The organism is Nocardia sp. AB354, assembly GCF_049538315.1.
Lineage (GTDB): Bacteria > Actinomycetota > Actinomycetes > Mycobacteriales > Mycobacteriaceae > Nocardia > Nocardia nova.
Window position 1 is genome coordinate 55743 of sequence record NZ_JBMVFU010000016.1, and the last position, 112672, is coordinate 168414.

General features: G+C 68.1%; 108 protein-coding genes, 1 other RNA gene and 2 pseudogenes (2 of these 111 only partly in view). 64 read left to right on the forward strand and 47 right to left on the reverse strand.

From position 1 onward, the window contains the following. The 9 genes from ACPCUW_RS22515 to ACPCUW_RS22555 all read left to right on the forward strand — a co-directional run. A protein-coding gene (locus ACPCUW_RS22515; protein ID WP_423426934.1) for an MFS transporter crosses the window boundary here: on the forward strand, positions 1–1060 show its 3' portion. It extends 494 nt beyond the left edge of the window; the window shows 1060 of its 1554 coding nt (coding positions 495–1554); its start codon lies beyond the left edge, outside the window; the stop codon is at positions 1058–1060. A 45-nt stretch (positions 1061–1105) separates the two neighbouring features. Further along, positions 1106–1657 (forward strand): GNAT family N-acetyltransferase, encoded by a 552-nt coding sequence (locus ACPCUW_RS22520; protein ID WP_281207931.1) that lies wholly within the window; start codon positions 1106–1108, stop codon positions 1655–1657. Next, on the forward strand, positions 1654–2742 hold the full coding sequence (gene lipA, locus ACPCUW_RS22525; RefSeq protein WP_369817514.1) for a lipoyl synthase: 1089 nt from the start codon (positions 1654–1656) through the stop codon (positions 2740–2742). Before ACPCUW_RS22520 ends, lipA begins: the two co-directional genes overlap by 4 nt. A 177-nt stretch (positions 2743–2919) precedes the next feature. Continuing rightward, complete coding sequence (locus ACPCUW_RS22530) at positions 2920–5121, forward strand: elongation factor G-like protein EF-G2 (RefSeq protein ID WP_423426936.1); 2202 nt, start codon at positions 2920–2922, stop codon at positions 5119–5121. 66 nt (positions 5122–5187) lie between these two features. After that, the gene (locus ACPCUW_RS22535; protein WP_063011088.1) at positions 5188–5931 is read left to right on the forward strand and encodes a DUF4191 domain-containing protein; all 744 of its coding nucleotides are present in this window, start codon (positions 5188–5190) and stop codon (positions 5929–5931) included. 197 nt (positions 5932–6128) lie between these two features. Then, positions 6129–7367, forward strand: a complete 1239-nt coding sequence (locus tag ACPCUW_RS22540) for a homogentisate 1,2-dioxygenase (RefSeq protein ID WP_063011090.1) — start codon at positions 6129–6131, stop codon at positions 7365–7367. Next, the gene (locus ACPCUW_RS22545; protein ID WP_423426938.1) at positions 7360–8547 is read left to right on the forward strand and encodes an alpha/beta hydrolase family protein; all 1188 of its coding nucleotides are present in this window, start codon (positions 7360–7362) and stop codon (positions 8545–8547) included. The genes ACPCUW_RS22540 and ACPCUW_RS22545 overlap by 8 nt, the downstream gene beginning before the upstream one ends. A 10-nt stretch (positions 8548–8557) precedes the next feature. After that, positions 8558–9193, forward strand: coding sequence for an IclR family transcriptional regulator (locus tag ACPCUW_RS22550; RefSeq protein WP_063910689.1), 636 nt, complete (start codon positions 8558–8560; stop codon positions 9191–9193). Positions 9194–9339: 146 nt separating this feature from the next. Further along, positions 9340–10836 carry an aldehyde dehydrogenase family protein gene (locus tag ACPCUW_RS22555; protein WP_423426939.1) on the forward strand — a complete coding sequence of 499 codons (1497 nt, stop codon included), beginning with the start codon at positions 9340–9342 and terminating at the stop codon, positions 10834–10836. An 11-nt stretch (positions 10837–10847) separates the two neighbouring features. Here the strand turns inward: ACPCUW_RS22555 and ACPCUW_RS22560 are convergent, their stop codons facing one another. Further along, on the reverse strand, positions 10848–11708 hold the full coding sequence (locus ACPCUW_RS22560; RefSeq protein WP_423426940.1) for an aldo/keto reductase: 861 nt from the start codon (positions 11706–11708) through the stop codon (positions 10848–10850). A gap of 85 nt (positions 11709–11793) precedes the next feature. On the opposite strand from ACPCUW_RS22560, the gene ACPCUW_RS22565 reads away from it, so the two are divergent. After that, complete coding sequence (locus tag ACPCUW_RS22565) at positions 11794–12369, forward strand: TetR/AcrR family transcriptional regulator (protein ID WP_423426941.1); 576 nt, start codon at positions 11794–11796, stop codon at positions 12367–12369. 55 nt (positions 12370–12424) lie between these two features. Here ACPCUW_RS22565 and ACPCUW_RS22570 read toward each other — a convergent pair whose 3' ends face one another. Continuing rightward, positions 12425–12886, reverse strand: a complete 462-nt coding sequence (locus ACPCUW_RS22570) for an RDD family protein (protein WP_423426943.1) — start codon at positions 12884–12886, stop codon at positions 12425–12427. A 462-nt stretch (positions 12887–13348) separates the two neighbouring features. Between ACPCUW_RS22570 and glnA (ACPCUW_RS22575) the strand changes: the two genes are divergently transcribed. Then, on the forward strand, positions 13349–14785 hold the full coding sequence (gene glnA, locus ACPCUW_RS22575) for a type I glutamate--ammonia ligase (protein WP_064903148.1): 1437 nt from the start codon (positions 13349–13351) through the stop codon (positions 14783–14785). Between the two features lie 73 nt (positions 14786–14858). Here the strand turns inward: glnA (ACPCUW_RS22575) and ACPCUW_RS22580 are convergent, their stop codons facing one another. Continuing rightward, positions 14859–15026, reverse strand: a complete 168-nt coding sequence (locus tag ACPCUW_RS22580) for a hypothetical protein (protein ID WP_156055587.1) — start codon at positions 15024–15026, stop codon at positions 14859–14861. Positions 15027–15223: 197 nt separating this feature from the next. On the opposite strand from ACPCUW_RS22580, the gene ACPCUW_RS22585 reads away from it, so the two are divergent. The 6 genes from ACPCUW_RS22585 (at position 15224) to ACPCUW_RS22610 (ending at position 21104) form a co-directional block, all read left to right on the forward strand. Next, positions 15224–16135, forward strand: coding sequence for an oxygenase MpaB family protein (locus ACPCUW_RS22585; RefSeq protein ID WP_030515338.1), 912 nt, complete (start codon positions 15224–15226; stop codon positions 16133–16135). Positions 16136–16251: 116 nt separating this feature from the next. Continuing rightward, a complete protein-coding gene (locus tag ACPCUW_RS22590; protein WP_423426944.1) occupies positions 16252–17898 on the forward strand; it encodes a CocE/NonD family hydrolase in 1647 nt (548 codons plus the stop codon). Then, positions 17895–19253 carry a M20/M25/M40 family metallo-hydrolase gene (locus ACPCUW_RS22595; RefSeq protein ID WP_423426946.1) on the forward strand — a complete coding sequence of 453 codons (1359 nt, stop codon included), beginning with the start codon at positions 17895–17897 and terminating at the stop codon, positions 19251–19253. The genes ACPCUW_RS22590 and ACPCUW_RS22595 overlap by 4 nt, the downstream gene beginning before the upstream one ends. Positions 19254–19290: 37 nt before the next feature. Beyond that, positions 19291–19698, forward strand: a complete 408-nt coding sequence (locus tag ACPCUW_RS22600; RefSeq protein WP_030515341.1) for a DUF3224 domain-containing protein — start codon at positions 19291–19293, stop codon at positions 19696–19698. A 92-nt stretch (positions 19699–19790) separates the two neighbouring features. Continuing rightward, complete coding sequence (locus ACPCUW_RS22605; RefSeq protein ID WP_423426947.1) at positions 19791–20627, forward strand: lysophospholipase; 837 nt, start codon at positions 19791–19793, stop codon at positions 20625–20627. A gap of 9 nt (positions 20628–20636) precedes the next feature. After that, entirely contained in the window at positions 20637–21104 is a 468-nt protein-coding gene (locus ACPCUW_RS22610; protein ID WP_063011105.1) for a 6,7-dimethyl-8-ribityllumazine synthase, read from the forward strand. 97 nt (positions 21105–21201) lie between these two features. Here the strand turns inward: ACPCUW_RS22610 and ACPCUW_RS22615 are convergent, their stop codons facing one another. Next, positions 21202–22656 (reverse strand): hypothetical protein, encoded by a 1455-nt coding sequence (locus ACPCUW_RS22615; protein WP_063011108.1) that lies wholly within the window; start codon positions 22654–22656, stop codon positions 21202–21204. A gap of 249 nt (positions 22657–22905) precedes the next feature. Between ACPCUW_RS22615 and ACPCUW_RS22620 the strand changes: the two genes are divergently transcribed. After that, entirely contained in the window at positions 22906–23433 is a 528-nt protein-coding gene (locus ACPCUW_RS22620) for a hypothetical protein (RefSeq protein WP_423426949.1), read from the forward strand. A 7-nt stretch (positions 23434–23440) separates the two neighbouring features. Here the strand turns inward: ACPCUW_RS22620 and ACPCUW_RS22625 are convergent, their stop codons facing one another. The 3 genes from ACPCUW_RS22625 to panB form a co-directional block, all read right to left on the reverse strand. Continuing rightward, positions 23441–24814: a bifunctional lysylphosphatidylglycerol flippase/synthetase MprF gene (locus ACPCUW_RS22625; protein WP_423426950.1), complete on the reverse strand. Its 1374-nt coding sequence runs from the start codon at positions 24812–24814 to the stop codon at positions 23441–23443. A gap of 378 nt (positions 24815–25192) precedes the next feature. Further along, positions 25193–28204: a bifunctional [glutamine synthetase] adenylyltransferase/[glutamine synthetase]-adenylyl-L-tyrosine phosphorylase gene (locus ACPCUW_RS22630; RefSeq protein ID WP_423426952.1), complete on the reverse strand. Its 3012-nt coding sequence runs from the start codon at positions 28202–28204 to the stop codon at positions 25193–25195. Positions 28205–28517: 313 nt separating this feature from the next. Further along, a complete protein-coding gene (panB, locus tag ACPCUW_RS22635) occupies positions 28518–29378 on the reverse strand; it encodes a 3-methyl-2-oxobutanoate hydroxymethyltransferase (RefSeq protein ID WP_062963535.1) in 861 nt (286 codons plus the stop codon). A gap of 209 nt (positions 29379–29587) precedes the next feature. On the opposite strand from panB, the gene ACPCUW_RS22640 reads away from it, so the two are divergent. From ACPCUW_RS22640 to ACPCUW_RS22665, 6 genes are all read left to right on the forward strand, one after another. Continuing rightward, entirely contained in the window at positions 29588–31138 is a 1551-nt protein-coding gene (locus ACPCUW_RS22640; protein ID WP_423426953.1) for an alpha/beta hydrolase, read from the forward strand. Positions 31139–31211: 73 nt separating this feature from the next. Next, positions 31212–32549, forward strand: a complete 1338-nt coding sequence (glnA, locus tag ACPCUW_RS22645) for a type I glutamate--ammonia ligase (RefSeq protein WP_030515350.1) — start codon at positions 31212–31214, stop codon at positions 32547–32549. Positions 32550–32614: 65 nt separating this feature from the next. Next, complete coding sequence (locus ACPCUW_RS22650; protein ID WP_423426954.1) at positions 32615–33505, forward strand: hypothetical protein; 891 nt, start codon at positions 32615–32617, stop codon at positions 33503–33505. Between the two features lie 106 nt (positions 33506–33611). Then, positions 33612–34058: a hypothetical protein gene (locus tag ACPCUW_RS22655; RefSeq protein WP_423426956.1), complete on the forward strand. Its 447-nt coding sequence runs from the start codon at positions 33612–33614 to the stop codon at positions 34056–34058. Further along, entirely contained in the window at positions 34058–35020 is a 963-nt protein-coding gene (pip, locus tag ACPCUW_RS22660) for a prolyl aminopeptidase (protein ID WP_423426957.1), read from the forward strand. The genes ACPCUW_RS22655 and pip overlap by 1 nt, the downstream gene beginning before the upstream one ends. Continuing rightward, a complete protein-coding gene (locus tag ACPCUW_RS22665) occupies positions 35017–35886 on the forward strand; it encodes a CHAD domain-containing protein (RefSeq protein ID WP_423426958.1) in 870 nt (289 codons plus the stop codon). Before pip ends, ACPCUW_RS22665 begins: the two co-directional genes overlap by 4 nt. Here the strand turns inward: ACPCUW_RS22665 and ACPCUW_RS22670 are convergent. Further along, a complete protein-coding gene (locus ACPCUW_RS22670) occupies positions 35874–37343 on the reverse strand; it encodes an RNB domain-containing ribonuclease (protein ID WP_423426959.1) in 1470 nt (489 codons plus the stop codon). The genes ACPCUW_RS22665 and ACPCUW_RS22670 overlap by 13 nt on opposite strands. Positions 37344–37357: 14 nt before the next feature. Further along, complete coding sequence (locus ACPCUW_RS22675) at positions 37358–37690, reverse strand: hypothetical protein (RefSeq protein ID WP_030515358.1); 333 nt, start codon at positions 37688–37690, stop codon at positions 37358–37360. A gap of 809 nt (positions 37691–38499) precedes the next feature. Here ACPCUW_RS22675 and ACPCUW_RS22680 point away from each other — a divergent pair. From ACPCUW_RS22680 to ACPCUW_RS22690, 3 genes are all read left to right on the forward strand, one after another. Continuing rightward, on the forward strand, positions 38500–39333 hold the full coding sequence (locus ACPCUW_RS22680; protein ID WP_195075319.1) for an oxidoreductase: 834 nt from the start codon (positions 38500–38502) through the stop codon (positions 39331–39333). 35 nt (positions 39334–39368) lie between these two features. Next, entirely contained in the window at positions 39369–39767 is a 399-nt protein-coding gene (locus ACPCUW_RS22685) for a nuclear transport factor 2 family protein (RefSeq protein WP_030515360.1), read from the forward strand. Positions 39768–39841: 74 nt separating this feature from the next. Then, positions 39842–40114: a Clp protease N-terminal domain-containing protein gene (locus ACPCUW_RS22690; RefSeq protein WP_423426960.1), complete on the forward strand. Its 273-nt coding sequence runs from the start codon at positions 39842–39844 to the stop codon at positions 40112–40114. 14 nt (positions 40115–40128) lie between these two features. Here ACPCUW_RS22690 and ACPCUW_RS22695 read toward each other — a convergent pair whose 3' ends face one another. Next, complete coding sequence (locus ACPCUW_RS22695) at positions 40129–40434, reverse strand: putative quinol monooxygenase (protein WP_423426961.1); 306 nt, start codon at positions 40432–40434, stop codon at positions 40129–40131. Between the two features lie 32 nt (positions 40435–40466). Then, positions 40467–40884: RNase P RNA component class A (gene rnpB / locus ACPCUW_RS22700), an RNA gene on the reverse strand. Between the two features lie 207 nt (positions 40885–41091). Between rnpB and ACPCUW_RS22705 the strand changes: the two genes are divergently transcribed. Together ACPCUW_RS22705 and ACPCUW_RS22710 are read left to right on the forward strand one after the other, a co-directional pair. Then, positions 41092–42255, forward strand: coding sequence for a lactate 2-monooxygenase (locus ACPCUW_RS22705; protein ID WP_104367065.1), 1164 nt, complete (start codon positions 41092–41094; stop codon positions 42253–42255). Positions 42256–42317: 62 nt separating this feature from the next. After that, positions 42318–43205: an alpha/beta hydrolase gene (locus ACPCUW_RS22710; protein ID WP_063011135.1), complete on the forward strand. Its 888-nt coding sequence runs from the start codon at positions 42318–42320 to the stop codon at positions 43203–43205. A 17-nt stretch (positions 43206–43222) separates the two neighbouring features. Here the strand turns inward: ACPCUW_RS22710 and ACPCUW_RS22715 are convergent, their stop codons facing one another. Next, positions 43223–44464, reverse strand: a complete 1242-nt coding sequence (locus tag ACPCUW_RS22715; RefSeq protein WP_423426963.1) for a bifunctional RNase H/acid phosphatase — start codon at positions 44462–44464, stop codon at positions 43223–43225. 10 nt (positions 44465–44474) lie between these two features. Then, positions 44475–45212 carry a zinc ribbon domain-containing protein gene (locus ACPCUW_RS22720; RefSeq protein ID WP_030515366.1) on the reverse strand — a complete coding sequence of 246 codons (738 nt, stop codon included), beginning with the start codon at positions 45210–45212 and terminating at the stop codon, positions 44475–44477. A gap of 222 nt (positions 45213–45434) precedes the next feature. Between ACPCUW_RS22720 and ACPCUW_RS22725 the strand changes: the two genes are divergently transcribed. Beyond that, entirely contained in the window at positions 45435–45878 is a 444-nt protein-coding gene (locus tag ACPCUW_RS22725) for an OsmC family protein (RefSeq protein WP_063011141.1), read from the forward strand. A gap of 128 nt (positions 45879–46006) precedes the next feature. Here the strand turns inward: ACPCUW_RS22725 and ACPCUW_RS22730 are convergent, their stop codons facing one another. After that, positions 46007–47149 carry a Nif3-like dinuclear metal center hexameric protein gene (locus tag ACPCUW_RS22730; protein ID WP_423426964.1) on the reverse strand — a complete coding sequence of 381 codons (1143 nt, stop codon included), beginning with the start codon at positions 47147–47149 and terminating at the stop codon, positions 46007–46009. A 94-nt stretch (positions 47150–47243) separates the two neighbouring features. Next, positions 47244–48272, reverse strand: coding sequence for an Rv2231c family pyridoxal phosphate-dependent protein CobC (gene cobC, locus ACPCUW_RS22735; RefSeq protein WP_423427072.1), 1029 nt, complete (start codon positions 48270–48272; stop codon positions 47244–47246). 289 nt (positions 48273–48561) lie between these two features. On the opposite strand from cobC, the gene ACPCUW_RS22740 reads away from it, so the two are divergent. The 3 genes from ACPCUW_RS22740 to ACPCUW_RS22750 all read left to right on the forward strand — a co-directional run bounded on the left by ACPCUW_RS22740 (position 48562) and on the right by ACPCUW_RS22750 (position 50591). Next, positions 48562–49056: a low molecular weight protein-tyrosine-phosphatase gene (locus ACPCUW_RS22740; RefSeq protein ID WP_030515370.1), complete on the forward strand. Its 495-nt coding sequence runs from the start codon at positions 48562–48564 to the stop codon at positions 49054–49056. 5 nt (positions 49057–49061) lie between these two features. Further along, positions 49062–50075 carry an SURF1 family protein gene (locus ACPCUW_RS22745; RefSeq protein WP_104367078.1) on the forward strand — a complete coding sequence of 338 codons (1014 nt, stop codon included), beginning with the start codon at positions 49062–49064 and terminating at the stop codon, positions 50073–50075. A gap of 99 nt (positions 50076–50174) precedes the next feature. Further along, positions 50175–50591: an ester cyclase gene (locus tag ACPCUW_RS22750; protein ID WP_423426965.1), complete on the forward strand. Its 417-nt coding sequence runs from the start codon at positions 50175–50177 to the stop codon at positions 50589–50591. Here the strand turns inward: ACPCUW_RS22750 and ACPCUW_RS22755 are convergent. Further along, positions 50565–51665 (reverse strand): cobalamin biosynthesis protein, encoded by a 1101-nt coding sequence (locus ACPCUW_RS22755; protein WP_305779851.1) that lies wholly within the window; start codon positions 51663–51665, stop codon positions 50565–50567. The two genes, ACPCUW_RS22750 and ACPCUW_RS22755, sit on opposite strands and share 27 nt — an antisense overlap. 116 nt (positions 51666–51781) lie before the next feature. Here ACPCUW_RS22755 and sigJ point away from each other — a divergent pair, with 116 nt between their 5' ends. Beyond that, positions 51782–52702, forward strand: a complete 921-nt coding sequence (gene sigJ / locus ACPCUW_RS22760; RefSeq protein WP_423426967.1) for an RNA polymerase sigma factor SigJ — start codon at positions 51782–51784, stop codon at positions 52700–52702. Positions 52703–52723: 21 nt separating this feature from the next. Here the strand turns inward: sigJ and ald are convergent, their stop codons facing one another. After that, a complete protein-coding gene (gene ald, locus ACPCUW_RS22765; RefSeq protein WP_104367079.1) occupies positions 52724–53848 on the reverse strand; it encodes an alanine dehydrogenase in 1125 nt (374 codons plus the stop codon). 109 nt (positions 53849–53957) lie between these two features. Further along, complete coding sequence (locus ACPCUW_RS22770; protein WP_423426968.1) at positions 53958–54725, reverse strand: MBL fold metallo-hydrolase; 768 nt, start codon at positions 54723–54725, stop codon at positions 53958–53960. Between the two features lie 71 nt (positions 54726–54796). On the opposite strand from ACPCUW_RS22770, the gene ACPCUW_RS22775 reads away from it, so the two are divergent. The 4 genes from ACPCUW_RS22775 (at position 54797) to ACPCUW_RS22790 (ending at position 57319) form a co-directional block, all read left to right on the forward strand. Further along, positions 54797–55777 (forward strand): GlxA family transcriptional regulator, encoded by a 981-nt coding sequence (locus ACPCUW_RS22775; RefSeq protein WP_305779854.1) that lies wholly within the window; start codon positions 54797–54799, stop codon positions 55775–55777. Beyond that, positions 55758–56276, forward strand: a complete 519-nt coding sequence (locus tag ACPCUW_RS22780; protein WP_423426970.1) for a gamma carbonic anhydrase family protein — start codon at positions 55758–55760, stop codon at positions 56274–56276. Before ACPCUW_RS22775 ends, ACPCUW_RS22780 begins: the two co-directional genes overlap by 20 nt. A 150-nt stretch (positions 56277–56426) precedes the next feature. Further along, complete coding sequence (locus ACPCUW_RS22785; RefSeq protein WP_231983087.1) at positions 56427–56585, forward strand: hypothetical protein; 159 nt, start codon at positions 56427–56429, stop codon at positions 56583–56585. 113 nt (positions 56586–56698) lie between these two features. Next, positions 56699–57319: a TetR/AcrR family transcriptional regulator gene (locus tag ACPCUW_RS22790; protein ID WP_063011157.1), complete on the forward strand. Its 621-nt coding sequence runs from the start codon at positions 56699–56701 to the stop codon at positions 57317–57319. A 37-nt stretch (positions 57320–57356) separates the two neighbouring features. On the opposite strand, the gene ACPCUW_RS22795 is transcribed toward ACPCUW_RS22790, so the two are convergent. From ACPCUW_RS22795 to ACPCUW_RS22815, 5 genes are all read right to left on the reverse strand, one after another. Continuing rightward, entirely contained in the window at positions 57357–59342 is a 1986-nt protein-coding gene (locus tag ACPCUW_RS22795) for an Eco57I restriction-modification methylase domain-containing protein (RefSeq protein WP_423426972.1), read from the reverse strand. 63 nt (positions 59343–59405) lie between these two features. Then, positions 59406–59879: a type II toxin-antitoxin system VapC family toxin gene (locus tag ACPCUW_RS22800; RefSeq protein ID WP_104367070.1), complete on the reverse strand. Its 474-nt coding sequence runs from the start codon at positions 59877–59879 to the stop codon at positions 59406–59408. After that, positions 59869–60138: a type II toxin-antitoxin system Phd/YefM family antitoxin gene (locus tag ACPCUW_RS22805; protein WP_423426974.1), complete on the reverse strand. Its 270-nt coding sequence runs from the start codon at positions 60136–60138 to the stop codon at positions 59869–59871. The genes ACPCUW_RS22800 and ACPCUW_RS22805 overlap by 11 nt, the downstream gene beginning before the upstream one ends. Before the next feature lie 53 nt (positions 60139–60191). Then, complete coding sequence (locus ACPCUW_RS22810) at positions 60192–61871, reverse strand: bifunctional metallophosphatase/5'-nucleotidase (protein ID WP_423426976.1); 1680 nt, start codon at positions 61869–61871, stop codon at positions 60192–60194. 101 nt (positions 61872–61972) lie between these two features. Further along, a complete protein-coding gene (locus ACPCUW_RS22815; RefSeq protein ID WP_423426977.1) occupies positions 61973–63214 on the reverse strand; it encodes a cytochrome P450 in 1242 nt (413 codons plus the stop codon). Positions 63215–63594: 380 nt separating this feature from the next. Between ACPCUW_RS22815 and ACPCUW_RS22820 the strand changes: the two genes are divergently transcribed. The 6 genes from ACPCUW_RS22820 to ACPCUW_RS22845 all read left to right on the forward strand — a co-directional run bounded on the left by ACPCUW_RS22820 (position 63595) and on the right by ACPCUW_RS22845 (position 72129). Beyond that, complete coding sequence (locus ACPCUW_RS22820) at positions 63595–64908, forward strand: nuclease-related domain-containing protein (RefSeq protein ID WP_423426978.1); 1314 nt, start codon at positions 63595–63597, stop codon at positions 64906–64908. A 217-nt stretch (positions 64909–65125) separates the two neighbouring features. Then, positions 65126–66544, forward strand: coding sequence for a hypothetical protein (locus ACPCUW_RS22825; protein WP_423426979.1), 1419 nt, complete (start codon positions 65126–65128; stop codon positions 66542–66544). Then, positions 66541–67779 carry a hypothetical protein gene (locus tag ACPCUW_RS22830; protein WP_423426980.1) on the forward strand — a complete coding sequence of 413 codons (1239 nt, stop codon included), beginning with the start codon at positions 66541–66543 and terminating at the stop codon, positions 67777–67779. The genes ACPCUW_RS22825 and ACPCUW_RS22830 overlap by 4 nt, the downstream gene beginning before the upstream one ends. Then, positions 67776–69569, forward strand: coding sequence for a vWA domain-containing protein (locus ACPCUW_RS22835; RefSeq protein WP_423426981.1), 1794 nt, complete (start codon positions 67776–67778; stop codon positions 69567–69569). The genes ACPCUW_RS22830 and ACPCUW_RS22835 overlap by 4 nt, the downstream gene beginning before the upstream one ends. Before the next feature lie 10 nt (positions 69570–69579). After that, positions 69580–71394: a serine/threonine protein kinase gene (locus ACPCUW_RS22840; protein WP_423426983.1), complete on the forward strand. Its 1815-nt coding sequence runs from the start codon at positions 69580–69582 to the stop codon at positions 71392–71394. 12 nt (positions 71395–71406) lie between these two features. Then, complete coding sequence (locus tag ACPCUW_RS22845) at positions 71407–72129, forward strand: SAVMC3_10250 family protein (protein ID WP_423426985.1); 723 nt, start codon at positions 71407–71409, stop codon at positions 72127–72129. Positions 72130–72262: 133 nt separating this feature from the next. On the opposite strand, the gene ACPCUW_RS22850 is transcribed toward ACPCUW_RS22845, so the two are convergent. Beyond that, positions 72263–73720 carry an amidase gene (locus tag ACPCUW_RS22850; protein ID WP_423426986.1) on the reverse strand — a complete coding sequence of 486 codons (1458 nt, stop codon included), beginning with the start codon at positions 73718–73720 and terminating at the stop codon, positions 72263–72265. Positions 73721–74160: 440 nt separating this feature from the next. On the opposite strand from ACPCUW_RS22850, the gene ACPCUW_RS22855 reads away from it, so the two are divergent. Then, on the forward strand, positions 74161–74304 hold the full coding sequence (locus ACPCUW_RS22855; RefSeq protein ID WP_423426987.1) for a hypothetical protein: 144 nt from the start codon (positions 74161–74163) through the stop codon (positions 74302–74304). Here the strand turns inward: ACPCUW_RS22855 and ACPCUW_RS22860 are convergent. Genes ACPCUW_RS22860 through ACPCUW_RS22875 form a run of 4 tightly spaced genes read right to left on the reverse strand, consistent with a single transcriptional unit; the run spans position 74295 to position 77390 of the window. After that, positions 74295–75101, reverse strand: coding sequence for an ESX secretion-associated protein EspG (locus ACPCUW_RS22860; RefSeq protein WP_423426989.1), 807 nt, complete (start codon positions 75099–75101; stop codon positions 74295–74297). The genes ACPCUW_RS22855 and ACPCUW_RS22860 overlap by 10 nt on opposite strands. Positions 75102–75104: 3 nt before the next feature. Continuing rightward, entirely contained in the window at positions 75105–76418 is a 1314-nt protein-coding gene (locus ACPCUW_RS22865; protein ID WP_423426991.1) for a hypothetical protein, read from the reverse strand. Between the two features lie 12 nt (positions 76419–76430). Next, positions 76431–76808 (reverse strand): hypothetical protein, encoded by a 378-nt coding sequence (locus tag ACPCUW_RS22870; RefSeq protein ID WP_423426993.1) that lies wholly within the window; start codon positions 76806–76808, stop codon positions 76431–76433. Between the two features lie 9 nt (positions 76809–76817). Then, positions 76818–77390 carry a DUF3558 domain-containing protein gene (locus ACPCUW_RS22875; RefSeq protein ID WP_423426994.1) on the reverse strand — a complete coding sequence of 191 codons (573 nt, stop codon included), beginning with the start codon at positions 77388–77390 and terminating at the stop codon, positions 76818–76820. A 152-nt stretch (positions 77391–77542) separates the two neighbouring features. Between ACPCUW_RS22875 and ACPCUW_RS22880 the strand changes: the two genes are divergently transcribed. The 4 genes from ACPCUW_RS22880 to ACPCUW_RS22895 are packed head-to-tail and all read left to right on the forward strand — an operon-like array spanning position 77543 to position 81382. Continuing rightward, entirely contained in the window at positions 77543–78781 is a 1239-nt protein-coding gene (locus tag ACPCUW_RS22880; RefSeq protein WP_423426995.1) for a flavin-dependent oxidoreductase, read from the forward strand. Beyond that, on the forward strand, positions 78778–79239 hold the full coding sequence (locus ACPCUW_RS22885; protein WP_423426996.1) for a MarR family winged helix-turn-helix transcriptional regulator: 462 nt from the start codon (positions 78778–78780) through the stop codon (positions 79237–79239). Before ACPCUW_RS22880 ends, ACPCUW_RS22885 begins: the two co-directional genes overlap by 4 nt. Then, on the forward strand, positions 79236–80921 hold the full coding sequence (locus ACPCUW_RS22890) for a CocE/NonD family hydrolase (protein WP_423426998.1): 1686 nt from the start codon (positions 79236–79238) through the stop codon (positions 80919–80921). The genes ACPCUW_RS22885 and ACPCUW_RS22890 overlap by 4 nt, the downstream gene beginning before the upstream one ends. After that, complete coding sequence (locus tag ACPCUW_RS22895) at positions 80918–81382, forward strand: DUF3237 domain-containing protein (protein WP_423426999.1); 465 nt, start codon at positions 80918–80920, stop codon at positions 81380–81382. Before ACPCUW_RS22890 ends, ACPCUW_RS22895 begins: the two co-directional genes overlap by 4 nt. Here the strand turns inward: ACPCUW_RS22895 and ACPCUW_RS22900 are convergent, their stop codons facing one another. The 3 genes from ACPCUW_RS22900 to ACPCUW_RS22910 form a co-directional block, all read right to left on the reverse strand. Beyond that, a complete protein-coding gene (locus ACPCUW_RS22900) occupies positions 81383–82558 on the reverse strand; it encodes a cytochrome P450 (protein WP_231982992.1) in 1176 nt (391 codons plus the stop codon). It lies immediately after the preceding gene. Between the two features lie 465 nt (positions 82559–83023). Continuing rightward, complete coding sequence (locus ACPCUW_RS22905) at positions 83024–83581, reverse strand: hypothetical protein (RefSeq protein WP_423427001.1); 558 nt, start codon at positions 83579–83581, stop codon at positions 83024–83026. A 155-nt stretch (positions 83582–83736) separates the two neighbouring features. Then, positions 83737–84069, reverse strand: coding sequence for a hypothetical protein (locus tag ACPCUW_RS22910; RefSeq protein WP_423427002.1), 333 nt, complete (start codon positions 84067–84069; stop codon positions 83737–83739). Between the two features lie 225 nt (positions 84070–84294). On the opposite strand from ACPCUW_RS22910, the gene ACPCUW_RS22915 reads away from it, so the two are divergent. From ACPCUW_RS22915 to ACPCUW_RS22930, 4 genes are all read left to right on the forward strand, one after another. After that, positions 84295–85173 (forward strand): helix-turn-helix domain-containing protein, encoded by an 879-nt coding sequence (locus ACPCUW_RS22915; RefSeq protein ID WP_104362890.1) that lies wholly within the window; start codon positions 84295–84297, stop codon positions 85171–85173. Next, complete coding sequence (locus ACPCUW_RS22920; protein WP_104362889.1) at positions 85170–85382, forward strand: DUF397 domain-containing protein; 213 nt, start codon at positions 85170–85172, stop codon at positions 85380–85382. The genes ACPCUW_RS22915 and ACPCUW_RS22920 overlap by 4 nt, the downstream gene beginning before the upstream one ends. Before the next feature lie 82 nt (positions 85383–85464). Next, entirely contained in the window at positions 85465–85617 is a 153-nt protein-coding gene (locus tag ACPCUW_RS22925) for a hypothetical protein (RefSeq protein WP_423427003.1), read from the forward strand. 38 nt (positions 85618–85655) lie between these two features. Then, entirely contained in the window at positions 85656–86351 is a 696-nt protein-coding gene (locus ACPCUW_RS22930; protein ID WP_423427004.1) for a Uma2 family endonuclease, read from the forward strand. Here the strand turns inward: ACPCUW_RS22930 and ACPCUW_RS22935 are convergent. Then, positions 86336–86671, reverse strand: coding sequence for a cupin domain-containing protein (locus ACPCUW_RS22935; protein ID WP_423427005.1), 336 nt, complete (start codon positions 86669–86671; stop codon positions 86336–86338). The two genes, ACPCUW_RS22930 and ACPCUW_RS22935, sit on opposite strands and share 16 nt — an antisense overlap. 72 nt (positions 86672–86743) lie before the next feature. Between ACPCUW_RS22935 and ACPCUW_RS22940 the strand changes: the two genes are divergently transcribed. After that, positions 86744–87694 carry a GlxA family transcriptional regulator gene (locus ACPCUW_RS22940; protein ID WP_423427007.1) on the forward strand — a complete coding sequence of 317 codons (951 nt, stop codon included), beginning with the start codon at positions 86744–86746 and terminating at the stop codon, positions 87692–87694. A 133-nt stretch (positions 87695–87827) separates the two neighbouring features. On the opposite strand, the gene ACPCUW_RS22945 is transcribed toward ACPCUW_RS22940, so the two are convergent. From ACPCUW_RS22945 to ACPCUW_RS22965, 5 genes are all read right to left on the reverse strand, one after another. Further along, positions 87828–89075, reverse strand: coding sequence for a cytochrome P450 family protein (locus tag ACPCUW_RS22945; RefSeq protein ID WP_423427008.1), 1248 nt, complete (start codon positions 89073–89075; stop codon positions 87828–87830). Positions 89076–89086: 11 nt separating this feature from the next. After that, a complete protein-coding gene (locus tag ACPCUW_RS22950) occupies positions 89087–90340 on the reverse strand; it encodes a cytochrome P450 (RefSeq protein WP_423427010.1) in 1254 nt (417 codons plus the stop codon). Between the two features lie 171 nt (positions 90341–90511). Next, positions 90512–91246 (reverse strand): MerR family transcriptional regulator, encoded by a 735-nt coding sequence (locus ACPCUW_RS22955; protein WP_423427012.1) that lies wholly within the window; start codon positions 91244–91246, stop codon positions 90512–90514. Between the two features lie 29 nt (positions 91247–91275). Further along, a complete protein-coding gene (locus tag ACPCUW_RS22960) occupies positions 91276–92697 on the reverse strand; it encodes a serine hydrolase domain-containing protein (RefSeq protein ID WP_423427014.1) in 1422 nt (473 codons plus the stop codon). 61 nt (positions 92698–92758) lie between these two features. Beyond that, entirely contained in the window at positions 92759–92953 is a 195-nt protein-coding gene (locus ACPCUW_RS22965; RefSeq protein ID WP_423427016.1) for a hypothetical protein, read from the reverse strand. A gap of 176 nt (positions 92954–93129) precedes the next feature. Between ACPCUW_RS22965 and ACPCUW_RS22970 the strand changes: the two genes are divergently transcribed. After that, positions 93130–93990, forward strand: a complete 861-nt coding sequence (locus ACPCUW_RS22970) for a haloalkane dehalogenase (RefSeq protein ID WP_423427018.1) — start codon at positions 93130–93132, stop codon at positions 93988–93990. Between the two features lie 404 nt (positions 93991–94394). After that, positions 94395–94838, forward strand: a complete 444-nt coding sequence (locus tag ACPCUW_RS22975) for a hypothetical protein (protein WP_146098658.1) — start codon at positions 94395–94397, stop codon at positions 94836–94838. Between the two features lie 11 nt (positions 94839–94849). Here the strand turns inward: ACPCUW_RS22975 and ACPCUW_RS22980 are convergent, their stop codons facing one another. Beyond that, positions 94850–95650: a nuclear transport factor 2 family protein gene (locus ACPCUW_RS22980; protein ID WP_423427020.1), complete on the reverse strand. Its 801-nt coding sequence runs from the start codon at positions 95648–95650 to the stop codon at positions 94850–94852. A gap of 100 nt (positions 95651–95750) precedes the next feature. Here ACPCUW_RS22980 and ACPCUW_RS22985 point away from each other — a divergent pair, with 100 nt between their 5' ends. Together ACPCUW_RS22985 and ACPCUW_RS22990 are read left to right on the forward strand one after the other, a co-directional pair. Further along, positions 95751–96605, forward strand: a complete 855-nt coding sequence (locus tag ACPCUW_RS22985; protein ID WP_423427022.1) for a class I SAM-dependent methyltransferase — start codon at positions 95751–95753, stop codon at positions 96603–96605. Between the two features lie 89 nt (positions 96606–96694). After that, positions 96695–97642, forward strand: coding sequence for an NADP-dependent oxidoreductase (locus ACPCUW_RS22990; RefSeq protein ID WP_393527230.1), 948 nt, complete (start codon positions 96695–96697; stop codon positions 97640–97642). Between the two features lie 8 nt (positions 97643–97650). On the opposite strand, the pseudogene ACPCUW_RS22995 reads toward ACPCUW_RS22990, so the two are convergent. From ACPCUW_RS22995 to ACPCUW_RS23005, 3 genes and pseudogenes are all read right to left on the reverse strand, one after another. Further along, positions 97651–98020: pseudogene (locus ACPCUW_RS22995) on the reverse strand (LLM class flavin-dependent oxidoreductase); the annotation flags it as partial. Positions 98021–98126: 106 nt separating this feature from the next. Further along, positions 98127–98465 carry a 4Fe-4S dicluster domain-containing protein gene (locus ACPCUW_RS23000; protein ID WP_423427023.1) on the reverse strand — a complete coding sequence of 113 codons (339 nt, stop codon included), beginning with the start codon at positions 98463–98465 and terminating at the stop codon, positions 98127–98129. Further along, a complete protein-coding gene (locus ACPCUW_RS23005) occupies positions 98465–100060 on the reverse strand; it encodes an FAD-dependent oxidoreductase (RefSeq protein ID WP_423427024.1) in 1596 nt (531 codons plus the stop codon). The genes ACPCUW_RS23000 and ACPCUW_RS23005 overlap by 1 nt, the downstream gene beginning before the upstream one ends. A gap of 244 nt (positions 100061–100304) precedes the next feature. Here ACPCUW_RS23005 and ACPCUW_RS23010 point away from each other — a divergent pair, with 244 nt between their 5' ends. Continuing rightward, a complete protein-coding gene (locus ACPCUW_RS23010) occupies positions 100305–101633 on the forward strand; it encodes an LLM class flavin-dependent oxidoreductase (RefSeq protein WP_423427025.1) in 1329 nt (442 codons plus the stop codon). A 28-nt stretch (positions 101634–101661) separates the two neighbouring features. On the opposite strand, the gene ACPCUW_RS23015 is transcribed toward ACPCUW_RS23010, so the two are convergent. Both ACPCUW_RS23015 and ACPCUW_RS23020 read right to left on the reverse strand, forming a co-directional pair. Further along, positions 101662–103038 (reverse strand): lipase family protein, encoded by a 1377-nt coding sequence (locus ACPCUW_RS23015; protein ID WP_423427026.1) that lies wholly within the window; start codon positions 103036–103038, stop codon positions 101662–101664. Then, positions 103035–103250: a hypothetical protein gene (locus ACPCUW_RS23020; RefSeq protein ID WP_064902411.1), complete on the reverse strand. Its 216-nt coding sequence runs from the start codon at positions 103248–103250 to the stop codon at positions 103035–103037. Before ACPCUW_RS23020 ends, ACPCUW_RS23015 begins: the two co-directional genes overlap by 4 nt. A 240-nt stretch (positions 103251–103490) precedes the next feature. On the opposite strand from ACPCUW_RS23020, the pseudogene ACPCUW_RS23025 reads away from it, so the two are divergent. Together ACPCUW_RS23025 and ACPCUW_RS23030 are read left to right on the forward strand one after the other, a co-directional pair. Next, a pseudogene (locus tag ACPCUW_RS23025) lies at positions 103491–104897 on the forward strand (MFS transporter); the annotation flags it as partial. A gap of 18 nt (positions 104898–104915) precedes the next feature. Beyond that, a complete protein-coding gene (locus ACPCUW_RS23030) occupies positions 104916–105842 on the forward strand; it encodes an MSCRAMM family protein (protein ID WP_423427074.1) in 927 nt (308 codons plus the stop codon). Positions 105843–105881: 39 nt separating this feature from the next. On the opposite strand, the gene ACPCUW_RS23035 is transcribed toward ACPCUW_RS23030, so the two are convergent. Beyond that, positions 105882–106742: a helix-turn-helix transcriptional regulator gene (locus tag ACPCUW_RS23035; RefSeq protein ID WP_423427028.1), complete on the reverse strand. Its 861-nt coding sequence runs from the start codon at positions 106740–106742 to the stop codon at positions 105882–105884. Positions 106743–106912: 170 nt separating this feature from the next. Here ACPCUW_RS23035 and ACPCUW_RS23040 point away from each other — a divergent pair, with 170 nt between their 5' ends. Beyond that, positions 106913–107752 carry an SDR family NAD(P)-dependent oxidoreductase gene (locus ACPCUW_RS23040; RefSeq protein WP_423427030.1) on the forward strand — a complete coding sequence of 280 codons (840 nt, stop codon included), beginning with the start codon at positions 106913–106915 and terminating at the stop codon, positions 107750–107752. 8 nt (positions 107753–107760) lie between these two features. Here the strand turns inward: ACPCUW_RS23040 and ACPCUW_RS23045 are convergent, their stop codons facing one another. Beyond that, positions 107761–108399: a hypothetical protein gene (locus tag ACPCUW_RS23045; RefSeq protein WP_423427032.1), complete on the reverse strand. Its 639-nt coding sequence runs from the start codon at positions 108397–108399 to the stop codon at positions 107761–107763. Between ACPCUW_RS23045 and ACPCUW_RS23050 the strand changes: the two genes are divergently transcribed. Then, positions 108398–108982: a hypothetical protein gene (locus ACPCUW_RS23050; RefSeq protein ID WP_423427033.1), complete on the forward strand. Its 585-nt coding sequence runs from the start codon at positions 108398–108400 to the stop codon at positions 108980–108982. The genes ACPCUW_RS23045 and ACPCUW_RS23050 overlap by 2 nt on opposite strands. A gap of 92 nt (positions 108983–109074) precedes the next feature. After that, on the forward strand, positions 109075–109851 hold the full coding sequence (locus ACPCUW_RS23055) for an ATP-binding protein (protein WP_423427035.1): 777 nt from the start codon (positions 109075–109077) through the stop codon (positions 109849–109851). Here the strand turns inward: ACPCUW_RS23055 and ACPCUW_RS23060 are convergent. Together ACPCUW_RS23060 and ACPCUW_RS23065 are read right to left on the reverse strand one after the other, a co-directional pair. Continuing rightward, positions 109844–111709, reverse strand: coding sequence for a CheR family methyltransferase (locus ACPCUW_RS23060; RefSeq protein ID WP_423427037.1), 1866 nt, complete (start codon positions 111707–111709; stop codon positions 109844–109846). The genes ACPCUW_RS23055 and ACPCUW_RS23060 overlap by 8 nt on opposite strands. Before the next feature lie 20 nt (positions 111710–111729). After that, positions 111730–112672: the 3' portion of a chemotaxis protein CheB gene (locus tag ACPCUW_RS23065; RefSeq protein ID WP_423427039.1), read on the reverse strand. Its footprint extends 95 nt past the window's final position; only the last 943 of its 1038 coding nucleotides appear in the window; its start codon lies off the right edge, out of view; it ends in the stop codon at positions 111730–111732.

Genomic DNA, 112672 nt, shown 5'->3' on the forward strand with positions numbered 1-112672 from the left:
CGGCTGGCGGTTCCTGTTCCTGCTCACTCCGCTGCTGGCCGCGGTCTCGCTCGTACTGACCGTGCGCTATGTGCCGGAGGCTGCTCGCACCGAGCGCCGACGGCTCGACGTCGGCGGGATCAGCCTGTTCGGGATGACACTGACGACACTGGTCATCGGCCTGGCGGCAGCGCAGAACGGGATCACCCGCCCACAGACCTGGCTGACTCTGGCGATCAGCGCCACCGCCGCCCTGCTCTTCGTCCGACACGAACGCCGGGCACGCGAGCCCGCACTGGACCTGGCCCTGTTCCGCAGCTCCGGATTCTGTCTGGCGTTGACGGCGGCCCTCACGCTGAACCTGCTCGCCGCCGGGCTGGGTTTCGTCCTCGGGCAATTCGGCAGTACGGTGCTGGCCTTGTCGCCCGAAGCCATCGGCCTGCTGTATCTGCCCGGCACCCTGCTGATCGCCGGCGCCGTCGTCTTCGCGGGCCGCGTGGTCGGAAAGACCACTCCGTGGCCGGTGATGGTCGCGGGCCTGCTGCTGCTGGCGGCGAGCGGATTCGTGCTGGCAGCCACCGCGAGCCCCACGATGGCGCTGTGGCTGCTGGTAGCGGTCGTCTGGCTGGGCAACCTGGGATCTCTGGTCACCTCGGTCTCGGTGTCGGAGGCGGTTCTCGCCGAAGCGCCGCCCGGGCACTCCGGCACGGTCGCCTCCACCCAGCTGGCGTTCGGCATGATCGGCTGCGCGTTCGGGCCCACCGTCTATCTGCTGCTGTTCCAGTTCTTCTTCCGGCAGGCATGGTCGGCCGACGCCGAGGCACGCGGCATGGCGGTGACGCGGGCCGAACAGGCCGTCGACGCGGTACGCAGCGGCATGGCGCTCAGTCCGGGCACTACCTACGATCCGAATCTGCTGCGGCAGACCAGCGGACTGGAGTTGGGACTCGACGTCGCCGGCGGGTTGCGGCTGACCATGTCGACCGTCAGCGTCCTACCGCTCGTGGTCGCGATGGTGACCTGTCTGCTACCCCTGCGCCGAAGTCGCAGAGATAGACGCCCGTCGCCCCCACGCGTGTGACCGAGTCGGCTCGCCGCCACCGTTGGTTGCCGATAGTTTGAGGCGGTGACCGATATCCAGTCGGGTGGACCGCGCATTCGCGATGCCGAGGAACGCGACATCCCCACGATCCTCGCCATCCACAACGACGCCGTGGCCGAGACGACCGCCATCTGGGACACCAACCCGGTCGACCTCGACGATCGCCTGCGCTGGTGGCGCGACCGGGTGGCCGCCGGATACCCGGTGCTCGTCGCCATCATCGACGGTCAGGTGGCCGGCTATGCCAGCTACGCGCAGTGGCGGCCCAAATCCGGTTATCGGTACTGCGTGGAGAATTCGGTGTACGTCTCGGAGCGGTTCCAGCGCCGCGGCGCGGCGACCGCGCTGCTGACGGCACTGCTGGGACGGGCCGAGGAGTCCGGGCGGGTGCACACCGTGATCGCGGCGATCGAAACATCCAACAAGACCTCGATTCTGCTGCACGAGAAGTTCGGCTTCCGGATCGTCGGCCAGCTGCCCGAAGTGGGGCACAAGTTCGGCGGCTGGATGGATCTGACCTTGATGCAGCGCACGCTGCCGGGCCCGATTTCGGCGGGCGTAGAGTCGTTCGAGTGACCTCCGTCGACACCCCGACATCGAACAGCGGCACGGCACACACCGCCGCGCCGGCCACTTCGTCCCCCGATTCCCTGGTACGGGAATCAGGCGGTCGCAAATTGCTCCGCATCGAGGCCCGCAACGCGCAGACCCCGATCGAACGCAAGCCGAAGTGGATCCGCACCCGCGCCACCATGGGCCCCGAGTACTCCGAACTCAAGGGCCTGGTCAAACGCGAAGGGCTGCACACGGTCTGCGAGGAAGCGGGCTGTCCCAACATCTTCGAATGCTGGGAGGACCGCGAGGCCACCTTCCTCATCGGCGGCGAACAGTGCACCCGGCGCTGCGATTTCTGCCAGATCGACACCGGTAAGCCCGCCGCGCTCGACCGCGACGAACCGCGCCGGGTGGCCGAGAGCGTGCAGGCGATGGGCCTGCGGTACTCGACGATCACCGGCGTCGCGCGCGACGACCTCGAAGACGGCGGCGCCTGGCTGTACGCCGAAACCGTGCGCGCCATCAAGCGACTCAACCCGCATACCGGCGTGGAGTTGCTGATCCCCGATTTCAACGCCGATCCCGATCAGCTGGCCGAGGTGTTCTCCTCGCGGCCGGAGGTGCTGGCGCACAACGTGGAGACCGTGCCGCGCATCTTCAAGCGGATCCGCCCGGCATTCCGCTACGAACGGTCGCTGGCGGTGCTGACCGCGGCCCGCGAGGCCGGTCTGGTCACCAAGTCGAATCTGATCCTCGGTATGGGTGAGACGCCCGAAGAGGTCACCCAGGCGATGCGTGATCTGCACGAGGCCGGCTGCGACATCCTCACCATCACCCAGTACCTGCGGCCCTCGCCGCGCCACCATCCGGTGGACCGCTGGGTGAAGCCGGAGGAATTCGTCGAACATTCCCGCGTCGCAACCGAACTCGGCTTCGCCGGCGTGATGGCCGGGCCGCTGGTGCGCTCCTCCTACCGCGCCGGCCGGTTGTACGCGCAGGCGATGGCGCATCACGGACGGGAGATCGCACCGGAGATGGCGCATCTGGCCCAGGAGGGCTCGGCGAGCCAGGAGGCGAGTTCGGTGCTCGCCCGATTCGGCAGCTGAACGACCCCCAGCCACCCCGCAGCGACCGGCCGAATTCCCGTTCGGCCGGTCGTTCGTTGCATACGGGGTGCGGATTCACCACGGATGGGGTGCGGATCCCCGGAACGGGTGACACAGCCGCGCGCCGGTGGGAAGCTCGAAGCAACCGCACGTGTCGACTCCGGGAAGTGAAGAGACATGGCCGAGAAAGCGAGCACCGCCGCCCGTAACAGTTCCGCCGGCAGAGTGATCGAGGCATCGCAGCCCGACGGTATCCGCAATGTGGTCCTGGTCGGGCACACCGGCTCCGGCAAGACCACCGTGGTGGAGGCACTGGCCATGGAGGCCGGGGCGCTCACCCGAGCCGGCCGCGTGGAGGACGGCACCTGTGTGTCGGACTACGACGATATCGAGCAGCGCCAACACCGCTCGGTGCAGTTGTCGGTGGTGCCGGTCGCCTGGAACGGCATCAAGGTCAATCTGATCGATACGCCAGGATATGCCGATTTCGTCGGCGAACTACGGGCCGGTCTGCGAGCTGCGGATGCGGCCCTTTTCGTGGTCTCGGCCGCCGCGGGCGCCGACGGTGTCGACGGGCAGACGCTGGCGCTGTGGGAGGAATGCGCGCGGGTCGGGATGCCGCGGGCCCTGGTGATCACCCATCTGGACGCGGCCCGCGCCGATTTCGACCTGATGGCCCAGACCTGCGCGGATCTGCTCGGCGACGGCGATACCGACGCCATCCTGCCGCTGCAGCTGCCGGTGTACGGCCCGAAGGGCGCCGACGGGCACCGCCCGGTCACCGGAGTCGTCGACCTGCTGACCGAGCAGGTCTTCGACTGTTCCGGCGGCGCCCACACCCGCACCGACGCCACCGCCGAACAGACCGCGCAGATCGAGACCGCACGCAACCGGCTCATCGAGGGCATCATCGCCGAGAGCGAAGACGAAACCCTGATGGACCGCTATCTCGAGGGCGGACGGATCGACCTCACCACCTTGATCGCGGATCTGGAACGCGCGGTGGCGCGCGACCGCTTCCATCCCATCCTGATCGCGGCGCCCCCGCCCGAGGGCACCCGCGAGGGCCTGGGCATGGTCGAGATTCTCGAGCTGATCACCCGCGGCTTCCCCACCCCCGCCGAACACGCGGTCGCGGCGCGCTGCCCGAGCAACGGTGCCGCGCCGCAGCCACTGTCCTGTGATCCGGGCGCGCCGCTGGCCGCCGAGGTGATCCGCACCGCCTCCGACCCGTATGTGGGCCGAGTGTCGCTGGTGCGCGTCTTCGCCGGCACCCTGCACGCCGACGACACCGTGCACATCTGCGGGCACAACGACGGCAACGGGCACGATGTCGACGAACGAGTCGGCGCGGTGACGGCGCCGTTCGGCAAACAACAGTTCCCGATCGGCCAGGCCATCGCCGGCGATATCGCCTACGTCACCAAACTGGGGCACGCCGAGACCGGAGATACGGTGTCGGCCAAGGATTCTCCGCTGCTGATCGAGCCGTGGCCGCTGCCCGAACCGCTGCTGCCGGTGGCGGTGCGCGCCCACGGCAAGGCCGACGAGGACAAGCTGTCGCAGGGCCTGGCCCGCCTGGTCGCCGAGGATCCGACGGTGCGCCTGGAGCAGAATCCGCGCACTCATCAGCTGGTGCTGTGGTGCCTGGGCGAGGCGCATCGCGATGTCGCGCTGGAACGGCTGCGGTCCCGGTTCGGCGTGCAGGTCGATGTCGACGAGTATCGGGTGGCGTTGCGAGAAACGTTCGCGGGCAAGGCCTCCGGGCACGGGCGGCATGTGAAGCAGTCCGGCGGCCACGGCCAGTACGCGATCTGCGATATCGAGGTGGAACCGCTGCCGGAGGGTTCCGGGATCGAATTCGTCGACAAGGTGGTCGGCGGCGCGGTACCACGCCAGTTCATCGGCTCGGTGGAGAAGGGCGTGCGCGCGCAGGCCGAGCGCGGCGTCGCCGCCGGATATCCGCTCGTCGATGTGCGGGTGACCCTGCTCGACGGCAAGGCGCATTCGGTCGATTCCTCCGATGCCGCCTTCCAGACCGCGGGAGCGCTGGCCCTGCGGGAGGCGGCCGCCGCCGCCCGGATCGACCTGCTCGAACCGATCGCCGAGGTGCGGGTGACCGTCGCCGACGATTTCGTCGGCACCATCCTCGGAGATCTGGCCGGCCGCCGCGGCCGCGTACTGGGCACCGAACCGGCCGCCGCCGGGCGCACCGTCATCCGCGCCGAGGTCCCCGAACTGGAATTGAGCCGCTACGCCATCGACCTGCGCTCACTCTCGCGCGGCGCGGCCCAGTTCGACCGCAGCTATGTGCGGCACGAACCGATGCCGAGCCAGATCGCCGCGGACCTGCGCAGTCGCAGCGAAGCCACCGTCTGAGGCGAGCGTCGCGCTGTTCTGCGGCCCGTGCGGGGTATGTCCCGCTCGACCACTATCCTGAGAGGTATGGCAGCAGGTAAGGGCGGCACACCGTCGAAGGAAGCGAAGGCCGCGGCGAAGGCGGCGCGCAAGCAGGCGTCGAAGGAGCGGCGTCAGCAGCTCTGGCAGACGTTCCAGATGGTGCGCAAAGAGGACAAACTGCTGCTGCCGCTGATGATCGGCGCACTGGTCGGCATCACCGTGGTGCTGTTCCTCGTCGGCTTCCTGTTCAACATGCAGTGGTTCCTGCTGCCGGTCGGCATTCTGCTGGGCGCGCTGGTCGCCTTCATCATCTTCGGACGCCGGGTGCAGAAGAACGTCTACGCCAAGGCCGAGGGTCAGGCGGGTGCGGCCTGGTGGGTGCTGGACAACCTGCAGGGTAAGTGGCGCGCTACCCAGGCCGTCGCCGCCACCACCCAGCTCGACGCCGTCCACCGCGTGATCGGCCTGCCCGGTGTGGTCTTGGTGGCCGAGGGGTCGCCGCAGCGGGTGAAATCGCTGCTGGCGCAGGAGAAGAAGAAGACCGCTCGCCTGGTCGGCGACACCCCGATCTACGACATCGTGATCGGCAACGAGGAGGGCCAGGTTCCGCTGAAGAACCTGCAGCGCCACCTCACCAAACTCCCCCGCAATATCGACGCCAAGCGGATGGACCTCATCGAGGGCCGCCTCACCGCACTGGCCACCCGCGGCGGACCGGCGCTGCCGAAGGGCCCGCTGCCGGCCGGCGCGAAGATGCGCGGAGTGCAGCGCACCATCCGCCGCCGCTGAATTACGCACGCCGGGTTCTGTCGCACAGCTGAAGACCCTGATCGCCGCCATCCCGGATGTCCGGGGTGGCGGCGATCGCCGTGTAGGCCGACTCCCGCCGCATCTCCGTCAAACCCGGGACAGGACCACACCGCCTCCCATAGGTTCGTATATAGGACATCCGGCCACGAAAGTCGGACAGGCAATCAGGAGGTGCGATGCCGTACTACCGGGCCGTCGGCGAATTCCCGCGGCAGCGTCATACCGCCTTCACCCTCGACGACGGCACGCCGACGTTCGAGGAGTTCATCGGGGAGGAAGGGTTCTCGGGGACCGGTTCGCTGCTCTATCACCGCCGCGTGCCGTCGGCGCTGGTCGACGCGCGCGAGTGGGATCTCGGCGATCAGTCCCTCACCGCGAACATCCCGCTGCTGCCCCGGCATTTTCATCTGCCCGACCTTTTTCACGACGTCACCGGCCGCGACGCGGTCCGGCACCGCCGCCCGGTTCTCGCCAATGCCGATGTCCGCATCTCCTACGTCGTGGCCGACGAGCCCTCTCCGCTCTACAGCAACGGCATCGGCGACGAGGTGATCTTCGTCGAGGCCGGCGCCGCCACCCTCGAGAGCGTGTTCGGCCGGGTCGACGTGCGACAGGGCGACAATGTCGTCATACCGCGGGTCACCATCCATCGCTGGCTGCCGCACACCGACGCGGGCCCGTTACGGCTGCTGTGCGTCGAGGCGTCCGGGCACGTGCAACCGCCGGACAAGCACCGCACGCGCTACGGCCAATTCCTCGAGGGCTCCCCGATCACCGAGCGCGACCTGCGCGGACCGGCCGGACCGTTGCCGGCCCCCGGCGAGCTGGTCGACGCCGACACCGAGGTCTACGTCAAACATCGCACCGCCTCGGGCCTGCACGGCACGGTGGTCGTCTACGACCATCACCCGTTCGACGTGGTCGGCTGGGACGGGCACCTGTATCCGTACGCGCTGAACTATCGCGACTTCTCCCCCGTCGTCGGCGCGGTGCTGCAACCCCCGCCGACCTACCAGGTGCTGCAGGGCCCGGGCTTCGTGGTGTGCAATTTCGTCCCGCGCCCATTGGAATTCGCGCCCGGGGCGATCAAGGTGCCCTACTACCACTCGAACGTCGACTCCGATGAGGTGATGTTCTACTTCGCCGGAGAGACCGCCGCGCGCAAGGGGTCCGGCATCCGGACCGGTTCGGTGAGCCTGCATCCCGCCGCGTACACCCACGGCCCCCGGCGCCAGGCCTATCTCGACTCCCCCGGTTTCACCGAACCGAACGAGATGGCGTTCATGGTCGATACCTTCCGCCCGCTGGAGGTCGCCGAAGGCGGCACCGCGAGCGATGTGCCCGGCTATCCGTGGAGCTGGTCGGACAAACCGTATGCCGGTCGGCCACAACAGAAGAGAGGCCATCGTGAGTGAGCCGTTCGAGCGGATCCCGGTGATCCTGCACAGCGAGGAGCAGCCCACGGTCCGCGAGACCTATGGATTCACCGGCGGTCACGGGATCGTACTGGAGGGGCAGCTGCTGCGACCGCCCGGCGAACGACGTTCGGGCGGAACGGTTTTCCTGTTCCAGCATCCGACCTCGACGCTGAATCTGCTGCCGATGCCGACCGCGCTCGCCGCCCGCGGACATCACGTGCTGTGCGGGGCGAGCCGCTACCCGAAGAACGATTCCGCGCTGGTGATGGAGAAGGTGGTCCTCGACCTCGGCGCGTGGGTGCGCTGGGCGCGGGAGGTCGCCGGCTACGACCGCGTGATCCTGGTCGGCTGGTCCGGCGGCGGATCGCTGTCGCTGCTCTATCAGGCCGAGGCATTGGATCCGAGCATTACGCACACGCCCGCCGGAGATCCGGTAGATGTTGTGGGAGCGGGACTTTCACCGGCCGACGGGGTGGTGTTCATCGCGGCTCATCTGTCGCGGGCCGAGACGCTCACCGAATGGCTCGATCCGTCGGTGATCGACGAAACCGCTCCGCACCGCCGCGACGCCACCTGGGACATCTATGCCGACGACGCCCCCCAGCGCCCGCCCTACAGCCCCGAATACGTCGCCGGATTCCGCGAGGCACAGCGCGCCCGCAACCGCCGTATCTCGGAATGGGCGCTCGCGCGCCTGGCCGGCCTGCGCGCCGCCGGCGGGCCCGAACAGGAACAGCCTTTCCTGGTCCACCGCACGATGTGCGATGTGCGCTGGCTCGATCCTGCCGTCGACCCCAACGACCGCCGCCCGAACTGGTGTTATCTCGGCGATCCGCGCACCGCGAACGTCGGACCGGTCGGCCTCGCCCGCTATACGACCCTGCGGTCGTGGCTGAGCCAGTGGAGTCTGGACCATTCGGTGGCGGGCGGGGCGCGCAATGCCGCGCGGATCACGAAGGGCCCGGTGCTGCAGATCGAGAATTCCGCCGACGACGCGGTGCCGGCCACCCACAACCCGATCGTGCGCGACGCGCTCGCAACCCCGGACCGCACCTATCGCGTAATCCCCGGCGCCACACACTATTACGTCGGACAACCGGACCATCTGCGCGCATGTCTCGAATACGTCGAGCAGTGGGCCGCCGAGCGTGAGCTGATCGAGGGACCGCCCACGTAGGATTTCTGCCATGCCGGCGCCCGACACCTCGCAGACTCTGAGCCGCGGACTCGATGTGCTGAAGTTGCTCGCCAGCAGCCCCCATGCCCGCACCCCCGCACAACTGGCGCAGGAGCTGGGCCTTTCCCGCACGATCATCTACCGCCTGGTCGGCACGCTGGTCGAACACGGACTGGTGCGCCGCGCCGAGGACGGCACGGTCAGCGTCTCCGCGGGCGCGCTCGTGCTGACCCAGCACGTCCTCGGCTCGGTGCGCGAGGCCACCCGCGAGATCCTCGAGGATCTGGCCCGCGAAGTGGAGGCGACGGCGCATTTCTGCGTCGCCGACGGCGACGACGTCCTCGCGGTCGCGGTCGTCGAACCACCGTTCACCACCTTCCACGTCGCCTATCGGGTCGGCGCGCGCACCGGGCGCGGACAGGGCGCCCTCGGTGAGGCGATCGAGGCGTCGCGGCGCGGTGAGAGCGGCATCTTCGAGAGCGAGGGCAAGCTGGTGCCCGGCGCGCACGGCGTCGTCGCCTCGCTGCCCGGACTACCCGGTCCTCCGGCCGCGGTCGGCGTGGTCACCCTGGTCGGGCAGGAAACCCCGGCGATGGCCGATGCCGTACGCCGAGCCGCCCAGCGATTGCATTCGGCGCTGGGGTAGCCGCTCCGCCCGGCACGTCGCAGCGGACATCCAGCGCCTTGCGTCCCCGCGACTTGGCTACGCTTGTCCGATAATCGGAAACTGCTTCACAACATACGATCGCCGCGCTAGCCTGCTCACACTTCGATCAGTCGTCAGGAGCAGCCGTGTCCGACTACACCTCCACCGCCCGCGCCGACGGCGCTCAGGCTCCGACCACGTTCCCGCCCCGCCGCCTCTGGATCGGCGGCCGCTGGCGCGACGCGAGCGGCGGCGCGACCTACCGCTCCGAGAATCCGACCACCCTCGAGCACATCTGCGATATCGCCGACGCGTCGGCCGAGGACGTCGACGACGCGGTCCGCGCGGCGCAATCGGCCTTCGACAGCAGCGGCTGGAGGCAGATGGGCGGCGCCGAACGCGGGCGAATCCTGTTCCGCGCAGCGGATCTCATCGAGGCCGACACGCAGTACCTGTCCGCGCTCGAGACCCTCGAGGTCGGAAAGCTGTACAAGGACGGCGTTTTCGGCGACATTCCGGCCACCCTGGCCACGTTCCGCTACTACGCGGGATACGCCGACAAACTGCACGGCTCGACCGTGCAGCTGCCCGATTACGCCGGCCGGCACCGGCTCAACTACACCCTGCGCGAGCCCCTGGGTGTCGTCGGGGCGATCACACCGTGGAACAACCCCATCGTGGTCGCCGGATGGAAGATCGCCCCGGCACTGGCGGCGGGCAACACCGTGGTGATCAAGCCGCCGGAGGATGCGGCGCTGTCGATCCTGCGGCTGGCCGAAATCCTCGCCGAGGCCGGGGTGCCGGACGGGGTGTTCAACGTCGTGCCCGGCCGCGGCGAGACCGCCGGCGCCGCCCTCGCCCGCCACCCCGGCCTGGCCAAGCTGACCTTCACCGGCAGCCCCGAGGTGGGCGCCCTCATGAACACCCACGCCGGCGGCCAGTTCCGCAAGGTCACCCTCGAACTGGGCGGGAAGAATCCGCAGATCGTCTTTCCCGATGCCGACCTCGACCGCGCACTGCCGTTTGTCGCGGTCGGCAATTTCCTGCACCAAGGCCAGGTGTGCGCGGCCGGCACCCGCGTCTACGTCCACGACAGCCTGGTCGACGAGGTCACGCGGCGGCTGGCCGAACACGCCGAATCGCTCACCCTGGGCGACCCGTTCGACGCCGAGGTCTCCATGGGACCGGTGGTGAACCGGCAGCAGCACGAGCGCATCGGCGGCTATCTCGGACTGGGCGTCGCCGAGGGCGCGGAACTGGTGACCGGCGGTTCACTCGCCGAGCGGCCCGGCTATTTCGTCGAGCCGACCGTCTTTCTCGGCCGCCACGACCAGCGCATCGCGCGCGAGGAGATCTTCGGCCCGGTGGCCACGATCATTCCCTTCTCCGACACCGCCGATGTGCCGGCGCTGGCCAACGACACCCACTTCGGGCTCAACGCGATCATCTACACCGAGGACCTGCACACCGCGCAGACCACCGCGCGTGATCTGCGCGTCGGCAATGTGTGGATCAACGCCTTCGGCATCCCCGACATGACCACGCCGTGGGGTGGGCGGGCCGGCAGCGGCATCGGCCGCGAGCTCGGCCCCGCCGGCATCGAGGCCTATACCGAGGAGAAGACGGTGCAGATGATGTTCTGAGCCGCCCGCCCTCAGGCCCGTTCTTCGAGCGCGGCGAGCATCCCGGAATCCAGCCGGACATCTCGCGCCGCCACATTCTGTTCGAGATGACCGATGCTGCGAGTCCCCGGAATCAGCAGGATGTGCGGATCGCGGGCCAGCAACCACGCCAGCCCCACCTGGCTCGGCGTCACCCCGAGTCGGCCCGCGATATCGCGCACCACGTCGTCGCCGGCCACCTTGGGCCGATCCGGAAATCCCGAGCCGAGCGGAAAGTAGGGCACGAAAGCGATTCCCCGCGAAGAACATTCGGCCAGCAGCGGCTCCTCGTCGCGTTCCAGCAGGTTGTACAGATTCTGCACGCACGCGATCCCGGCGGGGGCGGCGCGCCCGAGTTGTTCGACGGTGACACTGCTCAGTCCGATCGCCCCGATCTTGCCCTCGTCCCGCAGCGAGATCAGCTCGGCCAGCTGGTCGTCGAGATCCACGATCTGATCACCGGTCGCCACGATTCCGGGCGGACCGTCGACCCGGCGCAGGTTCACCACCGCCAACTGCTCGGCGCCCAGCGCCCGCAGATCCGCTTCGACCGCGGCCCGTAGCTGCTCGGGCTTCTGCGCCGGCACGAGACCATCGCCCGTATGCACGGCGCCGACCTTGTCGACCAGCAGCAGATCGTCCGGATACGGATGCAGAGCCTCCCTGAGCAGCGCGTTCACCGAGCCGTTGCCGTAGAAACCGGCCGTGTCGATGTGGCTCACGCCGAGTTCCACCGCTCGCCGCACAACCGCTACCCCGTCCGCGCCGGACTCCAGCTGCATCGCTCCGTAACCGATCCGGCCGACCGCACGTCCCGCCAGTTCGCCGTCACGCGGTTGCGTCATGACCGTCATTCGGGTCTCCCTTGTTATCCTGGCATCAAACGGAGGATCCTCCGCTTAAGAATCAGAGTAGTACAGAAACGGAGGACCCTCCACTTTGTCCGGACAGCCGCGTGGACGCCGCGATGCCCAGCGCAACCGCCAACTGCTCCTCGATGCCGCTCTCACCGCGTTCACGGGCGAAGAAGGCACGGTCAGCCTGGACGCGATCGCCAAATCCGCCGGAGTGGGCATCGGCACGCTGTATCGGCACTTCCCGTCGCGGGAGGCGCTCATCGAGGCCGTGTACCGCAGCGAACTGGAACAGCTGTGCAATCAGGCGGCGCACCTGCTCGCCGACCACAGCCCGGAGGACGCACTGCGCATCTGGCTCGGCCGCTACGCCGACTTCGTGGCCACCAAACGCGGGATGGCCGAGGCGCTGCGCGAGGTCATCGCCTCCGGGGCGGTGACCTCGGCGCAGACCCGCGAAAGACTCAGTGCGGCAATTCGTTCCGTCCTCGATGCGGGAATCTCGGCCGGCACGCTGCGCGACGACGTCCGGCCCGAGGACATCACGGCGGCGATGGCGGGCGCGACACTGGCCGGTATCGACCGCGAGCAGATCGACCGTCTCCTCGACCTGTTGCTCGACGGTGTGCGACTCGGCGCGGGCCGGCCGACGGCCACGTAACCACTCACCGTCGTCGCGCGCCGACAGGCCCCTCCTGCCGGGCCGCGAACGATTGTTACCGAGCGCGGATCAGTGCCGTCCCGGTCGCCCGGTCGTGCATACCGCGGCGATCCCCGTCGGTGAACAACGCGGGCACCACGAAGGTCAGCAGTACCTGACGCGCCACCGACCGCACCAATCCGACCGGCGCCGACGCATCGATCCGGACCGTGCGCATTCCCAGGAAGTACTGCCCCGGCGTGAACCCGAACAGCATGACCGTCACCACGCCGATCACGAACCAGATCAGGTAGGTGACGGTGTTGAGCGATCCGGCGCCGCGCACGATCAGCGCGGCGATCCCCATGGCGATGAAGTAGTCGACGAACAGCGCGGCGATGCGGCGCGACATGGGCGCCAGCGACCCCACACCCTCCCGCGGCAGGCCGAGCAGCTTGCCGGGGTAGTCGTCGGGCTGCGGCTCGCCGGGGTGGGCCGCATTCGGGCCGGACAGCCAGGAACCGGTAATTCGCGCCATGCTCCCAGCTTAGGCGTGGTGACGGTGAGGATTACGTCACACCCGCGCCCGCACCCGGCAGCCACGTAACACCGGCCGTCGGCCGCCGGTTACCCGCCGGCGGGTCCGCGTCACCCCGTCCGGCCGCCCGCGGCGACGGCAGCACGGCACCCCGCTGGGGCGATTTCCCAAAGCGGTTGCGGCCGGGAAACTCTCGCGGTCGCGCGCACCGATCGGCGACGATGCGCGGTCCTCGAATCGAGCGCCGGATGCCGTGGTGGCAGGATAACGGTGCTGGTCCGGCACCGCATCGTGAGCGACCCACCGCGCGGTGTTGCCCGGGGATGCCGCCGACCCGTCCAGCAGCACGTGTAACACTGGCGAAACACAGCCTTGATTGCGGGGAAACACCGCATCCATACCGTTCAGCGCTGAAACCCAGCAATCGGCACAGGCTGGGAACCGATCCGTAAGGAGTACTAAGTGGCGTTCAGCACGGCCGACGAGGTCATCAAGTACATCAAGGAGGAGGACGTCGAGTACGTCGACGTACGCTTCTCGGACCTTCCTGGCGTTCAGCAGCACTTCTCCATCCCGGCGAAGTCGTTCACCACCGACCTGGCCGAAGAGGGCCTGGCGTTCGACGGCTCCTCGGTGCGCGGTTTCCAGTCGATCGACGAGTCGGACATGCTGCTGCTGCCCGACTTCTCCACCGCCCGGATCGACCCGTTCCGTGCCGCGAAGACGCTGAACATGAACTTCTTCGTGCACGACCCGTTCACCCGTGAGGCCTACTCCCGCGACCCGCGCAACATCGCGCGCAAGGCGGAGGAGTACCTGCGTTCGACCGGTATCGCCGACACCGCGTTCTTCGGCCCCGAGGCCGAGTTCTACATCTTCGACGGCGTCCGCTACGACTCCGGCATGAACGGCGCGTTCTACGAGATCGAGTCCGTCTCCGGCTCGTGGAACACCGGCGAGGAGTTCAACCCGGACGGCACCCGCAACCTGGGCTACAAGGTCCGCAACAAGGGTGGCTACTTCCCCGTCGCCCCGTACGACCACTACGTCGACCTGCGCGACACGATCTCGACCAACCTGCAGAACGCGGGCTTCGAGCTCGAGCGCGGCCACCACGAGGTCGGCACCGCCGGTCAGGCCGAGATCAACTACCGCTTCGACACCCTGCTGTCGGCCGCGGACGACCTGCAGCTGTTCAAGTACATCGTGAAGAACACCGCGTGGCAGGAAGGCAAGTCGGTCACCTTCATGCCGAAGCCGCTGTTCGGTGACAACGGCTCGGGCATGCACGTGCACCAGTCGCTGTGGAAGGACGGCAAGCCGCTGTTCCACGACGAGGCCGGCTACGGTGGCCTGTCCGACCTGGCCCGCCACTACATCGGCGGCATCCTGCACCACGCGCCGTCGCTGCTGGCGTTCACCAACCCGACGGTGAACTCCTACCACCGTCTGGTGCCGGGCTACGAGGCCCCGATCAACCTGGTGTACTCGCAGCGCAACCGGTCCGCCGCGGTCCGCATCCCGGTCACCGGCAACAACCCGAAGGCCAAGCGCATCGAGTTCCGCGCGCCCGACTCCTCGGGTAACCCGTACCTGGCCTTCGCCGCCATGCTGATGGCCGGCCTGGACGGCATCAAGAAGAAGATCGAGCCGCAGGCCCCGGTCGACAAGGACCTCTACGAGCTCCCGCCGGAGGAGGCCAAGAACATCCCGCAGGCCCCCACCTCGCTGGCCTCGGTCATCGACCGCCTCGAGCAGGACCACGAGTACCTCACCGAGGGCAACGTCTTCACCGACGACCTCATCGAGACCTGGATCCAGCTCAAGCGTGACAACGAGATCGCGCCGGTGAACCTGCGTCCGCACCCCTACGAGTTCGAGCTGTACTACGACGTGTAAGTCGTCACGGCACAACCGAATTCACGAAGCCCCAGCCGAATCCGGCTGGGGCTTCGGTGCGTTCCGGGACTCGCTACAGATGCGGGTGGCTGCCCAGGGATGCGCTGTAGACGGCCGGATGAGCTTGGGTGGCAGCGAGATTGCGGCGTTCCTCGGCGGTCAGGGTATGGCGGGCCAGCGCGCGGCGGGCGTAGGTGCGCAAGGTCCCCAGCAACGAGGGGTGGGCGTGGGTGTGGATCATGGCTGGATCCCTCCTCCCTGAACTTTCGATGTGGCGAGGATCCCATTCTTCCATCAGTTCACCGAGATTTCAGGTTGTGTTCACTTTTGAGCCGTGCGGCGCGTCGTCGGTGAGCGCGCGGTTGCCAAGATCGAAAGAGAGTGAGATGATTCGCATGTAATCTTCTCATCATGTCTAGTGGTCAAAGGAGATCACGGATGACCGCCTCCGTCGCCCGCGCCGAGCGCACCGAACACGAACTCGGCCCCCGCACGCCGATCGAGCCCGGAACCCGCATGTGGGACGAGGTAGGACTGATCACCTTCTCCCTCACCGCCGGATCGGCATTTCTGCTGCAGACCATGGAACCGACGATCTCCGCGGTCGTCGACGAGCACTCGACCTTTCGCACCGACCCGATGGGCCGCGCGATGCGCAGTCTCGCGGCGGTGATGACCTGGACCTACGGCGGTGACGAGGCCGTCGCCGAGGCCGACCGCCTGCGACGTATGCACGCCTCCCTCAACACCGTCGACGCGCAGGGCAAACGCCACTCCGCACTCGCCTCCGGTCCGTGGGCCTGGGTGCTGCACACCGGCACCTACGCCTTCAACGAGGGCTCGAAATATTTCAGCCGCACGCCGCTCACCTACGCGGAGAAGGAGCAGTACTACCAGGAGGTGCTGCAGCTGCTGCGCATGTTCTCGGTGGCGCCCAAGGAGATTCCGCCGACCTACGCCGAATTCGAGGTCTTCTTCGCCGACACCGTCGAGAACCATCTGGTCGCCACCGACACCGCGCGCGACTATCTGAAGACGATCCGCCACGTGGCACCGCCGAAGTCGCTGCCCACACCGCTGGTGCCGCTGTGGAAGCTGGCCGCCGCACCGCTGGGCCGCATGCAGTACTTCTGCACGGTCGGCACCACACCCGAACCGGCGCGCCGCAAACTCGGACTGACCTGGACCGCGCAGGACGAGCGCAACCTGCGCATCCTGGGCTGGCTGCTGGCGCGGCTCGTGCCACTGCTGCCGGAACGGATCCGCTACTTCCCCATCGCCTACGAGGCGCGCAAACTCGAACGCGACCGCGCCCGGCTGCGCAAGGTTCTCGATCTGCGCCCGATGTAGTCGAGGCGCCGGGTGACGGGCCGGTTTCCCGACCCCGGTTCTGAGGGCTGGACGGGCGGCGGTGCAGACTCGATAGTCCTATGGTGCTCGAGAATTCATCGCCACGTGCCCGGCGCGTGCTCACACGCGTACTGTGCGGGCTGGTCCTCCTGATCGCGGCGACGGCGCCGGTCACCGCGACCGCCGCACCGGCCCCGGCGTATCAGTGGCGCCAGGAATTCCTGACCACCCCCGACGGTGTGCGGTTGCACGCGGACATCCTCCGGCCCGCCGGCATGGCCGACGACGTGCGCACCCCGGTCGTCATGACGGTGAGCCCCTACCGCAACCATCTGGCGTTCACAGCAGAAGTTCATCCGCAGGGCGGGCCGTCGCTGCGCGATCTGTATTCGGAACTGTTCCTCGACGCCGGCTACACCTATGTGATCGTGGATCTGCGAGGTTTCGGGGGGTCCAGTGGCTGCCCCGACTTCGGTGGCCCCGGCGAGCAGAGCGATGTACGTACCGCGGTCGAATGGGCTGCGGCACAACCGTGGTCGACCGGGCGAGTCGGCCTGACCGGTACCTCCTACGAGGCATGGACCGGCATCATGGGTCTGGCCACCAACCCGAAGGGGCTGGCGGCGGTGGCGTCGTTCGAACCCGTCGTCGACCCGTACAGCTACCTGTACATGCAGGGCATTTCGTGGAAGTTCTCCGGAAAACCGGTGACCGAGGACGGGATTCGCCCCGGCGATATGGCCGGATTCGAACATCTGCTGATCTCCTCCACCCCCGCGCACCCCTCCGACTCACCGGAATACAAGGCCAACGCCGCGCGGCTACCGATCGAATGCGCGCAGTCCTATCTGGCGGGTACCACCGACCACGACGGTGGTACCCGGTTCTGGCGCGATCGTGACCTCACCGATCGCGTTCGCGGCAGCAAGGTTCCGCTGTTCTTGAGCCAGGGTTTCCTCGATTACAACACCCGCGCCTATCGAGTCTTCGACGTCTGGAAGAACCACGACCTCCCCGAGGACCGGGGCTGGTTCGGCCAGTGGGGACACCAGAACTGCCACGAGGCATGCGGGACACCGCAGTTCTACAGCGAGGCGCTGGCCTTCTTCGACAAGTATGTGGCCCAACGCGACGTTCAGGTTCCGGGCCCACGGGTCACCGTCGGCAGTTTCGACGGCCGGTGGCGCAGCGAAAAAGTCTGGCCGCCCGCCGATTCCGCACGAGTGACGATGCCGATCCGGCCCGGTGAATACACCGATCGGGGCCTGCTCCCCGGCCCGGACCGCGAGTACTGGTCGCTCTCGCAGCCGCTGCCCTCCGATCAGCATCTGTCCGGAATCCCCACGGCCACACTGGCGTTGAGCGGCCCACCGGACGCCACGGTGGCCGCCGAACTCTACGATGTGGCGCCCGACGGCGCGGGCACGGTGATCACTCGGGGTATCGCGCAGGTCGCCGACACCGCGAACATCCGCCTGCTGGCACAGGATTGGACCGTGCCGGCCGGGCATCGGATCGGGGTGCGTATCACCGATGTGGTCGACACCGTCTGGTCGCACACTCCGGCGAACGCGCGGGTGAGCGTGCGTTCCGGCACCGTGGAGTTGCCGCTGCTCACCGGCACCCGGAATTTCGATCTGACCGGCGGCACCAGTGAAGCGCTCGGCAAATGGCGCGCGCGCTGGGTGACCGGCCTGCCGGCCGAGGTGCTGCGCGATTCCGGTGTGACCGTGGACTTCCCGCAACGACGAGGAGATCGATGACAGCGACCGGTACGACCGCGACCATCGTCGACGACGCGACCGCCCAGCGGCTCGCGGCCGCCCTGCGCTGCGTCACCGTCTCCCGCGACGACACCGATGCCGACGTAATCGAATTCGACCGGCTCGCAAGCCTTCTCGAACACGAATTCCCGCTGGTACACACCCATCTCGAACTGGAGCGGTTCGGCCACAGCCGCTTGTATCGCTGGCCCGGCACCGAACCCGGTACGGCGGCCGTTCTGCTCGCCCACCAGGATGTGGTTCCGGTCGACGACGAGGCCCGCTGGACCCATCCCCCGTTCGCCGGTGTGGTCGACGACGAATTCGTCTGGGGCCGTGGCGCGATCGACGACAAGAGCCGGGTGCTGGCCATTCTGGAGGCCGCCGAATCGCTGCTGGCCGAGGGCCGCCGTCCGCGCCGGACCATCTACTTCGCCTTCGGCCACGACGAGGAGATCTTCGGCCGCGCCGGCGCCACCCGGATGGCGGCCCGGCTGCGCGAGCTCGACGTGCGCGCCGATCTGCTGCTCGACGAAGGCGGAGTGATCACCCAGGGTGTCGCCGACGGGGCCACCGCACCCGTCGCCTCCATCATGCTCGGTGAAAAAGGGTGGGCCACGGTGCAATTGCGCACCACCGACACCGGCGGGCATTCCTCGATGCCCGGCCGCGAAACCGCCGTGGGCCGGATCGCGCGGGCGGTCGCGCGCCTCCAGGACCATCCGATGCCGCTGCGCATGACGCCGGTGATCGCCGACATGCTGGTCCGGATGCGCCCCGCCATGGCCGAGCCGCGGCGTTCCGCGCTGCGGCTGGCCCCGGTCGCGGGCGCGGTGATCACCCGGATGATGGCGGCGCGGCCGCAGACCGAGGCGCTGGTCCGCACCACGACCGCCCCCACCGTGATCCGCGGCGGGGTGAAGGCGAACGTGCTGCCGCAAAGCGCCGAGGCGCTGGTGAATTTCCGTATCCTGCCCGGTGATTCGGTGTCCGCCGTGCTCGACCACTGCCGCCGCGTTGTCGCCGACCCGCGCGTCACGATCGAGGTGATCGGAACGGCCTCCGAACCCTCGCGGATCACCGGCCCCGGTCCGGCCTTCGACCTGATCGCCGACATCACCCGCGCCCTGGTGCCCGACGCGGTGGTGACCACCGGCATCGTGCCCGGCGCCACCGATTCCCGCCACTACGACGGGCTGGCCGCCACCCGGTGCAACTTCGCGCCGATCCTGGTCGACGCGGCGGATCTGGAGCGGATCCACGGCACCGACGAACGGCTCTCCCGGGCCAATTACGCGCGGCTGATCGAATTCAACCGCCGCGTCCTCGCGCACTACACCGGCACCGGCGGCTGATGCCGGGAATGTCGGTGTTCGCCGCTACCCTCAACGGGTGCGAGCTACAGCAACGTTCACCGTCAAATCCTTCGTCGCCACGGACGTCCTGCCCGATCCGGATATCCCCACCGCGACGCCGGTCGGAATCGCCCGGCTGGAAAAGCATTTCGAGGGTGAGGCGGTCGGACGTTCGGCCACGTTGTTCACCGCCGCGTTCGACCAGCTGTCGGGCCGGGGCACCTATGTCGCGATGGAGTCGTTCGAGGGCTCGCTCAACGGATTGGCCGGCACGTTCAACTTCGCCCATTCGGCGACCACCGCGGGCGAGGACCGCAGCGCCGAATTCTTCACGATCGTGCCCAGCAGCGGCACCGGGGAGCTGAGCGAGATCACCGGAACCGGCGGTCTGGCGGTCGACGCCGACGGCACCCACCGGATCTGGTTCGACTACGACCTGGGCTGACCATCGATCCCGGCGCGGCGGGCCGATGTGCAACGCTCCGGCCCGCCGTGCGCGACAATGGCGGCGCAGCGACGGCGCAGACGGAGGCAGCGATGACGACAGGCGATACCGGCGAATTCGACGCCCACGGCGGGCAGGTGTTCTGGCGGGCCTGGCTGCCCGAACAGGCGCGCGCGGTCGTGGTGCTGGTACACGGCGTCGCCGAACACTCCGGGCGCTACGACCATGTGGGTAAACGGCTGGCGGACAGCGGTTTCGCGGTCTACGCCTTCGACCACATCGGCCACGGCCGCTCCGGCGGCGGCCAGTCGAATATCGAATCGATCGACGCGGCCGCCGACAATGTGAACACCATGCTGGATATCGCGAGTGCGAAGCATCCGGGCCTGTCCCGGTTCGTCCTCGGGCACAGCATGGGCAGCCTGATCACGCTGTATCTGGCGACGCGGGCGCCGCTGGACGTCGCGGGCATCGCGGTGTCGGCGCCGCCGGTGGTCATCGAGGCCGGCAACCCCGTGCAGCGACTGCTCGCTCCCGCGTTGAGCCGCTGGGCGCCGAATCTGGGTGTGCTGCAACTGGATTCGGCGCAGATCAGCCGCGATCCGGAGGTGGTACGCGCCTACGATCAGGATCCGCTGGTCTACCGCGGCAAACTACCGGCCCGCACGGCGACCGAGATTCTGCGCGGCGCCGAATTCGTGCTCGCTCATCTGGACGCGCTGCGGGTGCCGACGCTGGTGCTGCACGGCGGCGAGGATGCCCTGGCGGCCCCGGTGGGCGCCGATCGGATCGAGGCCGGCGCCACCGCGACCGATCTCACGGTGCTGCGGTATCCGGGCCTCTACCACGAGGTTTTCAACGAACCCGAGCGCGAGAAGGTACTCGGCGACCTGGTGCGCTGGTTGGAGGAGCACACCGGCGCGCAGTAACATCCGAGAATGAGCAATACCGACCAGGGACGTATCGCCTTCATCCGGGCCAACTGGCACCAGTCCATCGTCACCCAGGCCTACGCGGGTTTCCTGGCCGAGTACGGCGATCTGGGGTATTCGGCGGATGCCGTCGAGGTGTTCGACGTGCCCGGCGCGTTCGAGATCCCGCTGCACGCGCAGCGGCTGGCCCGCACCGGCCGGTACGCGGCGGTGGTGGCCGCGGCGCTGGTCGTCGACGGCGGCATCTACCGGCACGATTTCGTCGCCTCGGCCGTGGTCGACGGGCTCATGCGCGTGCAGCTCGAGACCGACGTCCCGGTGTTCTCCGTGGTGCTGACCCCGCATCACTTCCACGAGCACAGCGAGCACGTGGACTACTTCACCAAGCACTTCCACACCAAGGGCGCCGAGGCCGCCCGCGCGGTCGCGACCACGCTCAGCTCCCTGCGCACCCTCCCCACCAGCGCGGTCTGAGACCGGACACGGCCGAGTCCGCCGAGGGCACGCGGTCCGGGACCGGCCGACGACACAGCACGGCAGGGGCGACCGGCGATCCGGTCGCCCCTGCTCGTCACTTGTAGTTGTTCAGGCAGGCCGTCTCACCGTCGAGCACCCCGGCGCGGAACGCGTCGAGCCGCTGATACCCGCTGGGCACCACCTTGCCGTCGGTATCGCTCGCGGCCAGGCCGTCGGCCAGCAGACCCGACACCGCGGCGTCCAGGTCACCCGCGGTGAGCCGGGGATCGCCGGCCGGATCGCTGAGCTTGGTGGTCACGACGCCGGACAGGCAGGCGGTGCGCAACCCGGCGGATTCCGGTCCTTGCAGCGACAGGTGCCGATCTCGTTCCACCGCGAGCACATAGCGGGAGATGAACACGACGTAGGCGTTGTAGTTGCCGTCGACCACCGCGGACAGCGGGTCCCCGTCGCCCGGTTGCTGACCGGCGCGCTTGGCCAGTTCCGGCACATCGGTGCCCACGGTATTGCTCGCCGGGCAGTACGAAACCGGCTCCACCGCAGTATCTTTCGGGCAATTCTCGGCGATTCCGGAATAGTCGAGCACCGGCGGCTGCGGCAGTGGATAGATCCGGGCGAGCGCGGCGGCGACGGCATTGAGCCCGTCGACGTCGACACCCATCTGATTCTCCTCGTCGCCGGGTTCGAAGGTGGTCGGCAGGCCGCCGCGGCGCTGCTGAATCTCCTTCTTGGTGATGCCCTTACACCCGGCCGCGCCGTCGGACCAGCCGATCTGCACCGCCGTCACGCGCTCGAACGCCGAGCCGTGCACATTCTTCGGGTTGTCGGGGTCGCGGTCGCGCACGGCGACCGTCGCACCGAGCACACCGTTGAGCCCGTCGGTCGTGTTCAGGGTGAAATGCGCCGAACCGCCCTCGGCCACATGCCGCAGAAACACACCCGCGAAGCAGTCGGCCTGCTGTTCGAGCACGATTCCGGGCGTGAAGAATCCGTTGAGCCGGGCCTGGTCCTGTAGCGAGTGACCGTACTCGTGCGCGAGCACCATGACCACGGCCATCTTCCCGTACTTGTTCGAGATCAGCGGCAGCAGTTTGCCGCGATCCCACCCGACGGTCTTGTCGATCTTGCAGTAGGCCGCGTTCACCACGTGATAGGTGCTGGAGCGGCAGAAGGTGACCGATTGTTCCTTGGGCGCGTTGGCATCCCAGGAAATGAAGTGACCCACCGGCTTGAAGGTGCCCGGAAAGTTCTCGGCGTATTCGGCGCCCCAGTAGTCCTGCAGATCCGACAGGGTGTTGAGGGCCAGCCGGTCCATCTCGCCGCCGTCACCGTTGTCGGCGTGCAGCGGCGCGTCGGGCACGCCCGGTCGCGGACCGCTCGGGCCGGAGGCATTGGGCGCGGCGCCGCTGAGCGCCCACGGATTCTCGTTGGTCGCGGCAACATCGTGCGCCACAGTCGTTTTCGCATCGGTGCCGCATCCGGCCGATACCGCGCCGAGCACCAGCAACCCGGCCGCCGCGGCCAGCCGCAGCCGCCTGTTGTATCTCATCTCGTGTCCTCCCCGAATACCACTGTCGACGCCCGGACCGACGACGATCCGGATTCCGCACAGCGGCCCCCCCGTCTCCCGAGCGCTCACATCGTAATCGGGCGCCCGCGCGAATGCGCAACGTATATCTCGATATCGGCACGGATGCCGCACGGTGACGACCACGACATGGCGCGCACACCATGCGTTCATCTACTATTTACCTACGTAGATAGTAGATGCTCAACGGCGAGCAGAGAGGCCGAGACCATGCCCCGACACCCCCGCGCATCCCTCACCATTCCCGCCCTGGCGGCGCTCACCGCCGCGGGCCTCGGCTTCACCGCGGCGCCCGCCGAGGCCGAATCGAGGCGATCGGTCGCCCAACCCGCCACCGGCTGCCTGTGGGCCGGAACCTCCCACCCTGCCGGCGCTACCGTCATCGCGGGCGGTCGCGGCTACACCTGCGGCGCCGACGGCCGCGGCACTCCCCTGTGGTCGGCAGGCGCCGCCTCGGACCGGCCCGATACCGTCGCCAACCCGGGCTCGGCCGGCGACCCGGCCGCGCACTTCAGTCTGGGCGCGCGCCAGCCCGGCACCGCGTACAACGACTACTGCGTCGGCAATCAACTGGTCGAGGGCACCGACGACGTCTACCAGGTGGTGCGCGGCCACGACGGCCGCTTGTTCTGGAAGGCCGCCGAACCCGTCAGCGCATGGCGCTTCGATCGCGGAAGCGTTGCGCCGCAGCCGACCTGGCGCGGAACCGGCCTGTGCTACGAGGGCAATATGGCGTGATCGCCGGTCAGCCCTGTTTGCGGTGCGGAACGAATTCCAGCGTCAGCAGCGCGAGCACGGTGAAGACGATCTCACGCCAGCGGATGAGGACGAACCGCTGATTGCCGAAGGAGTTGAACTTGCGCAGGAACCGGTACAGCGATTCCAGCCGGATCAGCGGATCCAGCGTGCGGGCCAGCACATAGATGACCTGCTTGGAGCGCGATCGTTCCTTGTCGGCGAACAGTTCGGGGAATGCCGCGAACGCCAGCGAGATGCGGTGCACGTCGTGGTCACGGCCGTAGTCGACGAGGTCGACGATCATCCGCTCGTCCAAGCCGTTCGGGGCATCCTTGCGCCGCCACGGCACATCGAGGCTGAGTTCGCTGCCGTGATTGGAGGATCCGTAGCGCTGGAATCCGGCGACCCGGCCCTCACCGTCGCGGGCGATCACCACGAGCATGCCCGGATTCCGGCCGTCGAGCAGATGGTCCAGGATCATCGAGAAGCCGCGGGTCTGGTGGCCGGTCCCCCACTCGTCGACGATGCCCAGCAGCGCCTCGCGCATCTCGCGGTCGAGTTCGCGTTCGGGAATCACCTCGGTCTTGACGCCGAAGTTGCGGGTGCGGCTCACCGCCTGGCGCAGGTTGCGGAATTTGCGGCCGACCATATCGAACGAGTCGACCTCGACCACCACGTCACGGCCGATCGGAATGGCGTGCAGGCCATGATGATCGGTCGCGCGGGTGCGCCACAGTTCGGTGACCGCGGGGCTGGCGCCCAGCACCGCGATCCGCCAGCCGCGCGCGGAAGCGAATTCGGAGAACTCGGCGATGAGCCGGCCGAATTCGGCGCAGTTGCCGACCGGGTCGCCCGCGACGACCGCGATGCCGAAGCGCGCGCGGTAGCCGATCGCGGCGTTCGAATCGGCGCTGAAGAAATAGGATTTGGCCGAATGCAGGGCGAACGGGGCCAGCGGATCCTCGACGGTGCGGTCGACCAATGCGGCGATGCGATGCTGCTGATCCGGTTGCGGACGCGAACTCTGCGGCAGCATCAGGATCAGGCCCGTGGAGGCGAGGCAGACGAAGCCGACGGTGCCGTGGTCGCTGCGGTAGGCGATATTGGACACCCCGAGCACGATCACCGCGACCGTGAAGTGCGGCAGCGTGATCGGCCGCCGCAGATGCAGTCCGCGCGCCACGAACAGGCCCGACAGCGACACCGCCACGAACCAGCCGCGATTGACACCTTCACGGGAGGCGCGGTCGGCCGCGTACAGCAGCACCATACCGACCAGCAACAGCACCACGATCAGCGGAACTCGCACGGCGCGGGTCGGATTCAGGGCGGCGTGCCGATAGGTGCGGTAACCGGTGACGGCCGAATTGAGTTGAGCCATCACGGTCTCCGATCACGCAGCGCATCGCGTGTGTCGTCGAGTTGGTGGGCGCTGCGCACGTCCACGAACATCCTCACCATGGCGGTCCTCCCGAATGGTCGCGTACCGATACAGTATGCGGAACGCTCGTTCCGGCTTTGCGGGGCCCCTCGCACGGTCAGGACGGCACAGCACACTCTGTACCAACCGATATCGCGTCCGGTCTGTTCCCCGCAACACGTTTTCGGCCCACAAAGCCGGCCGTATCGCGAGAATTCATCGCCGGTCCACGAAAGCGCCGCCTACCGCCCCCGGTGACCGACGTGACCGCGACAACCGCCGCGCCCACGCATCGGTGTCACTGATCGCGTACCCCGCCGCGACGGATCTACGCCTCGCTCACCCGCCGCCGAAGACGCGTTCGACGACCGTCTTCGCCCGCCTCGTCACGCGCATGTAGTGGTCGAGGAATTCGCTGCCGTCGTCGGTCGGCCAGCCCGCGACCCGCGCCACGGCCGAGAGCAACGGCCCGGGCCCGGGCAGCTGGTCGGCGGGTTTGCCGCGCACCAGCACCAGGGCGTTGCGGGCCTTGGTGGCGGTGAGCCAGGCGTCGCGCAGCAGCTCCACATCGAGGGCGTCGAGCAGTTTGTTCTGTTCGATCACCGCGAGGCATTCGAGCGTGGAGGTGTTGTGCAGCTCCGGCACCTCGTGCGCGTGCTGGAGTTGCAGCAGTTGCACGGTCCACTCGATATCGGCGAGACCACCGCGGCCGAGTTTGGTGTGGGTGGCCGGATTCGCGCCGCGCGGCAGGCGTTCGGAGTCGACGCGCGCCTTGATCCGCCGGATCTCGCGCACGGCCTCCTCGGAGACCCCGCCCTTGGGATAGCGCACCGGATCGATCGAATGCAGGAACCGCAAACCCAGTTCCTCGTTGCCGGCGACCTGATGTGCGCGCAGCAGCGCCTGCACTTCCCACGGCTGCGCCCACTGCTGGTAGTAGGCGCGATAGGCGGCCAGGGTGCGGACCAGCGCGCCGTTGCGTCCCTCGGGCCGCAGCCCCGCATCGACCTGCAGCGGCGGATCGGTACTGGGCGCGCCGAGGAGCCGCTGCACCTGTTCGGCGACGCCGATCGCCCATTTCACCGCGACCGTCTCGTCCGCGCCGGGACGCGGATCGCAGACGAACAGCACATCGGCGTCGGATCCGTAGCCCAGTTCCATCCCGCCGAGACGGCCCATGCCGATCACGGCCAAGTCCGCGGGCGCGGGCGCCTGATGTTCGGCCTCCCAGGCCCGGATCACGGCCTGCAGCGACGCCTCGAGCACCGCGACCCAGACCCACGACAGCGCCCGGCACACCCGCGGCACCTCCAGCATGCCGAGCACGTCGGCGGAGGCGATGCGGGCCAGCTCGTGGCGGCGCAGCGAGCGGGCGGTGGCCACGGCCCGTCTGGGATCGTCGTAGCGGGCGGCCCCGGCCAGGATGCTGGATCGCACATCCTCGGCCTTCGGGGTCAGCAGCAGCGGCCCGTCCGGTCCGTCGGCGAACATCCGGATGGTTTCGGGCGCGTTGATCAGCAGATCGGGCAGATAGGCCGAGGAGCCGAGCACGATCATCAGCCGCTGCGCGATCGCGCCCTCGTCGCGGAGTTCGCGCAGGAACCAGATCTGGTCGTCGAGGCCTTCGGACACCCGCCGGTAGGCCAGCAACCCGGCATCGGGATTCGGTGTGTCACCGAGCCATTCGAGCAGGGTCGGCAACAGCAGCGCCTGGATGCGGCCCTTGCGCCCCACCTCCCCGGTGAGCGCCTTGAGGTGGCCGAGCGCGTTCTCCGGGGCGGCGTAGCCCAGGGCGGCGAGCTGGCGGACCGCGGCCTGTGGACTCAGGCGCAACGCGGCGGCGTCGAGGCGGGCCACCGATTCCAGCAGCGGGCGGTAGAACAGCTTCGCGTGCAGCCGGCGCACCCGCAGGGTGTTGCGCTTGATCTCGCTGCGCAGCACCCCGACCGCGTCCTGGCGCCCGTCGGGACGCATATGCGCCGCGCGAGCGAGCCAGCGCATCCCCTCCTCGTCGTCGGTTGCGGGCAAGGTGTGGGTGCGCTTGAGCCGCTGCAACTGCAGGCGGTGCTCGAGCAGGCGCAGGAATTCGTAGGAGGCGGTGAGGTTCGCGGCGTCGTCGCGGCCCACATAGCCACGCGCGGCCAGCGCGGTCAACGCCTCGACCGTCCCCGGCACATGCAGCGATTCATCGGCCTTACCGTGCACCAACTGCAGCAGCTGCACCGCGAATTCGACGTCGCGCAGGCTGCCGTGGCCGAGTTTCAGCTCCCGCTCGCGCATGTCCTCGGGCACCAGGCTTTCGACCCGGCGCCGCATCGCCTGCACGTCGGCGACGAAATCCGGTCGTTCCGAGGCGCTCCACACCATCGGCATCAGCGCCTCGCTGTACTGCCTGCCGAGTTCCAGATCGCCGGTGGCGGGGCGGTTCTTCAGCAGCGCCTGGAATTCCCAGGTGCGCGCCCAGCGCTTGTAGTAGGTGATGTGCGAATCCAGCGTGCGCACCAGCGCCCCGGCCTTGCCTTCCGGACGCAGCGCCGCATCGACGTCGAAGAACGCGCTGCCGGCGATGCCCATCATCTCCGCGGCCAGCCGGGTGGCGGTGGTGTCGGCGGGTTCGGCGACGAACACCACGTCGACATCGGAGACGTAATTGAGTTCGCGCGCACCGCATTTGCCCATCGCGACCACCGCCAGCCGGACCGGAACCGGGTCGTCGGGGCAGATCCGCGCCACCGCCACCGAGAGCGCGGCGGTGAGTGCGGCATCGGCGAGGTCGGTGAGATGGTTGCCGACCTGCTGATACGGCAGCACCGGTTCGTTCTCGACGGTGGCGGCCAGATCGTGGGCGGCCAGCACCATCAGTTGATCGCGATATCGCTTGCGCAGCAACGCGATCGCGTCGGGCCCGGCGTGGGTGGCGCGGTAGAGCATCGGCGCGGCGTTCGGCCCCGTCTCGGGCTCGGCGCCGACCACGTCGAGCAGATCGTCGAGAATCTCGCGCGTGCTCGGCAGTTCCCGCCGCAACAGCTGCCAGCTCGCCGGATCGGCGACCAGATGGTCGGCGAACGCGCTCGACGAGCCGATCAGCGCGAACAGCCTGCCGCGCAACGACAGATCGGTGCGCAGCGCGGAATCCAGTGCGGCCCAATCGGACCCGAGCGCCTCGCGCAGGCGGATCAGGGTCAGCAGCGCCAGATCGGCATCCGGCGACCGCGACAACGCCCACAGCAGTGCAACGCTGTCGACATTGTCCCAGGCGAGCTCTCGTAACGACGCGGCTGCCGTCGGCTCCAGCAATCCCAGCCGACCGGCACCGGGCACTGCGGGACGTGCAGTCGGTGGCCGGACCATTCTCTCAAATTACCGTCACCGCCGAGCATGCGGAAGTTGCCTGCTCGCAGGCGGTGGAGGGAGTGCTCGGCCGACGTCGGTCACGGAGCCGATTCCGTTTCGGGAGGGGCCGCGGGAACGCCGCCTCCCGCCGGCCTACCGGGAACGGACTGTATCGGGTCGGAGGCCCCAGCAAGCTCGGCCCCGAGCCGCCCATCGCTCAGACCCGGATCGAACGCCCTGAGCCGCCCTACCGCAGTGCGGACGCGGACGGCATCGGCGTCCGCGCCGAAATGGGGTCGACCGCGCGCGCAGCACGCGGCCGACCCGTTCCTCAGAAGCTGTGTTCCGGTCCCGGATAGGTACCCTGCGCTACCTCTCGTGCGTATTCCGCTGCGGCGCTGCGCAATTCGTCGCCCACACGGCCGAAGCGCTTGACGAACTTGGCCGTCTTGCCGCTGGTGTAGCCGGCCATGTCCTGCCAGACGAGCACCTGGGCGTCGCAGTCGCTGCCGGCGCCGATGCCGACGGTCGGGATGGTCAGCTTGTGGGTGACCTGCCCGGCCAGTTCGGCGGGCACCATCTCCATCACCACGGCGACGGCCCCGGCCTCCTGCACCGCGATGGCGTCGGCGATCAGCTGTTCGGCCCCGTCGCCGCGGCCCTGCACCCGGTAACCACCGAGGGTGTTGACGCTCTGCGGGGTGAAGCCGATATGCGCCACCACCGGGATGCCGGAGGCGGTGAGCCGGGCGATGTGCTCGGAAACCCGTTCTCCGCCTTCGAGTTTCACCGCATGCGCACCACCCTCCTTCATGAAGCGGGTGGCGCTGGCCAGCGCCTGTTCGGGCGAGCCCTCGTAGCTGCCGAACGGCAGATCGGCCACCACCAGGGCATGCGGCGCCCCGCGGACCACGCCGCGTACCAGCGGCAGCAGTTCCTCGATCGTGATCGGCACGGTGGTGTCGTAGCCGTAGACCACGTTGGCCGCCGAATCGCCGACCAGCAGCACGGGGATGCCGGCCTCTTCGAACAGCTTCGCGGTGGAGTAGTCGTAGGCGGTCAGCATCGCCCACTTCTCGCCCGCGGATTTCCATTGCTGCAGGTGCTGTACTCGCGTCTTCCGCCGGGAAGTTGTCGGTGCGGCACCGTAGGCTGTGGTTTCGGAAGCAGGATTATCCTGAGCAGCGGACATCATCGTCCCTTTCGTCTGTCCTCGAGGCCCGATCGGGTCCCCGGGTTGCTATGACCCGTCCAGTCTGCCACCGCGACAGTGCCGCGTTTAAGGCGTGCCCGGGATGGGATTCGTCACACGCGGCGGGAACGACGCGGCCGGCGGAGGCAGCCCGCTCAACCACGAAGGCCGCCGCGGACGCCGCAATGATCACAGGCAGAGATGGAAGGATGGCGCGCATGTCCTTGTCGCGATCCGGTCGCGTCGCAGCCGCGGTGGCCCTGATGTGTGTGGCCGCCGCCTGCTCGTCGACGTCGAAGAATCACCCCGTCGCCCAGCCGTCCGCGCCGAGTCCGGCCGCGCTGCAGAAGTACTACACCCAGGTGCCGGCGTGGGGCAGCTGTGACGGATTCGGCGATTCCTCGACCCGATTCCCGCAGGGCACCGAATGCACGCACATCTCGGTGCCGATCGATTACGACAAGCCCGAGGGCGCGACCGCGCAGATCGCGGTCTCCCGGATCAAGGCGACCGGGCAGCGCATCGGATCGCTGCTCTTCAACCCGGGCGGGCCCGGCCAGGCCGGACTGTGGATGGCCGCGCAGGGACAGGACACCCCGCTCGCGCAGCGATTCGACCGCATCGGTTTCGATCCGCGCGGTGTCGGCGCCTCCACGCCGCTGATCGAATGTCTGACCGGGCAGCAGTGGGATCAGCAACGCGCCGAACCGCCCAAGGACTACACCCCCGCCGGCATCGCGGCCGCCGAGCAGGAGAACAAGGACTTCGCCGCCCACTGCACCGAGAAGACCGGCAACGAATTCCTCGCCCACGTCGGCACTCGCGAGGTGGTGCAGGACATGGACATCATCCGGGGAGTGCTCGGCGACGACAAGCTCAACTACGTCGGCTACTCCTACGGCACCCGGCTCGGCTACACCTACGCCGAGAAGTTCCCGGACAAGGTGCGGGCCATGGTGCTCGACGGCGCCCTCGATCCGGACGCCGATCCGGACAAAGAATCGGTGCAGCAGGCCGCCGGATTCCAGAAGGCGTTCGACGCCTACGCCGCCGACTGCGCGAGCAAACCGGACTGCCCGCTGGGCCAGGACGCGAGTCAGACGGTGGCCCGCTTCCACGATCTGGTCAACCCGCTCTGGAACCATCCGGCCGAGACCCGCGACGGCCGCGGGCTCACCTACAGCGACGCGGTCACCGGTGTGCAGAACACCCTCTACGCCGAGGACAGCTGGAATGTGCTGAGCGCGGGCCTGGCTCAGCTGGCCAAGGGCAAGGGCGACATCCTGCTGCAGCTCGCCGATCTCTACGACGGCCGCAGCAAGGACGGCACCTACGACAATTCGCAGGACGCGTTCCTGGCCATCCACTGCGTCGACGATCCGGCCATCAAGGACCGCGCCGACACCGATAAGCAGGACGCGGAATACCGCAAGGTTGCCCCGTTCCTCGACGACGGCCACGCCACCGGGCAGGCGCCGCTCGAGATGTGCGCGTTCTGGCCCGTGCCCAACAGCGGCTCCCCGCACAACATTTCCGCACCGGGCCTGCCCAAGACCGTGGTCATCTCCACGACCGCGGATCCGGCCACCCCGTATCAGGCCGGTGTCGATCTGGCCCATCAGCTGGGCGCGGCGCTGATCACCAACAAGGGAACCCGCCACACCGCGTTCCTCTCCGGGGGCGTGCCGTGCGTGGACGACGCCGTCTTCGCCTACCTCATCGACCTGAAGACACCGCCGGAAGGACTCACCTGCGGCTGACGCCACACTTGCGGACCGGCGGTTGTTGCACGATGTAACACGGATTTAACCGCGGGTGCCTACGCTCGCGCGTATGGATCGCCAGAAGGAATTCGTGCTGCGGACGCTCGAGGAGCGGGACATCCGCTTCGTGCGACTCTGGTTCACCGACGTCCTGGGATATCTGAAGTCGGTGGCGATCGCCCCCGCGGAGCTGGAAGGCGCCTTCGAGGAGGGCATCGGATTCGACGGCTCGGCGATCGAGGGCTTCGCCCGGGTGTCGGAGGCCGATATGGTCGCCAAGCCCGATCCGTCGACGTTCCAGGTACTGCCCTGGTCCACCAGCAAGGGCCATCAGCATTCCGCGCGCATGTTCTGCGATATCGCGATGCCCGACGGCTCGCCGTCGTGGGCCGATCCGCGGCACGTGCTGCGCCGGCAGCTGAACAAGGCCGGTGACCTGGGGTTCAGCTGCTATGTGCATCCGGAGATCGAGTTCTTCCTGATCCGCTCGGCGCTCAAGGACGGCCGTCCGGTGCCCGCCGACAACGGCGGCTTCTTCGATCAGGCCGTCCACGACGAGGCGCCGAACTTCCGCCGCCACGCCATCGACGCGCTCGAATCGATGGGCATCTCGGTGGAGTTCAGCCATCACGAGGGTGCGCCCGGCCAGCAGGAGATCGACCTGCGCTACGCCGACGCGCTGTCGATGGCCGACAACGTGATGACCTTCCGCTACCTCATCAAAGAGGTGGCCATCGACGAAGGCGTGCGGGCCTCGTTCATGCCCAAGCCCTTCTCCGACCATCCGGGTTCGGCCATGCACACCCACATGAGCCTGTTCGAGGGTGAGCACAACGCCTTCGCCGATCCCGACGACCCGAACAACCTGTCCGAGACCGCGCGTGCGTTCATCGCGGGCATTCTCGAGCACGCCAACGAGATCAGCGCCGTCACCAACCAGTGGGTGAACTCCTACAAACGGCTGATCCACGGCGGCGAAGCGCCGACCGCCGCTTCCTGGGGCCGGTCGAATCGTTCTGCACTGGTCCGGGTTCCGATGTACACGCCGAACAAGCAGTCCTCGCGGCGAGTCGAGATCCGCAGCCCAGACTCCGCGTGCAATCCGTATCTGGCCTTCGCGGTGCTGCTGGCCGCGGGCCTGCGCGGTATCGAGAAGGGGTACACGCTGCCCCCCGAGGCCGAGGACGACGTGTGGTCACTGACCACCGCCGAACGCCGCGCGATGGGCTTCCGCGAGCTGCCCTCGACCCTGGACGAGGCGCTGCGGGCGATGGAGCGGTCCGAGCTGGTCGCCGAAACGCTGGGCGAGCACGTGTTCGACTTCTTCCTGCGCAACAAGCGCCACGAGTGGGCCACCTACCGCGCCCAGGTCACCCCGTGGGAGCTGGGCGAGTACCTGACGCTGTGATCGCCTGTGCGAGACCGGCTCCGGCCGGCCGCACCGACGATCGCCGAGCTGATTAGGTTGTCCCGATGAACGCCCCTGTATCGGTGGCCGATCAACCACTGCAACCACTGATCGATTGGGCCACCCGGGAGCTCGCGCAGCGGGGCCTGACCGTGACCGGCGCGCAGGAGATGCGGCGGCGGGACTGGACGCTGCTCGCCCGCATCGAGACGAACGGCGGAGCTGTCTGGGCGAAGGCGAGTGCACGCGCGTTCGCCCACGAGGGCCCGCTGCTGGCGGCGTTGGATCGGCTCGTTCCGGGATCGGTGCCGAAACCCCTTGCGGTACATCGTGAGAACGGATGGTTCCTCGGAGGCGACGGCGGCGAGACCATGCGAACCGGACCGCTCGACGGCGAATTCGCACTCGACGGTGCGGACGCGCCGCCGCGTCCCCCGGAATGGGAATCGGTGCTGCGGTCCTACGCCGGCCTGCAGCACACCGTCTGCACGCACGCGGAATCGTTGCGCGACACCGGAACTCCGTACCTGCCGCCGGTGCGTCTGATCGAGGTCTACCGCCACTTCGCCGACCGCGCCCCGGGGCTGGAGTTCGCGATCGAATCGGCCGCTGCCGAACTCGCGCGGTACGGCCGGCTGAGCGTGGAACACAACGACCTGTATCCGGGCCACGTCTTCCGCGCCACCGCCGCGGTGTTCGACTGGGGCGATGCGCTGATCACCCATCCCTTCCTGTCCGTGCGCACCTTCCGGGATCCGCAGCGCGCGGCGTATTTCGACGCCTGGCGGGAACTGACCACCGTCACCGACCGCGAGATCGAGCTGGCCGAACGCCTCGCGCCGCTGACCACCCTGTATTCGTGGCTGACCATCGACACGGCACCGGGCCGCCCCGGCGAACGGTTCGCGCCCTTCGTCACCGAGATGCTGGACCTGCTGCGCGCGAACTTCGCCTGAGCCACCCGGCCACCCGCGGTGAGGTGGCAGACTCGTAGGTCCACAGCAGGAACTCCGGATGCACGCCGGAATCGAACAAAGGGAACAGATGTCGCAGAGCCGTTGGATGACTCGCGGAGCGCTCGCCGTCGGTGCGGCGCTGGCCGTCGTGCTGGTCGCCGGATGTGGTGGCCAAAGCACGGGTTCGGCCGGCCCCGAGAAATCCGGCGCCTCGGCGACCTCGACGGCCGCGCGTCCCAGCGGTTCGGCCGGTGTCACCGCCAAGCCGGGACAGACCAGTCCCGTCCAGGTTCCCGACCCGGTCGCGCAGAAGCTGTGCGACGCCATCTCGCCGCAGCTGTCGGACTGGCGGGTGCAGGGCCCGACCCTGGGCAAGGTGGCGCTGAACATCACGGTGCACCAGTGGGCCGCGGAGAACGGCGGCATCAACCTGGCGGTGCTCGGCGACAAGGCCGTGGTGGACCGGATCACCACCAAGACCTGCGCCGATGTTCGCACACAGGCACTGCAGGCGCTGGAACTGCCCGATCTCGCCTCGGGAATCGCCTTCTGATGCGCACCCTCTACCCGCCGCTGGAGCCCTACCGTGAGGGCATGCTCGACGTGGGCGATGGGCAGCACATCTACTGGGAGGAGTCGGGCAACGCCGAGGGCAAGCCGGTGGTGTTCCTGCACGGCGGCCCGGGTGGCGGCACCGATCCGATGCACCGGCAGTTCTTCGATCCCGCCGCCTACCGGATCGTGCTGTTCGACCAGCGTGGGTGCGGGCGTTCGACGCCGCATGTGGCCGACGGGGCGAGTCTGGAGGTCAACACCACCTGGCATCTGGTGGCCGATATCGAGCGGCTGCGCACCCATCTGGGGATCGAGCGCTGGCAGGTCTTCGGCGGGTCGTGGGGTTCGACGCTGGCGCTGGCCTACGCCCAGACCCACCCCGAGCGCGTGACGGAGATGGTGCTGCGGGGCGTTTTCCTGTTGCGGCGCAAGGAAATCGACTGGTACTACAACGGCGCCGCCGGATTCGTCTATCCCGACGAATGGGAGAAGTACCTGGCGCCGATCCCGGACGGCGAGCGTGACGGGGATCTGGTGGCGGCCTATCACCGGCTGCTGCACTCCCCCGATCAGGACGTGGCGACCGCCGCCGCCGTGGCGTGGTCCAGCTGGGAGGGAGCGACGAGTTCGCTGCTGCCACAACCGGAGCGGGTCGCCGAATCCGCCGAACCCCGCTTCGCCCTGGCCTTCGCCCGCATCGAGAACCACTACTTCGTGCACGGCGGATTCCTGGAAGAGAACCAGCTGCTGCGCGATATCGACCGGATCGCGCATATTCCCGCGGTGATCGTGCAGGGCCGCCACGATATCGTCTGCCCGGCGGTCAGCGCCTGGGATCTGCATCGGGCCTGGCCCGGTTCGCGGCTGCATCTGGTGGCCGATGCCGGTCATGCCGCCGCCGAGCCGGGGACCACTCATCATCTGATCGAGGCCACCGACGAATTCCGGGATCGGCGATGAGCGGCGCAGCCGGTCCCGCAGTCGTCGCCGCGCTCGGTGAGGACGTGGACCGGCTGCTGTCGGCGGAGCCGAAGGTTCGTGCCGACGAATCGGATTCGGTGCACCAGATGCGGGTCGCCACCCGTCGGCTGCGATCGGTGCTGCGGTCGTATCGGAAGATGTTCCACCGCGGCGAGATCGATGCCATCCGCGACGAATTGCGGTGGCTGGCGGGGCTGCTCGGCATCGCCCGCGACGCCGAGGTGCGCGCCGACCGGTTCGCCGCGCTGCTGGACGAATATCCGGACGTGCAGCGGCATCTCGGGCGGCGGCTGGTGAGCGCGGAGCGCGCGGCCTACACCGACGCCCACCGAACCGTGCTGCGGGAGCTCGACGGTGAGCGCTACGACCTGCTGCGGGCGCGAGTGGTCGGCCTGCGCACCGATCCGCCGCTGCGCCGTAAACGCGCCCGTCGCGACGCCGACCGCGTGTTCACGGCCGCGGTGCGCGCGGACCTGCGCCGGCTGAAGGACCGGGTCGACGCGGAACGAGCCGTCGAGGACACCGATCGGGTCGAAGCGCTGCACGATATCCGCAAGGCCGCCAAGCGTTTACGCTACAGCGCCGAAGCCGCCACCGATATCCTCGACGGCCCCGCCGAGGACCTGGCCCGGCGCGCGAAGAAGGTGCAGAGCGTCCTGGGCGACCACCGCGACGCCATCGAGGCGCTGGCCACCATCACCGCCCGCGCCGAACTCGTGCGCGGCCGCGGCGACGATACGACGCCCTACGAGTTGCTGTGCGCCGCCGAGGTCGAAGCCGCGCGCACCGCCCTCGACCAGTACCCGTCCCTCATCGAATTCCTGAACTACGACTACCTGTCCTGATCGGACGCCTCGCGCGCGTCCGCGGGGAAGCTGAAACCGACCACGCGTTTATCGGGGTCCGCGATGTCCAGGCGCACTCGCACCCGCCGTCCTTCGGGCGGTGCCCCGGCGCATTTGGCGAGTACCGGCGGATCGGCGACGAAGATCTCGGCGGATCGGTTGCCGTTGCCCTCGCGGATGACCACCGCCTCGAAAATGTCGCCCAGACGTGGTGCGAGCACGGTGGATTCGGTGAGGTCGATGCACGCGCGTTCGAGTTTGCCACCGACCGCGTCGCTGCGCCGCATCGCGTCGGCGGCGGCGCCGAGTCCGTCGCGAACCCACTGCGGCACCGGGGTGCCCGCGCAGCGAGCCAGGCAGACCTCCGTGGCGTAGCGGTCGGCGAGGCGGCGCAGCGGCGCCGTCACGTGTGCGTAGGCGGCGCCGATCCCGCTGTGCTGCAACACATCCGGCGCTTGCCCGTCGAGCACGGTGTAGGACGCGCCGCGCAGGAGGCTGGTCGCCTCCGAGTTCAGCACCAGCGCGGCGGGGGTGTTGGGGTCGAGGCCGGCCAGCATCCGGCCCACCGGCATACCCGCCGGCCAGCGCACCCCGAGCGCGGCGGCGGTGCGGCGCATGGACGCGATCGCCGAGGCCGGTGGCGCAGGCATCGTGCGCAGCAATCCGATGCGGGCGTCGGAATCGGTGTCGGCCAACATAATTCGGGCCGCGCAGATGCCGGTGAGCAGCGAGACCTGTTCGTTCCAGTCGTCGGCGGCGGTGCGCGGCTCGACCGCCAGCTGCCAGTGTTCGGTGTCGTGGTCGCGTCCGTCGGGAATCACCGATTGCGCGGGCAGCCGCAGTTCGATCGCGCCGCGCGCCAACCCGGCCTCGATCCGCAGGCGGCCGAATTCCGGCAGTGCCGCGATCGAGGGATGCAGGCGGCCGGCGTCGGCGTCGGCCTGGACGCCGGGATAGTCGAGGCGGGCGCGGGAGCGAACCAGGGCGCGCCGCACCGAGAAGCGTCGCGGCTCGGCCTTGTCGTCGCAGTCGATGGTCCAGAGCGCGGCGGGACGAACGGCGCCGGGCAGCAGACTCGCCGACCCTTCCGAGAGCACCGGCGGATGGAGTGGCACGGTGCCGTCGGGCAGATAGAAGCTTTGGCCCCGGGCGAGGGATTCCCGCGCGAGCGCCCCGTCGGGCGCGACCACCGCGCCCACATCGGCGATGGCGTAGTGCAGCAGGAATCCGGTCGGGGTGCGTTCGAGATGCAGCGCCTGGTCGAGATCCATGGCGCCGGGTGGGTCGATCGTCACGAACGGGATGTCGGTGCGATCGGCCCGGACGCCCGCGAACGCATCGGCTGCGTCGCGGGCCTCCGAGACCGCCTCGGACGGATATTCCGAGGCGAGTCCGAATTCGGATCGCACGACACCGAAATCCACCGGTGCCGAGACGATCCTGGGATGCAGTTCCACGCGGGCGCTGAACCTTACTTGAGCGCCAGCATGGTGCCGTTCAGCTGATCGAACGGGCCGTACACGGTGAAGACGACGCGGCCGTCGGGGTACTGCGACGACAGGGTCGCCGCGGCATCGAGAGCCTGGCCGAACGAGGCGGCCGACGGGTGCGGCAGCACCGCGATCGACTGGCCGAAATGGGTCTGGTGGACCCACTGGGTGTCACCGGGGCTGAGGTCCACCTGGACGCCACCCGGCAGCGGAGTGACCGCGACCGCGGACGCCGATCCCGCGCCCAACACCGCCACACCCGACGCAGCTGCGGCGATCAATGCACCGGCCGCCAACTTGCGAACTACTCGCATATATACAGAACCTGCTTTCCGACACTCGTAGCACCCATAGCCGCTACCACCCCCGGCAACGACACTTCCAACGGCCAACACTGTATGACGTCGGTCACGGTTCCGGCCACTCCGGGGCGGTTCGTCGCGCGGGACACGCCGGGACCAGCCGATTCGCCCACATTTGCCGACAATGCGCCCGCCGGCCGGACCGGGCGGCGACCGGGGCGCGGACCGCGCGAAGCTCCGGTGCCTGCGATTTCGCGATCGGCCACCACGACGGCGGCCACACGGTTCCGGCGCGTGCAACGGGGGTCGACGGATCGTTGCGAGCGCGAACATCGACAGCCCGCGAACCGGATCATTCCGGAAAGAAATATCACATCATTCAGAGCGAACGGATATCACTCCGACGAGTCGGACCTACGTCCAGATCACGCTACCGTACGCCGAATCCCCCCGTCGAGTCCGTTTTCCGCTGGGCCTGCGACTGTCCGAGCGCGCTGTTACTGTTGCCGATGGTGACAGGCCACGGCGTACCCACGGATTCGGGGGTCCGTGCAGTAACGAGAGTGCGCCGCGCGGCGAGAGTCGTCGAGTAATAGTTCCTCGAGTACAAGGAGTTCCACACCGCATGTCGTCCATCGTCTTCGACTACCTGCTGCCCCTCGTCGGTCCGGAGCAGGCGGCCTACTGGGCCCAGATTCTGGTGATCAACCCCGCCGGCTGATCACCGCGCGACCGCACCCGGTGCCGGCGGCTCGCCGCGGGCACCGCATGCGGTCGCAAGGCCCGGCTTCGACGACGATCCGACCCAGGAGGCCTCCACCATGACCACCGATCACGTCTGGTTCATCACCGGCACCAGCAGCGGCTTCGGCCGCGCGATCGCGGAGGCGGTGCTGGCCGACGGCGGCAGCGTGGTCGCCACCGCGCGCAAAACCGAATCCCTTGCCGAACTTCGAGATCGTGCTCCGGAGCGGGTGCTCGTCGCGCAGCTGGACGTCACCGACCCGGCGTCGATCACCGCGGCGGTCGAGGAGGCGCGAGTTCGGTTCGGCCGCATCGACGTTCTGGTCAACAACGCCGGCTACGGACTGCGCGGCGCGCTCGAGGAATGCGACGACGAGCAACTGCGCGCACTGATGGAAACCAATGTCTGGGGCCTGATCTCGGTCACGAAGGCGGTACTGCCGCTCATGCGGGCCCAGCGCAGCGGGCATATCGTGCAGCTGTCCTCGGTCGGCGGCGTGCGCGCCCGTCTCGGTGGAACCCCTTACGCACTCAGCAAATTCGCGGTCGAGGGACTCTCGGAGGGATTGTCGTACGAGGTCGCGCCGTTCGGCATCAAGGTCACCATCGTGGAGCCGGGACCGTTCCGCACCGACTTCGCCGGGCGATCCATTCAGTGGGCCGAATCGATGCCCGAATACGCACCGGTCTTCGCGGAGGAGCGCGAGCGCTTCCAGGCCCAGGACGGCGCCCAGCCCGGCGATCCGGCCCGCGCCGCCGCGGCCGTGCTGCGCGCGGTCGCCATGGACGAGCCGCCCTTGCGGCTGCCGCTCGGCCCCGAGGCATTCGCCGGCATCCGCGCCACCCTGACTCAGCGCCTCGCCGATCTGAACGAGCTCGAACCCTGGGCCGCCGACACCGGCTTCCGCTGACCACTCCCCTCGCCTCGACCGCCGGAGGACCCGACATGCTGTCCGCGGAAGACCACTTCGCGATCACCGATCTGATCAATCTGCACGGCCACCTGACCGACAACGGCGATTTCGACGGCTGGCCCGCCCTGTTCGCCGAGGACGTCGTCTACGACGTCAGCGCCATGGGCGGCGGCGTCCTGGTCGGAATCCCCGCCTGCCGCGACGCCGCGCTGGCGATGGGCGACAACAACCCCGTCGCCCACCACGTCACGAACATCGTCATCAACGAGGTCGCCGACGGCACCGTCCGCGCCCTGTCCAAGGGGTTCGGCGTCATGACCGACGGTACGGTCGGCAGCGCCACCTACGAGGACACCATCCAGCGCATCGGTGCCGGCTGGAAGATCACCCACCGCATCGTGCGCCCGCGGCGCAAACCGCTGCACCCCTGATCCGGCGCCCTTCCGCTGATCACGGAACATGCCGATATTGCTCCGAAGTTGCCGGCGAGGGCGATCATGGAGACATGAACGCGGAACCGCTACCGCACACCCCCGCCCTGCGACGAATGCTGGACGATGCCTCGGCGATCGCGCGCCGGGCGGGCCATACCGCCGTCGGCACCGAACACCTCGTCCTGGCCGGCCTGCAGGACCCGAATTCCACTGTCGCCCAGGCCTTTCACCGCGCGGGCGCCAATCTGGCGGCGATCTCGGACGCCTTGCACGAAACCCTCCGCAACGGGCCGTACCCGAACCCGACCGACCATCCGGACAACGGCGAGGGCTGCGCGCGCTAGCCGGGCGCGGTCGGTCAGCGCAGTGAGGTTTCGTCGCCGGCCGTGAACTCGGTGACCCGCGCTTCCCGGATCATCGCACCCTGCTCGTCGGACACGCCCGCGCCGCGGAAAGCATCCAGCGCCGCGCGGTCGCTCCACCGTTCCAGAATGTTGATGCGGCCGGTATCGATCAGGTCGGCCGACAACGCGAAATCGAGGCATCCGGGCGTCTTCCGAGCCGCGCTCACCACCTCGACGCAGGTCGCCGGATAACGATCCCGATCGGCCGGGTCCACCCGCAGGCAGCCGGTGACGATGATCTGCCGAGGCGTGGCATCCATGCGGCCAGGGTCTCATGCCGCGAACCCCGAAGGGGACGAGTCGGTCTGTAAGCCGGATCCTGTTCCCGATTCGCACCGGGAGGCGACCATCCATCTGGGTGCACCGTCACCGGGCACCTCGAGCAGTCAACCCGCAGGCTCGGGCGAGCAGCCCTCGGGCACCTGCGCAGCCGCACTCGCGAGAATGCGGCCTTCGACCTTGCTCCGGGCGGGGTTTACCGAGCCGCCCCGGTCACCCGGGGCGCTGGTGCGCTCTTACCGCACCGTTTCACCCTTACCGGCGGACCTCCGGAGAGACCGCCGGCGGTCTGTTTTCTGTGGCACTGTCCCGCGGGTCACCCCGGGTTGCCGTTAACAACCGCCCTGCTCTGTGGAGTCCGGACTTTCCTCGGCGACGGGCGGCGGCACAGCTGTGCCCGTTCCCGTCGACGCGGTCGCCCGACCGACTCGTCGCGAACCATTGTGCCGTGCGAGCGGCGCCGAGCGCACATCGGGCCGCGACCGGCATCCGGGCGCGGCCGGGAATCGGCCGCGGCCGTCCTGCGGCGCGCCCTCGGACGGGCGTGGCGCGGTACCGGAGGTTACGCATACAGTGAAGCCGCATTCGCCGTGGAGCGCGTCCCCACAGCGAACCGACGGCACAGAAGGGCAGCGCACATGGGGTTCGGTGACTTCCAGAACGAGATCTACTTCCAGGGGCTGCGCGGTGTCGTACCGGAGTACCCGGTCGCGTTCGCCGAACTCGAACAGCGCGCGCAGGCCGCTATGCCGCCCTCGATCTGGTCGTATGTGGCCGGCGGCGCGGGCGACGAGCGCACCCAGCGCGCCAACGTCACCGCCTTCGACCGCTGGGGGCTCATCCCCCGCATGTTCGTCGGCGCGAAGGAGCGCGACCTGTCGGTCGATCTGTTCGGAATGACGCTTCCCACACCACTTTTCATGGCCCCGGTCGGCGTGATCGGCCTCTGCGCCCAGGACGGCCACGGCGATCTGGCGACCGCCCGCGCCGCCGCCCGCACCGGTGTGCCGATGGTCGCCTCGACCCTCACCGTCGATCCGCTCGAGGATGTCGCCGCCGAATTCGGTGACACCCCGGGCTTTTTCCAGCTCTACACCCCCACCGACCGCGATCTCGCGGCCAGCCTGGTGCACCGCGCGGAGCAGGCCGGGTACAAGGGCATCGTCGTCACCCTCGACACCTGGATCACCGGCTGGCGGCCGCGCGACCTGTCCACCGGTAACTTCCCGCAGCTGCGCGGACACTGCCTCGCCAACTACTTCACCGATCCGGTCTTCCTCTCCGGTCTGCAGCGCTCACCGGAGGAGGATCCGATGAGTGCGGTGCTGCGGTGGGTGCAACTGTTCGGCAACCCGCTGCGCTGGGAGGATCTGGCCTGGCTGCGCTCCCTCACGGATCTGCCCTTGATCGTCAAGGGAATCTGCCATCCCGACGATGTGCGCCGGGCCCGCGACGGCGGCGTGGACGGCATCTACTGCTCGAATCACGGTGGGCGCCAAGCCAATGGCGGACTGCCCGCGCTCGACATGTTGCCCGAGGTCGTCGCCGCGGCCGAGGGTCTGCCGGTGCTGTTCGATTCCGGAATCCGCAGCGGCGCAGACGTCGTCAAGGCGCTCGCGCTCGGCGCCACCGCGGTCGGAGTGGGCCGGCCCTACGCCTACGGTCTGGCGCTCGGCGGGGTGGACGGAATCGTGCACGTCCTGCGCACTCTGCTGGCGGAAGCGGACCTGATCATGGCGGTCGACGGCTATCCGGCGCGGAAGGATCTGACTCGCGAATGTTTGCGTTCCGTCCACCCGTAATCGTGCCCTGAGCGGGGATCCACGTCTGCGGCCGGGCGCGCGACCCAGTACGGTATTCGCCCATGGAGCGTGTCGAGGTGGGGTTCGGTTCGGGAAGCGAACAGTGTGCAGCGTGGCTCTATCTTCCGGACGGCCCGCCCAAACCGCGTCCGCTGGTCATCATGGGGCACGGGCTGGGCGCGAACCGGGAAATGGGTCTGGATCGCTACGCACGCCGGTTCGCCGCGGCCGGAATGGGCGTGCTGGTCTTCGATTACCGGCATTTCGGGGCCAGCGGTGGTGAACCGCGCCAGCTGATCAACATCGCCCGCCAGCGCGACGACTGGCGCGCCGCGATCGCCTTCGCCCGCACCCTCAAGGGCTTCGACGCGACCCGAATCGCGTTGTGGGGCAGCTCCTTCGGCGGCGGGCACGTGCTGTCCATCGCACACGAGGACGACTACCTGGCCGCTGTCGTGGCACAGTGCCCGTTCACCAGCGGCTGGTCCTCGGCGATGGCGAAGGGGCCGATCAGCCTCGCCAAGACCGGCACCCTCGCGCTCATCGACATCCTGGTGGGCCCGATCCGCCGCAAGCCGGTGGGCGTGCGACTGGCCGGGCGGAAGCGTTCGGCGGCGTTGATGAGCGCCTCCGACGTGCCCGAGGGTTTCGGCCGCCTCGCCGAGGAGAGCGAGCAGTACCAGCCGAAAGTCGCTGCCCGCGTAGGGATGTCGGTACTGTTCGATTCACCGTGGCGGCGCACCAAGGGCATCAAGGTGCCGGTGCTGTATGCGGTGTGCGACAACGATTCGGTCGCGCCGGTGGGTCCGACGCTGAAGGCCGCTGAACGCACCAAACACGGCATCGTGAAGCGATACCCGATCGGGCACTTCGACATCTACTTCGACGACTGGTTCGAGAAGGCCGTCTACGACCAGACCGAATTTTTGGTGTCGGTCCTGCGTCCCTGACCGTCGCCGACCGGCGTTCAGAGATACGAGGTGTCGTTGACCAGACGCACCGACGATCCGCCGTCGGGATAGAACTCGGCGATCGACAGCGACGCCAGATCCAGATGCAGCCGATACAGCAGCGACGGGCCGACTTCCAGGGCCAATTGCAGCAGTGTCTTGATCGGCGTCACGTGGCTGACCACGACGACGTTCTGTCCCGGATACAGCGCGAGCAGATCGCGACGCGCCGCCTCGACGCGTTCGCGCACCTGGGCGAAGCTCTCCCCGCCCGGGGCGGGCAGCGACGGATCACCGAGCCAGCGCTGATGCAACTCCGGATCCCGTTGTGCCGCTTCGGTGAACGTGAGGCCTTCCCATTCGCCGAAATCGGTTTCGGTCAGCGCGTCCAGAACCCGCACCGGGACGTCGAGGGCCTGGGCCGCGGCCTGCGCGGTTTCGCGGGCCCGGGCCAGCGGCGAGGTGACGACCGCGGCGATATCCCCCTTCGCGGCGAGATATTTCGCGGCGCGGGCGGCCTGTTCCCGGCCGAGTGCGGTGAGGTCCGGATTGCCGCGGCCGGAATACCGTCGCTCCACGGACAATTCGGTCTGGCCATGACGCAGCAGCAACAGCCGGGTCGGCCGCCCGCGGGCGCCGGTCCAGCCCGGACCGGTTGTCGCCGGGGCCGTCTCCTGCACGACCGGATCCTCGTGCGCGGCACGGGCGTCGGCCGCTTCGTCGATCCAGCCCGGCAGCTCCGCCTCGACGCCGCGCGCCGACACCGATTCCTGCGCAGCCGATTCCGGTTCGGCCACGCTGTCGATCACCGGGCGCTCGGTATCGGCTTCGCGCACCTCCGCGACCACCACCGCGTCGTCCATGGCCTCGTTGGCGAGCCGATCGGCATGCGAATTCTGCTCGCGCGGAATCCATTGGAAGCCCACCCGATCGAAGCCCGCGACCAGCTGCCTCGCACGTTCCGCGAGCGGAATCATGGCCGCGTGCTTGACCTTCCAGCGTCCCGACATCTGCTCGACGACGAGCTTGGAATCCATCCGCACCTCGACGGTGCGCGCGCCCAGTTCCGCCGCGGCCGCCAAGCCCGCGATGAGACCGCGGTATTCGGCGACGTTGTTCGTGGTGACGCCGAGGTATTCACGGCGTTCGGCGAGGATCGTGGCGTGGTCGGAATCCCAGATCACCGCGCCGTAACCGGCCGGGCCGGGATTGCCTCGCGAACCGCCGTCGGCCTCCACGATCACGCTGCGTACCGTCATCGCCGGCCCGTCACAATCCGGATTGCTTCGTGCGCACCAGAATCGCACCGCATTCGGGGCAGCGGACCACGACCTGCGGATCGGTCTTGGCGATCCGGGCGATCTCACCGCGGTCGAGTTCGATGCGGCAGGCGCCGCACCGGCGAGCCTGCAACAGCGCCGCGCCGACACCGTGCTGGGCGCGCTGCTTGTCGTAGATCGCGAGCAGTTCGTCCGGGAATCCGGCGAGCAGCTGTTCACGGTCGGCGTCGCAACGCTGCGCGGCCACATCCAGGTCGGCGACCGCGTCGTCGCGCCGGCTCTGCGCGAGGGTCAGATCCTCCTCGGCGCGCGAGAGGTTGGCGCCCGCGTGCTGGTGATCGGCCTCGGCGGCCTCGCGCCGCTCCATCACCTCGAGCAGTTCATCCTCCAGCACCCCGCGCCGGCGTTCCAGGCTGCCCAGTTCGTGCTGCAACTCCGAGAGCTGCTTGGCGCCGACGTTGCCACCCTCGAGCATTCCGCGGTCGCGCGCCTCGCGTTTGCGCACGGCGTCGATCTCGCCCTCGAGTTTGCGAATGTCGCGGTCGAGATCGTCGAGCTGGATCTCGACCTTGACCGCCGCATCCTTGCGATCGGTGCGTTCGGCTTCCAGCCGCTGCACTTCCTGCTGTTCGGGCAGCACCTTGCGGCGATGCGCGATCCGCGTCAACTCGGCGTCGACGGCCGCGAGGTCGAGCAGTTTGGCCTGGATCGGTGGTTCGACATTCAACGCGGGACGTACTCCTCGACACTATGGACGGTTGCGGGGCGACGGGCAGCGGGTGCGCGACGCCGGTGCTCAACCGTACTCTGCCCGCGGCCGGTTTCGCCCCAACCCCGCACGGCCCGCCCGCGACCACCGGATACGCGGTCGAGACCTGATGCCCTGTGCCCCGGGCGCCGGCACAACAACTCGAGTGCGGCGCCGCCCCGACTGTGACACTCTGACCGGATGGCCGAACATCGCTATCGCGTGGATGTGGTGTGGACCGGCGCCACCACCGACTACCGCTCGTATTCGCGCAATCACGAGGTGCTCGCCGAAGGGCGGCCGCCCCTGCCGGGCTCGGCGGACCCGGTCGTCGGACGGGGCGACGCGACGCGCTGGAATCCCGAGCAGCTCCTGGTCGCCTCGCTCTCGGAATGTCACATGCTCTGGTACCTGCATCTGTGCGTCGAGGCCGGAATCGTCGTGATCGACTATCTCGACGAGGCCGAAGGCGTGATGAACGACCAGCGCTTCGAACATGTCACCCTGCGCCCCCGCGTCACCATCACCGATGCCGCTCGGGTCGAGCAGGCGCGCGCACTCCACACGGAGGCGCACAAGCGCTGCTTCATCGCCAACTCGGTCAATTTCCCCGTCGACCACGAGCCGGACATCCGGACGGAGTGAATTCGCGCCCGTCCACGGTCGCGGGAGAACGCCCGGGCCGGCCTCGCGCCGCTCGTCCCTGTGCCGCCCGAAACCGACACAGCCGGCCGGCTCGCCACCGAACCGAACCTGTGCGACCGCCGCTCATGTCAGTCGTCGGCGGCGCCGAGGGTCCACGGGTCGGTGCGGAGGGTACTGACCCGGGTTTGCACGCCCGGAAGCGCTTCCCGCACAATACCTTCCGCTTGGGCGCACCAGGGGAATTCGCTGGCCCAATGGGCGACGTCGACGAGTGCGGGACCGCCCGCGCGCAGATGTTCATCGGCGGGATGGTGGCGCAGGTCGGCGGTGACGTAGGCGTCGACGCCGAGCTTCGCGACCGTGCCGAGGAAGGAATCGCCCGCGCCACCACAGACCGCGACGGTGCGAATCTCCCGGTCGGGATCACCGGCGGCCCGCACACCCCAGGCGGTACCGGGCAGGGCGGCGCGCACGCGAGCGGTGAAGGCGCGCAACGTTTCCGGTTCCGGCAGGGTGCCGATGCGTCCCAGACCTCGTCCCGACGGCAGCGCCGCGCGTTCGGTGACGTCGAAGGCCGGTTCCTCGTAGGGGTGGGCGGCCCGCAACGCGGCCAGTACCGCGGGGCGGGCCGACGGCGGCGCCACCACCTCGACGCGGTCCTCCTCGACGAACTCCAGGTCGCCGACCTGACCGATCGCCGGATTCGCCCCCGCCATCGGCCGGAACTGCCCGGTCCCCGGTACCCGCCAGCCGCATTCGCGATAGAACCCGGCGCCCCCCGCGCCGGCCTCGAAGATCGCCGCCAGCACCGCATCGGTGTGGTCGCGCGGAATGAACACCACCCAGGTGTCCACCGGCGCCGCCGACTTCTGCTCCACCGGCCCGGTCACCGTCAACCCGAGCATGTGGGCGAGGGCATCGGACACTCCGGGATCGGCCGAATCGGCATTGGTGTGCGCGGTGAACAGCGCACAGTCGTTGCGGATCAGCCGATGCAGCAGCGCGCCCTTCGGCGTACTCGCGGCCACGGTGTCGACGCCGCGCAGCAGCAGCGGATGGTGCACGACCAAAGCCTGTGCGCCCCAATCGATCGCCTCGTCGACGACGGCAGCGGTGGCGTCCACCGCGAACAGCACCCGAGATACCGAGGCAGCGGGATCACCGCACACCAGCCCCACCGAATCCCAGGACTCCGCCAGCCGGGGCGGATACGCGTCGTCGAGTACTCGGATCAAGTCCTCCAGCGTCACAACAGAATTCGTCGCTGTCACCACCGCACCTCCACCGTTTCGCCGTTCCGGTCATTATCCACTCCGATGCCGCCTGCCGGGACGGACCGCGCCGCGTGCCCCCGAGCGCGAATCCTCACAGGCCGACGGCTTCGATCGCGGCGACCAAACGATCGACAGCGTCGCTGTCGCGGACCGCCAGGCGTAAGAATTCACCGTCGAGCCCCGGGAAGGTGTCACCCCGCCGGACACCGATATCTCTGTCCGCCAGATGTTTCCGCAGCAGCTCACCGTCGGGCACGCGGATCAGCAGGAAAGGACCTGCGGCCGGTTCGTGCACGTCGATGCCGAGGGCGCGCAGGCGGGGAATCATCGCCTCTCGCTCGGTCACGATCCGGATCGCGCTCGCCTCGGCTTCGGCGATCGCGTGCGCTTCGCAGGTCGCCGCGATCGCCTCGAGTTGCAGCGTGCCGAGCGGCCAATGCGGGCGACCGTGGTTCAACCGGGTCAGTAGTTCGGGCGGACCCAGCAGATATCCGCACCGCAATCCGGCCAGCGCCCACGTCTTGGTGAGGCTGCGCAATACCAGAACGTCCGGATAGGACTGTCCCGCAAGTGTTTCCGGCTCACCGGGCACCGCATCGGCGAAGGCCTCGTCGACCACCACGAGGCGGCCGGGCCGGCGCAGCGATTCGATCACCGCGCGAGGATGCAGCACCGAGGTCGGATTGGTCGGATTGCCGAGGACCACCAGATCGGCATCCTCGGGGACCCGCGCCCCGGCCAGCTCGTAGGGCGGTGCCAGCACCACCCGGGCGACCGGAACATCGGCCTCGCGCAGAGCGAGTTCCGGTTCGGTGAACGACGGATGGATGACGGCCGCCAGCCGCGATGCCAGCCGCGGCAGCAGCGCGAACCCCTCCGCGGCCCCGGCGAGCAGCAACACCTCCTCGGGCGCGCGGCCGTGCCGTGCCGCCACGATCGCGCGCACCGCGTCGGCCTCGTCCTCGGACGGGTACCGCCCCAGCGCGGGCAGTCGCGCGGCCAGCCGCCGCAGCAACCACTCCGGTGGCGCCTCGTCCCGCACATTCACCGCGAAGTCGAGCATCCCCGGCAGCACATCGCGGTCCCCGTGATGCCGCAACGCCGAACGGTCGACCTGCACACCACCGAACCCAGCACCCCCGAATCCAGCACCGCCGGACTCCGCATCGGTCGATCCGGAACCGCCGACTTCGGGACCCCCGGACGCCCGCACGCCGCCGATGCCCCCGGCGGCGCCCACGGCGAAACCCGCACGCGTCGCATCCGCCTCGGCTGCTCCGCCCGGACGCGTATCGCTCGGGCGGCTCGAGCCTGCGTGCGACCGCGTGCCGGCGGTCGTGGGGGTGTCCTCGGGCACAGCCATCTACCCTACGTGGCCGCCGCCCGCACCGACCGGCCACAATGGGTGCGTGGGCGAGCTGCACGTGACCTTCATCTGCACCGGCAATATCTGCCGGTCGCCGATGGCCGAGAAGATCTTCGCCGCGCATCTGGAACGCGCCGGACTGGCCGATCGGGTGCGCGTGAGCAGCGCCGGCACCACCGCCTGGCACGTCGGCTCGGACGCCGACCCGCGCACCACCGCCCTGCTCACCCGCCACGGATATCCGATCGGGCACGTCGCGGCCATGATCGGCCCCGATCATCTCGACGCCGATCTGCTGGTCGCCCTGGATTCCAACCACGATCGCGAACTGACCCGGTTGCGGATCCCCGAAGCGCGCCGGCGACTGCTGCGCAGCTTCGATCCGGACGCCGACGATCACGACGTCCCCGACCCCTACTACGGCGACGACACCGATTTCGAACTCGTGCGCGAGCAGATCGAGGCGGCCGTTCCCGCGCTGCTGGCCTGGGTGCGCGAACAACTCGGCGAACCCGCGACGACCGGACCGCGGCAATGAACATCCTGCGCCGGCTCACCTTCCTCCTGCGGCCCAGCTGGGCGATCCTGGCGGTCGTCGTGGTCGCGTTCGCCTACCTGTGTTTCACCGTGCTCGCGCCCTGGCAGCTGGGCAAGAACACCTCGACGTCTCATCGCAACAACCTGATCGCGGCCTCGGTCAACGCCGACCCGGTCCCGGCGAAGAACCTGCTGAACACGGGCGAGGGCACGCCACCGGCCGGGACGAATCCGGCCGACACCGAATGGCGGCGGGTGGTCGCGACCGGTAGTTACGTGCCGAATTCGATGGTGGTCGAGCGATTGCAGCGGCTCAACGATCAGCCCGCCTACGGGGTGCTGGCCGCCTTCCGGCTCGACGACGGCCGGGTCGTGCTCGTCGATCGCGGCCTGATCGCGGCGGTGAACGGCTCGGATCTGCCGGTGATCGCGGAGCCGCCGTCGGGTCAGCAGCACATCGAGGGACGGGTCCGGAAATCCGAGGGCGCCGTCCCCGGCAAGGATCCGATGGTCCGTGACGGCCTCCGCCAGGTGTACTCGGTCGACACCGCTCAGCTCGCCACGGTTCTGGGCACGCCGCTGACCGGCTTCGCGACCGGTGAGCACGGCGGCTATCTGCAATTGGACGCCGGCCAGCCCGGCGCCTTCACCCCCGAGTCACTCCCCCAGCTCGACGCGGGCCCGTATCTCTCGTACGGGCTGCAGTGGATCGCGTTCGGTGTGATGGCCCCGCTCGGCCTCGGCTACTTCGTCTATGCCGAAATCCGCGAACGCCGCCGCGACCGTGCCGCTGCGGGGGCAGCCACCCCGAGTGAGCAGGTCCCGGCCATGAGCACCGCCGGATCACCGGCTGCCGAATCAGCCGAAGGCACGAGCACCGCTGCGGCTTCCGCCCCTTCGGAGCCGGCTCCGAAGGCCCAGCCCGAGACCGCCTCCGCACCGGACGAGCCATCGGCCGCGCCGAAACCACGCACCACCGCGGACCGCCTGGCCGACCGCTACGGCAACGCCCGCAGCTGACCGGATCCCGCAGAATCGGCCCACTTCACGACTGGCCCGATCGACCTATTTGGCTATAGATTGGTATAGCTAGATCTCTCGATACGAGCGGAGAACGGGATGAACGCCATCCGGCAGGCCTACGACACCGTGCAGCGATCGTGGACCGGGCAGCAGTGGGATGCCTGGGCGGCGACCTGCGCCCCCGATTACGCATTCGACACCGGTACCGGCCTGCGACTGGATCTCGTGGGGACCCTGGACTGGAGCCGCGCCTGGTTCAGGGCCTTCCCGGATTACGCCGAGGACATTCGTGCGGTGCATCCGGCACCGAACTCGGCGGTCGCCGAATTGGTCGGCCGCGCAACCTCGGTGGACGACTTCGTCGTCGCCGGTGCGACATTGCTCCCGGCGACCGGCCGGCGGTTCGAGATCGCCTACGCCAAGGTTCTGGTCTTCGACACCGACTTCAAGGTGGTCGAGGACCGGCAATACCTGGACACCGCCGTTCTACTCCGGCAACTCGGCGCGAGCTGATCGGCGGCGCCCGAGCGCGTACGCGGTCACGGCCGCCACCACCGCGGCCGTCAGCTGCACACCGTTCGACAATCGCACCGCCCGGCGCAGATCGGGTACCCGCGGGGTCCGCCCGTCGCCCAGCACCGGACGCATCTCGGTCCCGTGGCGGTACTCGGTCCGCCCACCCAGCGCCACGCCCAGCGCTCCGGCCATCGTGGCCTCGGCGACACCCGCGTTGGGGCTCGGGTGCGCCCCGGCGTCGCGGCACCACGCGCGCCACGCATCGCCGGGCCACCCGCCCACCAGCGGCGCGAGCATCACGGTGAGGACCCCGCTCACCCGCGCGGGCAGCAGATTCGCCAGATCGTCGACGCGCGCGGCGGCCCAGCCGAAGTTGGTGTAGCGCTCGTTGCGATAGCCGACCATCGCGTCGAGCGTGTTGATCGCGCGGTAGCCGAGCAGCCCCGGCACTCCCGCGACCGCACCCCACACCAGCGGCGCGACGGTGGCGTCGGAGGTGTTCTCGGCAATGGATTCGACTGCGGCACGGGCCAATCCGTCGGCGTCGAGCGCTTCGGGATCGCGTCCGCACAGCGAGGGCAGCACCTCCCGCGCACCGGTCGACTCCCCCGCCTCCAGTCGATCCGCCATCTCGCGCCCGGTCCGGGCGAGCGTGGTGCCGCCGAGCGCGATCCACGTGCCGACCGCAGTGATCATGATGGTGCCGAGCCCCGCGTGACGACCGGGGCGCCCCTGCACCACCGCCGTCCGGACGCCGGCGCACCCGCCTCGCCTGCCCCCGGCCACGCCGCCGCGCCGATTCCGCCATGCCGACACCACGCCGCTCCCACGGGTGATTCCCGATGGCCGGGCAGCGATCTCCGCGCCCGCGCTCAGCGCGACGACACCACCCACCAACACGATCTCGTGCACGACCCCGGCGGCACGCGCATCACGATATCCCGCCGATTCCACCGCGGCGGCCGCCGTCCCGAACAGCGCCACCGGATGTCCTCGCCGCGGATCACCGAAAATCCGATCCGCCGCGAATCCGATCAGCAGTCCCGCGGCCCGCGCCGTTCCATATCGCACCGGGCGAGACTATCGGCCCCCTCGGGCACCCCGATGTCACACTCGGCCCGGCGGCATCGTCACCATGAGGAGGCACCCGCGCGGCGGGCGCGCGCGGCGAGACGAGGATGGCAGCTGTGACGACCGGACACGACGATATCGATCAGACCGAACTGGCACGCCGGTTCGAGGAGGATCGCCAGTATCTGCGCCGCGTGGCCTACAGCACGCTGGGCAGCCTCAGCGATGCCGACGACGTCGTGCAGGAGGCGTGGTTGCGGCTGCAACGCTGGTACGAAACCCGTTCTCCCGGTGAGCGAATCGACAATCTGCGCGCCTGGCTGACCACCGTCACCGGCCGCCTCGCGCTGGATCAGCTGGGTTCGGCCCGGGCGCGCCGCGAACAGTACGTCGGCGAGTGGCTGCCGGAGCCGGAGGTCACCAGCTGGGACGACCCGGCCGACCGCGTTTCGCAGGACGAGCGCGTCACCACCGCCCTGCTGGTGGTCCTCGAATCGCTCTCGCCCGCCGAACGCACCGCCTTCGTGCTGCAGGACATCTTCGGCATGACCGGTCCCGAGGTCGCCGACGTGGTGGGCCGCACCCCCGCCGCCGTCCGCCAGCTCGCCTCCCGCGCCCGCAAGCACGTCGAGGACGGCACCCCGCGCTTCCCGGCCTCCCGCGACGAACACGAGAAGGTGGTTTCGGCCTTCTCCGCGGCCTGGCGGTCGGGCGATCTGAGCGGCCTGCTCGGTGTGCTCGACGAGAACGTCACCCTGACCGCCGACGGTGGCGGCCGGGTGCCCGCGATCCGGCAGCCGGTGCAGGGCGCCGAACTGGTGGCCAAGCTGTACTTCGGCTGGTACCGCGCCGGAACCGGGGCGTGGGCGCGCATGGTTCAGGTCAACGGTCTGCCGGGCCTCATGGTCTTCGACGGCAACCATCTGGGGATCATGGCCTTCACCGTCGAACAGGACCGCATCACCTCGATCGCGATCGTCCGCAATCCGGAGAAGCTGCACGATCTGCCCGAGGGCGAACCGGATTGGACGATGTGAGAGTTCGCTCGGCGCGGCCCGTCACCGGCACGCCTGCCACCCCGCCCCGTGACCGACCCCGAGCAGGCCGTGCGCCCGGGCCACCTCCGGTGAGTACAGCTGTCCCGCATCGGCATTGAGCCCGGCCTCGAGGCCCGGGTCGGCACGGCAGGCCGCCCGCCAGCCGAGATCGGCGATGGTTCGCACATACGGCAGGGTGGCGTTGGTCAACGCGACGGTGGCGGTGTGCGGGACCGCGCCGGGCATATTCGCGACACAGTAGAACAGCGAATTCGCCACGGGGAAGGTCGGTTCGGCGTGCGTGGTGGGATGGGAGCTCTGGAAACAACCGCCCTGATCGATGGCGATATCGACCAGCACCGTCCCCGGCCGCATCCGCTCCACCAGGGTGTCCGGGACCAGTTGCGGCGCTCGCGCTCCCGGCACCAGCACCGAGCCGATCACCAGATCCGCGGCGACGACCGTCCGGTCGATGTCGGCCGCGTTCGAGGCGAGAGGAGTGACCCGGCCGGCGAATCGGATGTCGAGTTCACGCAATCGCACCGGATTGGTGTCGAGCACGATCACCCGCGCACCCATCCCGACCGCGACCGTCGCCGCACTCGTTCCGGCCACCCCGCCGCCGATCACCACCACTTCCGCCGGCCGCACCCCCGGCACGCCGCCCAGCAACACTCCGGCGCCACCTTCGGGCGCCATCAGGTGGTAGGCGCCGACCTGGGGTGCGAGTTTGCCGGCGATCTCGCTCATCGGCGTCAGCAGCGGCAGTGATCCGTCGGGTCCACGCACGGTTTCGTAGGCGATCGCGGTGATGCCGGAAGCCAGCACGGCGTCGGTGCACTCCCGGGAGGCCGCCAGGTGCAGGAAGGTGAACAGCACCTGCCCGGCATGCATGCACGAATATTCGGGTGCGATCGGCTCTTTCACCTTCAGCACCAGTTCCGCCTCGTCCCACACCGCGTCGGCGCTCGCGGCGATGTGCGCGCCGGCGGCCACGTAATCGGCGTCGGTGAATCCGGACCCGAGTCCTGCGCCGGATTCGATCAGCACCCGATGACCGTGCCGGGTGAGTTCGACGGCGCCGGCCGGGGCGAGGGCGACCCGGCTCTCCTGCGGTTTGATCTCGCGCGGAACCCCGATTCTCATACCGCCATCGTGGCCCTGATCCGGGCGCGGTGCCATGATCAAGTCGCGGCGATTCACAGAACCGCAACCAATCGGCAATCGATCCGCGCCCGGCAGCCCCGCATCGGCGTCACACGGTGATCGACTCGCCCAGCGGCGGGATCCGCAGTTGCTTCTCGCGCCCGCCGTAGCCGAAGGTGCGCCGCAGGTGATCGAGTGTCTCGGTGAAGTGCGCCCAGCCCTCGGCGTGTACCGGAACCACGACCGCCTCGCCGAGTACCTGCGCCGCGGCCAGCGCCGTGCGCGCGTTGAGCGTGACGTCGCTGTCCTCGAACCGGCCCACGTTGGCGGCGCCGACGTTGAGCAGGGCTATGTCGATGCGGCCGAATTTCGCCACGATGCGCTCGACGTAGTCGACGGAGGCGTTGTCACCGGAGATGTAGACCGTCGGCAGGTCCTCGGCCTGCAGGACGAAGCCGGTGACCGTGCCGCTCAGCGCCTCCGCGCCCTCCGGCCCGTGCAGCGCCGGTACCGCGGTGACGGTGACGGCGCCGATGCGCACCGACTCCCACACCGTCAGTCCCCGAACGCCTTCCAGGCGCCCGGCCGCTTCCGGCGTGGACAACACCGTCTCGACGCCGGCCATCACGTCGCGGCCCGCCGGATCGAGGTTGTCGGGATGCTGATCGTGCGACAGCAGCACCACGTCCACCGGGCCCACGCGATCCGCGGCGACCGCCGGTCCGGTCAATTTGTGCAGGGTGAGCGCGCCGGCGGAGTAGTCGCCGGGTTCGTCGAAGGTCGGATCGGTCAGCCAGACCAGCCCGCCGTAGTTCAGCCGGACGGTGGGGCCGCCGATGTGCAGGAGTTCGACCGTGCTGGAGAGCGTGTTCGTCATGAGCAACAGCTTGTCCCGATCCGGCACGCTCGAACAGTGGCCCGCAGGCCATGCTTCGATAAGATCGGGCCATGCATGTGGTCGCGGTGGTCGCCTTCGACGGAATCAGCCCTTTTCACCTGTCCGTCCCCGGGATGGTGTTCGGCCGCATCGGCACCAGCGTGCAGGACAGCGCGCCCTACCGGGTGCTCACCTGCGCGGAAGTTCCCGGAATCCTCGGCACCCCCGGCGATTTCGACCTCGTCGTACGCCACGGCCCCGAGGCGATCGACCGCGCGGAGACCGTGGTGATTCCCAGCTGGAACCCGGAACTTCCCGTGCCCGAAGTCATTTCGTCGGCCCTGTGGCGCGCGCACGAACGCGGCGCCCGCATCGTCGGACTGTGCCGCGGCTCCTGGGTGGTCGCCGCCACCGGCTTGGCGGACGGGCGCGAAGTCACCACGCACTGGGGTCTGGCCCCGGCTCTGGCCCGCGCGTTTCCCGCGGTGACCGTGCGCGCGGATCGGCTGTGGACCGACCTCGGCGATGTGGTGACCTCCGCGGGAGTGGCTGCGGCACTGGACTGTTGCCTGCACCTGGTGCGCGCCGATCACGGCGCCCGCGCCGCGACGGAACTCGCGCGCACGCTGGTGCTGGCCCCCTACCGCGCCGGGTCGCAGGCGCAGTACATCCCGCTCGCGGTACCGGACGCCAGCGACGACGACCCCATCGAGCACGCGATGGTCTGGGCGCGAACACATGTGGACCAGCCCATCGACCTGGACAGCTGGGCCCGCACGGCGCTGATGTCGCGGCGCACCTTCACCCGCCGCTTCCGCGAACGCACCGGATCCAGCCCGCAGCGCTGGCTGCTCGATCAGCGTATCGACCGCGCCCGGCTACTGCTGGAATCCACCGACGACACGATGGACCGCATCGCCGCCGAGACCGGTCTGGGCACGGCGATGAATCTGCGCCACCATTTCCATCGCACGCTCGGGCTGCCACCGGCCGCACATCGCGCCCAGTTCCGGGCCAGCTATGTTGACCTGCATGATGATCAAGCTGGGTGAGCACGAGCCGCAGATCGACGACACCGCGTGGGTGGCGCCGACGGCCACGGTGATCGGCCGGGTGCGGCTGGGTGAACAGGTCAGCATCTGGTACGGCGCGGTGATCCGCGGCGATCTGGAGGACATCGGCATCGGCGCCGGCACCAACATCCAGGACGGCTGCGTACTGCACGCCGATCCGGGATACGAACTGCAGGTCGGCAGCGGAGTGTCGGTGGGCCACAACGCGATTCTGCACGGTTGCACGGTCGGCGACGACGTGCTGGTCGGCATGGGCGCGACCGTGCTCAACGGCGCGGTGATCGGCGAGGGCAGCCTCATCGCCGCCAACGCCCTGATTCCCGAGGGCATGAAGATTCCGCCCGGCTCCCTGGTCGCGGGCGTACCGGGCAAGGTGCGGCGCGAACTCGGCGATGCCGAACGCGATCGCATCAAGCTCAACGCCGCGGTCTATCTGCACAATATGAGCACTCACCGCGACGCCGGCACCCAGCTGTGAGACGGGCCACACTGGTCAAGCGTCCAGGTTGATCTCTTGGTAGCATCGTCGCAGCATGTTCGCGGTCCGCGGCAGTGAATCATCGCCCCGGGCGGCGTACTGCGACGTGGGTATGCAGGAGGTTAGACGGTGTCGTACGAGCAGTCCGGTATGCACCGACCCCAGGGGCGGATCAGTGTGGCCGATATCGCGGCCCAACCCGGTGGCATCGAGGCGCTACAGCGTCGAGTCCACGAATTACGTTGCAACGGAAGTGATTTCGCCGCGAACGCGATCGAGCAGGAAATGGCCGCATTCAATCTGCGCTGAGCGCGGACGGCGTGAGCCCGGTCGGGGACGTCGGTGACGGTCCGGCGCGATGAGATAATGATCGTCAGCCTTCCGCATCGACGCGGTCATTCGCCGACTCGACTGGAGACCCCATGCCCCCTGTTCCGTCCATCCTGGCCCGCATCCTCGAGAAGCCCCGCTCCGACGGTGAGCAGCTGCTCGAGAGTGCCCTGTCGGCCTTCCTGGACTTCGGGATCAAGCGGACCAGCATGGGTGAGATCGCGCGCCGCGCCGGCATCAGCCCCGCGACGCTGTATCGCCGCTTCGAATCGAAGAACGATCTCGTCGAGGCGGTGAGCGTGCGCGAGGCGCAACGCTTCGTCGCCGATATCGAACAGCGGGTCGGCAGCATCACCGACAACGAGGATCAGCTGGTGGAGATCTTCGTCGTCTTCATCACCGCGCTGGCGCACAACGAGCTGCTGCAACGACTGCTGCGCACCGAACCCGAGCTGATCCTGCCGCGCTTGACCACCGACGCCGGCCCGATCCTCGCGGTTGGCCGCGCCTACCTGGCCGACAAGCTGCGCGGTTTGCAGAAGGCCAACGCCGAACTGGATTTCGATGCCGACCTCGTCGCCGAGATCATGGCCCGGCTGGCGCAGTCCCTGGCGTTGACTCCCGACGGGCTGATTCCGCTCTCGGACGCGGAGGCCGCCCGCGCCTTCGCCCGGCGGACGTTGCTGCCGATGGTCGGCGGCCATACCGCCTGACGGCCGGGCCTGCGATGCACAGTGCGGCTGTCGCCGGCTACCAGGAAGACTCCGACGCGACGCTGCCGGGCGGTCCGACACCGGTCTCGCCCAGCCCGAACGCCGCGGCCACGCGCCGATCGAGCAGCGCGACATCGGGTTCGGCTCCGCCGTTGGCCAATTCGCGTGCCAGGTCGGTGAGCCGCTGTCCCGCATCGGTATTCGGATCGGGGAGCGGAAGCCGGGTGACATACTGCGTGATCCACCGGCGCCGCCCGGCATAGAGCCGATTTCCGCACACGGCATCGTAGAACTGCAGCCCGAGCGTCGAATTGGCCACGCCCATCAGCAGATACGCGATCCGCTCGTCGCCGATATCGGCCAGCGACATCCAGTAACAGTCCCCGTTCACCACCGCACCGCTGCGATCGAGCGCGAACCGCGGCGCCACGCTGATATCCGGGAACACCACCTTCGGACGGCACCACAGATGCGGCCGCTGCGGCACCCAGATCTCGAACCACTCCCGCCCGGTGCCGGTGAGGTAGTCCCGAGCGGACAGGGTGTCCTTGTGCTGAGCGAGATAGGCCGCGGCGTCCGGATATTCGGCCAGATCGACCGGTGTGCGGCACGAGCACGAAGTCTCGTAGGGGTACAGCACCCGGGTGTCGCGGGCGCGTGCGATCCGCCACGGAGCGAGGTCGTGATGAGTCAGCAGCTGCCGGAGCAGTTCGAGCTCCGGACAGCAGGGCCGATCCTCCCACCGGTCCGAGATGAAGACTCGATCGGCATTCGTCTTGATGCCCACCCTGATTCGTGCCACCTCGCCGAACGTGCGCCACGTGCCGGCGGCGATTCGCCCCAACCAGGCGTCGGTATCGGGTCGCGACATGCGCCACGGAGTTGTGGGATCGAAAGTGCTGGTGAGTGATTCGTCTTCGCACTCCGCATCGGCCCATGCGTCGCCACCATCGGCGAGAATTCGCGCGGGCCCGCCGGCCGAACCGCGCCCCGGGTTCCCCGATCCGCACGGTTCGCCGTGCGCACCGGTCCACAGCGTTCCGGTCTCCACCGCGATGCGGCGACCGCCGTGGTCGACGACGGAGTCGGCCGGAGCGACCACAGCGTCGAACAGGTCGGCAGCGGCCGTCGGCTCCCGCTCGGACTCGTAGGCCGTGACGAACCTGCAGGTCCGCTGCTCGTGCCCGCGCACGGCGATTGTCACCGCGGGCAGGACCGCCGCCTCGAACAGCCGAGTGTCCCCAAGGTCGTAGAGCTCCACCGGCGTCAGTTCCGCATACAGCAGCGCCCGCAGATTCGCCCCCGCCTTGGTGCTGAGGAATCGGTTGGCGCACAGCAGACCCAGCACTCCACCGGGTCGTAACAACCGCGGAATCGTCGCGACGAACGGATGGGTCAAATCGATACGTCCCGACAGCCCGAACTGCTTGCTCAGCATCTGCGCGGTCGTGCCACCCAGCTGCTGAGTCCGCACATACGGCGGGTTCGTGATCACGGCGTCGAAGTGCGAGTCGGTCAATTCGGTTGCCGCGCAGAGGAAATCGCCCACCCGCCAATCGATGACGACCCGATTCGACGGTGGCGCGGTATCCACCCCAGGCACCGCGCCGAGGTATGCGCCGACCGCGTCCGCCACCCGCGATCCCGCCCACGACTCGGCGGTGCCCTCCTCCGGCCAGATTTGGGACCTGCCCCCGAATCGGCTGTTCCACGACCTCCCCCTAGTCTGAGCTTCCCGGACCGCCGCGGCATTCAGGTCGTACCCCACCAGATGCAGGGAGGTATCCGGAAAGCGTTGTGCCGCAACATATGCCACCGCCGACAGCAACTCACCGTCGCCGCAGGCGGGGTCCAGCACCGACAACTCGCGTTCCGGTCGCACATGCGCGAGCATCCGCTCCGCGAGAAACTCCGCCAACCGCGGCGGCGTGTAATGCCGACCGTGCCGTTTCCGCGCCCCACCCCCGCCCGGCTCCCGTCCCGCCCGGCGGTCTGCTGCTGGCTGCTCCCGCCCGCCGCGCATGTCCGCATTGTGCCTGCTGCGAGCACAAATGTGGGCGAACTCGACGTATCGCGCGCCCGAAGGTCAGCCCCTGCCCGCGTGCGGCACCTCAGGGCGCGTAACCGTGACAACAGTGAGTAGTTCATCCAGCCCCTCGAAGTCCGATGGGTTGGTCGTGTAGAGCGGCAACTGTTCGGCGACAGCCACAGAGGCGATCATCAAATCGGCGAGACGGCGGCGCGGCTTACGGCCGACCGCGATCACGGCAGCACAGACTCGGCCGTATGCCCGGGCAGCTTCCACGTCGAACGGTATGGGATCGAACTCGTTCTCGGCTCGCTGCAGAACGTCGAGTCGGCGCGCCCGCTCGATGTGTTCGTCGTACAGGTCCTGCTCATCGTTTCCGCGAACTTCATGTGGCCCGGCGGAGAGCTCGGCCAGAGTGACTGCCGTGATGGCCATCTCGTCCGGAAGCTCCATCGGGTCCAACCACCGACGCAGGATCATGATGTTCGTGTCGATGATCCCGCGAGTCCGGCCGGTGTGATCAGCGCTCATAGGGGTCGTCCGGTCGCTGCTCCGCCGTACGATCTTGGTCCGCACGGAAGCTGCCCACATCGAGGGCCGGAGCTGTATGCGACATCGCGGCAAACTCGACACGCGAAACGAATCTGCGACGCCGGCGCAACGGAACAAGTTGCCCGATCTGGTGACCGTCACGTGTAACGGTGAACGACTGCCCGTCTTGAACAGCGTCCATAATTTCTTTCGACCGATTGCGCAGGTCGCGCTGTGTGATCTCGGGCTGGGCGCTCATGACAACATCATACAGCGCGATAGCACGTGGTGCCACGGCGTGCTACGCCGCACTCACCGGCGTTGGACGCGCTCCTCGGGCGGACCGACCGCTCCCCGGTCACGCAGGTAGGTCTCCAGGGCGTCCAGATCGGTCGGGCCGACCGCCGTATCCGTGCCCCGCGTGAACACCGCGAAGCCGTCGCCGCCGGAGGCGAGGAAGTTGTTGGTGGTCACCCGGTAGGTCGCGACCGGATTCACAGGCCGGTCTCCGATCCGGACGGAATCGGCGATCACCTTGTGTCCCGGGGCGGCCTTGTCCTCGTAGGAGTAGGAGATCCCCGCGACGGAGAGCACGGCGGGTTTGCTCTTGTTGTCCCATTGCTGTTCCAGCAGGTCCAGTATCTGGCGGCCGGTGAGGGTGACGGTGACGACCTGATTGCCGAACGGCTGCGTCTCGTAGATGCTGCCGTAGGTGATCGGCCCGGGGCCGATGTCGGCGCGCACGCCGCCCGGATTCATGAACGCCGCCACGGCCTGCGCCGAATCGTGGGTGACATCGAGCATCGCATCGGCGATCACCGCACCGAGCGGGGATTCGCCGCCACCGCGATCGCTGCGCGTCAGCGGGGCCGTCGCGGTGCCCACGACCCGTTGTGCGCGCGGCGCCGCCTGGCCGGAGAAGAATGCGATCGACTTGTCCACCGCCGGATCGGGAGCGACATCGCGGGTCACTACCCGGTTGACGGCGTGCGCGGACACCTTCCCGTGGTCGAACCGCAGCGTGACGTCGGTGATCAGGCGCCCGTAGGACGCCGCCTGCGTGACCACCTTGCCGTCGAATTCGCAGTTGTAGGCCTGATGGCTGTGCCCGGTGAGCAGCACTCGAACGGCGGGATCCGTATGCGCCGCGAGCGCCGGCACATCCGGACTGATGTCGGCGCAACCGTTGTAGTCGGTGGTCTTCGCCGGTGTTCCCTGGGCGCCGCCGTCGTGCACCAGGGCGACAACGGTTTCGGCACCGGCCTGTTTCATGGCGGGCACGTACTTGTTGATCGCCTCGGCTTCCTCGCCGAAGGTGTAACCGCGAATTCCTTCCGGGAAAACGAGATTCACCGTATCGGGCGTCACCACCCCGACGACACCGATCTTGTGCCCGCCGATCGTCAGCATCGTCCACGGCCGCACTCCGGCCGGAGTCTCACCGCGGGAGTCGGTGAGATTGGCGGCGAGGAAATCGAAGTGTGCTCCCGTGAACGGCTCCCCCGGTGAGCACCCGTCGAGCGCACAGCCGCCCGCGCGCAACCGTCCCAGTTCCACGACCCCGTGGTCCAGTTCGTGATTGCCCACCGCCGACGCCGCCACGCCGATCTGGTTGAGATAACCGATCGTCGGCTCGTCATGGAACAACGACGACACCAGTGGACTGGCCCCGATGTTGTCCCCCGCCGACACCACCGCGCTGTCCGGATACGCCGCCCGCAACCGCTGCAGATGCGTGGCCAGATACGCCGCCCCGCCCGCGGTGTACTCCCCCACCTGCCCGTTGCTCGCCTCCGGCGGTTCCAGATTGCCGTGCAGATCGTTGATCCCGAACAGGTGCACCTCGCCGGGTTGCGCCGCCGGAAGGTCGCTGGTGGAGACCAGCGGTATCGCGCCCCGATGTGTGGTTTCGCCGCTTCCGCCGCATCCGGACAGCGCGACCAGACTCATCGCGACGGCACCACCGGCCGCCATGCGCCGCAGAACACCCATACCGTCAGACTCTGACATACGGGAACGTCCCCGAAACGACGGTTCGGTGAACTCTGCTGTCGCCCTGCGCCATCGCCGACCCGAGACGGCTGCTCGGCGCGTCAGCCCACGGTGATCGGCAATGTCTCCCAGCCGCGCACGGTCGAGGTCGACGACAAGGTGATGTTGTCCCAGTCGACATCCCACGTCGGGAAGCGGCGCAGCAGCTCCTCCAGCGCCACCCTGCCCTCGAGCCGGGCCAGCGCCGCGCCCAGGCAGAAGTGGGTACCGAGGCCGAAGGTGCGGAGATTGCTGATCTTGCGGTGGATATCGAACCGCTCCGGGTCGTCCCATCGCTCCTCGTCGCGGTTCGCCGACGCGATGAGCAGCATCATCGCGCTGCCGGCGGGCACGGTGATCCCGTAGAGCTGCACATCTTTGGTGACGTAGCGGGCGATGGCGTGGCCGGTGGGCTCGAATCGCAGCGTCTCCTCGATCGCGTTCGGGATCAGGCTCGGATCGGCGACGAGTTCGGCGCGCTGTTCGGGGTGGCGGGCGAGCAGCGCACCCAGCCAGCCGATCAGCCTGGCGGTGGTCTCGTTACCGGCCCCCGCGACGACGGAGACATAGGTCAGGATCTCGTCGCGCGTCAGCGTCCGCGTCACGCCCTCGGTGTCGACGAATTCGGCGCGCATCAACTCGGTCATCAGATCGTCGGAGGGATTGTCGGCGCGCCAGTCGATGTATTGGGCGAACTGTTCGGCATCCGGAATCGCCTTGTCGGAGATCTGCATTCCCTGCCCGGGCTCGGTGCGCAACGCGCTGTCGGCCTTGTCGCGCACGGTCTGCTGATCGGCCTCCGGGATGCCGAGCAACATGCCGATCACGCGCATGGGCACCTCGTTCGCGAACGCGGTCATCAGATCGAACCGGTCTTTCCCGGCGAGCCGGTCCAGCGACCGCCGGCACAGGTCGCGGATCTGCGGCTCCAGCGACATCACCCGCCGGGGCGTGAACACCCGCTTGAGCAGCGCGCGGTGGATGTCGTGCGCCGGCGGATCCTCCATCAACAACGTGCCCGGCGGAATCTCGATCCCCGCCTTGATGATCTCCAGAATCGGCCCCCGCGACGACGAGTACGTCTCCCAGTCCAGCAGTGCGGGATCGATATCCGACGCGCGGGTGAGGGCATAGAAGTCGTGCTTGTCGTTGTAGTAGAGCGGCGCTTCCGCCCGCATCCGCCGATAGATCGGGTAGGGGTCCTTCGCGATCTCGCGGTCGAACGGGTCCCAGTAGACCGCGTCGGCGCTATCGGGCGCGGGGGCGTCGTCGAGTGCTGTGGCAGGGCGAGGCGTGTCAGGCATACGGATCATTCTCTCTCAATGAGAATCAGAATTCCATAGCGGAGAATATCAATATCCTGCGTGGTTGCCGCGAGCGGTCGCCACTGGGCCGCCGCGCGCCCGACGGGGCAGTGCCCCCGCCCGCTCCCCGACAGGCAACGCCGACGACGCGGAACGTCGAGCCGACTGCTCCGCGTACACCCTCAGCGACTCCGGGTCGACATTCCGTCCGGTCGGAATTTGTTGTCTTATCTCACTTTTCGACCGTCCATGGGCCGCCGAGCAGCCCACCAGCCATTACCGTCCGAAAGCCGTTGTAGCGCAGCGTTATCACGCGACTTTCGGTGGAAGCACTCGGTTAACGTTGATGTGTTACAACGCTTCTGGAGGTCGAACCGGCCATGCTGATAATCAACGGCGACATCACCAAACCGAAGACCCAACAGCAGGTCGTCGAATGGCTCGCGAACTACGTCACCCAACCAGGAATCGCCGTCTCCGGCGTCTACATCCCCAGGCTGGACGGCGGGAGCACCGAAGCCGATCTTCTGGTTTTCACTCCACACGCGGCGGCCGTCATCGAGGTCGACGCTCTGCGCAAGAAGACCCGCGGATCGCTGTCGTATTCGATGAACGAGCGGTGGTCCGCACCCGGCATCCACGGCGACCCGGTCCAACTCCGCGGCGACGACCTCAACCCGCTGCACCAAGTGCGCAGGCCCGTCTCCGCCCTGAGAACCTTCGTCGCCGAACTGACACGCGGCCCGGAACCGTTCGTGGACGGCCTGACCCTGCTCATACCCAAGTCGGGCAACACGGTCACCCTCGACAAGGGCCCGATGCCCGCCGGGTTCACCGTCCTGCTCGGCGACAGCGCCTCCCAGCTCTACTCGTGGTTCGGCCGAACCGCCCAGCACCGCGACCGAACACCGTGGACCGCGGAGCTGGTCGTCACCGTGCTGACAGCCCTGCGAGTCGACCGCACCCGCGACGCCGAAAGCCGCCGCCGGCTCTACGCGAAACTGCTGGCGGAGGGATTCCCGACCGAGGTGTCGGCGGTCCCGAGAGAAGGAGACGGAAGCCCGACTACCTCGACGCCCCTCGCCACCTCTGCGAACGCACCGGCCCAGCCGGAACAGGCAGACCAAGCCCGCCCGAATTCGCAAGCGGTCCCCACAGATTCACACCTCCCGCTTTCGCGGAACGCCCAAGACAACGCGGCCCCACCCACCTCGTCGCCCGCCCCAGCCCCGTCGACCTCACCCGTTTCCTACGCCCGGGCCCACCCCGAGACCCCACCGGCTTCGCACGCCGACCCGACATTCTCAGCTGTACAGACTTCGCGAGCGGTCCCGAAGCCTGCGTCCACACAGGCTCTGCAGACCGACGCCAGTCCCGCACCGGCACCCGCACCCGCACCCGGGGAGCCAGGCACAGACTCCAACTTCCGAACCCAACCCCCAGCACGCCACCGCCTCCGCACCGCACTGCTCGGCATCGCCGCCGTGCTCATCCTCATCTGCGGCATCGGCTACATGGCCGGCAAAGACCACCCCCGCGCACAATCCGACTCCCGGCCGGCACCATCCCAAGTCCGCCCGCCCGAGAGGACAACGACGCCCGCCCCGCCGCCCACCGAAACCCCAAGCACACAGCAATATTCGGCTACACCCACGGAGGGGGCAACCTGCTATCCGTTCCAAGCAGGCTGCTGATGTAGAACCACGTCACCACCGAATACGCCACGGTCTCAAACGCTTGTCCCCCAGACCGACTCGTCCCAGACATCAATACGGAACGGTCGGTTACCGACCTATGTCTTGACATGCGGGCCGCTGCGAAAAGTACTGTGGTGGCGCAGCTTTGCGCGACCTGCGCACGATTACCGAATCGGTAACGTCCACGCCCGAGCTGAGCGAACATAGTGGTGTGATGGTGAGCTTGACGCGAATCGGGGCCACCCGCCAGCGATTCGAGAAGGCTTTCGCGGTGCAGGGGGTCGAGCCGGAGCAGATGGCTCGAGCCTTCACAACCGTGCGGAATGCGCGCATTGTTCCCGTTCCCGGGCAGCACGGGCTCTTCGCCGTAGCTGAACCGATGGGGTGGCTCGGGACGCGCACGGCCCGCAACGAGCACTATGCGGGGATGTCGGCCACGTTCCGGCGTTTGGCCGAGCTCGTCCATTCGCACGGCGGCGTGCTGGTGCCGCCGGCGCTGGGAACCACAAGGCACGCAGCGGTTCTGGGTGGTGACATCCACACTCTGGAGGTGCTCTCCTCGGTGGAGCAGGAGGTGCTGTGCAACCTGCTGCGCACCCACGTGCCCGCGCTGATCGCCCTGTTCGGCCGCGGGATCACCCGGGCGGGTGCGCCACGTGATCGGATCGGCTCACGTTGGCTGGCCGGGTCACGCTCGCATCTGGCGACGAGATTTCTAGCCTCGACCGCGCCCGAACACCTCGACCGAGTGAAGGCGGAATTGCGCCGTCGGGACGGCGTGGCGCTGCTCGAACGCATGGACGTCTATCCGTCCGCCGAGCCGGATGGCACACTGACCGTCGCCGTGCGCTGTCTCGACGGCGCGCCCACTCTCGCCGGGATCCGCACGCAGGCATTGTTATTGGCTGCGGTCGGGATGCAGGCCAGGCGCATGGTTCGCGACGGCCGTCGGGTCGGCAATGTGCCACAGCGCATGCTGGAGGACAACCGGGCCCGCGCGGTGGCCGAGGGTCTGCGCGCGCAGATGGCTGCCGACGAGCCGCGGCAGCGTCCGGGCGCCGCGCCGAAAGACCAAAAGACCGCCAACCGGCGACATAATTCCGAGCCCGCGCCGCGCCCGGCGCGGGCGGTCGGGCGCTCACTCTTTCACTCGATCGCCGTGGAGCTGCGCAATCTCGATGCCGACGCCGCCGAGCTTGCCCCCGCGCTGCTACCGCTCGAGCTGCCGGCCCTGGGCGTGACACACGGAACGACGGAGACCGACCTGATGACGCGGTGGGCCGGCGCCGGCGAGAGCGAATTGCTGAGCCGATGCCTGCTCGCGCTGACCGATGCCGCCCCCGGAGGTCCGCTGCTGCAGTGGCTGAGCGCGGATGTGCCCGGCCGGACCTCGATCGTGCTGGGCTCCTGGCGCACACGGATCGCCGAGGCACAACCGCCGACTGCCGGCCGGCCAGGTCAGCAGAGCCGAACAGCCTTCGCGGGCAAGCGATCTCAGCCGGACCGTCGCAACCGGCATGGCGGGAACCGCAGCGCCGGGCAGCGCGGCGGCAATCAGGCCCGCGGCACCGACGGCAGCGCACGAGGCCGCGGGGCGCAGCGGCGCCGGGACGACAGGGGATCGGGCGGATGAACCAAGCCATCGAACTGGTGCTGGATCTGCGTCAGTTGCGCGATGCGCCCAGCACCCCCGAGGAATTTCAGGCGCTGTGGGCGGAGTTGGAGCCGGCGCTGCACGGCCGCGATCTGCGGGAGGGTCCCACTCACCAACTCGACAGCCCCGATGGCGAAATCCGGCTGGAAGTGGTGTGGATCCCCGCCGATGTCGAGCGTGTCGACGAAAGCACCCCCATCTCTGTCGTCGCGGTCCGCGAACGACCCCGCGTGCAGTACCGATGCAAGCACTGCGGGGCATATGCGCCGTTCACCTGTTCAGCCTGTCCCGCCGAGGCGAAGAACAACCGGGTCTGTGATCGGCACGTCGTCATCCTCGACGGCGCGCTGACCCCGGTCTGCCGCGAGCACCGTCCGGCCTGCGAGCAGTGCGACGACCCGGCAGAATTCCGCTGTGCCGGTCGAGCCTGCCGGCGTGAGAAGGGATGGTGCGCGCGGCATCGGCGGCCGCACCCGCGCGATCCCGACATCGATTACTGCCCGTCCTGTTACGACGCGGCGTTCCCCCACTGCGAGACGCCGGGCTGCCAGGACATCGGCACCGTCCGTTGTGAGCATGTGTCGCAGTCCTTTCAGCACTGTCCCCAGCGGATGTGCACCCGGCACGCGACCCGGTGGCAGGTATTCGGCAGCGAGCGAGTGGGTTTGGGGCTGTGCGCCAACCATTCCCGGGTGCGTGGAGGGGCCCCCGCAGATCTCGTATTCGAGATCATCACAGGCGCTGCCGGCAGGCGTCGGCCTGAGCGGCTACCCAGCCTGCAAGGTTTCGCCCACACATTGCGCAACTGCGGGCACCGGGACCTGGCGATCGACTATGCCGGGATTCACCGGTTGCTGCAGGCGACGGAACCAGTGGTACGCGGAAACCGAGCAGCAGCACAGGCTTTCGACCGAAGCAAGGCGGGCTGGGCTGCAGCCGCTGCCGCCGTGGCGACTACGGCGCACGAGGGTGAGCGACTGATGGAGAAGCTGCGGGAGCTGGTGATAGCGGCCAATCCCCGATCCGGCAGCGAGGTCGCCGCGGCAATCGAGCTGGCCGAATACAAACCGAGCCGGAACACCAGGCCCGCGATGCTCTTCGTCAAGGTTCCGGAGCATCTCCGCGGGCGGTTCATCGGATCCCGCGGCCAGGGAATCCGCTTCTACACAGCACAACTCGGTATGAAGGTTCAGATCGAAGGGGGGCGCCGATGACCGCCACGGTCGACTCCTCCTCGCATCGGATGGTCGTGGTTCCGGCCGGCGGCCCGATCACAGGGCACCACATCGGTATTCCGTCGGGTGTGCGGGGTGGGGCGGGATTGCTCCAGGTCGGTGCCCAGCCAGACCTGATACAGGTCGCGGTGTCAGCCACCGAGGTTCCGGAACTGCCGGCCGGACATGTGGCGCTCGCCGACGAACTCGCCGCGCACTGGGATATCGAGCCGTCCGGGCAGCCCTGGCGCTTCGATCCGCTCGAGCCGCAACCGGTGCGCCGAATCGTGCTCGAACTGCCCACGGAGTTGGATCCCGCGGACGCCGCCCGCCAGATCGTGCGCGCCGGGCTGGCAGGGGCCCTGCTATGGCTACCCGATACCGGTGATGACGTCTTCCTGCCGGTCGACGGGGTGCCGCACAGGGTCCGTGAGATCGACCTCGGTGGCCGCAACAGCGGATTGGCCTGTCTTACCCGGGATTCGGCTGTCGAGCTGTATGCCTCCTCGGTGCGCGCGGGTGTCGATATCGTCGTCCTCGCCGACATCAGCGGTTCGATGAGCTGGGATGATATTCCGGCAGGCCTCGAGCGGTCGGCTTTTCGCGCCCACGGCGGACAGTGGATCACCCGGATCGAAGCACTCAAACGCGCGCTACTGGACATGCTCGACATCCGCCTGCAGATCTCCGGCCGGGTGTCTCGTTTCGCCCTTCTCGAATTCAATCATCAGGCGCGGCACAAGTTTCCGCGCGACGGTGGGATGACACAGCTGGACGGCAGCTCACCGGAGTCTCTGGTCACAGAGTTTCGGCACGCCATCGCGCTGCTGCGCCCGGACGGCGGGACCGATATCGGCAACGCGCTGCACGAGGCCGCCAACCTGCTCTACCGCGAGGGCCATCCGAGCAACGAAAAGCTCATCGTCTTGGTGAGCGATGGGGCGAATTGGGCGCCGGCCGGCGAGGGCGGCACCGGAGAAGTGGTGCGTACGGTGCAGGAACCGGTGAGCCTGGTCGCGCATCTGCACAACGAAGCCAAGATACGCTTGCATGCCATCGGAATCAGCACCGCGGAGCTGTTCCAGCGACGTGGTCTGCCGCCGGACGAAAGGATCATTCCCAATCACGCGCTGCTGGAGGAGCTGGTCAAGGTAGGCGGCGGCGACCCGGCCCAGGTGGGCGGCATGGAGGTGCTGGCCGACTATTTCACCGGACTGGGCGGCGGTATCAGTCACCGGGTGGGCGAGCGGCTCACCGAGGCGAGCCGCCCCGGCCCGCTCTCCGGCCGCACCAAGGCGGCACTCGACCGGCTGCGCTCGGCCGGCACCAGCCAGTGGGATCAGCGCCGCGAGAATCTGCGAGACCAACTCTCCGAGCTGCTCGTACGCTGCAATGACGAAGCGGCCCGTGTCTACGGCCGGCAGATCTGGAATTACAAGTGGCTACAACAGTTGCTCAGCCGCGAACTCGGCTCGCCTGCCGCCGACATTGCAAGCTTCGTCTCCAGTGTGTCGCGTGTCTTGACGGTGACACAGACCGAGGCCCCGTTCACACCGTTGCGCGCACTGCTCGACCAGTTGAACGGCGCCGACGTCGGCTGCGAAACCCTCGGCGCGGTCTTCGGAACGGCGGTCGACTCACCGACCAGCGCCCAGGTACTGCTCATGCAGCGGGTGCACGATACGACAAGCGAGCTGCTCGATCGTCTGATCATCATGCAGCCGGAGGCCGAGTCGGCGCCGAAGCCTGAGTCCTCCGGTCCGACAGGCAGATTCACCTACCGTGATTGATCGAGTGAGCATGCCCGAGATCCGATCGGGCTACCGGGTGGGCCCCGCAGAGGATCCGGATCAGTACCTCTTGGAAGAAGAGATCGACGCCGGCGGCGAAGGGCAGGTGTGGCTGGCCAGCACGCCTCGGCGCAATGGCGGCAAGCACCGCTGGGCCGTGAAAATACTACACGCGGGGAACTTGGATGTCGGGCACAACGAGTCCCCGGCCGATGCCCTCGAACGGTCGTACCTGCGCGCCCAGAACGCGCGGCAGGAAACGCAGCAACTACAACGGGAAGTCACCGGCGTGGTCGGCGCCACCGACGTCTTCCCTGGTCCGCCACCGCATCCGCCCGGCGAATCCGGGGATGTGCGCACGCTGTACGTGATCTCGACGTGGGTCGAGGGCCAGGATCTGACCAAATGGCTCAAACACAACCCGCCCTTCGAGCAGGTGTGCGCGGTAGCCGCCGAGCTCGCCGCGATCGTCGACGGAATCGCTTCCAGCAGTGTGGCCTTGGTGCACCGCGACATCTCCCCGGGCAACGTGATACTCGCCCCGCACACCGACGCGGTCTCACTGATCGACTTCAGCTTCGCCGTGCCGACCCACAGCGGGCCGGTCACAGTCGTCAGAAAGGACGGCTACACCGCTCCGGAGGCGTCGAGAACCGGCAACGGCAGCCCGGAGGCCGATCGCTATTCCTTCGGCGCGGTGATCTACTACCTGCTTACGGGTAGCAATCCTCCGCCGGACAGTGCGCAGCAGGACTGCTTCGACTACCTGGTCCGCCGCAGTTTTCCCGTCGAGGTCGCCGCCCATGTGACGGCACTACTTGCGCCCGACCCGGACCAGCGGCCCACATCCTTGGTGCGCTGGGCGCGTGAGCTGTCCGAGCTGGGCGCTCCGACGTCCACGGAGTTGCGCTATACCGACCTCGATGTCACCGTCGACGGTTTCCGGACCACTACGGTGACGGCATCGGCAAACGCGGTGGTGGCACGGGCCCGGTTGGGCCCCGGGGCGCTGTGGGCGCTGGTGGCCGATGAGCAGGCCCCGGCCGCACCGGTCGTGGTCCGTTCGGTCGCAGACGGCACCGGCAACCCTGTCGATTTCGTGATCGACAAGGCGGAACGGCTCATGGTGGGCCGCGCCGGTATCTGGCAGGACGGCGGGCGCGCCGCGGTGGGCGGCGGCCTCGCGGTCGTCCGCACCGCTACCGGGTCCGCCACGGCGTACCTGGTCGACGCGGTCAGCGAACGGCTGACGACGGTGGAATTGACTCTCGACGGGATGATCCGCCGGGACAGCGGCGGCCCGTATGTACGGCGTGTTCTGGCCGCCGCGACCGATCACGAGGGGGCCGCCGTCGTCACCGCGAATGCCGCGAACGGCGATTTCGTCATCATCGCCGGAGGATCCGCGAAGCGCTTCGGCCTCACCGATATTCGATCGTCCGCGGTCGGCCTGAATCTTCTGGGCGAACCGGTCTGCTTCGTCGCGGCCCCGGCCCGCGAACTCCTGTCATTCGAGCAACGTTACGGAGAGTGGGTGCCGACCGGCCCGATCGAGGTTCCCGGTGATGTGATCGACGTGGCATGCGTCGGTCAGCGCGACGGCGTCACGATCGCCGCGGCGGGCGCGGACGGACTGTGGGTCACCCCCCGGCTCGACGGCGCCCGGCCCGATTGGCAACGCCTCACCGAATCCCCCTGCCACCGAGCGGCATTGGTCGTCGGCGCTGCGTGGCGCCTCCAACTGGCCGCCCTCACCGATGGACAGGTGCTGGTGGCTACCGAGGATTTCTCCGGTCGATGGTCGGCCAGGGCGCTGACCCGTTGAAAGGAAGCCGACATGTATCACGAGTTCCTCTACATCTCAGGTTCGAAAATCGACAACTTCGTACCCGCGGCGGCATCGTGGTGGCGAAACCTTCGACTGCGGAAGATATCGGCGAAGGCGAAGGTCACGCCGGTGGAGGCCGGGGCCGAATTCGAACTGGCGGATATCGCCGGCAACGAGCAGCGGCTTCGGAACCTGATCGCGGATTTCGAACACGGGTGCGTGGACTACACCGATCCGGATATCGAGAACGGCGAATGGGTCATGTTCGAGGGCCGCATCGGCATAGCGCACCTCGACGACGACCCCGCGGGCGCGGTGCTCTTCTGCCAGGCCGAACCACTCTCCGTCACCGCTCCCCGCATCATGCTCCACGGCTCGGCCCGCAACGTCGCCACGAACCCGGCGGCATCGTCCCAGTCGCACGATCGGCCCGGAAAGTATTCCGTGTCCGTCGGCGCCACCGAGCAGGTGGTGAAAGCACTGGTCGACGCCCATGGTTCGGACAAGACGCACGGCCTCCGGAACCTGTTCAAACCTTCCACCAAGGAGCCGACCGACCTGGAACACAACCTGGGTACTTATTTCCGCGAAGTCGCCTGCAGCCCGAAATTCCGCGAATTCGCACCCTATTTGGGCGGGCATGCTCGTGTATCCGGAGTAGTCCACCCACCCCAGGTGCCTTTCCCGATCGTGCTCGCGTCGCCACTGTACGTGCGCTACGAACGGCCCTGATCGCATTCCGCCGGACCGGCCGGCCGCAAGACCTGTGCCGGTGCTGCCGGCGCGGCGCGAAGCTGTCCGACCAACCGACTACGGGATGCGAAAGACAGTCGGGCCCAATCGTCGTGGCGAGCGAGCGAGCGCCCTACTCGAAACCGGGCGGCGGGGTGAATCCGCCGAACTCCTGCTCGAGCAATTCGGCGAACCGCAAGGTCGTCGGGTCTTCGAGATAGGGGCCGACGATCTGCATGCCGAAGGGCAGCCCTTCCGGCGAGCGTCCGATCGGTGCCGCGGTCGCGGGCAGCCCGAGCAGCGTGGCGATACTCGCCCACACCAGGTTGTAGTTGTACGGGTAGGCGGTGCCGTCGATATCGATCGTGCGGGTGTCCATCCCCGAATGGTCGTGCGGGAAAGCGGGTGTCGGCGTGATCGGGCACAGCACCACGTCGAATTCCTTGAACAGGTGACGCCACCCGTCGGCCAGGCCGATGCGGACGCGGTCGGCCTTCACCCAATCGCCGTGGCCGGCGACGAAGGCTCGTTGGATGACCGCCTCGACGGTGTCGGTCTCCGGCGGAATTTCGGCGACGACGGCTTGGATCGCCCGGATCGCGTCGGCGGGGGCATCGGCGCCGAATTGCGACATCAGCAATGTGAAATAGGTTTTCGCGGTCAGCGTCAGGTCGGGCAGGAGAGAGCTCTGCCGCGCGACCGTGGCACCGGCTTTCTCGAGCCCCCGCGCGATCCGGTCGAAACCGTCGCGAATCACGGTGGATGTCGGCAGCAACGGATGACTGTCGATGATCAGCACGCGGAACTGCGCCAATTCCTCGCCGCGCGGCGGTGGCAACTCCAGCTTGTAGGCGACCGCCTCCACCTCGTCGGGCCCGGCAAGCAGCCGCGTCGCCAAGGTCAGGTCGGCGGCGCTGCGGGTCATCGGACCGACGACGGGGAGGTCCATGGGAGCCTCCAGTGCGGGCGTGCGCGGCGGTATGTGCCCGCGCCCCGGCAGCAGCGTGCGGGACGGTTTGTGCGAGTAGACGCCGCAGAAATGCGCCGGCACCCGCAGAGAGCCGCCGATATCGGAGCCGAGCGCGAGCGAGACGTACCCCGCCGCGAGCGCGGCGGCCGACCCTCCGGACGAACCACCGGGCGAACGAGTCGGATCCCACGGATTGTTGGTCGTGCCGTAGATGTCGTTGTAGGACTGCCAATCACGCAGAAAGAACGGCACATTCGTCTTGCCGACGACAACTCCGCCCGCTGCCTTGACGCGCGACACCAGCACCGCGTCCTCCGCCGGCACCCACCCCTTCGCGTCGGGCAGACCCCACGTGGTCGGCAGACCGGCGATATTGAACGATTCCTTCACCGCGACCGGAACGCCGAGAAGCGGCCCATCCTCACCCCGCGCCAGCGCCGCATCGGCCTGTTTCGCCGCAACGCGAGCGCGCTCGAAATCCCGCACCACAACGGCATTGACCTTCTCGTCGAACTTCTCGATCCGCGCGATGCTCAGTTCGAGCAGTTCGGTCGCCGAGATGGTCTTGGCCTGCAACGCGGCTACCTGCTCGCGCAGCGTCGCAAACTCCGGTCCGGGCATCAGTTCTCCTCGCATCTCCGGGTGCGTACACACCTGGTGGTCATGGCCGAAGCGTCGGTCCGGAATCCACCGCGACAGACGCTCTCCATACAACCTCGTTGGAACGAAATTTACTCCCACAGAACACGTTTCGTGCTGCTTGCGACGCACTGCCGATCATGCCCTCTGCGAACCCGCGCCCCAAGCCCCTCTGCCGCGTCGACGCGCTTCTGCCGGGCGGTGCTGTACGACAAGTCGAGCAGTGCCCGCAATGTGAGTCGAGGATGATCTCGACTGATCACCGAATCTCCCAATTTCGATAACGCTGGTAACGCCAGCGTGCCGCACAGCATCGCGTCCCGCTGCACGGCGAAGCGAGCGCGCTGAGAAGCGCTCAGCGGATATATCTCCGGTCCCGGCAGCGACCGCACCGGTCGACCCGGTGGGCCTACCATGACCGTATGTCCGAGCCGCGGATGGAGCGCCCCAACCTTCCGGAGTTCGTGAGTTGGGACGGACTCGAACAATTGCCCGAGGAGATCGCCGCGCAGATCGAGCTGTGGGACGTACTGATGACCGAGGGCCGAATTGCGTCTTACGCATAACTCGGGTCGTTGTCCTCACGGAATCCTTGAACGGTCGCGTCGATGAGGCGTTGGAGGTGGTTCTGGATGATGGATGTGTCGGCGGGGTCCGCGCGGAGGTCGTGTTTGGTGTGGCGGACGAGGTAGCGACCGTCCGAGTAGTCCATGATGTGGAAATCGCGGGCGGGGGTGGGGCGGCGGTCCCAGGCGGGGCCGGGGCAGACGGCCACGTGGAGGACGGTGCTGCGGGGGCGTTCGAAGAAGCGGGCGGCTTCGTCGCGTGCTGAGCGGGGGGCGTCGTCGTGGAATGCGGTGTAGGGGCGGTCGTCGTCGGTGAGGTCGGCGCGGTTGACCTGTAGGGCGGGGCGGGTGCCTCGGGGATGGCCGGGGATGGCGGCGAGCAGGTGGCGGGTCAGGTTTTCGGCGCGCAGGAGCGACATCCGCACGGTCCCACCGGATTCCGGGTCGGACGAGGGTTGCTGGGTGACCAGGACCGCCTGCCGGTAGTGCACGGCCGCGTGGATGCGGACGCGCTGACGCGGATCGCCCATCTGCTCGAGATCGCCCGAACCGTTCGACGCGGCGGCGAATCCGGCGATCTCGATCCGTGATTCCGGGCCGTGGAGAATGCGCACCGCGGCTTCGGCGTTGTCGTCGATGCGGCCGGCGAGGTCGGCGGCTTCGGATTTCCACTGGGCTTCCAGCTCGTCCGAGGTCTCGGCGGTGGAGCGGAACTGCAAGGGATACGGCAGGACGTCGTGTCCGGCGGCACGCCACAGGACGGTGAAGCCGAGCGCGCTGAAAGTCCAACCTGCCATGGGCTATTCACCCAAGACCGGCGGGACGGTCTTCTGGCGCTGCTCCTCTGAGAGGCCGGTCAGTTCGTCACCGTTGTCCCGCGACACCAGCTCCTCGCTGATCTTGGACTTGTGGGTCTTCTCGTCCTCTTTCTTCGGCTTGGCGCCGGGGGGCATCATGCCGGGCATACCGTTCATACCGGCGGCGCCCTTGCCCCCTCCGGCAGACAAGCCGCGAGCTGTCCCCTGGGCATTCGAACCGGGCACCGACGTCCCGCGGCCGGCCGAATTGCCCGACCCGCCATAGGTTTCCGCGACGCCGGGTCCACCCGCACCGTACGGGAGCCCGGTGCGCGGGTCGATTCCGCCGGGTGTCACCGAAGAAGGGGTGGTCTGCGCCCCCGCCGCCGACGGATCCCAACCAGCCGGGGTGGCGCTCGCCGAGGTGGTATTCGCGGGATTCTGCGTCGAGTTACTCAGTGTCGACGGGTCGACAGCGTTCGGGGTGGTGCCATCGCCGCCTTGATCGGGACTCGGCGGTTTGGGCTGGTCGGTATCGCCGGGGCCGTGGCCGTCGTCTGGGCCTTTCGAAGGTGGGCCGACCGGCGGAACTCCCGGCGGCTTCCATTCCGTGTTGTCGTCCGGCGTATTCACGGGATTGTACGGTCGAGGCGCCAAGGGCACCTGTGTGTCACTTTCGCGGACGGCCGGGTAGAACACATTGTTGATCAAGTGTTCGTTCGCCGCGTTCGCCTGAGTTTTGCGGTGGTCGTTGAGCTTCCACGTCGGCCCCGGCACCCAGCCGGCGAGATCGCTGGTCCAACTCGTGTGCGGGGTCGGCTGCGCGGCAGGTTTGGTGATCTCGACCGCCGAGCGCACCAACTTCACCTTCTCGCTGACCAACTGGGCGGAGCTCACCAGATCCTTCTCTTTGTCGGTGAAACTCTTGATGCCCTCGGCGGTCTTCTGCGCTGCGGCCCCCTGCCACTTCTCCTGAATGGCCTTCTGGATCTGCGGCCCGAAAGTGTTGTGCCCGTTCTCGATTTTGTTCCGCAGCCCCTCCCAGAAGTTATGCAACGTCACGACGGTGCTCGGCTGCATCTTCTGAATGCGGTCGTACAGATTGTCGATATTCTGCGGATTCTTGTACGCGTCCTGCGCGACCTGCGGGTTCTGGTATTGCCCTCCGAATCCGCCGTTCACGATCTGATTGATCCGGTTGCGCGCGGCGGTCGCGTCGGGACTCTGATCGCCCTGCGCATTCGAGAAGGAGTCGGGCGGACCGCCCTTGTGCTGCTCCCAGAGGGCAGCAACCAGCGGGACGAGTGGAAGTACCATATGCTCCCCCGGTCAGTGGTTCTCGGAGCCGGCGATGGTGCCGGCGTTCTGCTGGTCGTGGTCGACGAGGCGGTCGACGGAGTGCTTGATGGTGTCGCGGATGAGTTCGAGCACCTGAATATGCGCGGCAAAGGCCGAGTCGAAGTCTCCTTCTCCTCCGATAGCCTTGGCGCCCAACATCTTTGCCAGTTCATCAGCCGCGGGAAAGTCGCCGAGACCGGACACGTGCGACATGTTCTTCAGCATGTTCTGACATTCGTGGTAGACCGCGAGTTGATCTTCACACGCCTTCAGGCAATCTCCCGATACGGACGGATCCAGGTCGAGCCTGCCCGCCTTGGACTCCTCAGCCAAGTATTTCCAGAGCGAAATATCTTCGGTTGCTGTCACGACGACCCCTTAGCGAGGAAACAGTGGAACGATGGTGTCCGCTGCGGACATTGCACCGTCGCACGGGTCGGCAGTGATACTCGGAGTCAAGTTGTAGAACGACAGTTGGAACGACCCAGACTTCGCCGGAAACACCAGATCGCAGTCCTCATGTCGCGTGTCACTTGCTCGGTGGTATCTCCAGCCGTCGCGGCCTGCCACCGAGATGGCGGCGAAATCAATGTTGTCCGACTTCTTCTTCAAGTCGTCCGCAGTGAACTTCGATGACCAGACTGTGAGCGACCGAGCCTTCTCCGGCTGGAAGTACCAGGAGCACGCCTTCCATCCCTCCACCGCAACTCCGCCGACGCCGGTCTCGCGAGTGGTGGGATCTGCACCCACCTGGCGAACGACGTCGTCGCTGACCTGCGTGCATGGGTCCCAGTTAACAGCCGAGTTTGCGTCCGCGGCACTCGTCTCCGGCGACGCCGTCCCCGAAGTCGACGAGGAACACCCGGTCCCCACCCCCAACACCACCGCAGCCGCCAGCACAGCCGTAGCCGCCTTACGTATCACCGATGCCTCCCGTTGGTCCCCGCGCACACATCCTCCTGGAGTCTAGGACGCATGCGACGGCCACTCGGTTCCCCTTATTGATCATCACAAGAGTCGGGGAAGTCCGGTGCAGGCCCAGCCGGACAGCAGAAGACCGCCCCCATTGACCCCGATTAGTTTTGTTGCAAAACTGCTCGCCCATGAGGATCGTGATCGTCGGCGCCGGTATCGGCGGCCTCGCCGCGGCCCTGAGCCTGCATGCGGCCGGGTTCCGGGATATCGCCGTGTACGAGCGCGCCGACGCGTTGCGGCCGCTCGGCGTCGGGATCAATCTGCTTCCACATGCCGTGCGTGAGCTGACCGAACTCGGGCTCGGCGAGCAGGTGGCCGCATTGGGCGTGGCGCCGCGAAATCTGGCCTACTACAACCGGTTCGGCCAGGAGATCTGGTGCGAGCCTCGCGGCCTCGATGCCGGATACCACTGGCCGCAACTGTCGGTGCACCGCGGCAGGTTGCAGATGGAGTTGCTCGACGCCGTGCGCGAAAGGCTGTGCGTGCAGACCGTTCGCACCGGACATCGCCTCCTTGCCGCGACCCCCGACGGCCGCGCCCACTTCGCCACGGCGACAGGAGAATTGACCGTAGACGCCGATCTGATCATCGGCGCCGACGGTATCCATTCGGCCCTGCGCCACCAGCACCGGCCGGACGAGAGCCCACCAGTATGGAACGGGCTGACGCTGTGGCGCGGGACGGCCGAGCTGCCCGGCTTCCTCGACGGCCGCACGATGATCATGGCCGGTGACGCCGAGCAGAAGTTCGTCGCATATCCGATCCGCGACGCCATCAATTTCATCGCCGAGCGCCGGACCGTCGGATTCGGTGGGCAAAACGCCGACTGGAACCGCGCGGTCGCACCGGCGCAGATCGTGGAGCTGTTCCGCGAGTGGCGGTTCCCCTGGCTCGATATTCCCGAATTGCTCGGTGCCGCAGAAGAAATTCTCGATCATCCGATGGTCGACCGTGATCCGCTAGAGCGGTGGACCTACGGACGAACCACCCTGCTCGGCGATGCGGCGCATCCGATGTATCCGAACGGCTCGAACGGGGCATCGCAAGCCATCCTCGATGCTCGCACCCTCGCGTTCCACCTCGCCACCGCCCGCACTCCGGACGAGGCTCTCGCGGCCTACGAGCAGGATCGACGCCCCGCCACGACAGCCCTGGTGCACAGCAACCGCAAGCAGGGCCCCGAGCAGGTCATGGTTCTGGCCCACGAACGGGCGCCGAACGGGTTCGCCCATATCCACGACGTGATCTCGCCCGAGGAGCTCGCCGCCATCGCGACCGGGTACAAGAAGGCCGCCGGATTCCACCCCGACACCCTCAACACCCGGCCGTCACTGACCCCACCGTCCAGCGAGGGGAACGTCTCGTGACCGATCTCGATCCCGCACGCCTGGCATCGGTCATCTCACCGCTGCGCCGAAGCCTGCTCTCCGCAGCCCGTGCCGCCGAACGTCTTCCGGAGATCCCGGACGCGCAGATCGAAATCGTCCGCGCCCTGCCGCCGGGCACCGTCAGCACCTCGAGCGAAGTGGCCGAACGACTCGGGCTGAGCCGCCCAACGGTCAGCAACCTGCTCACCACGATGGAGGCGAACGGCTTGATCGAACGACGCCCCCGGCCCGGCGACCGCCGCCACGTCGAGATCGCGACCACCGCCCGGGCTCACGATCTGTTCGCCCGCTTCGACCAAGCCAGCGGCGCCCTCATCACCGCCGCGGCGGCGACTCTCGCTCCCGAGGACCGCGCCGCGCTGGCCGCCGCCCTCCCCGCGCTCGAACGCCTGCGCGAGGCTCTCCACCGACTCCAGACCTCGGAGGAAACCGAATGAGCACGCCCCGCCAGCGCCTTTCGCGGTGGATACAAGCGCGAATCATCAAGGGACTCGTCCCCGGCCCGCACGACATCACCATCCGAAAGAACCTGCGCGTCCCGATGGACGACGGTGTCGAGTTGCTCGCCGACCTGATCACACCGATCGGCGACACGGATCCGCGGCTGCCCACGATCGTGATCCGCGGCCCGTACGGACGCAGTGGCCCCGTCGCCGGCCATGCTCGCGCCCTGGCCCGCGAGGGGTTTCCGGTGCTGTTCCAGAGCTGCCGCGGAACCTGGGGATCCCGCGGTGTATTCACCCCGCAGATCGATGAGCAGCGCGACGGTATCGCGACCCACCGCTGGGTTCGCGAACAAGACTGGTGCACAGGGCGGGTGGTCACTTTCGGCCCGAGCTATATGGGCTTCACGCAGTGGGCGGTGGCCGGCAAGCTGCAGAAGGAAGACCCGGATATCGCGCCCGATGCGTTGTGCCTGATCGTGACGATGCCCGATTTCGGCGCCATCACCTGGGACAACGCGGCGTTCGCGCTGCGCAACGCACTCGGCTGGACGCAGATGATGGACCGGATGATCCACCGGCAGCTGCTCGCCCTGGTGCTGGGCCAGCTGCGTCCGGATCGCAAGCTGCGCAAGGCATTCGACGTGCTCCCCCTGTCGGGCGGCGATGTGGCCGCGAACGGTCGCCGGGTGCACTGGTACCAGGACTGGGTCGCTCACGAACGGCTCACCGACGAGTATTGGACCCAGCAGTCACATACCGCCTCGGTTCCCGATGTCACCGCGCCGGTGTACATGATCACCGGCTGGTACGACATCTTCCTGCCCTGGCAGCTGCGCAACTACGCGCAGCTCGCCGAAGCCGGACGGCCCCCGCGCCTCACCGTCGGCCCCTGGGGACATCTCACCCGAGATATGGGCGCGCCGACGATTCGCGAGAGCGCCGAGTTCCTGAAGGAGCATTTCGCCGATGCTCCGAGCAAGCGGGTCGCACCCGTGCGCGCGTATCTCACCGGCGCCGAACAATGGCACGACCTGCACAGCTGGCCACCACCCGGCACGACGAGCGAGACGCTGTATCTGCACGCGCCGCGCAAACTCGGCCCGGCTCTCCCGGAGGGCGGCATCACCAGCTACGTCTACGACCCCGCCGATCCCACGCCCGCTGTCGGCGGCCCCAGCCTGGGTCCCACCTCGGCCCCGGTCGACAACGCCGCACACGAGCGCCGCCCCGACGTCACCGTGTTCCGCGGCGAGCCGCTCACCAGCCCGGTCACGGTCGCCGGAGAACCGTTGGCGCGCATCAGCTTTCGCTCGTCACAACCCAGTGCCGACATCTTCGTCCGGATCTGCGATCTCCACCCCGACGGACGGTCGATGACGGTCTGTGACGGCATTCGCCGCATCGGCAGTATCGCCACGGCCGACACGGACCCGGCCCCGGACGCCGACGGTTTCCGGGATATCGAGGTGCGGCTGTGGCCTACCTTCCATCGGTTCGCGGCCGGCCACCGCATCAGCGTGCAGATCAGCTCCGGCGCCCACCCGCGGTACGCCCGCAATCCCGGCTCCGGCGAGCCGGCCGCCACCGCAGCGACCATTCACGTTGCGAAGCAGGAGATTTCGCACGCCCCGGCGTCTGCGTCGCGGATCGAACTGCCGGTGTGGTCGTCGTGAGCGCCCCCGCAGTTCCCGGACTGGAGGCGGTGTTCCAGGTGGAGGCACGCCTCGGCCCGCCGGAAGACCACGGCACGACCCGCGCCGGACACCGCCGCGTCGTGCCGATCATCGGCGGCCGGGTCAGCGGCCTGTTCGACGCCGACATCCTGCCCGGCGGCGCGGACTGGCAGCTGATCCGCCCCGACGGCGCCATCGAGATCGACACCCGCTACTCGGCGCGCACCGCGCACGGCACGCACATCTACCTCCGGACCTCCGGCATCCGCAGCGGAGCACCGGAGGTCCTGGAGGCCTTGTCGCGGGGAGATCCGGTCGATCCGTCCGAGTACTACTTCCGCCTCGTCGTGCGCGTGGAGACATCCGATCCTCTGCTCACCGAGCTCGAGCAGTCCATCTTCGTGGCGTCGGCGATCCGGGAAGCGAACAAGGTCCGCTACACCGCCTACCGCCTCACCTGATCAGGAAACCAGGTTCAGCCGAGGCGCCGGAGGAAAGACGACCGGCAGCGCCGCCATCGCACGATGGAAAGGTCCGGGGCGCCAACGGATCTCGCTCGGATCGACGGCGAGCCGGATCTCCGGCAGCGCATCGAGCAGCTGGTCGATCGCGTCCTGCACCACCAGATACGCCACCGACCGCGCCGGACACGCGTGCGGGCCCGCACCCCAGGACAGATGCGATCGGTTCCCGGTGCGGTCCCCGCCAGCGATATCCGGATCGTTGTTGCAGGCGGCCAGACTGATCACCACCGGCTGATGAGCCGGCAGCCAGGTGTTGTCGATCAGAATCGGCTGGCGCGGATAACTCATGCAGAAGTTGGCCAGCGGCGGATCGGTGAACAGCACTTCGTCCAGCGCATCGCGAGTCGACAGGCTGCCGCCGAGGATGTCGCCGCCGAAACGCTCGTCGGTGATCATCAGCAACAGCGTGTTGGAGATCAGATTCTGCTGCGGCTCGATACCCCCGCCGTAGAAGACGATCAGGTTGCGGAGCATCTCCTCGTCGGTGAGCTTGGCCGGATGATGGGCCAGATGCGAGGTGACATCGTCGCCGGGTGCGTTGCGGCGCAGCTGGACCTGTTCCATCAGCGCCTGAGCCATATGGTCCATCCCCCACGCCGCGTTGATCGTGTCGAATATCGCCGCCATCCCGGTGGCCACGCGCCGGCCCAAATCAGCCGAACAGCCCACCATGCGGTTCAGCACCTCGAAAGCCAGCGGGAAGGCGTATTGCGAGACCAGATCCGCCGAACCGGCTTCGCAGAATTCGTTGATCAGCGGGATGGCGATCTTCTCGACGGTGGTGTGCAGCTCGTGCAGGTCGACCCTGTCGAACGCGGCCGTGAACGCCTGCCGATACCGCGCATGAGCACTGCCGGCGCTGCGAATCACGTTCGGATACCAGCGCATGATCGGCAGCACCGGGCAATCCTCGGGAATGGTTCTCTCCCACGCCCGCGGGTCCGCCGGGAAATGGTCGGGATCGTTGAGGATCTGCAACGCGGTGTGGTAGCCGATGACCAGCGTCGCCGGCACGCCGGGCGCCAGCTCGATCGGCACCATGGAGCCATAGCGACGGCGCATCGCTTCATAGGCGCGATGGGGGTCGGCGACGAATTCCGGTGTGTCCAGCACGATTCGGGGGCCGTCGGTGTCGAACGGGGTGCCGGCCTGATGAACAGGGCAGCCCGGGGCCGCGGACAGGTCAGAAGGTGGGGTTGACAAAGGGGGTGACTCCAGAGAATGAACCAACAAGCGCGGCAGGGGATTCGCCGTCAGCCGACAGCGTCACCTCGTGCTTGGTGAGAATAGGGGCTGTGGCAGCCCTCCAGCTAGCGTTTTCGTAAAAGGGACAGGCGTCTTGTGAGCAGAAGGCCCGCACCCTGCGGCAGCGCTATTCCATTGGTCTATTGACCACTTCGCGCGTGGCGGCAGCCGCCTGGCTACACCCGGCGGGTCGGCCCCGCCGTGCGGCATTCCGGCGCAGCGACGGGTGCACCTACAGGCGAACGCTGTGGTCCGAATTTTTCGTGCAAACTCGGCCCGATGTGCGAGTTTTCCGCATAAGCGGCGGAGGTTTGCACGAATAGTTCGGCCACATCAGTCCACCTCGTCCAGTGCCGACAGTGCTGCGGTCGCCGCGAGCCCGGCCAGGCAGCCGGGGAAGCAATCCCGGTGGATCTCCCACAATCGGCGCGCACAGTCTCGTTCGAGGTGGGTGGGCTCCCAGGTGCAGTCGTTCACCGGTGGCGGCTCCACGACATACGGTTGCGTCATTCCACGCAGCCACAACCGAGGTGGTGCGACGGTGGCCAAATCGAAGTCGGCGGTCACGCGTTCGGGCAGATCGTCGATGTGGGCCAGGTCGAACACGAGGATGGCCGCCGCGCCCATCCCCGCCGCGATCGCGAGGATGTCGCCGATCGGGTCGCGCATCCCCTCGGGTGGGCGCAATGTGCACAGCCAGCGAAATCCGAGTCGATGAGCGAAACATTGGATTTCGAGGTCGTGCGCCGCTGCGTCGGGACCCGAGATCTCTGTACGTACCAGCCCGACAGCTTTGCTGCGCGCGACGGACATCACTGCCAGCGCACCGGCGACCTTCCGCAGCGCCGCCAGCGATTCCGCCTCTTCACCGGTTGCGCTCCAGCCCGTCATGTCCCGGTCCTTCGCGATCGACGTTCGAACAGCAGCCCGTCCGACCCGGCCGGGAAGGCGCCGGCGAAAACCCTCGTCCGGTGCGGATCTCGCGCCGGGATCAGGCGAGCATGCGGCGACTTCGGATGCAGCGCCTCGCATCGGGTTCGCATCTTTCACCGAAGGTTCTCCCCTCCTGTCACCGGTGCGCAGCCGGCCGAGGCGGCTATGTCTGCCCAGTAATCACGCTTGACGTTGTCCCACAATTGATTCCACTTCGGATACAGTTCACGCGCCTGAGCGAGGTCCGTACCGGGCGCGAACGTCGCAACCCGCCGCGGTCGCGCGCCCGCATCGAGCACGGCCGTTATCTCGATGCGGCCGAGAGGATTTCGCGTCGATCGCCATACCGCACGCAATTCGTCGGCCTCGGTGATACGCTCGCCAACTGCCGCGTGATCTCGTCCGTGTGTGCGTGCCAACGAATCCTCCAACTCGGGCCGTTCCACTCGATCTGCTGTCATCACTGCGATGCCTCGGTTCGATGGGAGGGGCCGACGCTGTGCAGCAGGCTCGGCCCCAAATGCGTTCCCAGCACAGTGAATTGACGGCGAGCTCACAAGCAGCGATGGATAATCCGTTCCGATTCATCAGAAGTCCAAGCTCGTCGTCCCAGAACCGCGCGGTGCCCATCCACAACCCCGGATCGCCGCATCCAAAGGAGGCAGCTCGTCATGGTGGATATCAGTTCGACGCTCCCCCGCCGTCAGCTCGGACGGTATCTGCGGGAGCTACGTCAGGGATCCGGACTGACGATCGCGGAACTCGCGCGCCGCATCGAACGCGGCGCCACGACGGTCCAGCGGCTCGAGACCGGCACCGCCGACCGGATCCGGTTGTGGGACGTCGACGCGATCTGCCAAGTCTGCGGCGCCGACGAGACGACAACCGAGGCGCTCAAAGGGCTTGCCCAGCAGGGGAACAGCAAGAGCTGGTGGCATCAGTACGGGGATCTAATACCGGTGAACTTCGATGTCTACATGGGCTTGGAGTCCAGCGCGGCAAAACTGACGTCATTCGCAGAGCTGGTGCCGGGGCTGCTACAGACGGCCGAATACGCGCATACCCTGAGCCGACTGGCGCATCCGGCCGAACCGGACAGCGAAGTAGGCAGGCGGGTCGAGATGCGGACACGACGTCAGGTTCTGATCACGAAGAAGGCGGCGCCACTACCGATAGAAGTGATCCTCGAGGAATCCGCTTTGCATCGTGTCGTCGGAACACGTCGCGTGATGGGCGTGCAGCTCCGTCACCTCGCCGATATGGGCACCCGATCGAACATCTCGGTCCGAGTTCTGCCATTCAGCGCCGGCGTCCCGCTGGGCGACTTGACCGGCCCCTTCATCATCCTGGACTTCGACCAACCCACGAGTGAAAGGCCGGTCGAGCCGTCCGTCGTGTACGCCGAGGGATACACCGGAGCAATGTATTTCGACGATGCCGAGGTCGTAGAACGGTATCGCCAGGCACATGCCCGCCTCAGGAAGGTAGCGTTGGATGAGCAGGACAGCAGAAAACTGCTGCGGGAGAAGGCAAGGGAGTTCGCAGGGTGAACGCTGATCTATCCAGGGCCCGCTGGTTCAAGAGCAGTCACAGCGGCGGCAGCCAAGAGTGTGTCGAGGTCGCCTTCCTTGCAGACGGCATGGTCGGTGTGCGCGATTCGAAGAATCCGACAGGACCCGCACTCGCCTTCACTCCAGCGGACTGGGATGCCTTCACCGCCGCCGTAGAACACGGCAGGCTCACCGATCCGACTGCCTAGCCGCCCCGCCGCGCATATTCGCAATCCCATCACCGGCCACCGATTGTCACGCGTCTCGTAGGTCACGACCCCAATGAGACGCGTGCCGATCGACACCGGAGATGCGAAACGCTCCCGAATCCGCGCTGCGCGCAAACCGACGCCGGACACCGGCTCAGTGCTGCGCGACCTCGTGAAGCTGTCGTCGGAACAGCGTTCGTTCCATACCTTCCGACGGCCAGGTTTCAGCTGGTGAGGAACCAGATCAACAAACCGTTGAACCACTGTGGACATATGCCCGTCCCGGAGACGAAGCGCCCCGACCTCCCGGAGTACATGACTTGGGAAGAACTATTGGAGCTCCCCGAGGAACTCACCGACCATATCGAGCTCTGGGAGGGACGCGTGGTGTGGTTGCCACGCGGTCCCCACGAACATCAGGAATTCACCAACCTGATTCGGAACGGCTTGCGCACCTGCGCCAAAACAGCGATGACGGCGGACCCGGAGCAGTGCTGGCGAGTGAGCACCGAGACCAACGTGTTCTTCGGCCGGACGGGCATGTCGGATTTCGTCACCCCGGATTTCATGGTTTACAAGTGCCTACCGGAGCCGTACCAGTACGTCCGGTCCGATCGAGCGGTTCTGGTCGGTGAGGTCCTCTCGCCTTCCAATTCGGACGTGGATATGGAAGCGAAGAAGGCGCGTTACGCACGGGCCGGGATCCCGTGGTATCGGGAAGTCACCCTCGCCACCCACCGTAGCGAGATCGCGCATATCCACGCTTATACGATCATCCCCGAAGTGAAGCCTCCGGACCCCGGCATCACCGTGCTGCACCGCGCCAACTACGTCCTGGCCGGCGCCTGGTCCCCCACCCACACCGGTGCGGTGACCATCAATCATCCGTTCCCGATCAGTATCCCGTGGTCCGACCTGGAGTTCCGAGCCGATTGCGGCCGTCGAGGACCTGACTACCCCTCGGGATAGAAGAGGAACAGGGTGCACCCCGTCTCGCTCGCCGGAACGTGCCAGCTTCCCGCCGGGGCATGGATGAAGGTGCCTGCCGGGTAGGCGCGCGCGCCGTCGTTGAAAGTGCCGGTCAGGACGTAGACCTCCTCCGGTCCGGGTTCGTGCACGTCGCGACGGGGCCAGGAGGTGCCGGGGTCCATTTCCAGGACGTGGGCGTGGGCGCCGTTGTCGCCTTTCCACAGTTGTCGTTGCCGGATCCCCGGGAAGAGTTCGCGGCTGGGGGCGTCGGCGAGGTTTGTCCAGGTGTAGCCGGGCTGGGCGAGGATCTCGGGGTTCATAGCTGCCACGGTGCCGGATGCCGATGGGTCCTCGACAGTGTCTGAGATGACGTTGAGGGGTACATTCTTGCCATGCATCGTGTGGTGGCGTTGGTGCGGCCGGTGCAGTCGACGTTCGAACTCGGTTGTGCCGTGGAGGTTTTCGGTACCCCCAGAGAGAGGGTGCCGCAGCACTACGAGTTCGAGGTGTGCACGGAGGCGCCGGGCGCGGTGCCCACGACTGCGGGTTATGCGATATCGGTGACTCGGGGGCTGGCGGCGCTGGACTCGGCGGATACCGTGATCATTCCGGGATGGTTGCCGGTGGAGACGCCGCTGTCGGGTGCGGTGCGGCGGGCGCTGGTTCGCGCGCATAGCCGTGGGGCGCGGCTGGTGACGATCTGTTCCGGGGTGTTCGCGTTGGCGCGGACCGGGCTGTTGGACGGGCGTTCGGCGACGACGCATTGGGCGCGAGCCGGGCAATTGGCGCGGGAGTTTCCGCGGGTTCGGGTGGAGCCGGACCGGCTGTATGTGGACCATGGCGATGTGGCCACGAGTGCGGGGGCGGGTGCGGGAATCGACCTGTGCCTGCACCTGGTTCGCACGGATCATGGCGCCGCGCATGCCGCACTGATCGCGCGGCACATGGTCATGCCGCCACATCGCGATGGCGGTCAGGTTCAGTACGCGCCGCCGTCGCCGGTCGAGGACGGATTCGACGGCCTGTTGCAATGGGCGGAGGCGCGGCTCGAGACTTCGCTGTCGGTGGCCGATATGGCCGCGCATATCAACGTGTCCCCGCGGACGCTGGCGCGCCGGTTCGCCGATCAGCTCGGTGCCAGTCCGGGTGGGTGGTTGCTGGAACGCCGGGTGGCACGGGCGCGAGTTCTGTTGGAGGACACGGACTTACCGGTCGATGCCATCGCCGTCCGGGTAGGGCTGGGCTCGGCGGTCAATCTGCGCCGCCGCTTCCGCGACCAGGTCGGCACCACGCCGGGCGCGTATCGACGCGCGTTCCGCACACCGACCGCCGGCACCGCGTAGATATCGCCCCTCGCACAGGCAGTCGCCGGCGGTACGTCATCGCCCGGCAGGCTTACGCCAGCTCGCACAGCGTTCAGCAGGACTCCGGCCGGCCGGTTTCGTCTGCCCGCGGCCATCTTTCGATCGGCTGCGATCAGGATTGGTGCGCCGTCCGGTGAACCGGAACCTCGCGATGCCCATTGGTGACAATGCTCGGAATCGGCCGCAGCTCAGCAGGATCCACCGCGAGTTCCATATCGGGGAACCGCGCGAACAGAGCCGGAAGCGCTATCCTCGCCTCGAGCCGCGCCAGCGGCGCCCCCAGGCAATGATGCACCCCGTACCCGAATGCGAGGTGTTCTTTCGACCGTCGCCCGGCATCGAACGCATCGGCGTTGTCGCCGTGCAGTTTCCGATCACGCCCCGCACCGGCCAGGGACGCGATGATCACATCTCCCCGGTCGATCCGCACACGGCCGGGATCACCGGCGATGTCGATGTCTTCCACCGCGAATCGCATCGGCATATGCGCCAGCGGCGCATTCCATCGAAGCCCTTCTTCGACCACCTCCGCCCACGGAATCTGTTCTGCGAGGGCTGCCTTCCGCTGTTCCGGATGGGTGAGCAGGCCGATGATGCTGTGGTCCAGTAGATTCGCGGTGGTTTCGTGGCCGGCGGTGATGATCAGCAGCAGCGTGTCACGCAACTCCTGTTCGTCGAGCCGCGATCCGTCCGCGTCGTCGTGGGCGTTCATCAGAACCGTCGTGAGGTCGTCGCCCGGGTTCTCACGCTTGTGCCGCAACAGTTCCTCCATGAGGACGAACAGTGCCCCGAAATGCGCACCGACCTCGGCGGGGTCGAGGCTGGTATCGAGAATTCCGTCCGCGTGGATGCGTAGTTGATCATCCATCCCGGCCGGAACGCCCATCAGTTCGCCGATGACGCGAATCGGCAACGCGGTGGCGAAACCCGCACGCAGATCGACGATTTCGCCGTCGGTGACAGCGGACAACTCGTCGATCAGTTCGGTGACGAACGCTTCGATCCGCGGCCTGAGTGCCTGGGTGCGTTTGTTCGTGAACGCCGGTGCCACGAGTTTGCGCAGTCGCTGATGCTGCTCGCCGTAGGTGGTGAGCATATTTCTCGCCGCCACCCACGGAAACATCACCCAGTCCGGGCCGATCTCACCGTCGATGAACCGCGGCCAGTGCTGATGTGCGTCCTTGGAGACACGCGGATCGGTGAGCAGTTGCCTGAGCACGGTGGCGTCGCTGACCGACCAGGCCGGCACGCCGCCGGGCAGCACCACCTGGGCGACCGGTCCGCGAGCGCGAATGCGGGCCAGCTCGCCCTGGATGTCGGCGGCGCTGGGATCCAGCACCAGCGGCTGCGTATCTGTCATCGGACCCTCCATCAGGTGAGACGCATCGGCGGGCATGCGGGAAACACCACCGGCAGGGCTGCCAAGGCGCGGTGAAACTGCCCGGTCCTCCAACTTAGTTGCTGCGCAGGAACTTCCGGGCGAATATCCGGAAGCGCATCGAGTAGCAGGTCGACGGCCTGCCGCGCGATCGTCTGCGCGAGCTGCTGCGCCGGGCACGAGTGCGGGCCGACTCCCCACGCCAGGTGAGACCGGTTTCCGCGCCGGTCACCGCCGACGATATGCGGATCGGTGTTGCATGCCGCCAAGCTGACGACCACCGGCTGATCGGCGGGCAACCACACGTCGCCGATAAGTTGCGGCTGTCTGGGATACGTCATGCAGAAATTGGCCAGCGGCGGGTCCGCGAACAGGACCTCGTCGATGGCATCGCGGGTGTCCATGGCGCCGCTGAGCACGTTGCCGCCGTACTCTTCGTCGGCCATCAACAGCAGCAGGGTGTTCAGGATCAGATTGCAGGTCGGTTCCGTGCCCGCCGAGAACAACAACGCGGCCTGGTTCACCATCTCCATGGGGTCGAGGCCCTCGGGGTGGGTCAGCAGTCGCGAGGTCAGGTCGTCGCCGGGGCGCTCGCGCTTCTGCTCGACCACCGCGAGCAGCGCCTCGATGAACCGCTGCTGACCTTCTTCGGCGCCGACCCCGTCCAGCATCGCGGCCATCCCCTGGTAGGCCGCGGATGCGGCGTCTTCGGGGAAGCCCATCAGCTCACTGAGAACCCGGAAGGTCAGCGGGAAGGCGTAATCCATCCGCAGATCGGCGGTGCCGCGCTCGCAGAAGGAGTTGACGAGCGCGTCGGCCGCGCGTGCGACCGCGCCGTGCACCTTGTGCAGGTTGACGGTGTCGAGCGCGTCGGTGATCGTGCGCCGGTAACGGGCATGTTCCGCGCCCGCGGTGCGCAGGGCGTTCTGGCGATAGCCGAGCATCGGGGTCACCGGGCAGTCCGGCGGAGCGTTCTTCTCCCACCGGCGCGGATCGGCGGGAAAGCGAGCCTCGTCGTTCAAAATTTGCAGCGCTGCTTGATATTCGATCACCAGTGTGGCCGGCACACCGGGCGCCAGCTCGATCGGCACCAGCGGCCCACGGCTGCGCATGGATTCGTAGGCGCGGTGCGGGTCGGCCGCGAATTCGGTGGTGTCCAACCGGATCTGTGGTTCGGCGGAATGCGCCGGAGAACCGTGATCGGCCGGCCGGGCGCTGCTACGTACCGCGTCTGCGTCGTTCAGCATGCGTCCCCCGCGCGAGATGTTGCGTGTCCTGTCCGATGTCCTGCGAGATTGCCTGCCATTCGTTGTATGGGCACGGCCGACACCCTAGCGGAAACCGTTGTATTTCAATGATTTTGACAAAACCGACAGCACGGTAGTTTGTTGCGTGCGGGTTGCTGCGGCGAGCTCCTGTCACTTCCCCTCGTCCGGCTCCCGCATCAGCTCGGCGAGCCGATCCCACGCCGGGGACGTCGCGCCCGGCTGCGACCGGACCGCCAGCTGGGCAATGGTCGCATCGTGGTCCGGGACGACGGTCGTCGCATTGTCCCTGCGCGCGAACCACTCTCGCGTCCGCGCCGCCAGCTCGGGCAGGCGCGGGTCCGCCGGGGAACAATCGTAGACCGCGTCGTAGTCGAGATAGATGGCGCGGAATTCGGCATCGTCGAGCAGCCTGCGCTTTTCGGCGATCCATGCGGCGGCCGCCGTGGGCGATGCGGTCTGCATGAGGATCCAACCATCGCGTTCGAGCTGGATCTGGCGTTCGCTGACGCCGAGTTCGCGCAATTCATCGAGGTGGTCGGCGACGTCCGCGGACACATAGAGGCGGTCCCCGCCGCGCAGCTGGGTGAGTTGCTCCCGGGTTCGCCGCAGCTGCTCGATGCGTTGTTCGAGGTCGTGGTCGATCTCGGTGAGGGCCGCCGCGAGGGCGCTGGGGTCGGCGTCGAGCAGATCCTTGACGCGGGCCAGCGGCACCCCGGCGTGGGCCAGTGTTCTGATCTTGACCAGGTCGATGGCGTGCTGCGCGGTGTAGCGGCGGTAGCCGGAGGCGTCGCGGTCGGGTTCGGCGAGCAGGCCGCGCTGGTGATAGTGGCGCACGGCCTTGACGGTCACCCCCGCATAGTCCGCGAGCTGTCCGATCGTGAGCATAGGAGACATCCTTGCGCGCGCCGGGACGATCAGGAACGCCGGGTCAGGCGGCCGCCGGCATTGCGGAAGCGGGCGCGACCGTCGCGAATGTCGTGGTAGGAGACGAGCAGCAATCGCAGGTAGCCGTCGAAGATCTCCGGCGGATAGCCCGCCGGGGCGAACAGACCGGGCCGGACCGGGACGTAGCGTTGCGGCGGCGCCGAGGTCGCGCCACCGGCGAACGCGGTGAAGATGCGTTCCTGCGTCGCGTCGTCGGGTTCGTAGGTCACGCGCTCCTCGAGCTGCCCGTCGACGATGTCGACCTCGACGCGGAGCTGACCGGACCGGTAGGTGCCCGCATAGGGGGTGAGGTCGACGTTCGTGTCGAATGCATCGACGAGCGTAGGGATTTCGATGCCGAGATGCTCGGTCAGCAGCCACCGCAGCAGCCGATCGTGCAGCAGGATCGCTCCCGAGGTGTTGCCGAAGGCGGTGAAGACCAGGTCGTGTTCGGGGACGACGCACAGGATGGACACCCCGCCCGGCGACGCGCCCGACATCGCCAGCACCGTGGTGGCGCCGAACGGGTATCGCACCCACCCCAGTCCCATCGGCGGGACGTTCGGGGTGTTCATATCGTGGGTCACTCGTTGCATCGTCGCGGTCGACTCCGCGGACAGGATCCGGGCGCCGGTCGGCGCGACGCCACCGGCGAGGTGCGTGCGTCCGAACGCCAGCAGGTCGGCGACCGTGCCGATCGGGGTGCCGCCGGCCGGCCCCCAGGTGTCGGGAAGCATGAACATGCCGGTCGGCTCGACGCCCCCGGTTTCCGGATCGATGAAATGCCCGACCGCCGTGCTGCGCAGAATGGCTTGTCGCGCAGAGGTACTCGACATCGTCATGCCGACCGGTCCGAACAGCTCCCGCTGGAGCAGATCCGGATAGGACGTGCCGGTCACCACTTCGAGCAGTCGCCCGGCGACGATCATGCCGCCGTTGGAGTAGCTGAGCTGCTCGCCGGGTTCGAACAGGGTGGCGCACCTCGCGAGGCCCTCGACGTAGTGTTTCAGGGCATCGCGGCCCTCCGCATCGGGGAAGAACAAGTCCGCATCGATGCCGTTGGTATGTGAGATCAAATGCCGGACAAGGATTTTGCCGGCGGCGCAAGGATCACCGAGCGCGAATTCGGGCAGGTAGTCCACCACCGGCGCATCGAGTGTCAGCAGCCCGCGTTCGACCTGCTGCAGTACGAGCGTGGTGGTGAGCACCTTGGTGACGGAACCGAAGAGAAAGCCGGTGTCGTCACGCATCGGAGCGCCGGTCGCGAGGTTCGCGGTCCCGTGCGAGACGACGACCTGCTCGCCCGCGTGATAGACCCCGGCGACGTAGCCGGGAACCTGGTCCGACTCACAGAAGGCGGCCACCTGCGGACGGATCCGGTCGGCGACGGTGTGCAGTGCGTTGTTGTTCATGCGAACCATCGTCGAACCCTGCCCCAGGGTCAAGGTCAAGCCGAAGACGGAACTTTTCCGTTCAGGGGATGTGGTAGACGCATCCGCCCATGCCGAGATAGTCACGGAACTGGCAGATCAGATTGCTCAGCGCATCGGCCGAACCCGAGGACGAACCCGTGCCGGTCGTCGCCGCGGATGCGGACGGTGCGGTGGCTGCGAGCGGCAGTGCCAGCGCGGCAGAAGTCAGGACGGTGACGGCGAATCGCTTGCTCATGGGACTTCTCCAATTCAATAGGTGTTAGGGCCGACTCCGGCCCTGGTAACACCTCGAAGCGTAGGAAGCCCTCGAACACCGAAACAGCCCCGAGTTTCCAGGTCTCGCGATCAGGGCGATTCGGGTCGCAGCGCGCGCCGGGCGGCCGGGATAGCCTGGCCCGAAGGGAGGGCAGCATGATGATCGAATTCGTTCCGGACAAGAGTCTGTACCCGTTCGAATCGCACTGGTTCGACTCGTCGGCCGGACGCGTGCACTACATCGACGAAGGTTCCGGGCCGGCGATCCTGTTCTGCCACGGGTCTCCGACGTGGAGTTTTCTCTACCGCCACATCGTGACGGGGCTGCGGGATCGGTATCGATGTGTCGCGGTGGACTATCCGGGGTTCGGATTGTCCGAGCGGCCCTCCGGTTTCGGTTATACGGTCGCGGAGCACACCGCCGTGCTCGGCGAGTTGATCGATCATCTGCGGCTCGACGATTTCATCGTTATGGGACAGGATTGGGGCGGGCCCATCGGGTTGGGCGCAGCGGTGGTGCGTGCCGATCGGGTACGGGGAATCGTGTTGGGTAACACGGTGTTCTGGCCGATCGAAGCAATGGCGAACAAGGCGTTCAGCGCGATTATGAGCAGCCGTCCGATGCAGCGCCGGATACTCGAGCAGAATTTTCTCATCGAGCGCGTGCTGCTCTCGGAATTGGGCCGCACACTCAGCGCGGCCGAAGCCGAGCACTATCGCGCGGTGCAGCCCTCCGCCGAGGCGCGGTGTGGGCTCGCGGTGATGCCGGGCGAAATTCGTGCTGCGGCCCCGCTGCTGGCGCAGCTTTCCCGAGATGTTCCCGCGCTCCTCGGAAACAAGCCGGCGCTGGCGGTGTGGGGGATGCGCGACATGGTGTTCCGGCCGAAAGCATGTCTGCCTCACATACGAGCAGCTTTCGGCGATCTGGAAATCGTCGAATTGCCAGATGCTCGGCACTTCATCCAGGAACAGGCGCCGGATGTGATCGCGACGGCCATCGCGAATCGCTTCCCGTGAGCGGTGGCGTCACAGGAGAAGGCGTCGTTCTCCAGCGCAGCGGCGGCGCGCCGTCCGACACCCCGCGCAGCGCATCGAACCGCACGAAAGACCTGCGTGGCTGTCGGTCGAACGGCTTATTGTGGACGCCGACCAGCCCGGCGATAATCGGTAGCCGTTCTGCGGCAAGTCGGCCGACCACTCGAACCTGATGAGACCGTGAGGGTTTCGGAAAGCGTGCGATGAACAGGCGTGCACTTCTTTCACCGTTCGTCACGATGTCGATCTGCTTGCTGACGATGGGCGTTGTCGGGTGCGGTGGTTCGGCCGGCGAGACGGTCGGCGACGGCCAGCCGGTATCCGATGGTCGGAGCGTCGGGACGGTTTCGCCCGCAAGCACTTCGGTTGCGTTGTCCAATATGGCCGTGCCCGGCACAGCGGTGGCCGATGCCCGCACGTACTTCGCCAACTCCGGCGGGATCGACGGCTATTACTTCACCACTCCGACCGGGCGGTGGCATTGCGCGATCATCGTCGGCGGTGAACCGCACATGGCCGGATGTCAGCCCTCGACGAACACCGGAGCGGGGATCGGGGTGAAAGGTGCTCCGACGGTCGAGAGCAACTACTCCCACAAGCAGGTTCCGCCCGACACGATTCTGATCGAGCGGGGTGGCGAACCACGTTTCGCCGTGCTGAGGCAAGCGGTGTTCCGGCTGGCATCCGAGCAGGCAAAAGTCCTGCCCTACAACACATCCCTGTCCGCCGACGGCTTCACCTGTACGGCCCGAGATTCCGGTGTGTCGTGCGCAGACGATGCCTCCCGAAAGGGCTTCACCTTCTCCACCGAAGGCTTCTCGATGAATTGACGCGAACCGGTTCAGTCCTCGGCGACGAAGCCGCGCAACGCGACCACCTGCCGGCCCTCGACCTCCAGCTCCGCGATACCCCGTTCGGCCGGGGTGCGCACGCTGACGGTCACGAACCGGCCCGCCGCGATCGTTTTGCCGACCTCGAGCCCGCGTACCCGCTTCACGAATTCGGCGTGCCCCACATCGGAACCGGTCGGCCATTCCACCACCGCGCGCGGGCTGAGTGCCGCGCGCACACCGGCGACATCGCCGCGACCGGCCGCTACCAGCAACCCGGTGGCGGCACGCTTTCCCGCCGCGCCGACGCGGACGAAACCGCGGGTGAAGCCCAATGCACCACCGACGCCTTGGTTTCCGAGCAGCTGCGGGGCGAGTTTCGCGGCCGCGCCGAGCCCGCGACCGCCGGCGGCCAGGAGTTGGCCGACCATGACCGGTAGCTCCCAGTGGGCGTAGAGGCGGCCGATCTTCCATCCGCCGCCGACCTCGGTCAGGTCGTAGCGCAGGTGCATCGGCACGTGCAGCGTCACACCGGTGGACATGGTGGTCGCGAGGGCGAGGTCGCGAAAGACGGTGGTAGCGCGCACGACGTCGTGGTCGACGTGGAAGACGATGTCGTTGGGACCGATGAAGGTGTCGTAGAACCGTTCGATCGCCGCGCGGCCGGTGTGCGGGCGCGAGCCGACCGGATCCTCGACCCGGCCGTCGGGTGCGAACAGATCCACCCAGGCCGCGCGATCGTGCATCGCGACCGCCTGCGGGGATCGTTCCACCGTGGCGAGCAGCTCCGCCGCCGACGCATTCGCGGACATCGTTCCTCCAGACTCTCGACTCCCTCCAATCTATAACCTGTTCCAGTTTTGCACGGACTAACCAGCGAACCACCGGCAAGTGCGCGTGACGGATCTCGCGATGATCACGTCCCGGCCCGGGCGTACGGTGACCGGTATGCAGGTCGGGCAACCCAGCACAACCGCGATGGCCACCGCGCAGGCACGGGCCTATCACCAACTCGCCGACGAACCACGGATCTTCACCGATCCACTGGCGGTGCGACTCGTGGGCGAGGACGCGGCCCGCAACAATCCGTTCGACAAGGGCGTGGATCCCGAACTGGCCCGGCGACGCCGGCTGTTCCTGGCCACGCGCAGTCGCTTCGCCGACGACACCGTCGCGGAGGCCGTCGCCGACGGGACCCGCCAGGTGGTCGTGCTCGGTGCGGGGATGGACACCGCCGCCTACCGCAATCCCCATCCGGATGTGCGGTTCTTCGAAGTCGACCATCCCGACACCCAGGCGTGGAAGCGAAATCGCCTGGCGGAAGCGGGAATCGAGGTGCCGGACTCGATCACGTTCGCCCCGGTGGACTTCCACCGCGACAACCTCGCCGACGCGCTGGCACAGGCCGGACTGGATCGCGCCCGCAGCGCGGTGTACGTCTGGCTCGGCGTGGTGGTCTACCTCGAACACGCGGCCATCGCCGAGACGTTGCGCTATATCGCCGGCCAGGGCGGCGGTGCGGTCGTGGTGTTCGACTACTCCTACCCGCCCGACGAGGGGCAGCAGGCACGCGGGAAACGCGTTGCGGCCGTGGGCGAACCGTGGATCAGCTTCTTCACCGAAGAGCAGATGCGGAGCGAACTGGAGTCGGCCGGATTCACCGACATCGAGGATCACCCGGGGATCGCATTGGTTCGGTCCTACGCCGACCTCCCCGGCACCGGGCCGGCACTGCCGGGCCCGCATCTCATTCGCGCGCGGACCTGATCCGAGCTCACGCACCGCCGTCCCCGGAACAATCACCGGCAGACGACGGTTGCCCCGAGAGAAACACGACTGCGAACTCGGGAGGTGCGATGCTGGCGATCGGATTCGAGGAGCCGGGCGGTCCGGAGGTACTGCGACCGGTCGAGGTGCCCGAACCGCATGCCGGCGCGGGTGAGGTGCGGATCCGGGTGGCCGCGGCGGCCGTGAACCCCTCCGACACCGTGACCCGGTCCGGCATGGCCCACGATCGCTACCGCGAGGTGACGCCGCCGTACGTTCCGGGATGGGACGCCGCGGGAATCGTCGACGAGGCCGACCCCGAGACCGGCTGGCACAGTGGCGACCGGGTCGTCGCGATCACATTGCCGGTGCTCGCCGGTGGCGGCGCCTATGCCGAAAAGATCGTGGTACCCGCGACGCAGGTGGCGCGCCTGCCCGAGGGAAGCGACTTCGTCTCCGCCGCAACGCTTCCGATGAACGGTCTCACCGCCTGGTTCGCCTTGGACGCGCTCGACCCGCGAGCGGGCCGCACGATCGCGGTGACCGGGGCAGCGGGCGCGGTCGGCGGGTACGTGATCCAGCTGGCGAAAACGCGCGGCTACACCGTGATCGCCGATGCGAAACCGGCCGATGAGCAGGTGGTCCGCGACTTCGGCGCCGACGTCGTCCTGCCGCGCGGCGACGACCTCGCCTCGCGCATCCGGGCGCACGCTCCCAACGGGGTCGACGCGCTGATCGACACCGCGCTGCAAGGCGATGCGGTACTCCCGGCGGTGCGCGACGGCGGCGCGTTCGTCATCCTGCGGCCCGCGGCCCTGGGCGGCGGGGCCACACCGGAGCGCGGTATCTCGGTCCACCTCGTGATGGTCGGCGATCACCTGGACGAACCCCATGCGCTCAGCGAATTGAGCCGCCTCGCCTCCGAGGGCGCGCTGACCCTGCGTGTGGCCCGAACCTTCCCGGCCGAACAAGCGGAGCACGCTCACGAACTCCTCGAAGCGGGCGGCGTCCGGGGTCGCATCGTCCTCGAATTCTGAAGGGCGCGTTATTCCTTCCGGGGCGGCAGGGGCGGCAGCTCGAGGTTGTCGCGGAAGGTCTCGCCCACGTGGTCCGAGCCGACGATGCCGCGACGGCGAAGTTCGGGGAGCAGGCCCGCGAGCAGGAAGTCGCGGTTGCGCGGGTCGTCGAGCCCGCCGAGGCCGATCATGTCCAGAACGCCGGCGTCGTAGCGTTCCTGGATCGCGTCGGCGAGTTGACCGGGCGTGCCGGCCGCTGCCCAGTGGCCGGTGTCCTTGGCGGCGATGACCAACTCGCGCAGCGTTTTTCCGGATCGAGCCAGGGCGGTGAAGATCTCTACGCGGCCGCGACCGGTTCACCGCATGCGCATCGGGCAGCAGCGAGTCCGGGATCGGCCGGATCATTTCGGACCGATCGGGAATTACGTTGCGAGCCAAGTTGTTTCATGGCGTCGCGCAAGAGCCGTTCACACCCGGCGAGCGATGTCGGCCGGCGCAGACCGGGTCACGGTGCCGAGGGTCGCGGCGCCGGGCCGGGCGGAAGTTCCGGGCCCACCGCCGTGAGACTGCCCGGCCGGCGCCCCTTCCCCCAGCCGATCTCGCGCCTGTACGCGCCGATGTGCTCCCGCGGCAGCTCGTGTTGCGACGGCAGCGGCGTGGACTGCGGGTCCACGTACAGTGCGTCGGTCGGGCAGTACGCCTCACACATGAAGCACGTCTGGCAGTCCGATTGCCGTGCGATGACGGGGATTCCGTCGCCGCCACGATCGAAGACGTTCGTCGGGCAGACGTCGACGCATTTGTCGCAGGCGATGCAGGCCGGGGCGTGAACCAGTTCGATCATCAGGCCACCGCCGCGACCGCGGAGACGGCGGCCGACCGCAACGCCGCCGCCACCGTCCACACCTCGTCGAGGCCGCCGCTGAGGATGTGGTGGTGCTGTGCGGGATCCAGCGCCGGATGGTCGGCCCACTTGCTCATGCCGCGAGATTCCGTGCGCGCCAATGCCGATCGGTACATGAGCCGCCCGACCGCGGTGATCGCGGCGGCCTGGCGCGCCCGCACCCGCTCGGCGCCGGTGGCCCGCAGCCCCGCGGCCGCCTCCGCCCACACGGCGTCCAGGGCGGCCAGTGCCGGACGGACCCGATCGCCGTGGCGCAGATAGTTCTTCTCGACCGGCAGCAGTTCGGCGCGTGCCGCGGCGAGCACCTCGTCCGCACCGATGCGCCCGGATCCCGTGGGCCGCAACCCGGTTCGCCCTGCGCGGGTCAGACCGTCCGGACGGCCACCTCGCTGTGCGAATCGCGCCGCACCCCGCCCGGCCCAGCTGCCCGACGACATCGCCCATGCCGCATTGTGACTGCCGCCGCCGGTGAATCCGCCGCAGATGCGTTCGCGGGTGGCCGCGTCGCCCGCGGCATACAGCCCGCTCACCGAGGTCGCGCACTCGTCGCTGACCACCTCGATCCCGCCAGTCCCCCGTACCGTTCCCTCGGCGAGCAGATCCACCTCGAAGCGCTGGGTGAACGGGTCGATCCCGCGGCGGTCGAATTGGAGGAAGAAGTTCGGCTGTCCGCGCCGCATCTGCTCCCGAGTGGTTCGGTCCGCTCGATCCAGTTGCGCGAATACGCTCTCCTGCAACAGAGTTCGCGCGATGACCGACCGCCCCTGCACCGATCCGGCGCCTTCCAGAATGCTTCCGTCCTCGTGGAAGAAGGTGGCGTATCGGTAGTAGGCGGTCTTGGTGACGGTCGCGCCCTTCGCGGCGATGCCGTAGGCGTTGGAGAACTCCATCCCGGAGAATCGCGCGCCCACCTCCGCGGCCATCAGCGCGCCGTCACCGGTGTCGACGTTGGTGCCCAGCGCGCGCGAGAGGAAGGCGCAGCCGCCGGTGGCCAGGACCACCGCGCCGGCGTGCACGCGGTAGTCCCGATGCTCGCGCAGCAGGTAACCCGCCGCGCCGCGGACCGTGCCTTCCCGGTCGACCAGTAGTTCCAGGGCCGGGGCGTGGTCGACGATCCGCACGCCCAGCCGCCGCACCCAGGCCCGCATGCGGCGCATGTATTCCGGGCCCTGCACGCCGGTGCGAATCGGGTTGCCGGTGTGCGGGTCGACCGGGAACGGGTACCGGCCTTCCTCGCCCAACCGATGCATATTCGCGTAGGTCTGATCGAGCACGCGGTCCATCCAGTGGTGGTCGGCGAGGAAGCCGCCCAATTCCTCGCGACTGGCCTTGGCCGCCGCCCGGGCCGCCGGATCCGGCGCCACGTACCAGACACCGGTCCCCGCGGGTGCGGTCGCGCCGCTGGTGCCGCAGTACCCCTTGTCGACCAGCACCACCTCGGCTCCCGCCTCACGGGCGTGGATCGCGGCCCAGCAGGCGGCCGGTCCGCCGCCGATCACCAGCACATCGGCATCGATCTGCCATGCCTCGCTCATCGTCGTACTCCTTCGAAAACGGGGCCGAAACCGTTGCCGACACATGCCCGACAGAAATCCTCGCCGGTGCCCCGGCCACGGAGAATCCTTACGATCAGCAGGATTCTGTGGAGCGGCCGCGGACGTCGGCCGAGTTCGAATCACGCGTCGCACAAACCGTTTACGCGACCGCAGGCGTTTGGTTGACTGCCGTCGCCCGGTCCGGAGACCGGGATCATCGCGACTATCGGACGGGTGTGCTCGTATGAGTGAACGGCAACTGCATCTGAACGCCTTCATCTATCCCGCGGGCCATCACGAGGCCGCGTGGCGGCATCCCGACAGCCGCCCCGATCGCATCTACGACGTGACCTACTACCAGGAGATCGGCCGCACCGCCGAGACCGCCACGCTCGATGCGGTGTTCTTCGCCGACGGCCCCGCGCTGCGTACCGACGTGCGCTACAACGCCGCGCCCGGCCTGGAACCGATCACGCTGCTCACCGCGATCGCCTCGGCCACCACCCACCTGGGCCTGATCGCGACCGCGTCGACGACGTATTACGAGCCCTACAATCTGGCGCGGCTGTTCTCCTCGCTCGATCACATCTCGGGCGGGCGCGCCGGATGGAATATCGTCACCACCGGCACCGATCTCGCCGCCGCCAATTTCGGCCTGGACCGCCACCCCGATCACACCGAACGTTACGCGCGGGCACGCGAATTCGTCGACGCGGTCGTCGGATTGTGGAACAGCTGGGACGACGACGCGGTGCTGCTCGACCGGGCCGCCGGCATCTACGCCGATCCCGGCAAGATCCATCGCATCGATTTCCGCGGCGACTATCTGCGCGTGCGCGGACCCTTCAACGCCGCGCGCACCCCGCAGGGCCATCCGGTGCTGGTGCAGGCCGGCGCCTCCAACGACGGACGAGCCTTCGCGGCCCGCTACGCCGAGGCCATTTTCACCGCCCACCAGCGGCTCGAGGACGCCCAGACGTTCTACGCCGACATCAAACGCCGGGCCCGCGAGTTCGGCCGCGATCCCGAGCATGTGAAGATCCTGCCGGGTATCAGCCCGTTCATCGCCGATACCGAAGCGCAGGCGAAACAGCTGCAACGCGAATTCAACGAGCTGACCGTGCCCGAATACGGCCTCGGGCAGTTGGAAAGCCTGGCCGGGCAATCGCTGCGGAATCTGGCTCTCGACGAACCGGTGCCCGCCGAATTGTTCGCCGGCGCGGGCGATGTCACCGACAACGCGGCCAGCCGCCGGCAGGTGATCGCGGGCATCGTCACCCGCGATCGGCCCACACTGCGCGGACTGTTGCACCGGCTCGCGGGCGCACGCGGGCACCGCGTCTTCGCGGGCACGCCCGAACAGGTCGCCGACACCATCGAGGACTGGTTCCGCCACGGCGCCGCCGACGGATTCAACGTCATGCCGCCCTACTATCCGGGCGGACTCGAGGTGTTCACCGGCACGGTGGTGCCGATTCTGCGCAGCCGCGGGCTGTTTCGCACCGAATACACCGGCACTACGCTGCGCGACCACTTCGGGCTGCCGCGCCCCGGATCGCCCGCGGCGAACTGACGCCGAAACTGTTGCGCTGCTTGGTTTTTCAGCGTGCCGGGCATTCGTTCGGCGCGGGCAGGCCGCGCAGTCGCTGGTCGAGCCAGTCGATCGCGCCCGGGAATCCGGCCATCAGGGTGATGGAATGCTCGCCCAGCACGTTGCGGAATACGGCGGGCACGCCACGAGCACACTGCGCGCGGAACAGATCGGTCGACTCGACCTCGGGAATCCAGATGTCGAGTATGCCGTGGTAGATGTACAGCGGCGCAGCGGATTTCCGGTCGCGCAGGTCGGTGGCGGCGAACAGGGCGCGGGCCGCGTCGGTGTCGAGCGGATGGGCGGTGTCGGTCGCCAGCTCGATCGGCACACCGGTCACGCCGAGCGGTCCGTTGCTGTCGCCGCAGGTGTCCTTCACCGGGGAGGTGGCCAGCCACTCCCCCAGATGGTTCAGCTGATCCAGCAGTTCCGGATGCTCACGAGCGAAGGCCAGCGCGACGACCATCAGAATGCCCGACGCGATATTGCCGTTGAAGTGACGGGCCACCTCGCTGTAGTCGGTCGCCAGGCCGCCGACCGACACCCCGACGATCGACTCCGCCAACTCGGGCGCGTACTCGCCGAGCAGCATATCCGCCGCATAGGCCGCGATCGCGCCGCCGGAGTAACCGCCGATCGCGAACTTGCTGTCCCCCAGCGTCTTCGGTTCGACCGTCCGCACCGCGCGCATCGCGTCGAGGATCACGTGACCCGCGACATGCGGTTCGGCATAGGCCATCCACGGACCCTCGTGGTCGGGAACGAGCACTCCGTAGCCGTGCGAGAGGGCCCACCACGTGGTCGGCGGGAAGAGATCACCCGCACTGAATTTGGGATGCAATCCGTGCGCCAGGGCATACCCGGGGGTGCAGCGCAGCCCGAGCGAGTTGATGGGGATGGCGTTCACCAGCAGCGGTCGCTGTCCGGGACCGGTCCAGTTCGCGGCGGGAATCAGCAGGGTCGCCGTGCCGAACGAGGGCGCACCGGTCGCGCCGGTGGAGCGGAATTTCAGCTGCAGTGCGCGGGCGATCGGCACCGCGGCCAGCGGTGCGGCCGTGGCCGTCACATCGCGCACCTCGATCGGATCGCCGGGACGCATGGCGTCGAGTCCGGCCGGCCACTGATCGAACAGCGGATCGCCGGCCGGCGGCGACAACACCGCCCGCCACAGCGCGGCGAGCTCGGGCCGCAGTTGGGCATTGGGCGGCGACGGCGCGGGTGGCAGGTTCGGCGCCGGAATCGAACGATCGATCCACTGCTGCCATTCGGTCGAGTCCGTGGGCGCCGGGCCGTCGTCCGCGCGACTCGCCGGCAGGCGAACCGTCGTCGGCACCAGCAGGGCACATGCCGCGAGCACGACGAGCAGCAGCGTCCGGGCTCGTTTCACAGCAACCTCCACAACAGATCGACCAGCCCCGTTCCGGGGCGGTAGTGACTGGAGCCGAGATCGGGTTCGAGATACCCGCTGGGCACCACGATATCCCCAGCTGACGGCACCTGCGCGCAACTCACCGACGTGCCGCCGACAGCGTCGGCCACGACGATGCCGGCGGCGAGTACGACCGCCTGGACAATCCGCCGGAAAGGTCTCCGTCTCACGCCGAAAATCACTGTGCCCCTTTATGAACGACCGCCCCCACGCACGCACACCATACGGTCGGCCGCGACGGCGCAGCGCGCCTCCGGAGGCGGTCGTTGAGAACTCACGAAACCGGGCCGTCGATACCGGTGCCCGGCACAACGATTCGAGAAGCGAAAAGGTCGCGTTTCATCAAATGTGCATGATGCACCTCGTATGTATGATGCAAACGTCGGCTCGTGACATTCGAGGAGTAGGGCGTGGAGAAAGCACAAACCGCCGGGCGTTCCGGCGCGATACTGGCGGTGCTGGCATTCGCCGGCATCGTCGTCTCGCTGACGCAGACGGTGGTCGTGCCGTTACTCGGCCAGCTACCGCAGATCCTGCACACCAGCCCGGCCAATGCGACCTGGGTGGTCACCGTGAGCCTGCTGGCCTCCGCGGTCACCACACCGGTGTCGGGACGGCTGGGCGACCTCTACGGCAAACGCCTGGTGCTGCTCGGCTCCACCGTGCCGCTGCTGATCGGGTCGGTGATCTGCGCGGTGTCCTCCTCGCTGTGGCCGATGATCGTCGGGCGCGGCCTGCAGGGTATGAGCGCCGGCATCGTGCCCGTCGGCATCGCCGCCCTGCGCGATCTGCTGCCGCGCGAGCGCCTCGGATCGGGTATCGCGCTCATCAGCTCCTCACTCGGTATCGGCGGCGCGCTGGGTCTGCCGATGGCGGCCGCGGTCATCCAGTACTCCGACTGGCGAGTGCTGTTCTGGACGATGGCCGCGCTCGCGGCGGTGATCGGCGTCCTGATCTTCACTTTGATCCCCGCCGCCCCACCGAGTTCCGCCACGACCGGACGGTTCGACGTGCTCGGCGCCCTCGGCCTCGGCGTGGGCCTGGTGTGTTTGCTGCTCGCGGTGTCCAAGGGGTCGAGCTGGGGCTGGGGCAGCGGCCTGACCATCGGCTTGTTCGTCGCCGCCGCCGTCGTCCTGCTGCTGTGGGGCTGGTGGGAGCTGGCCGCGCGCAACCCCCTCGTCGACCTCCGGGTCACCGCGCGGCCGCAGGTGCTGCTGACCAACGCGTCCTCGATGGTCGTCGGCATGGCGATGTACGCCCAGTCGCTGGTGGTGCCGCAGCTGCTGCAGCTGCCCAAGGCCACCGGATACGGCCTCGGGCAATCGATGATGGCCATGGGCCTGTGGATGGCGCCGGCCGGACTCATGATGATGCTGGTCTCCCCCATCGGCGCCAAACTCTCCGCCCGCAGCGGGCCCAAGATCACCCTGATCGTCGGCTGCGTCATCATCGCCGCCGGATACGGGTCCTCGATGGCGTTGATGGGCAGCGCCTGGGGCCTGCTGATCGTGACGCTGATCATCAACACCGGCGTGGGATTCGCCTACGGCGCCATGCCGGCCCTGGTGATGGCCGCGGTGCCGCAGTCGGAAACGGCCGCCGCCAACAGCTTCAACACACTGGTGCGCGCGATCGGCACCTCGGTCGCTGCGGCCGTGGTCGGCGCGGTCCTGGCGCAGATGACGATCTCGCTCGGCGGGCATGCAGTGGCCAGCGAAAACGGATTCCGGGTCTCCCTGCTGATCGGATGCGGTGTGGCCGTGGCCGGCGCACTGGTGGCGACGTTCATTCCGGGGCACCGGACGGCCGCGATCGCCGCCACCGCCGCCGTGGATATGGATGCCGAGCACAGCTCGCACCCGGCCGCGCACGTCGACGAGCCCGCGTCCGCGATCGGCGCGAACGCGGTGCAGCGCAACGGCATCGGGCAGACCCTGCGCGAACCCGCGGTGTCCGGACCGGTCGCCTACGGTCGCGTCCACGACTCCCGCGGTGGGGCGCTGCCGAATGCGGTCCTGACCCTGATCTCGATGTCCGGCCGCCAGATCGGCCGGTCGCTGACGGATGCCACGGGCTACTTCGAACTCACCGCCCCCGAACCCGGCTCCTATGTATTGATCGCCTCGATCGACGGCCGCCGTCCGGACGCCTCCACCGTGCAGCTCGCGCACCATCCGGTGCCGTGCGATGTGGTGCTCACCGCGATGGCCGGACTGACCGGCACCGTCTCGCGCGATGACGACGGCACCGCCATTCCGGGCGCCCGGGTGTCGGCCCTCGACGCGCGCGGTGAGGTACTCGCCTCCGCGGCCACCGCCGACGACGGCGCGTTCGGCCTCGCGGAACTGCCCGAAGGCGATTTCACGATCGCGGTGAGCGCCAACGGCTTTCACCCGGCCGCCCTCCCGGTGCGAGCCGGTGGCAGCGAGACGCCGCGCCTCGACGTGTCGCTGCGCCCCTGCGCCCGCCTGCATGGTGTGGTGCGCGGACGCGACGGCCGCCCCCTGCCCGATGCCCTGGTCACCCTCACCGACTGGGACGGCACCGTGGTCGACACCATGGTCACCGGCCCCGACGGCGCCTACACCTTCGCCGACCTGCACGACGGCACCTACACGGTGGTGGCGAGCGGTTACGCACCCGTGCACACTCCGGTGGTGGTCGGCGCCGACACCGAGGAGCTGAACGTCGAACTGGGGCACGGCCATTCGAGCGAACACGGATCCGCCGACCAGCTGGCAAGCCGGTATTCGGGCAATTAGTTCCCGTCTCCCGTTCTGTCGAACGGCCTCGGGCGCGCGTCAGGGAAGAGTCGCGGTTCCACCGGGCACCGACCAGCTGGCCAGCATGCGCAGCGCCTGCTGCGACGGGCTGCCCGGCTCAGTCGTGTACAGGTACAGCGTCTGGTCGGAATCGCCAGGGAGCGTGAGGGTTTCGTACTCCACCGTGAGCTCGCCCGCCACCGGGTGACGCAGCCGCTTGGAGCCGTGCGTCCGCTGCAGCACCCGGTGCTCGGCCCACCATTGCCGAAATTCACCGGCGGCGGCGCTCAGCTCCTCGACCAGGGCGAGCCCGGCGCGATCCTCGGGGTTGTTGCCGACATCGAGGCGCAGGCTCTCGACCGCCGCACGGGCCTGCGTTTCCCAGTCGAGGAACAGCGCGCGCGGCTCGCTGCCCAGAAACATCCAGCGCACGTAGTTGCGCTCCCTGGCGGGCAGGGCGGCGAAGTCGGTGAACAGGGCGTGCGCCATCCAGTTGCTCGCCAGCACGTCGGCCCGGCGGCCGAGGACGAGAGCGGGCACCGCGTCGAGGGAGTCGAGCAGCTGGTACAGGCCGGGGCGAACGCGCTGCACCGGCACGCTGCGCCGGGCGATACCGCTCGGACGGCCGATCAGCTGCCCGAGGTATTCGCGCCCCGCGGCGTCGAGGTCGAGCGCGCGGGCGATGGCGTCCACCACGCCGACCGACGGTGTGATCCGCCGGCCCTGTTCGAGCCGGGTGTAGTAGTCGGCGGACACGCCCGCGAGCCGCGCGACCTCCTCGCGGCGCAGGCCGGGGACCCGGCGCACGCGGTTGTCGTCGGGGAGCCCGGCGCGGGCGGGATCGATCTGGGCGCGGGCGCGGCGCAGGAAGTCGGCCAGCTCCCGATTGGGCTCGCTCATACGTCCAGTGTCGCCGGAACCCGCCCGCGCTGCCTGGGTCGCCGCGTCCTACGTTCCGCCGTCCCAGGCCGAAGCGGGCCGGTTATACCGCCTCGACCAGCGGATACGGCGGCCAGACTGGGATCACCGGACCTCGGAGGGAGGTCCGCGAAACCCGAAGGAACGCAACGATGACCGCACCCGCAACCTGGTTCGTGACCGGCGCCTCCCGCGGCCTGGGCCTGGAACTGGTGAAGCAGTTGCTTGCCCGCGGCGAGAATGTCGTCGCCACCACCCGCTCGGCCGAGCGGCTGCTCGCCGCACTCGACGGCATCGACATCGCCCGACTGCTCCCGCTCACCGTCGACCTCGCCGACGAGAGCCAGGTGAGCGCCGCCGTGCGGCACACACTGGACCGCTTCGGCAGTGTCGATGTCGTGGTGAACAATGCCGGCTACGGCTACCTCTCCGCAGTCGAGGAAGTGTCCGACGCCGACGCCCGGCGCATGTTCGACATCCAGGTCTTCGGCGTCTGGAACGTGCTGCGGGCACTGCTGCCGCACCTGCGCACCCGCGCTCGGGGACACGTCGTGAACATCTCCTCGGTGCTGGGCATCACCACGGTGCCGGGCTGGGGCCTCTATTCGGCCGGCAAGTTCGCGCTGGAGGGACTGACCGAAGCCCTGGCGGGCGAGGTCGCCGAGCACGGCATCCGGGTCACTCTGGTGGAGCCGGGCTACTTCCGTACCGATTTCCTCACCATCGATTCGCTGGCCCTGCCCGCTGCCACCACCGACGGCTACGAGTCCATCCGACGGATGACCAGCGAGCACCTCGCGATGCAGGGCACCCAGCTCGGTGATCCGGTGCGCGGCGCAGCCGCGATCCTCGCGCTCGTCGACCGCGGCGACGGACCGCTGCGGCAACTGCTCGGCTCCGATGCCCGCGCCTACGCGACGGCGAAGGTGGAGGCGCTGCGCGCGGATATCGAAGCAGGCGCGGAGCTGGCGCTCAGCACCGATACCCGATAGTCGGACCCCTAGCTGCGCAGCGCGGTGTGCAGCCGGGCCGTGGCGACGGCTCGTCGGCCGTCGCCGGTGGGTAGCAATTCCAGTGCGCGCTCGTGGATTTCGACATCGTCCGGCATGCGTTCGCCCAACGCCAGCGCATGGCCGGCATCGCCACCGGCCAGGACCGCCGTGCGGACAGCGACGTCGAGATGTTCCCGCCATTCCACGATGCCGGGCGTCTCCGAATCCGGAAGCAGCGGACCGCGATACAGCCGCAGCGCCGCATCGGTATCTCCGGCGTCCAGCGCGGTGAGCAGATCGGCCGCGTCGCAGCGAATCGGCGCGGTCAGCCGGTAGACGCGGTTGGCGATGGCCGCGTCGGTGGCGCGGCGCAGATGTGAGACGTCGGCCTCGAGGGTGCTCGACACCACTGGGCGGTCACCGTAGATCGCGTAGTGCAGGCGTTCCGGGGTGAAGCCGCCGGGATCGACGGCGAGCAGGGTGAGGATTTCGATCTGCCTGGGGCGCAGGCGAATCGGAGTGCCATCCCGGGTGGCGCGTGCGGCGCCGAGACAGCTCAGCCGCAGGCCGGTCGCGGGTGGGGCGAGGGTGCGCAGACGATTCTCGATCGCGGTCACCAGCGAGCAGCGGCTGCGCGATACCGCCATGCCCACCCTCTCGGCGCTGCCGGGCCCGGCCCTGGTCATCGACCGGCACGGCTGGGTCGCCCACGCCAGCGGGGTGGCACCGGCGCGGCGCATCGCGATACCGAATACCGAACGCGCCGTACAGGTTCCGGGACTGGGCCTGTGCATCGCCGAACCGCTGGCCCATGGCTGGCTGCTGCGTCCCACGACCCGCGACACCCGCATCCGCATGACCCTCGACCTGTCCGGCGCACCGGTGGTCCGCAGCACCGGCGGCGAATCCGATTGGCACACACCGCTTTCCCAGCTGCACGCGGATATCCTGCTACTCCTGTACCGGCACGGCCGCCGCGGCATGTCGGTCACCGAACTCAGCACGGCGGTCCACGGCGACCCCGACCACGCGGTGGCGATCCGCGCGGAACTCTCGCGGCTGCGCCGCATTCTCGGTTCGGTGATCGAAAGCCGGCCCGATCGAATCTCGGCGGCGGTGGAATTCACCCTCGAACCGGGCGATCGGGACATCCTGGCCGATGACGCGGCCCGCCGTGAGGCGAGTCCACCGCCCGAAAATGACGAGTTTCGGGGGCGCCCGCACGGGTAGGGTCGGAGTATGCGCAGGACGCATTCGTCCGCGGCTGCCGATCGTCGCGTGGGCCCGGCTGCCGGGGTGACAGCACTCGAATGCGATTCGCTATGAATACCGTTCCGCCCATCTGCTGGGAGCCGACGGAAATCGATCGCTGTGTGGTGCTGGACCCCGATTTCACGCTCGACGCGGTGACGTACCGCCGATTCACCGACGACCTCGTGAAGTTCGTCGTCGAACAGCCCCGCGCGGTCATCGTCCGCGTCGACCGCATGACCATCGCCACCGAAACCGTCCTCACCGCGTTCACCAGCGCCTGGCTGCGCACCGCGAACTGGCCGGGCGTGCCGATTCTCCTCGTCGCCGAGGACACCGAACTACGCCGCCGGCTCGGACGCAGCGCGATCCGCCGCTTCCTCGCGGTGCAGCCGAGCGTCGCCGCCGCCGTCGCCGCGTCGGGCGAACCGCCGATCCGCCGCCGGGCCACCATGACCATGGCGCTGTCCCCGGTCACCGGGCATCGAGCGCGTCGGCTCATCGACGACGTCTGCGCCGAATGGGGCATCGCCGAGATCAGCGAGGCCGCGCAGATCATCGCCACCGAATTCATCGACAACGCCGACCTGCACGGACACTTCACCGGCGTCCCCGATATCGACGTGCGGCTGGAATATCGCGAAGATCTGTTCACCATCGCCGTCGCCGACCCGGACCCCCGTGAAGCGGTGCTGCGCGAACCGGAACCAGGCTCCGTCGGGCGCCGACTGCACGGCCTGCACATCGTGGCGGAGCTGGCCTCGGCCTGGGGATGCGCGCCGCGGTGGCCGACCGGCAAGGTGGTGTGGGCGACGTTGGCGACCGCCCGGAACCGGCAGATCAGCTGACCGCGGCCTCGGGTTCCACCGGCTCCATGAGCAATATCGCGCCCGACGGTTTACCGTTGCGGTCGCTCAGCGATGTGCAGACCACCCGGATCACGACCGCCCGGCCACGCCGGTTGACACTGTCGAGACGAACCTCGCGCTCATAGGCCGGATCGGACAGCGCGGGCCGTACCACCGGCCGCAATTCCGCGACCGGGAGGCCGATATCGAGATTGAGCAGATGCTCTCCCTCGGCCTCGTCGGACCGCAGGCCCCACAGATCCTCCGCGCCCGTATTCCAGACCACGATCCGCATCGATGTATCGACCACCGCGACACCCGCGTGCCAGGAACTCATGATCGAGGCGAAGAATTCGTTCACGTCGTCGAGTTCGGTACTGCGCTCCCGCAATTCGGTATTGATCGTCTGCAGTTCGTCGTTGGTGGACTGCAGTTCCTCGTTCGTGGTCTCGAGTTCCTCGTTGGTGGACTGCAGTTCCTCGTTGGTCGTCTCGAGTTCCTCGACGGTCGACTGCAATTCCTCGTTCGTGGTCTCGAGCTCCTCGTTGGTCGACTGCAGTTCCTCGTAGGCCGATTCCCGTTGTTCGTTGGCATGACGCAATTCGGACAGCAACCGGCGCGTTGCGCTCACATCGTGAAAAACCAGCGAGATCCCGATCGCCACACCCTCGGCCAGCAGCGGCGAGATATGCACCTCGAGTGCCAGCACCTCCCCCGGCCCGCGCTGCCACTCGACATCCTTGACCCGCATCGCACGGCGGTCCGCACGCACCTGATCGATATAGCCGCGCAATTCCAAAGGGCGATAGGACAATTCGAGGTCGCGCAGCGGCCGGCCCACATCCCGGTCCGACAGGCCGAACAGATGCTTGCCCTGATCGTTGGCCAATACGATCACATCGTCGCGGCCGAGCACCACCTGGGCGACCGGCCCCGCGGAAAAGGCCAGGGCGCACAGGGATTCGATCTGCTCGGCGTCGCGGCGGTCGTGCACCAGGGTGCGCCCGAACACCGAGCCGACATCGACTCGCGCCGCCGGAACCTTGCGGAATATCCGTCGCTCGAGGTCCACGGCATCGAAGATCCGGCTGTGACTCAGCAGCATCTCGGCCTTGCCCAGAAACAGCAAACCGCGCTGCGAGAGGGCGAAATGGAATTTGTCGAGCACCTTGGTCTGCGTCTCGGCGTTGAAATACATCAGCGTATTCCGGCACGCCAGCAGATCGATCCGGGAAATCGGCGCGTCCTGCACCAGATCGTTGCGGCCGAAAATCACCGAGCGCCGCAGATCCTTGCGGAATGCGTATCGCCCCGCGGCCGGCTCGAAATAGCGCTGGATCAGGTCCGCACCGAGCGGGCTGATCTCCTTCTCGGTGTAGGTGGCGTGCCGCGCGACGCTCAGGGCCTCCTCGTCCACATCGGTGGCATAGATCTTGACCCGCTGCCGGAATTCCTCGATGCCCATCGCCTCCGCGAGCACGATGGCCAGGCTGTAGGCCTCCTCGCCGGAGGCGCATCCGGCACACCAGACCCGGATCGGTTCCTCGGGGCCCCGCTCGCCCAACATGGTGGGAATGATGTCGGACTGCAGGTAGTCCCACGCGTCGGGATCGCGGAAGAATCCGGTGACGTTGATCAGGATGGTGTTGAACAGCGCGACGAATTCGTCCGCATCGGCCTGCAGCACATCGAGGTATTCGACATAGTCGCTCACCCCGAGCTGGGACATGCGCCGGTCCACGCGCCGCATGAGGCTGCTGCGTTTGTAGCCGGTGAAATCGAATCCGCGAGCTTCCTTCAGATAGTGGAGGATCTCCTCGAATCCGCGGGCACTGCCGGGCGCCTTGTCCTCGTCCACCCGATCAACCTACCGCTGCCTCAGTTCGTGGAACGGTCGGCGAGCAGCTTGCGCAGCGTTTCGATCGCGGCGGCCTGCTCGGCGCCCTGATCTCGATAGCGCTGGGCCAGCCGGTCGTCGCCGTGACGGGTGGCATCGTCGGTCATCCGCTCGGCCAGCCGCTGTTTCTCCTCGAGGGCGCGCAGGGCGGTCCACAAGGCCTTGTCGACCTCGACCTTCTGCTGGATCAACAATGCCTCGGCGGTCCACGCGTGCCCGACCCGGCATCGGTAGCGGCCACTGTCCTCGAGCACATAGAGAACACCGTTGCAGTCCGGGCAGGTGAGCCCGGACGGCCGGGCCATCGCCGCTACGCCTTCGTCACCGGGTACGGCACCGGCATCGATACTCGCTTCCAGAACCTGAAGTTCGGACGCGTCCGGCGGATCGGGCGCCCGATGGCGAGTGCGGAGCCGATCGGCGACGGCCTTGCCCAGGTCCCGCGCCGGCAGCACCATATCGGCTGCGACGGAATCCAATACGCTCTGCGGCATACCGCGATACAACGCGTCGTGCGGCTCCTGCGCGGCCACCACACCGCCACGGCTGGCCACCAACGCGGCGCCGGCGGTTCCGTCGTCCAAGGTCCCGGAGAGCACGACACACGCCACTCGCGGCGCCCACGACATGGCCGCGGACCGGAACAGCGCGTCCACCCCCGGCCGATGGCCGTTCTCGGTGGGGCCCCGTGACAGATGCAGATGGGTCGACGTGACGACCAGATGGCGATCGGGAACCGCCACGTACACCACTCCGGACCGCAGCGGCATGCCGTCGGCGGCCGCGACGGCTGGAAGCGGCCCGATCCGGTTCAGAATGGCCGGCAACGCGCTCGCGCCGTGCGGTGGCATGTGCAGGACGATCGCGACCGCGGCGCCGAGATCCGGCGGGAGCCCGCCGACGAATTCGCGCAGCGCCTCCACG

Bases quoted from the DNA above. Each gene is read 5' to 3' on its own strand.
- ACPCUW_RS22530 (WP_423426936.1), top strand. From the start codon at position 2,920: ATGGCCGAGAAAGCGAGCACCGCCGCCCGTAACAGTTCCGCCGGCAGA.
- ACPCUW_RS22535 (WP_063011088.1), top strand. From the start codon at position 5,188: ATGGCAGCAGGTAAGGGCGGCACACCGTCGAAGGAAGCGAAGGCCGCG.
- ACPCUW_RS22540 (WP_063011090.1), top strand. From the start codon at position 6,129: ATGCCGTACTACCGGGCCGTCGGCGAATTCCCGCGGCAGCGTCATACC.
- ACPCUW_RS22550 (WP_063910689.1), top strand. From the start codon at position 8,558: ATGCCGGCGCCCGACACCTCGCAGACTCTGAGCCGCGGACTCGATGTG.
- ACPCUW_RS22560 (WP_423426940.1), bottom strand. From the start codon at position 11,708: ATGACGGTCATGACGCAACCGCGTGACGGCGAACTGGCGGGACGTGCG.
- ACPCUW_RS22570 (WP_423426943.1), bottom strand. From the start codon at position 12,886: ATGGCGCGAATTACCGGTTCCTGGCTGTCCGGCCCGAATGCGGCCCAC.
- ACPCUW_RS22580 (WP_156055587.1), bottom strand. From the start codon at position 15,026: ATGATCCACACCCACGCCCACCCCTCGTTGCTGGGGACCTTGCGCACC.
- ACPCUW_RS22585 (WP_030515338.1), top strand. From the start codon at position 15,224: ATGACCGCCTCCGTCGCCCGCGCCGAGCGCACCGAACACGAACTCGGC.
- ACPCUW_RS22595 (WP_423426946.1), top strand. From the start codon at position 17,895: ATGACAGCGACCGGTACGACCGCGACCATCGTCGACGACGCGACCGCC.
- ACPCUW_RS22605 (WP_423426947.1), top strand. From the start codon at position 19,791: ATGACGACAGGCGATACCGGCGAATTCGACGCCCACGGCGGGCAGGTG.
- ACPCUW_RS22610 (WP_063011105.1), top strand. From the start codon at position 20,637: ATGAGCAATACCGACCAGGGACGTATCGCCTTCATCCGGGCCAACTGG.
- ACPCUW_RS22615 (WP_063011108.1), bottom strand. From the start codon at position 22,656: ATGAGATACAACAGGCGGCTGCGGCTGGCCGCGGCGGCCGGGTTGCTG.
- ACPCUW_RS22620 (WP_423426949.1), top strand. From the start codon at position 22,906: ATGCCCCGACACCCCCGCGCATCCCTCACCATTCCCGCCCTGGCGGCG.
- ACPCUW_RS22625 (WP_423426950.1), bottom strand. From the start codon at position 24,814: ATGGCTCAACTCAATTCGGCCGTCACCGGTTACCGCACCTATCGGCAC.
- ACPCUW_RS22630 (WP_423426952.1), bottom strand. From the start codon at position 28,204: ATGGTCCGGCCACCGACTGCACGTCCCGCAGTGCCCGGTGCCGGTCGG.
- panB (WP_062963535.1), bottom strand. From the start codon at position 29,378: ATGTCCGCTGCTCAGGATAATCCTGCTTCCGAAACCACAGCCTACGGT.
- ACPCUW_RS22640 (WP_423426953.1), top strand. From the start codon at position 29,588: ATGGCGCGCATGTCCTTGTCGCGATCCGGTCGCGTCGCAGCCGCGGTG.
- glnA (WP_030515350.1), top strand. From the start codon at position 31,212: ATGGATCGCCAGAAGGAATTCGTGCTGCGGACGCTCGAGGAGCGGGAC.
- ACPCUW_RS22650 (WP_423426954.1), top strand. From the start codon at position 32,615: ATGAACGCCCCTGTATCGGTGGCCGATCAACCACTGCAACCACTGATC.
- ACPCUW_RS22655 (WP_423426956.1), top strand. From the start codon at position 33,612: ATGACTCGCGGAGCGCTCGCCGTCGGTGCGGCGCTGGCCGTCGTGCTG.
- pip (WP_423426957.1), top strand. From the start codon at position 34,058: ATGCGCACCCTCTACCCGCCGCTGGAGCCCTACCGTGAGGGCATGCTC.
- ACPCUW_RS22665 (WP_423426958.1), top strand. From the start codon at position 35,017: ATGAGCGGCGCAGCCGGTCCCGCAGTCGTCGCCGCGCTCGGTGAGGAC.
- ACPCUW_RS22675 (WP_030515358.1), bottom strand. From the start codon at position 37,690: ATGCGAGTAGTTCGCAAGTTGGCGGCCGGTGCATTGATCGCCGCAGCT.
- ACPCUW_RS22680 (WP_195075319.1), top strand. From the start codon at position 38,500: ATGACCACCGATCACGTCTGGTTCATCACCGGCACCAGCAGCGGCTTC.
- ACPCUW_RS22685 (WP_030515360.1), top strand. From the start codon at position 39,369: ATGCTGTCCGCGGAAGACCACTTCGCGATCACCGATCTGATCAATCTG.
- ACPCUW_RS22690 (WP_423426960.1), top strand. From the start codon at position 39,842: ATGAACGCGGAACCGCTACCGCACACCCCCGCCCTGCGACGAATGCTG.
- ACPCUW_RS22695 (WP_423426961.1), bottom strand. From the start codon at position 40,434: ATGGATGCCACGCCTCGGCAGATCATCGTCACCGGCTGCCTGCGGGTG.
- ACPCUW_RS22705 (WP_104367065.1), top strand. From the start codon at position 41,092: ATGGGGTTCGGTGACTTCCAGAACGAGATCTACTTCCAGGGGCTGCGC.
- ACPCUW_RS22710 (WP_063011135.1), top strand. From the start codon at position 42,318: ATGGAGCGTGTCGAGGTGGGGTTCGGTTCGGGAAGCGAACAGTGTGCA.
- ACPCUW_RS22715 (WP_423426963.1), bottom strand. From the start codon at position 44,464: ATGACGGTACGCAGCGTGATCGTGGAGGCCGACGGCGGTTCGCGAGGC.
- ACPCUW_RS22725 (WP_063011141.1), top strand. From the start codon at position 45,435: ATGGCCGAACATCGCTATCGCGTGGATGTGGTGTGGACCGGCGCCACC.
- ACPCUW_RS22750 (WP_423426965.1), top strand. From the start codon at position 50,175: ATGAACGCCATCCGGCAGGCCTACGACACCGTGCAGCGATCGTGGACC.
- ald (WP_104367079.1), bottom strand. From the start codon at position 53,848: ATGAGAATCGGGGTTCCGCGCGAGATCAAACCGCAGGAGAGCCGGGTC.
- ACPCUW_RS22770 (WP_423426968.1), bottom strand. From the start codon at position 54,725: ATGACGAACACGCTCTCCAGCACGGTCGAACTCCTGCACATCGGCGGC.
- ACPCUW_RS22775 (WP_305779854.1), top strand. From the start codon at position 54,797: ATGCATGTGGTCGCGGTGGTCGCCTTCGACGGAATCAGCCCTTTTCAC.
- ACPCUW_RS22780 (WP_423426970.1), top strand. From the start codon at position 55,758: ATGATGATCAAGCTGGGTGAGCACGAGCCGCAGATCGACGACACCGCG.
- ACPCUW_RS22785 (WP_231983087.1), top strand. From the start codon at position 56,427: ATGCACCGACCCCAGGGGCGGATCAGTGTGGCCGATATCGCGGCCCAA.
- ACPCUW_RS22790 (WP_063011157.1), top strand. From the start codon at position 56,699: ATGCCCCCTGTTCCGTCCATCCTGGCCCGCATCCTCGAGAAGCCCCGC.
- ACPCUW_RS22795 (WP_423426972.1), bottom strand. From the start codon at position 59,342: ATGCGCGGCGGGCGGGAGCAGCCAGCAGCAGACCGCCGGGCGGGACGG.
- ACPCUW_RS22800 (WP_104367070.1), bottom strand. From the start codon at position 59,879: ATGAGCGCTGATCACACCGGCCGGACTCGCGGGATCATCGACACGAAC.
- ACPCUW_RS22805 (WP_423426974.1), bottom strand. From the start codon at position 60,138: ATGAGCGCCCAGCCCGAGATCACACAGCGCGACCTGCGCAATCGGTCG.
- ACPCUW_RS22810 (WP_423426976.1), bottom strand. From the start codon at position 61,871: ATGGGTGTTCTGCGGCGCATGGCGGCCGGTGGTGCCGTCGCGATGAGT.
- ACPCUW_RS22815 (WP_423426977.1), bottom strand. From the start codon at position 63,214: ATGCCTGACACGCCTCGCCCTGCCACAGCACTCGACGACGCCCCCGCG.
- ACPCUW_RS22820 (WP_423426978.1), top strand. From the start codon at position 63,595: ATGCTGATAATCAACGGCGACATCACCAAACCGAAGACCCAACAGCAG.
- ACPCUW_RS22825 (WP_423426979.1), top strand. From the start codon at position 65,126: ATGGTGAGCTTGACGCGAATCGGGGCCACCCGCCAGCGATTCGAGAAG.
- ACPCUW_RS22830 (WP_423426980.1), top strand. From the start codon at position 66,541: ATGAACCAAGCCATCGAACTGGTGCTGGATCTGCGTCAGTTGCGCGAT.
- ACPCUW_RS22835 (WP_423426981.1), top strand. From the start codon at position 67,776: ATGACCGCCACGGTCGACTCCTCCTCGCATCGGATGGTCGTGGTTCCG.
- ACPCUW_RS22840 (WP_423426983.1), top strand. From the start codon at position 69,580: ATGCCCGAGATCCGATCGGGCTACCGGGTGGGCCCCGCAGAGGATCCG.
- ACPCUW_RS22845 (WP_423426985.1), top strand. From the start codon at position 71,407: ATGTATCACGAGTTCCTCTACATCTCAGGTTCGAAAATCGACAACTTC.
- ACPCUW_RS22850 (WP_423426986.1), bottom strand. From the start codon at position 73,720: ATGCCCGGACCGGAGTTTGCGACGCTGCGCGAGCAGGTAGCCGCGTTG.
- ACPCUW_RS22855 (WP_423426987.1), top strand. From the start codon at position 74,161: ATGTCCGAGCCGCGGATGGAGCGCCCCAACCTTCCGGAGTTCGTGAGT.
- ACPCUW_RS22860 (WP_423426989.1), bottom strand. From the start codon at position 75,101: ATGGCAGGTTGGACTTTCAGCGCGCTCGGCTTCACCGTCCTGTGGCGT.
- ACPCUW_RS22865 (WP_423426991.1), bottom strand. From the start codon at position 76,418: ATGGTACTTCCACTCGTCCCGCTGGTTGCTGCCCTCTGGGAGCAGCAC.
- ACPCUW_RS22880 (WP_423426995.1), top strand. From the start codon at position 77,543: ATGAGGATCGTGATCGTCGGCGCCGGTATCGGCGGCCTCGCCGCGGCC.
- ACPCUW_RS22890 (WP_423426998.1), top strand. From the start codon at position 79,236: ATGAGCACGCCCCGCCAGCGCCTTTCGCGGTGGATACAAGCGCGAATC.
- ACPCUW_RS22905 (WP_423427001.1), bottom strand. From the start codon at position 83,581: ATGACGGGCTGGAGCGCAACCGGTGAAGAGGCGGAATCGCTGGCGGCG.
- ACPCUW_RS22915 (WP_104362890.1), top strand. From the start codon at position 84,295: ATGGTGGATATCAGTTCGACGCTCCCCCGCCGTCAGCTCGGACGGTAT.
- ACPCUW_RS22930 (WP_423427004.1), top strand. From the start codon at position 85,656: ATGCCCGTCCCGGAGACGAAGCGCCCCGACCTCCCGGAGTACATGACT.
- ACPCUW_RS22935 (WP_423427005.1), bottom strand. From the start codon at position 86,671: ATGAACCCCGAGATCCTCGCCCAGCCCGGCTACACCTGGACAAACCTC.
- ACPCUW_RS22940 (WP_423427007.1), top strand. From the start codon at position 86,744: ATGCATCGTGTGGTGGCGTTGGTGCGGCCGGTGCAGTCGACGTTCGAA.
- ACPCUW_RS22945 (WP_423427008.1), bottom strand. From the start codon at position 89,075: ATGACAGATACGCAGCCGCTGGTGCTGGATCCCAGCGCCGCCGACATC.
- ACPCUW_RS22950 (WP_423427010.1), bottom strand. From the start codon at position 90,340: ATGCTGAACGACGCAGACGCGGTACGTAGCAGCGCCCGGCCGGCCGAT.
- ACPCUW_RS22955 (WP_423427012.1), bottom strand. From the start codon at position 91,246: ATGCTCACGATCGGACAGCTCGCGGACTATGCGGGGGTGACCGTCAAG.
- ACPCUW_RS22960 (WP_423427014.1), bottom strand. From the start codon at position 92,697: ATGAACAACAACGCACTGCACACCGTCGCCGACCGGATCCGTCCGCAG.
- ACPCUW_RS22965 (WP_423427016.1), bottom strand. From the start codon at position 92,953: ATGAGCAAGCGATTCGCCGTCACCGTCCTGACTTCTGCCGCGCTGGCA.
- ACPCUW_RS22970 (WP_423427018.1), top strand. From the start codon at position 93,130: ATGATGATCGAATTCGTTCCGGACAAGAGTCTGTACCCGTTCGAATCG.
- ACPCUW_RS22980 (WP_423427020.1), bottom strand. From the start codon at position 95,650: ATGTCCGCGAATGCGTCGGCGGCGGAGCTGCTCGCCACGGTGGAACGA.
- ACPCUW_RS22985 (WP_423427022.1), top strand. From the start codon at position 95,751: ATGATCACGTCCCGGCCCGGGCGTACGGTGACCGGTATGCAGGTCGGG.
- ACPCUW_RS22990 (WP_393527230.1), top strand. From the start codon at position 96,695: ATGCTGGCGATCGGATTCGAGGAGCCGGGCGGTCCGGAGGTACTGCGA.
- ACPCUW_RS23000 (WP_423427023.1), bottom strand. From the start codon at position 98,465: ATGATCGAACTGGTTCACGCCCCGGCCTGCATCGCCTGCGACAAATGC.
- ACPCUW_RS23005 (WP_423427024.1), bottom strand. From the start codon at position 100,060: ATGAGCGAGGCATGGCAGATCGATGCCGATGTGCTGGTGATCGGCGGC.
- ACPCUW_RS23010 (WP_423427025.1), top strand. From the start codon at position 100,305: ATGAGTGAACGGCAACTGCATCTGAACGCCTTCATCTATCCCGCGGGC.
- ACPCUW_RS23030 (WP_423427074.1), top strand. From the start codon at position 104,916: ATGGATGCCGAGCACAGCTCGCACCCGGCCGCGCACGTCGACGAGCCC.
- ACPCUW_RS23035 (WP_423427028.1), bottom strand. From the start codon at position 106,742: ATGAGCGAGCCCAATCGGGAGCTGGCCGACTTCCTGCGCCGCGCCCGC.
- ACPCUW_RS23040 (WP_423427030.1), top strand. From the start codon at position 106,913: ATGACCGCACCCGCAACCTGGTTCGTGACCGGCGCCTCCCGCGGCCTG.
- ACPCUW_RS23050 (WP_423427033.1), top strand. From the start codon at position 108,398: ATGCCCACCCTCTCGGCGCTGCCGGGCCCGGCCCTGGTCATCGACCGG.
- ACPCUW_RS23045 (WP_423427032.1), bottom strand. From the start codon at position 108,399: ATGGCGGTATCGCGCAGCCGCTGCTCGCTGGTGACCGCGATCGAGAAT.
- ACPCUW_RS23055 (WP_423427035.1), top strand. From the start codon at position 109,075: ATGAATACCGTTCCGCCCATCTGCTGGGAGCCGACGGAAATCGATCGC.